The organism is Actinoplanes campanulatus (genome assembly GCF_014647795.1).
GTDB classification, from domain to species: domain Bacteria; phylum Actinomycetota; class Actinomycetes; order Mycobacteriales; family Micromonosporaceae; genus Actinoplanes; species Actinoplanes campanulatus.
The window spans coordinates 57672-173014 of sequence record NZ_BMPW01000019.1 but is presented as its reverse complement, the minus strand read 5'-3'; the positions used below and the strand labels follow the sequence as shown (position 1 = coordinate 173014).

Genomic DNA, 115343 nt, shown 5'->3' with positions numbered 1-115343 from the left:
CCGGCTGATCGCTTTCACGAAGACCGCATCGTCGTTGCCGAACGTCACCACGGCAGCCGGACCGGGGGTCATGCCGCCGTGCACATCGCGGACGGCGACGATCGGGCTGCCGACGCACTCTTCGACCGCTCGGGCCAACCCGGCGGGCACCGTCTCCCACGAGGGGCGGGTCGTGAACACCGCTGTCATCGGCCGGGCTTCCGGTACCAGCCGTGTCCGCCCCGCGCGATCCCACCGTCATGAAGCCGATGCGGCGGCATAACGTCGTCCAGCGGGACGGGATCATCGTGGCCGGGCCGGGCAGGTCCCGCGTTACTGATCATTGGGCCCGGCCCGGGGTCGCTCGCGTGCGGTCGTTCGTCATCGCCGTGTCTCCGGTCTTCGGCTCATCGCGGTCAAGGGCGGTCGCGGTGGTATGACGGTCTGGTCGCGGCAGAACACGATCTGCCTGCTCTTGCCATCCGCTGATCTGCAGTCCCCCGCCGTTACGCCAGACCTCGATGCCGGCGGCGGTGTACGGCACCGTGTTCGATGGCAGCTCGTCGGTGAGCGGCCACCAGCGGATCTCCGCACACTTGTGCGGCTCGCGGTTGACCGGTTCACCGTGGCGGCTCGCATCGAACTCAGCCGCGAAGATCAGCGCGAACCGGCCCTGTCCCTCAGGGTTGCGGTGGTGCACAACGCCGGCGAAGCGGGGTTCGTCACCGGCGAGCCGCACCCCGATCTCCTCGAAGGCCTCCCGCCGGATCCCGTGGAGCGCGTCCTCGCCATGTTCCAGCTTGCCGGACGGGACGTTCCACCAGCCGTCGCGGTATCCGGTGCCCTCCCGGAGCGCCAGCAGAATCCGGTCGCCGTCGGTGAACACCAGGAAGACATCCACCGGATGCTGCGGAGGCAAGCTGGTTAGCTCGGGACGGTGCGGGACAGTCAACGTGTTCTCTCCTTCATCAACAGGGCACCGGCAGGGTGTCGGAGCGGCGCAGGCCCTGCAGTGCGCGGCCCCCGGTGACCTCGGCAGGTACGCGGCGGGCGCCTATCGACGTGTCCGGCAAATCCCGGATCGGCGTATGCGGATGGCCGTGGCGGCAGGGCCGGCGACAGGGGGGCGACGACTCGCTCATGGCGGGCTGCCGGTACGGCGGGTGAGCTGGTCGAGGTAGCGGTCGGCCTGCGCATGGCTGGTCAGGTGCACGACTTGATCGCCCCGGAAGTGCTCGGCGATGCAGGCCCGCACGCGCGGCAGGTGAGTGCGCCGGAACCGGTGGGCCACGTACCAGAGGAAGTCGACGGTGATGCGGTCATGCACGCCGTCGGGGTGCCGTCCGCCCCGGTAGCGCCATCGCCGCCGCAGGATCCCCCACAGGCACACCAGCGGCGGCGGGTCGACGATGATCACCGTGTCGGCCGCTGCCATCCTCACCGGCATCGACAGCAACGAGTTGCCGTCGATGATCCACCGGTCGCGGTCGACGACCTCGCGCTGCCGGGCGGCGTACACCTCTTCGGGGACCACCGCCCAGGTGTCGGTGTAGCGCAGCGCGTCCAGATAGGTCACCGGGATGCCCAGCAACGGGCCGAGCCGGTTGGCCAGGACGGTCTTCCCGGCTCCGCCGTTGCCGACGATGGCGATGCGCTTCACCGGTGCGGTCTCCTTTGTCGGGTGCGGGTGGGCGGCTGGCCGAGCAGCTCGGCACGGTGGGCCAGGATGTACGCGGCGGCACGCCGGTATCCGGCGGGATGGTCCTCGTCGGCGTGCACGGTGTAGGCCGGATCGGCGGCATGGATGCGGTCGTCGAGGTGCGCGGCCATCGCCAGCAGCCGCAGGGCGGCGAAGTCGACGATCTGCTCGGCCCGGACGTCGTGTCCGTAGGCGCCGGTGAGCAGCCGCAGTCGGCCGGCCCGGTCGGGTTCGGTGTCCCAGCCGAACCCGGCCAGATCCTCGGTGGGATGAAACGGCACCAGGTGGTGGGCCAGGTAGGCCAGGTCCCAGACGCGGTTGCTGGGCCCGGCGGTGTCCCAGTCGATGATGCCGGTCACGCGGGTGCCGTCGAGCAGGATGTTCCACGGCGCCAGGTCGCCGTGACCGATGCAGTCGATGACGGCGGGGACTGCGAGTTCCATCCGGTGCCAGCGCTCGGGTTCCGGGGCGACGAACCCCTGGGTGGCGTCGTGCAGATCCCGGACCGCACCGGCGACGGAGATCAGGGTCTCCTCGGAGCGCCACGCGAGGGCCAGCGGCGGGTATCCGCTGTCACCGGGCAGGTAGCCGAGGATTTCGCGGGTGCCGTCGGCAGTCGTCGCGTGCAGCTGCGGCGCCAGCGTGAAGCCCTGCCGCTCGAGATGGGCGAGCAGGGCGTGCACGTTGGCGGCGGCGGGACTGATCGCGCGTTCGATGATGTCGCCGTGCCTTTGCGGCCGTGCGAACCGGCCGTGTTGCATCGGGTCACTCACGGCCGTGCCCCCGTGGCTGACCCTGGCCCGATACCTGCGGCCGGGTCTGGGGTGGTCCAGCTGCGCCAGGGCAGCACGATCATGCTGGCCAGCAGCACACCGGCCAGCCCGAGCAGCGCCGTTCGGGCGCCGACCACTGCGGCGGCCACGCCGGCGGCCGCGATCACGATGGGCTGGGCGACCTTGCTGCTGACCGCCCACGCCGCGGTCACCCGGGCCAGGTAGCCGTCGGCGACCGCCCGCATCCGATAGGTCGAGAACGCCGGGTTGAAGACCCCGGCACACCACAGCAGCAGCGTGTCCGCCGCGATGATCAACACAAGCCCGGCAGTCGTACCCGGCGCGAACGGGATCACGGCCATCCACAGGCAGCGGGCGGCACCGGCGACCAGCAGCGTCGGCATCAACCCGGCCCGGCGGATGATCCGTGGCGCGAGCACCGACCCGAGGATCCCGGCCGCGCACGGCACACCGAGGGCGAGGCCGTACTGCGCCGGGCTGAACCCGAGGTCGCGGAGCATGAGCACGGCGATCAGCGGCGTGGAAGCGACGATACAACCGCCAAAAATGAGGGCATGCCCGGACAATCGGACGAGGACCGGGTGCGCGGCGATGTGCCGCCAGCCCGCGGTCATCTCCGCCAGCGAGTGCCGGCCGTTCGCCGGGGCAGCGGGTGCTGGTTCACGGTGCCGGACCCGTCCCAATGTGACGGCCGACAGCAGGAAGCTGGCCGCGTCGACCAGGAGCGCGGCGAGGGCGCCGAGCCAGGAGACCAGCATGCCGCCGGCCGGCGGGCCGAGGGTGCTGGCCGTCCACATGGTGCTCTCCCACCGCGCGTTGACCAGGACCTGCCGGTCGGCGGGAACCAGCGACTTCAGGTAGGCGGTGCTGGCCGCCGAGGACAGGATCGTGCCGATCGTCTGCGCGGCGGCCACCAGGCACAGCTGGCCGAAGGTCAGCCCGCCGGCCCAGGCGGCGACCGGGACGCTGAGCAGGGTGACACCGCGCAGCAGGTCGGCGCCGATCATGACGGGGCGTTTGCGGTGGAACTCGACCCACGGCCCGAGCGGGACCACGGCGGCGGCGCCGGCGATCCCCGCGACCGCGGCCAGCAGCGAGATCTGCCAGTCCGAGGCTTCCAGCAGCAGGATCGCCACCAGCGGCAGCGCGCCGGTGCCGATGCCGCTGCCGGCCTGCGAGATCGCGTACGCCGCCCATAGCCGCCTTACCTGGCGGCCACTGCCACGCCACGTCGGCACCAGTTCGGCCCCAGCAGGCGGGCGGCGGTCAGCGGTCACCATGCTGATCTCCGCCCGGATGCGGCGCCTCGATCAAACCTAGGGCAACGTGCCGCTGGTAGTGGTCGGTGATCGCCGTGCGCAGGTCGTCGACCACGCCGTAGTGCGCGGCGATCCCCACCGCGGCGCGCAGTACATCCATGACTTCCTTGACCAGGTGCGCCGGATCGAACGGGCCATGCTTGGCAACCTTGATGCCGGTGCCCTCGGCGTGGTTGACCGCCGCGGCGAGCTCACCGGATTCCTCAGCCAGCCGGGTCACCCGTTCGAACGGACCGTTGTGGTCCGGGAACCGGATTTTCAGCGCGTGCACCGTCGCCACGAGCGCGGTGAACGTGTCCGGCACCGGCGCGTCATCGGCGTGCGGCGGGGTCCCAGCTCCAGCGGTCATGAGGTGGTCCCGGGTCCGGTCGGCGGTGTCCCTGCCGTCGTCGTGGCGAGTCCGGACCGGGAGTTCGCGGTTTCCGGTGCGACCGCGGCCTGGTGTTCGGCGATCTCGATCAGCCGGTGCACGGCGGTGACCGCTGCCTCCAGCGACGAGCCCGTCATGGAGTCGACACGGGCCGCGAGCAGGCGCCGTAGCGCGGCGGCATCGCCGGCGTGTGCCGGATCGCGCAGTTGCCGGCGGATCGCGGCTTCCCGCTCGTGATCGCCTCGGGCGAGGTGTTTTGCGGCTAGTTGCACCAGCATCAGAACGGTCTGTGGCTGGTACGGGTCGCTGTCTCGGGTGTCCCCGCTGGGGTACTGGCTGATCAGCGGCAGGAAGCTCAGATCGCTGCGCGGTGGCGGGTCACCGCGCTGGAACAGCAGCCGGGCGGTGGCCGACATCGTGGCCGTCGCCGCCGGCCACAGGTAGAGGTCGGCCAGGACGGGCAACGCCACCAGTTCGACGCACGCCGCCCGGTAGGCGCCGTCGGCCGGGGCGTTCTTCGGCTTGTCGCGGGTGTAGAGCACGCGGCCGGGCAGTCCCAGCCCTGCGATCGGATCCCCGAACACCGAGGGCGGCGCCGATCCGCCGATGGCCAGCACCAGGTCGACATCGCTGAACGCGTCGGCGTCGCCGCGCCCCAGTGAACCTTCGACCCACACCGCTTCCACGAACCGGTGTGCGGAAAAGACTTCGAGTGCCTGATGCAGCCAAGCTGTACGGGCCTGCCTCAGCCGGGCGAGCGCGCCGGCGGCGGGCGTGTTCATGCGGCACCGGCATCAGATGCAACAGCGGACGGTTCGCTCTGGTATCCGGCCGCCTGCAGGGTGAACAGCGATTCGTAGGTGCCTGCGGCTGCCATCAGCTGGCGATGGGTGCCGGCTTCGATGAGCGCTCCGTGCTGGAGAACCAGGATCTGGTCGGCGTGGGTGATGTTGGCGAGCCGGTGGGTGATGAGGATGGTGGTCTTGGTGCCCTGCCGGTCGCGGAGTGCCTGGAACAGGGCGTGTTCGGCGCGGGGGTCGAGCGCTGACGACGGCTCGTCCATGATCAGGACGTCGGCGTCCCGCAGGAATGCTCGGGCGGCAGCCACGCGTTGCCACTGCCCTCCGGACAGGTCAGAGCCGTCCTTGAAGGTCTTGTCCAGCAGGGTGTCGTAGCCGTTCGGCAGTTCCAGGATCATGTCGTGCGCGGCCGCTTTGCGGGCGGCTGCTTCGATCCGGGCCGGTTCCGCGTCGGCGCCGATGTCGCCCATGGCGATGTTCGTCGACGCGCTGAACGGCCAGTGGTGATGATCTTGCATGGCGACCGCGATCCGGCCGCGTAGATCGTCGATGTCGTAGGCGGCGTAGGGGTGGCCGTTCCACAGCAGTGTGCCCGCGGTCGGGGTGCGCAGCCCGGCGATCATCGCCGCGAGGGTGGATTTGCCGGAGCCGTTCTCGCCGACGAGAGCGATCGTCTGGCCCGGCCGGATCGTCACCGTCACCTGGTCGACTGCCGGCCGTTCCCGATCCGGGTACTGCAGGCTCACACTCTGAACGGTCAGCTCGGTCAAGGGCTGCGCCACCCGCCGAGGGCCGGCGGCACTGTCAGCGTCATGAGCCGGGAGATGGTGGGCTGCGGTCGACCGGAATCGCACGTACTCGTTGAAGAACTGGCCGCTGGTGTAGACCCTGTCGACCTGGAAGGTCACGGTGGACAGGGAACTGCGTGCCGCCTGTACCGCGATCACGCACGTGGTCGCGGCGGCCAGCGGGATGTGCCCGTTGAGCAGCAGCACACCGAGCAGTACGTAGACGCCCGTCAAGGCGACGCCGCCGATCGTCGCTCCGATACTCATGGTGGTAGTGACACGCCGGGCCACCCGCAGTTCCTCGGCGACCTGTGCGCCCATCACCTTGTCGTACAGGCCGAGCAGGAACGGCCGCAGGCCGTACGAACGCAGCTCCGCGGCCGAGTCGCGTTCGGCCATCAGCCGCTGCAGCACCCACTGCCGGCGCCGCCGGGTGGAGGAGGCCAGGTAGCTGCCGAACTTGACGTGGCCGGCGCGCAGGGCGGCATACCCGGTGGGGACGGTCGCTACGAGCAGGGCTACCAGCAGCAGCGGGTGGATGGCAACCACGGCGACGACGACTGCCAGCAAGCTGACCAGGCCCGCGAACAGGTTCATCACCGTCTGCACCAGCTCGATCGCGGCTTCCGTGCCACGGGTCGCCCGTTCCATGCCTTCGGCGAACTGGTCGTCGTCGAAGGCCCGCAGCTCGACCGCGGTCGTGTCGGCGAACAGCTCCTTCTCCACGTCGAGCAGCACGCGCGGTGTCAGCCCGTTGAGGGCGTACCCGACGACCATGCCCAGCGCGCCGCGGATCGCGGTGACCACGGCCAGCCATGCCAGCGCCGGCACCGCCGCCCGGACCCGGTCCGGGGTCGGGCCGGCCGCGAACAGCTCGATCAGGATCCGCTGGGTCGCCAGCAGCCCGAAAGCCGCCATCGAGCCGGCACCCACCGTCGCGACAGCTACCAGCAGCGTGCGCAGCCGGTCTGCGCGCCACGCCACCCGCACCGCTTTGCTGATCAGGCCGGGCAGCTCGGCGAAGACACCGAGCACACCGGCATCCGCACGGGCACGCATGCCGGTCTCCCACCAGCTGCGCCGGAACTCCGGAAGGACCGCCTCGGCAGGCTTTCCCCCGCTCTGCGCCGGGATACTCGGATCGGCATTGGGCTTGTCCACAACGGCGCTCACCTGCTCATTTCCTCCTGCCGGGCGGTCCGCATCGTCAGAACTGGGAGGGAGGCGGCATGTTGTGGAGTCACCCCCATATCGGTACTCGCCTCCCGGGGTGGTGGGCTGTCGCGGACACGACGCAGTCCGTCTAACCGGGCAACGCATTCGCACAAATGGTCGAATGGCGCGTGTCGTAGACCGCTCACGTCTACCGGCCTCGCCACTGTGGCGGCTTCAGCGGTCGCCAGTGGCGTCCACGAGGCCATATCGACGTTGATGAGCTTGCGCTTGGCGGGCAGCGATCGACGGGTGCGGGGCGCCGAAGCCGACGGTGCCGGGCAGTGACCCACTCGCGTAGCGGGATCGCGCGCCCGGGTGTCTACGCCAGAACACGTAAGTCGTTGTGCGTGTACGGGCTTGACGGACGCGGTAGGTTCGCCGGGTTCGGTCGTCGCCGGCCAGCGGAGCCTCGAAGTGTGAGGCATGTGCTGCGCCGGCAAACGCATTGAATCCGACTGCCTTGGAGGCGTCTCGTGTCGATCGCTGACTCGGAGATTGCGGAAGCCCTTGCCGCCTATCTCGACCGGTATCCCGAGGAGAAGACACTGCTGGCCGAGCCGGTCGAGCTGCTGGCGCGAGGCAAGGACTTCGCCTCCCGCCGCAATTTCGACATGCACGTGACGGTCGGCGCGCTGCTGACGCGCGGGGAGGAGATCCTGCTCGTCGGGCACCTCGCGTACGGGATTCCGCTGCAACCCGGTGGGCATCTGGAGCCGACCGACACGACGCTGATCGACGCCGCGGTGCGCGAGCTTGTGGAGGAGACCGGCATCGACCCCGACTCGGTCGTCGCGGTATCCCAGGAGCCCGTCTATGTCGAGTTCGGGCGGGTACCTGCTCGACCCCAGAAAGATGAGCCCGAGCACTTCCATCTGGACGTGGGCTATGCCTTCACGACGACAGGCGATGTGGGCAGCCTTCAGGAATCGGAGGTGACGAGTGCGGCGTGGTACCGGCTCGACGAGGCCGAGCGTCTGGTGGGCCCCCGGATCCGCCGCGCGTGCGCGCCCTCCGGCCGGATGGGCTGAGCCGGGCCGGCTCCCGGACTGTGCCGGCCGAAAGAGTCCGGCACAGTGTCGCTGAGCAGGCAGGTCGACTCGCGCGCGGCTCAGCGCACACGCGCTGGCCGCGCCCTCACCTGCGCCCTGTGGGCTCACTCGAATGACGCTTTACGGGTTCGGGTGCGTTTGAGCTCGAAGAATCCGTCGGTCTCCGCGATCAGGGCCAGGCCGTCCCACAGCCGGCCGGCGGACTCCCCTCGCGGTGCCGGGGTGATGACGGGCCCGAACAGAGCCGTGCCCCTGATGCGCAGCACGGGTGTGCCGACGTCGAGCCCGACCTCGTCGAACGCCTCGTGATGCGATCGCTTGATCTGCTGATCGAACTCGGTGCTGGCCGCTGCGGCGGCCAGCGACGCGGAAAGACCGACGTCGGCGAGGGCCTCGGGAAGGACCGCGGGATCGTCGCGGCGTCGTTGGTTGTGCAGCCGCAAACCGATGGCGGTGTACAAGCCACCGAGCACCTGAGGACCGGCGTGCTCGACGGCGGCCGCGCACACCCGCACCGGCCCCCAGGCCCGCTCCATCAGCGCCCGGTAGTCCTCGCTGAGGCCCTTCCCCTCGCGTTGCTCGAGGTTCAGGTAGGCCAGCGACATGATGCGCCAATCCGCGCGTACAGGCCGGACCTGCTCGACCTCCCGCAGCCACCGCGAGGTGATCCAGGCCCAGGGACACAGCGGGTCGAACCAGAACGGGACCTCTTCGCGCTCCAGCGGGGTGTCGGCCGTCACGGTCGCACCGTCCTCTCGGCTCACGGGCTACTCGCCTTCCTGAGGTGCAATCTCGAACAGTTCCTCCTGCACGGGCGCGTTGCCTGGGGCCGCCCGCCCCGCGATCTTCACGAGTCCGGCCAGGCTGTCGACTTCACCGTTGTCGTGCGCCACAGCGATGAGCCGGCGGAACAGTTGCGCGGTGACGGCGACGTCTGCGGGTGCCCGATGCCGGTCTGCCGGCTGGGCGATGCCGAAGTACGCAAGGAGGGTGTCCAGCCGGTAGTTGATCAGCCCGGGAACGCAGCGTTTGGCCAGCGGGATCGTGTCCAGCAGGTCGATACGGGCCAGTGCCGGGCAGTGCTGCCGCTGCTGGTAGATGAGGTTGGCTTCGGTGGCGGCGTGCTGAGCCACCAGCAGATACGACGTGCCGGCCGTGAAGCGGCGGTCCAGCGCACCCAGCGCTTCGGCCGGCGTCGGTGCGGCCTCCAGCTCCGCGGCAGTCAGCCCGGTCTGAGCGGTGAACGCCGGTGTCACCGGGGCGAACGCGGGCGGCCGGATCAGCGAGGTCCCGCGCCCGGTCTCCTGCCATTCACCGTCGTAACGCAGCGCGAGAACGGCGACCTCGACCGGTTGCGCCGGCGACCCGGTGGGTGTCGTGGCCTCGAAGTCGATGACCACGAACGTCGTCTTGCGGAAGGCCTCGTCGTCGGTCAGGCCGCCCATCCGCTCACCGCCGTCCGTCCTGCCTCGACGCTGGTGACGTGGAAGCGAGCGATGCAGGTTCTCTGCGATCGGCGGCTGGTGCCCTTGCTTCTCACCGGCCGATGACCTCGGTGACCGCGCGGGTGGCGTCGTCGAGGCTGGGCGCGTTCCACAGCCGTTCACCTGTCCACGCCTGGCTCAGGGACCGATACAGGTCCGACATCACCGGCAGGAAGGCTGCGGGCAGGGGGGCCGGCTCGGGCCACAAGTTCCGGGGAACGCCCTCGGCGATCAGCCGGCCGGTGGGTACCTCGAGTCCGTTGTTCACGTACCAGTTCCGCAGAACCTGCTTGCCGCAGTGGACGCCGTTGAACAGCAGGCGTGCCTCGTCGGGAGTGCCGGGGCTGTCGGCCAGCACGATGTGCGCGTCGTTCGTCAGAAGAAACTCGGCTTTGCCGTCAGAGAGGGTGAAACCGACCCGTTCGGCGTGCCCGGCCAGCACCTCGTTGGCTTTGACCGCGATGTCGCTCATGACGCGGAGCTGCCCGGCGCTCAGCCCGGCAAGCTGGACGGCTTCGGAACGGCTGACGAACCGGTTGACGGGCTCGAACATGGTGGCGAACTCGATCAGCGGCGGCTGCAACCGTTCGCCGATGTTCGGTAGAGCAGGCAGCCCGACCTCGTCGAGGGTGAGCGTTCCGCTGGCGAGCCGACGATGCACCGAGCTGCCCTGCGGAAGTTCGTTACGGACCAGGACCTGCACGGGGATCAGAGTGTTGCCGGCGAGCCGGCCGGTCCCCGGTTCGGGCAGCCGCTCGGGCAGCCGCGCCAGGTCGAACTCGATCCGGTTCGGGGGAAGAAACCGGCGGAAATGGGTGGGCACACCGGCGGCTTGCAGCATCCGGAAGTTGAAGACGGCCATGCGGCAGGTCGCTTCGCCCTTACCGGATATCGGGTCCGGCATCCGGCCGTAGTGGAAGACGGTGTAGTTGTCGGTGTACTCGAAGATGCCCACGCCGGTTCGGTCCGCCGTCGCGGGTTCGACGATCTTGAGATTCTTGGTGGAATGCAGGACGGGCATAACGCTCCTCGGGTTCGAGGGACTCAGTCGCCGGTGAGGAGACCGTCTTGAGGCCGGCCGCAGTACATGCATGGGGCCTGCGGGCCCCGCCACGGTTCGCTGACACAGGTGAGCTCGACGTCCGTGTTCTGGATCAACGAGCCGATCAGGCGTGTGGCGTCGTGTTCTCCGAGAGTGCGCCGATCCACGACGCGGTAGCGTGCGGGATCGGTGGCTGCTACCTGCTCGAAGAGGGCGCACACAGAGCGCATGAAGGTCGCCTGCTCGTCGGTGAAGACACACCGATCGCGGCGCTGAGCGCGGGTGATCGCCCGGTGGGGGTCGTCGGTGACCAGGATGGTGCGGTCCGGCAGAGGGCGGTAGGACGCCGCCAAGCTCAGCAGCGCGGTCGCCGTCGCGAGGGCGGCGGCCGGGTCGTCGGGGTGCAGCAGGACGGCTTGGCACACCGCGGTGCTGTCGACGCCGCGGCCCTCGAGGACGAGACGGCCGCCGGCGATTTCTGCGATGACGGCGTCGAGATCGCGTCGTTTGATGGCCAGCAGCACCAGTGCCTCGGCCGTGGGTGTCCCACCGCGCAGGAAGGGGTCGCCGGCGCTGGCTTCGCGCAGAGCCCGTAGCAGCGCTGAGCCTAAGTCCGGTGGGGTGTCGGTGCGCGCGGAGAATTCCTCCAGCAGCGACGGCGTGGTGTCCAACAGGGTGATGGCGTGGCGGGTCAGGTAGGTCTTTCCGACTCCGGTGACCCCTTCGACGGAGACCAGCGTGCCGCGGGTGCACCGGGGCAGTTGCGTAACAGCGGTCATGCGGAGGGTCTCCTCATGGCAGGGATGTGCCGTCGCCGTTCCAGGAGGCTGGTCACGGTCTGGTGCACCACACCGACGGTCTCCTGGGGTGACAGGTCGGCGACGTCGAGGACGATGTAGCGCTGGGGGTCGTCGTCGGCCATCACCCGGTACAGCCGGTCGATCTCGGTGATCAGATGGGCATCCTCAGCAGAAAGAGCCCGCTCGATGCGATGGCCGAAGCGCTGGGTACACACCTCCGGGTCACCGGTGAGCAGGAGCGTCTTGTCGGGAAGGCCACACCAGCGCCGTGCATCGGCAAGGATGCGGCGCGCCACGTGCTCCGGCCGGGCCGCCGGGTATACAGAGCACAAGATGGCGGCCTGGTAGACGGCGACGGAGTCCACACCGCGGTCCTCGAGGATCACGTCGACACCCGTCAGGTGCTGCCCCGTCAGGCGCTCGGTCTTGCGTACCTGCAGCGCCAGCAAGGCGAGGGTCTCCACCACCGGGTGACCGGTCCGCAGGAACGGGTCACCCGTGCCGCTCAGCGCGGCGATCACCCTCGACGCCAGCACGTCGTTGACCTGGTCGGTGAGCTCGTCAAGCAGAACCCCGCGGGCGCCGAGCAGAGCCGTTGCCTTCTGGGCGGCGCTCGTCTTCCCCACGCCGTTGATGCCCTCGACGCTCACCCGGAGCGGACCAGCCTGTGCTGAGGTGATCATGCAGGCCCCCTGCAGACGGCGAACAGGTTGATGGCCTCAGCGACGAACCGACTCGGGCAAGCCCGCCGCCGGCCGGCGCCCTCGGCCGCAGCACGGGTGCCGGCGATCCGGCTCACGACGGGTCCGCCACGACGGCGGGAACGTGCGTGGGGACGAGCCGGCCCTGCCGCACGGTGAGCACACGCATGCCGGCCGCGCGGGCGGCGGCGATACCATCGGCCGCATCATCGACGGCGAGACAACGACGTGCGTCGACGGCCAGTACGCCGGCAGCGTGCAGAAACAGTTCGGGTGCCGGCTTGCCGCACGCGACGTTCTCGCGGGTGATCGTGGCCGTGAACAGGTGGCCGAGATTCAGGGCTCGGATACCGCCCTCGACCAGGACCCGGGCCGCTCCGGACGCGACGGCGCAGGGCAAACCCCGGTCGGTGGCCGCATCGAGCAGCTCGATGGTGGCGGCGACGGGCTGGAGCTGGTCGAGGCTGGCCAGCAGCCGTGCCCGGCTGGCCTCGATGATCGTGCTGGTGGGAAGGTCGCCATGAATCGCGGCGACCTCGGTCAGCAGGTCGGCGATCGACAGACCGACGTGCTGCTCGTACCACGGCCGGTCGAGGCTCACGCCGTACGGCAGTAGCGCCGCGGACAGGGCAGCGAAGTTGGCGTCCTGGCTGTCGACGACGGTGCCGTCCCAGTCGACGATCACCGCGGCCGTGCCCTGGAGAAGGTCGTCGGTTGTCAGTCGCGCGGACACCATGCGCGAGCCTCCCTGGTGATGGTGTGGGCGTATCCGGCGATGCGGTGGTCGTCGTCGTGGTCGGTGAGGATCACCGCCAGGGTCCGGTCGATCACCGCGGCGGCGTTGCCGCACGGTGATGCGGCGACCGAAGCAAGTTCAGGGCGCCGGTCCGCCGGCACCAGGCGGAACGTGCCGACGCTGTTGGGCACGCCGAGGCCGGCCAGGTGTCCACAGAACGCGCGGGCCTGCGGCACGCTGACTTCGGCGAGGAAGCTGTAGCCGTTCCACAGATGGCCGGGTGCACTGGCCGGTTGCACGCCCGGGGCGCCGGTCAGCAGGTCGCTAAGCAGCGCTACCTGCTGCTGGCGCCGGCCGAGGAGATCGTCGAACCGGGCCAGGTTGGCGCGGGCGATCAGCGCCAACGGTTCGGCGAGCCGATAGTTGTGCGCGACCCGGGGCCGGTAGCCGGCCGGCGGCGGTGGGAGGCCGTGGGAACGGTAGGAGCGGGCGGCGGCCGCGTACCGATCATGGTCGGTGAGCAGGTAGCCGCCTTCCCCACACCACAGCACCTTGCCGTCCTTCATGCTGAAGCAGCCGATCGTGCCGCCGGTCCCGGCGGGGCGATCACCGGTGTGGCTGCCTTGGGCCTGGCAGGCGTCCTCAACCACGGGCAAACCGTGCTCGTCGGCCCAGCGCCGGAGCCGGGGCAGGTCGCCGGTGCGTCCCCACAGGTGGACGGGAAGCACCGCCTTGACGGCGGGGGTGAGCTTGGCGGTCAGGTCGGTGTAGTCGAAGTCGGTGCCGTCCGGGGTGCAGTCGACGAAGACCGGACTGGCGCCGGCGTGGATGACCGGCGCGACCGACATGATCACGGTCAAGGCCGGTACGAGGACCTCGTCGCCGGGCCCGACGCCCAGGGCCACCAGCGCGGTGTGCAGTGCCGCCGTGCCGGAGGACACCGCGATGGCGTGGCGGACGCCGAACCGGTCGGCGAGTTCGGACTCCAGGGCGCTCACCTGCGCGCCGGCCGCCGGGTCCGGCATCGTGGCCAGCAGGCGTTGCAGGTCCTCGGTGAGTGTCAGGGCGTCGGTCATGACCGGACTCCAGCCGAGGGCAGGAATCGCTGGAAGTCCGTCAGCGGCCACATGTTGACGCAGTCGCGCGAGTACAAGGAGCAGTCGGCACACGCACCCCCGCGCCCGAACAGCGCCTCCGCGGTCGTGCCGCGGATGTTGCGGTGCCGGTCAGGCGGCGTCGCGCGGATCTTGAGGCCGGACGGGCAGTCCCAGACACTGCCGTCGGGCTCGACGAAGAACAGGTCGGTGCCGCCGAAGCAGCCGGCGACCGCGCCGGGAGTCTCCGTGCTGATCGTGTCGAGGAACTGCCGGGGATAGGTCGAGGCGGGCAGCCCGACCGGGACCTGCTCGTAGAGCTCGCCGAGGCGTCGTGCGATGGCGGGGGCGTCCTGGTCGGTCAGTGCGAGTTCGGTGTAAAGCGGGTGGTCCCGCTCCAGTGAGATCGGCTGGGGAACGTAGTAGTCACAGCCGAGCTCGGCCGCGAGGGCTCCGACGGAGAGGATGTCGTCGGTGTTCTGGCGTGTGATCACCGCGTACAGGCCGACGCGAGGGGTGGCAGCGGCGCCGCGAGCGGTCAGCAGCGCCCGAATCCCCGACAGCACGCTGGCGTGGCCGTCGACGCGGTTGCGAGCCGGCCGCCAGGTGTCGTTGTAGCTGGCATCGGTGGAGTCCAGCGACACCGAGACCGCGTCCACTCCCAGAGTCAGGATCCGGTCGACCAGGTGCGGCCGGTTGAGCGGAATGCCGTTGGTGCAGAGCACCACCTCGACGCCGGCGGCCTTGATCGCCGCCACGACGTCCATGATCGGAGGCCAGATCAGCGGCTCGCCGCCGGCGAGGAACACCCGCTCGACACGGGAGCCGGCCAGCGTGTCCACGAACGCGGCGATGTCGGCCAGAGCGAGGTCCGTGCGGGCCAAATGTGACAACACGCCGACCTGGTCCGGGGGTGTCTCACGATGTTCCTCGATAGTGCCGAAGTAGCAATAGCGGCAGCCCAGATTGCACGGGGAGCGCAGCGCCCATAGCAGGGTGACTCCGGTCATGACACTCGGTTCTCCTTCAGGCCGGACGCCGTACAGCGGTACCGGGCCATCGAGGTCGTCGTCGCGCGGATAGTCGACTACCGGCGCCGGGAGCCTGTCGATGCTCGCCGGCGCCGAAGCGGGCCTTATGCCGGTCGTCGGCACACGTACATCACTTCCATCGCCGCGTCCGGGATGGCGGCGGCGGCCACCGTGTCCAGCAGCGCCGGCGACACGGTCTCCCGCAGCCGCTGATACCACTGCCGGGCGCCGTCCCCGAATTTGCCGGCCAGTGCCGCGGCGACCTGGTCCGCGGGCGGCGACAGCTGCCCGACCTTCTCCTCGACCACCAGGCCGCACTCGGCCAGAACGGGCTCCAGCTCGGCGCTGTTCCACTCGTAGACGTGCACCCGGTACTGCAGCGGCCGCGGCGGCAGGCCCGGCGTTTCGGGCGTCGACAGGTACAACACCCCGCCGGGCCGCAGAGCGGCCGCGGCGTGCCGCAGGCTGGCGACGGCCAGCTCACGCGGCAGATGCTCCAGCGCTGAGGTGTAGACGGCGACGTCGAACCCGTCACCGACCGCCTCGGCCGGCCACGGCGCGGCCACGTCACACTCGACCAGCTCGATCGGGAACAGCCGGGCACCGTAGTGATCATCCAGACGGGCGATCCGGTCTCTGGCCTCCGCCAGGTTCGCCGCAGCCACGTCCAGTCCGACGTACTGCTGCAAGCCCGGGGCGTACCGGTACAGCGTCGGCAGCTGCAGCCCTCGCCCGCAGCAGATGTCCACCAGCCTCGCGCCCTGCTCAACGCGTTCGGCGACATACAGCCGTTGAGCGAGATTCATGATCCCGGAGGCCTTGACCTCGCCGGCGGGGATCGCCGTGTAGAGGTCGTCCATCTGGTTCACCGAGTACAGGCCGATCATCGGGGTACCCGGGCGCGTCAGGGTGCGCGCATGCAGGTCGTCGGTTTCCGTGCCGGTGGCGATGGTCATCGGTTCTCCCACGGGAAGATCACCCATCCTTCGACGGTGGCGCCGATGTAGGTCAGCGCGTGTTCGGGGGGTTGCGGACGCCGCCAGTTGGCGGCGTTGACGATGCAGACCGCAGTGCGGACGCGGGTGGCGCCTGCTGTGGCAACCAGCTGCGCGGTGTAGGCCATCGTGTCGCCGGTGCCGGCGATGTCATCGACGATGAGGACGTCCAGGCCGGACAGGTCGCCCAGGCTGGCCACGTTCGACACCTGCGGGGCAGGCGTCTTGGCCGCGTTCATGTCGTCGCTGACGGTGTGGACGACCTCCACGGCACGGACGGTCCGCACCGCCAGAGCATGGGCGAAGACCGTCGCGGGAATCATGCCGCCGCGCAGGATGCCGATCACCACGTCGGGAACACCGTCACTGCGGACGTTCACCGCGGTGTCGTGGATTCTGGCGACGAGTTCCTGCCAGGGCAGCAGGATCGGTGGGCCCTCAGCGGCCACGCTCATCACCCCACAGCAGCACGTGCAGCCGAGGACTGAGGTTCCAGCCGTTGGCCAGCGCCGGCTCGGCAAGGTTGCGCATCCCGGTGAGAACCGCGCTTTCCGTGGTGCCCTCAGGCATGACCCAGATCCGGCCGAGGTCCAGCTCGGCTTGTAGCTCCACCAGCTCCTGGATGTCGGCCGGCCCGGTGATGACGAACTTGAACACGGCTTTGCCGCAGTCACGAAACGCCCGCAGCGCCTTCGGCCGCAGCCGCCGGTGCACCGGCACTCCCGACCCGCTCAGCTTCGGTGACACGTTGAACGTGCCGACGGCAGCGATCAAACGTTCGTCGGGCGCGATGGTGCCGTTGGTTTCCACCTCCACGCGGCGTCCCGCGCCGGCCAGCTGAGCCGCCAAGGCGCCGAGGCGCTGCTGTTGCACCAGCGGCTCTCCCCCGGTGATGACCACCAAGTCGGTGCCCTGGCTGACCACCCAGCTCGCCACCTCAGCGACGGCCATCTCGGTGGCCTGCTCCTCACGGTTGAAGCGATCCCAGTCCCAGGTGTACGGGGTGTCGCACCAGCCGCAGTCGAGATTGCACCCGGACAGCCGCACGAAAAGTGCCCGCTGCCCCGCCGAAGGTCCCTCACCCTGCAGAGTGGGCCCGAACAGCTCGGCGACCCGCAGCGTCGACCTCGAAGTAGGCAGGAGGTCAGTCATGCTGCTCTCTCCGGCCGGAATTCGGCCCACGAGGATGCAGTCTCGCTGACACGGACGACGAACAGGTTGCCGGGAATGGCGGGCTCGAGTTCGGTGATGAACCACTGCGCCAAGACCTCGGCGAGGTTCTCGCTGGTCGGCGCCACCGTCATGACCTCGTTGAGATGGCGGTGATCAAACGCTTCGGCCAGGTGCTCCTTGAACGGCGCCAGGTCACCGAAGTCGGTCACGAAACCCGGCTCGACAAGGTCCTCGGCGACGAGCGTGACCTCGACGGTGTAACTGTGCCCGTGCAGGCGACCGCACTTGTGGCCGTCGGGGAGTCCCGGCAGCTGGTGGCTAGCCTCGAAGGTGAAGCGTTTGCCGATCCTGTGTCCCACGGAGGGCTCCTCGTCCTGAAAGAGGTGATGGGCTACGACGACAGCCGGCGCTGCCATTCCTCTCGGCGGGCCGGGTCGTCAGCCAGAACTCCTCTGTTGGTGGTGGTGTCGGTGACTGCACCGATGGCCCGGGCGCCGCGCAGGCTCATGCACAGGTGCTCGGCGCGAAGGCGGACACCGACCCCCTTCGGGTCTAGCTGTTCCACCAGCCAGTCCGCGATCTGCTGCGTCATGGCTTCCTGGGTCTGCAGCCGTCGGGCGTAGAGCTGAACGACCCACGCCAGCTTCGACAACCCGACGATGCGGTCCTTCGGGGCGTAGGCGATCGTGGCCTCGCCGATGAACGGCAGCACATGGTGTTCGCAGAGGCTGAAGAACGGGATCCGATCCACGACCACGAGCTCGTCGTAGCCGCCCGCGTTATCGAACGTGGTCGGCTCGAACGACGGGGCTCTGAGCATCTCGGTCAGCGCGCGAGCCATCCGGGCGGGAGTGTCTCGACGATGGTCGCTGTCCATGTCCAGGCCGAGAGCGGAGAGCAGTTGAGCCGCAGCGGCCGTCGCGCCCTCCAGATCCACCGGGCGAGAAGCGACGCGGCCGTTGTCCGTAACCGCGGCGAGGGATAGCGCTGGTGACGTCACGGCTGTACGACCTCCTATGGATGGGCGTGCCTGTTACACCCTGACGACGGATCGCTTCTGGCCGCGTCGCGCGCCTTAGCGCACCTACGCCGGCTCTTCGGGCGGCCATCGATCGCCATTGTGTTCCTCCACCATCCGGCAACCGGACGAGGGCGGGAACGCCATCCAAGGGGGAATTTGGTGGGAATCTATGGGGAATCTACGCGGCGAAGTTCATCGTGAACTGCAGAAACACGGCAACGGTCGGACCGCATAGTGATCATGGATATCGATCTGTTCGGCATCCTTCGGCGCTCGGCCGACGGCGGTCTTGACGGCAGTTCGGCGTGTCGACGCAGGGGATTTCGACCGAGCCGGCCGTCACGATTCGGTCAGCTGGCGCAGGTGCTCACCGAAAGAGGTCACGAGGCTGCCCAGAATCGCCTTGCCTTTTTCCGCTGTCCCGGCGGAGGGGCGGCCGATCACACCGCTGCTCGTGTAGGCAGCCATGCCTTCGATCAACAAGTGAGGCCGCGCGTTTGACCGATGATCGGCAGATTCGAAGCCGTCACGCAGGGCTCCGGGCGCGACTGCTTGCAAGATGGACACCTCGAGTTCGCCGGCGTGCATGTCTTCATGGTCGTCCGTCTCGAGTTCGGCATCCTCTCGTGCCTTCCGCCAGTCGTCTCGGCTCGGAAACAGAGTCATGGACTTGGGCGTCACCGCGTTCGCGGACTGGACCACGTTGCTGAGGAAATAGTTGCCACCGTGACCGCTGATGATCGCCAGTTTGCCGATGCCCTGAGCGGTGAGGCTGACCACCACGTCCTCGATGACCGCACTGACGGTGCGGTGGCTCAAGCTGATGGTCCCTGGCCATGCAGCGTGCTCGTGCGAGCACGACATGGTGATGGGCGGTAGCACGAACACGTTGTACACCGCTGCCAGGCCATCGGCTATGGCTGAGGCGACGATCGTGTCGGTGGCAAGGGGAAGATGCCGACCGTGCTGCTCGAAACTGCCGACGGGCAGAAGGGCGATCTCTGGCCGGCGGTCCCGGATGTCCGCCGTGGTGGCAAGGGTGATCAAGTCCATGATTCCGATACTGACAGTTGGGCGGCAACGGCCGCGCTGTGCTGTTGGAGGAACCTGTCGACGAGATCAAGTCCACGATGTGCTCTCAACGTCACCGCGACGGTGAGCAGAGCTTGCGTGACCCGGGCGGAATCCGCCGATCGTGACAGTGCCAGCGCCTTCAACCCTGCCTCAGCGCTCTTCTCGGGATGGCGTGGCGCGTGCGTTTCTGCGAAGTAGGCGTACCAGATCCCGCGGTCAATAGATCCCGCTGGCTGCTCGTCCGCCAGGACATCCGTCAGGAGTGCCGCTGCTTCGTGATGGTTTCCCAGCAGGTAGTGACACCGGGCCCGGATCCCGTCGATGTACCGCGTGTCGCAGTGTCGGGAGATGTGGTCCTCAGGCGAGGTCGAACCGGCTTTCACGTTGTGATGGGCGATCTCCAGGGCCTCCAGACCGGACTCGTTGCCAGCCAGTGCCAGTCCTTCGGCCAACCTCGTCAGGCACAGCGCTTGAGTGCGAGTCGGTAGGGGACCGTATCGCAGCGCTTTGCGAGACAAGGCCACCGCGGAGGTGGGATCGCCGGCGTCGAGCGCTTGCTGGCTCTGCCTCATGAGCACGTACGCCGTCACCACGGCGTCGCCTGCGGCTTCCGCGCGGTGGTGGGCTCGGCGCAGCCAGTCATCGCCGGGAACGCCGTTGTTTGCGCAGATCCAGCTCATGAATTCAGACCATCGGGCATCCGCGACGGCGAGGGGTTCTGCCAACGCGGAATCCTGACGGCGAAGTGCTTCCAGACTCTGCATCTGCTTGGCTGCCAACGGCCGGACCGCGTTCCACCCCAGGTTTTCAGCGATTGACGCGAGGTTGTCCAGCAAGACCAGCCATGGCCCGCTCACAGGCCCGCCAGCAGCGAAGGCTGCAAGCGGATCAGTCCCTTCCGGTACGCCAATTTCATCGAATCGTGCAGCCGAGAGGGAATCTGCCGACCGAGCAAGATGCTCGATGCGCTCCGCGGCAGCCGCCGATCCGGTGAAGGTCGCACGTGAATTGACAAAACCCAGATCCGCGTCGGTTGCAGCGCCGAGAACCTTCTTGAGCGCTGCGCGCCGTTCGGACCCTGGCCAGGTAACCACGCCTCTTTCGATCTTACCGATATCGTTGTCGTTCAAGGAGTGGCGAGGCGTCAGATATTGGTTTGCCGCGTCTGCGACTTCCTGCCGCGTGAGCCGGAGGCGTGCGCGTGCCACGCGGAACCGTTCATTCCGTTGAGGGTCGGTTCGCGCCACGCCGCTCCTTCCCGGTCCGGATGGCGTCGGTCACAGTCCGGAAATGGTCCCAAAGACCACACGAACCGCACAACCCGCTGAGCAAGACGGCCCAAGGCGAAGCACAATACGCCTGCCGTCGCCTCACCGGGTGAGTGAGGCGACGGCAGGGCGATCAGACGACGGTCGGCCGGTCGTTGCGGTCGACCTCCTCAGAGTTCTGCACGAAGGTCTGCTGAGAGACCGGCTCGAGAATCGCGGTCTCATGAAACTGCCGGAGCGTGGTCGATCCACAGCTGATCATCGTCGACCGGATCTTGGCGAGGGTGACCTTCACATTGTCGGCCAGGGCGCCGGCGTAGTTGACGTACCCGTCGACGCCCTCTTCGAAGACCATGTCACCTTGCCCGTACCGGGCAGCGTTGCGCGCGCGGGAACTTCCTTCGCCCCAATACTCCTTGAGGACCTGACCGCCAGTTCCCCGGACCTTCGGCGCTGGGCTCTCGTCGAATCGGGCGAAGTATCGCCCGAGCATCAGGAAGTCCGCTCCGAACGCGAGCGCGATCGCCATGTGGGAGTCGTGGATGATGCCGCCGTCGGAGCACACCGGCACGTACATGCCGGTCTTCTCCGCGTAAGCATCGCGGGCGGGGACGATCTCGGCCAGAGCGGTGGCCTGGCCGCGGCCGATGCCTTTCTGGTCACGGGTGATGCAGATGGATCCGCCGCCGATGCCGACCTTGACGAAGTCGGCGCCGGCCTCGGCGAGGTAGTTGAAGCCGCGGGCGTCGACCACGTTGCCGGCCCCGATCCGGACGCTGTCGCCGTACCGTTCGCGGACGAACTCGACGACGCGGTGCTGCCACACCGAGAAGCCGTCGGAGGAGTCCAGGCAAAGCACATCGGCACCGGCGTCGACCAGCGCCGGGATGCGGTCCTCGTAGTCGCGGGTGTTAATACTGCAACGGCACTCGGCTGGCGGAACGTATCGATGATCGGCTCGTTGCCTGTTGTGTGACGGCGATCGAGGTTGATCAGTGGTCGGGTGAGCTGGACCGGTTGTATGCCCGGTTCTCGGGACGGTTCACCAGGTCAGAGCCGCGGCGGCGGGCTCGGCAGTATCTGTCCGGGCTGGTCGCGGGCCTGGATCGTAAGAACGGCTGGACTCTGGCGGAGCGGGCCGGTGATCTGTCGCCGGACGGGATGCAGCGGTTGTTGCGGTGGGCCGATTGGGACGTCGACGCGGTTCGTGACGAGGTCCGGGACTACGTCGTCGAGCATCTCGGTGACCCGGCAGGTGTGCTGATCATCGATGACACCGGCTTCCTGAAGAAGGGTGTGAAGTCCGCCGGTGTTCAGCGGCAGTACTCCGGCACCGCCGGGCGGATCGAGAACTGCCAGATCGGTGTCTTCCTGGCCTATCGATCTGAGCGGGGGCACGCGCTGATCGACCGGCAGTTGTATCTGCCGGCGGCGTGGACCGGTGATCGGGGCCGGTGCCGGGCTGCGGGGATCGCGGACGAGGTCGGCTTCGCCACGAAGATCGAGATGGCCCGGCAGATGCTCAAAAGAGCGTTCGCGGCCGGGGTGCCGGCCGCGTGGGTGACGATGGACGAGGTCTACGGGCAGGCCAGATCGTTGCGGACCTGGCTGGAGGATCACGACCGGGCTTATGTGGTCGCGACCCGATGCAACGACGAGGTGGCCACCACGAGCAGGGGCCGGGTCCGTGTCGACGAGCTGATCGCCGGCCTACCCGGACGGGCCTGGTCGAGGGTTTCCACGGGCGCTGGTGCTCATGGGCCGCGGGAGTACTGGTGGGCACGGGTGCCGATCGGCGTGTCCTGGCGGCCTGGCCGCGGGCACTGGCTCCTGGCCCGGCGCAGCATCAGTACCGGCGAGCTGGCCTACTACGTCTGCTACGGCCCGCGGAAGACCCGACTGATGGATCTTGCCCGGATCGCCGGGACCCGGTGGGCGATCGAGGAATGCTTCCAGCAGGCCAAAGGCCAGGCCGGTCTCGATGAGTATCAGGTCCGTGACTGGCGGGCCTGGCACGCCCACATCACCTTGTCGATGGCCGCCTACGCCTGGCTCGTCGTCGCCCGAACGTTGACCGCGCAACAGCAAACGACAGTGAAGACGGCATGATGATCGGCTACACGGTACCGGAGATCCGGCGCCTGCTGGCCGCACTACTCGTCCGCCCCCACCAGCCCAAACACATCTGGTGGTGGTCACGGTGGCGACGACGCCGCCAACACCAAGCCCGCCTCAGCCACTACAAACGCCGCGGCTACCCATTCCGATGAAGTGCCGTTGCAGTATTAACGCCGGCGCCGACGCGGAACCGTTTGTCGGCGTCGACCGACTCGTTGCGGAATTGCTCGTGCAGTTCGTAGTCGCGGCGTTGCACCAGGGCCGTCAGCTGACCGGTGGTGTCGAGAATGGGCAGCACATCCTGGCGGGAGTCCCAGAGCAGAGAGTTGGCTTGCTCCAGCGACGTTCCCGCGGGTGCCGTGACCAGATCGGCGACCGGCAGCATCCGCGACTCGACGCTACCGCTGGGCTGGTGCCGGTGAAAGTTGTAGTCGCGGCTGGTCAGAAGGCCGAGGAAACGCCCTGAAGGTGTTCCGTCGTCGGTGACGACGACGACGTCCAGACGGCTTTCCTTCATCAGCAGATCGGCCTCATGCAGCGTGGCCACCGGCTTGATGTTGACGTCGTTGTGCCGAAAGCCAGCCTTGTGCCGCTTGACGGTCGCCACCATCGTGGCCTGGTCGTCGATCGGCTGGTTCTGGTGAAGGAAGGACAGACCGCCGACCTGAGCGAGCGCGATGGCCAGCCGGGGCGAGGACACCGCGCCCATGATCGCGCTGACAATCGGCGTCGCGACGCGGATCGGCGACGGTTGCCCGACCGGATGCCGGACCAGAGGCGCGGACATATCTACCCGTTCGGGTGTGCAGGTTTCGCCGGTGAGATTCGGTAGAAGCAGAAACTCACCGAAGGTGCGGGAGGTGTCGGACAGGATCCGCACTGCTGCACTCCTTGACTGTCGATATGCTGATGTTTGCGCTGGTGAACCTATAAACGGGTGAATCTAGCAGCCATAGCTGATCGGGAAGACTCGCACATATCACCCGGACGGATGGTGGTGTTCGACGGAACACGACCCGCCGCCTGGTAGCCGACAGAGGGTCCTGTCTGGAGGGATCGCTGGTGGCTGATGACACTGGTGTCTGTTGCCAGTCCCACTTGCCGCATCCGCGCTTTCTCCTGATGCACTGGTGTGATCGCCGCTCTGAGAACCTCAGAAGGTCCGATACGAATGGGTGACGTCATTCCGGTATGTGGTGGCTTGCCCTATCATGTCGCCATGCGTGTTCTCGTTGTCGGTTCCGGTGGGCGTGAGCACGCCCTCGCCGCAGCCCTCGCCGCCGACCCGTCGGTCACCGCAGTGGCCGCGGCCCCGGGCAACCCCGGGATGGGCCGACTCGGTGAGCTGTTCACGGTGAGCCCTACCGACGCCGACGCGGTGGCCGACGCAGCGACCGTGTTCCGGGCCGATCTGGTCGTCGTCGGCCCTGAGGCTGCGCTGGTCGCCGGTGTGACTGACGCCGTCCAGGCTGCGGGCATCGCCTGTTTCGGCCCGACGCGCGCCGCCGCAGAGTTGGAAGGCTCCAAGACGTTCTCCAAGGACGTGATGGCGGCCGCCGGTGTCCCCACTGCTCAGTCCCACTCCTGCACTACCCCGGAGCAGGTAGCTGCGGCGCTCGACGAGTTCGGCGCCCCGTACGTGGTGAAGAACGATTCGCTGGCCGCCGGTAAGGGTGTGGTGGTCACCGATGACCGGTCGGTGGCGCTGGAGCACGCCGCCGGCTGTGGCCGGGTGGTCGTCGAGGAGTTCCTCGACGGTCCGGAGATCTCGTTGTTCGTGGTCACCGACGGCACCACTGCGGTCCCTCTGCGGCTCGCGCAGGACTACAAGCGTGTCGGCACCGGCGACACCGGTCCGAACACCGGCGGGATGGGCGCGTACGCACCGATCACCTGGGTCGGCGACGATCTGGTGTCCGACGTTCTGCAGTCCGTCGTGCATCCGGTGCTGAAAGAGATGGCCGGTCGTGGAGCTCCGTTCGCCGGGCTGCTGTACGTCGGGTTGTGCCTGACCAAGCAGGGGCCGCGGGTCATCGAGTTCAACGTCCGGTTCGGCGACCCGGAGGCGCAGGTCCTGCTGCCACTGATGCGGACCAGCCCGGCCGAGCTGTTCTACCGCGCTGCCACCGGCACCCTGGACCAGCTGGAGCCGCTGCGCTGGCACGACCAGGCGGCAGTCACGGTGGTGATCGCGTCGAAGGGCTATCCGGAACAGCCGAGTTCCGGTGACGCCATCACCGGCGCAGAGGGTCCTGGCTACCTGCATGCCGGTACCCGCCTCACCGAGGGCGGGCAGCTGGTAACCACCGGCGGCCGGGCAATCTGCTGTACCGCGCTCGGCGACACCCTTGACGAGGCCCGAGCTGCCGCGTACGAGCTGGCTGGCCGGGTAACCCTCGATGGTGCGGTCATGCGTACGGACATCGGCCTGCCGTCACCGTTGACCGGGCAGCGGTAGCCCGCTGGCCGTCTGGCAGATCACGAGATCGTCGTAGTCGAGCCCGGTGGCGTCGAATGCTGCGGCGATGTCGTGGCCGGGCCCGAGGCCGATGTTGGTGTTGATCTCCAAGGCGGTGACGCCGTCCGGGCCGACGATGAAATCGGTGCGCGACAGCCCGCGGGCGCCGACGGCCCGGTGTACCCGTGCCGCATAGGTGCGGACCTCGGCGTCGACGGACGGTTCTAGCCTGGCCGGAGCCCGTTTCGGGTTTCGCTTCCAGTCGGCGTCCATGACCAGGTCGCCGTCGAGGAGGTATTCCAGTGGGGCGACGGTACGGACCTGCCCGAGCAGGGTTACTGCGCCGACGGTGATGATCCGGCCCCGCCGGTACGGCTCCACCACCAGCTGGCCGCCGCTGTCGTGCACGATGCGGGCGGCGTCCTCGACGGAGCCGGCCCAGTGCAGGCCTTCGCTGGCGTTGCCGTCGTCGGGCTTGACGACGAAAGCGGTGGCACCGGTCCGGGCAGCCAGCTGCGCTACCTGCGCACCGACAGGCACCCCGCCGTCGAGGAGCAGGTAGTCCAGGGTGGGCACCTGCTCGCGCCGCATCAGCTCTTTGATCAGGCTTTTTCGTTGCGACAGGATGTCCACGGACGGCGGGTGGCCGGCCCGGCGGGCGCCGAGCGTGTCCAGGACAGCCGGGACGAGTCCGCTGCGGTTGAGGGGGCCGTGGGTGAACTTGACGACCACCGCCGCGGCGCTGAGCGCCTGGGCCGCGGCCGGGCGGTACAGCTCGTGCACGTCGGCGAACCTGACTTCGTTCACGGTGACATCGCAGCCCGGCAGCGTCTGGGCGAATCCGGCCAGCTCGGCTGCCTCGATCGGTGACGGCTGTTCTCGGGCGAGCAGGCATACCGTGCTGCCGGCCAGCAGTTGCCGGGCGGTGGCGATGGCTTGCGTGGTGATCGGTGCCGGGTCAGATGCTGCGGGCGGGGATGTCACGGGTTACCTCCCTGGCTGGGATGCCGAATGACACAAGCGCGCCGTCGTCGTTGACGCGGGTTGTGACTCGGATGTCTGCGGCCGGGCTCCGCAGCCGTAGTCCGTGCTGCGGTACAGCGGGGCCGGGCCAGGGCGACTGCGGGATCTGGGTGGCGGTGAGGAATGTGGTGGCGGCGGTCAGGGGCAGGCCGGGGTGCCAGCGGCCGAGGTAGACGGTGCGGGCGGCAAGGACGTCCGGGCCGTCGGCGGCGACGACAGCCAGCTTCGGTAGGTCTCCGGCGACGGGCAGCCCGAGGTGCTGCTGCACCTGGGCGATGGCGGCCGCGAACGGGCGCAGCAGCCCCGGGTCGGCGGGCCCGTCGAGGCGTAGCAGCTCACCAGCGGTCAAGCCCGCCTCACCGGCGTCGAGCAGCACGTACGGGTTGTTGACGTGCAAGGCCAGGATGCCGCGGCTGCCTGGTGTAGGCAGCTGTACCGCGGCGGGTTGGACCGGTCGCGCCGGCTGCACCGCGACGTCGACGGTGCGTTCGTCGGCGGGTGTCGCGGCCAGGGTAAGGCCGGTGTCGACGTTTTCCAGCGTCATGGTGGTGCCCGGCCGGGCGACGGCGGGGTAGGCCGAGATCATTGAATTGACGCAGTCGCGGCCGGTTCGCGCGGCTCCGAACATCGATTCGGCGGGTCCGATGATCTGCAGGAACCGGCAGATGAACCGGTCGGCGCCGGTGGGGGCGACGACCAACGCCTTGCTGAACGGGATCTGCTGTCGCAGGCTCGGATACCAGCGGCGCAGCAGCAGTTCGCAGTCTGCTGCCGCTGGTAGGTCGGGGACGGTGAACACGGCGGTGGGGCCGGGAGCTCCGACGGTGGTGTTGACGCTGACGGTCGCGCCGATGGCGCGGCGGGTGCGGTGCGCCGCCGTCACCGTGCGAATCCCAGCTGAGTGAGCGCATGTGTGGTTGCTGCGCCGAAAGCGTGGCACCAGCGCGGATGCACCGTGGGGTGGGAGCCGACGTTCGTCCCGTTCATCTCGATCGGCACGGCCCGTGCGTCGGTGCGGCGGATGACGAAGTCGACGCTGCCGTACGCGAATGGCCCGCGGCCGTCGGGATCTTCGGTGGACTGGCTCGCGGTGGCCCAGATCGCGGTGGCGTGTTCGCACAAGCGGACCAGGTCATCGGGGGTGAGGCCGAGGGCGGTGAGTATCTGCGGGTCGGTTGCCGGGAAGAATCTTGGGCCGGGGATCGCCTCGGTTACCGGGGCAGCGTTGAGGTTCGTCAACGCCGCTGCGGCGGTGACCGACCCGGTGTCGGCGAGGGGCAACTGCGCGCGGCGGACCATGCCGGGTAGGCCGCGAAGTCCGTCGGAGGTCGGGTCGTAACAGACGAAGATCCGCAGGTCGGTGACGCAGCCATTGAGGCGGGCCGCTTCGGTGAACGGGGTGACGATCAGTGGGAACGGGGCGGGGCTGCCGTACTTTCGGGCCAACGCGGCGGAGATCTGCTCGACGACGTGGGCGGCTGCGTAAGGCCCGCCGCGGCGGGTGATGTCGTCCCGGTCGACAAAGGTGACACCGGTCCCTTGCGATGCGCTGAACGGGCGGATGACGGCGGCACGGCTGCCGTCGAGAGTCCGTTCGAGCGCGCCGGTGAGTTCCTCGACCGTTGCCACGACGATGGTGTCGAGGGCGACGATGCCGGGCTGTTGCTGGCAATAGGTGGCGAAGTGGTGGGCTTGCTGGCCTTTGTGGGCGGCGAGAAGGCTCCCGTTGATCAGCTGGGTGTCCAGAGGCCAGCTGGGCTGGTGCGGGTCCAGGTCGAGGATGCCGTGCCGCCACAGGTAGCCGGGGGCGAGTTCACTGATGACGGCGTCGATCTGCCGGCCGCGCATCTGCAGGTGGTTGTCGACGATGCTCAGTTCGTCGGCGGCGTCTTCGAACGGCAGGAACAGCACCACGTCGGTGCCGTCGAGGAGCCGGTCGACGTCGGGGTGGGCGAGGCCGAGCGGGGTCACGACGTGGTAGCCGGGGTTGGCGCGCAGGAAGTGGTCGGCGCAGTTGGCGCGGTCGACGCAGTCGGCGGTGCCGGCCGGATACGGCCACAGGATCGTCGCCGCATGCGCCGAGACGGTGGCCGCCGCGGTGGTGGTGATGGGTGCGAGCGACTGGTCCCAGCATCGCCGGGTCAGGTCGGGGTCCTGCAGTTGTCCGACGAGTTCTTCCGAGGGTGTGGTTCCGGTCGGCTGCGCGGCCCGGAACAGGGTTTCACGCACAGGATCTGCCTTCCTGGGGCCGGGTCACGCGTCGGCGACGCGGATGTCGTGACGGAAGGCGCCGTGCCAGGTGCCGTCCTCGCTGACGAATGCTGGTGTCTTGGAGGCGCCGGACACCTTCCAGGTGGTGCCGAGGCTGGCGACCCCGCCGAGGATCCGCGGGGTCACGCCGGGAGCGCGGAACAGGTGCAGGTAGACGCCGAACTTGGCGTGCAGGTCGAGGGTGGTCAACTCGTCCGGGCGGGACATGACTGTCGCCGGGACCTGCCATCGGTGGCCGAGGTACGGCTGGACGACCCACGGCTCGCCGTGGGCCACGGCCCGGTCGAGGACGGTTTTGAGGGTGGCGGCGGCCTGCTCGGGGCTGCCGTCGAGCCGGAAGACGCCCTGCCCGCCGTGGTTGTGGTACTGGTCGATCGATCCGCATTTGAGCACGATGAGGCCACGGACCGGCTCGGGCAGGTTCACCACGTCGTCCCACGAGTCGGCGTGTGCGGCGGCGTCGCGGTCGTCGTGGCGCAGGAACGGCGCGAGCCGTTTCAGGTCCGGGTGGCCGGGGTTGAGCAGGATGGTGGGGATCAGCGTCCGGCGGATGTCGTCGGAAAAGTAGTGCTCGTAGCCGGGTGTGAACGGCAGGGCCAGCGGCACCTTCTGGTTGAACAGGTAGCTCGGCGGCGTGTCGAGGATGATGGTGCCCGCGGTGGCCGCGTTGACGAGCGCGTCGATGAGGCTGACCGGCATGACCTCGGTGAGCCGGTCCAGGAACAGATGGTTCAGCGGAACGCTTCGGTCGCCGGCGTCGACCAGGATGCGGCCGCCGTCGACGCGGAGGATCTTGGTGATGTCGTCGAAGTCGGACCAGGTGAGGGTGGTGCCGAGGGCGGCGACTTCGGCGTTGAGGAACTGCTCGGCGTCGCCCCAGCCACGCCGGCCGGTGTTGACGCTGCATCCGTCCCCGCTGAACACGCCCGCCCAGCCGGCCACGAGATCGCCGAACGGGCGGTGGCCGTCCTGGAGCGGGAACACGCTGCGGTAGGACCGGTCGATCGCGGCGAGCCATCCTTCGCCCGCGCCTTTCCACTGCACTTCGGTGACGAAGTGGTCGCTGCCGAGGTCGACGCAGTCGAGGCGGGCGATCCGCGGCCGGTCACGGCGGGCCGCGGACTCGCGCTGCAGCCGCCGCATGTCGTCGTCGAGGCCCCACTCCAGGGCACGGACCATGTCGTGGTCGCCGCCGTGGGTGTTCAGCAGGTCCAGGTAGAGGTCGAGCAGGTTCTCGTACCAGCCGTCGACGGCGCGGGCGTCGCCGTACAGCCGGTTACGGGCGGCGGCGGGAATCAGGGTGGAGGTCGGGGACAGCAGTCCGGCGAACGGCACGCCGTCGTAGCGCAGGTGGTTGCGGCCGAACTCGGCGATCAGGTCACGGTTGCGGTCCGGCGGGCGGGCGATGATCTCAACGGCAGTGGATGCGGTCATGGCGGGTCAGCGCGCGTCGCCACCGCACGTCGCGGTGGAGGTGGCGCGCTGGGCCTCCTTCCGTCATGGGTCGGCAGCGGTTTTAGGGGTGGGTGGTGAGGGCCGCGGTCAGTCGGCGCAGCCCGATGGTGAGGTCGTGATCGGGCACGGCCGTGGACACGCGGATGTGGCCGGGCGCGGCGAAGGCGTCGCCGTCAACGACGGCCACACGGTGGTGGTGGCGCAGCCATCCGGCGACGTCGGTGTCGGCGAGCCAGCCGTGCAGATCGGGGAAGAGGAAGAACCCGGCGTCCGGGGTGGGGCAGGTGACGCCGGGAATCTGGTCGAGCTGGGCGGCGGCAGCCCGGGTGCGTGCGGCGAGGTCGGCCAGCGCCTGCTGGCGCGGCCCGGGTGCCTGACGCAGTGCGGCGACGGCGGCCTGCTGAGCGCGGATGCCGACGCCGCCGATCAGGTGCGACGCGGCGGCGGTCAGCGGCTGATGCAGGCCTGCCGTGATAGCCCACCCGATGCGGATGCCAGCGGCGGCGTGGCTCTTGGTGAGCCCGTCGACGATGACGCAGTGCTGCGGCAGCGGGCCGGCGACATCCAGCGGCGACGGGGTCCGGTGGGCGGCGACGCCGCGGTACACCTGATCGAACAGCACGATGATGTCGTGCTGTTGAGCCCAGGCGAGCACGTCGGTGATGGTTGCCGCGTCGACGACCGTGCCGTCCGGGTTGCGCGGGCTGTTGACCACGACGACGGCCGTCGCCGCGGTGCGGGCAGCGTCCAGCGCGTCGACGTGCGGATAAGGGCCATAGCTGACCGGCCGGGCGCCGGCCATCGCGGCCAGGACCGGGTAGCTGCCCCACCGCGGGGTCGGCAGCAGCACCTCGCCGCCGGCTGCTCGTAGCAGGGTGAGCAACACTGCGGCCCGGGCGCCCGGCGTGACCACCACCTGCTCCGCGGTGACCGTGGCCGGTCCCGCCGCAGCGGCGATCAGTTCGCGCAGTTCGCGGCTGCCGGCCGTCGGCGGGTACGGCTGGTCGTCGGGACCGAGCAGCGGGGCGGACACGTCGGGATGCGGGAACGGGATCCGGACATCCCCGCCGGCAAGGTCGATAGTCCCGTCCGGCAGGTGCTGCCGGGCGGTCTGGGACAGCGGCACGCTGGTCATCGCAGCCCCGGCAGGACGCGGCCGACGGTGACGAGCCGGCCGTCGAGGACGTCGCGGGCGATCTGCGCCACCCGGCGACGGCTGCTGAGCTCGGCCTCGGTGGACAGGAACGCCCGGTGGCTGGTGACGAGGACGGCGGGGTGCTCGAGGACCGGTTTCCAGCGAGGATCGGTATGCGGGTTCTCCGGGAAGAACACGTCGAGGGCAGCGCCGCCGATCCGGCCGTCGGCGAGCGCGCCCGCGAGGGCGTCCGGGTCGATCAGGCTGCCGCGTGCGGCGTTGACCAGGTAGGCGCCGGCCCGCATGTGCCGGAACGCGTCGACGTCAAGCATGCCGTCGGTGCTGGGATCGAGGGGGCAGTGCAGGGTCACCAGGTCCGATGCGGCCAGCAGATCGTGCAGCGTCGCGACGGCGCGGGCGCCGTAGCCTGCGGGCAGGTCCGCACCGAGGTTCGGGTCGAAGACCAGCGTCTGGCCGTAGAAGGCGCCGAGGTGACGGGCGACGGCCCGGCCGATCCGGCCGAATCCGACGATGCCGAGGGTGTGCTCGGACAATCGGCGCGGGACACCGCCGGCGTAGATGTCGAAGGTGCCCCCGGTCAGGCCCTGGTGCTGCGGGATCAGGCGCCGTTCCAGAGCCAGGGCGAGCGCGGCGGTGTGCGCGGACACCTCCCCGACGCAGTAGTCCGGAATGTTGTAGGCCGGGATCCGGCGCTCGGCCAGCAGTGCGGGGTTCAGGTTGTCGACCCCGACGCCTTGCCGGATCACCGCCTTCAGACCGGGCCCGGCCGCGTCGAGCAGCTCCCGGGTGACCTGACAGCGGTAGACGACCAGGACCTGGACACCGTCGGCCGCGGCGTGCAGCGCGGAGTCGTCGTGCAGGTAGCGGTTGCCGTCGTGCGGCCCGAATCGCAGGTCGACGCCGGTCAGGATCTGCTGCTCGATGCCGGCCAGTACCGGATCCGGGTGGCCGGCCGCCGTGATCAGCCAGGCTGGATCGGTGTACAGCACCGCAGGTGATGTCATCGGTCGCTCCGTTGAGAGTGGTGCAGGGCTGGTCCGGTCAGCTGAGCCTGGAACCGGGTGGCGATCGCGTCGACGGTGATGCCTTCGGAGGCGCGTGTCCCGCCTGCGGCGCCGCCAGGCACCCCGCGGACGGTGAGCAGGACGGGGCCGGGCGCGGACAGCGCGTGCGTGACCGTGTCGCGCAGACCGTCCTGGTCGCTGGCGGTCAGGGTGGTGCGGTAGCCGCACGCCGCCGCCACGGCGGCGAAGTCGACGGTGGCGGGGACAGGCTGCCCGCCGGTGGATTCGTAGCCGCCGTTGTCGAACACGATGTGCACCAGGTTCGACGGTGCCGCGCCGCCGACGGCGGCGAACGTGCCGAGGTGCATCAGGGCGGCGCCGTCGCCGTCGAGGGCGACGACCCGCTGTGTCGGGTGTCGCAGGGCGACGCCGAGCGCGACGGCGGCCACGTGTCCCATCGAGCCCTGCATGTAGAAGTTGCCGGGCCGGTCGCCGGCTTGAAACAGTGCCCGGGACAGGTATCCGGTGGTGGACAGGACCGGTTCGTCGCTGCGCAGCTGCTCCAGCACGGTGGTGACCAGCGTGGTGCTGGTGATCCCGGGCGGCGGCGCCGTTCCTGGTGCTGGTGCCGCTTCGATGGCGCCTTTGCCGACGAGCAGCACGACCGGGTCGCCCTGCTGTAGGTGTTGTCCGGCGCGGTCGAACACGTCGGTCACCCGCGGACCGCCGGCGGTGAGTTCGGCGAACGGCACGTCGATGGTGCGCAACCAGCTCGGGATGACCTGTCCCATGATCCGGTGCTGGGGTTCCCCGGCCGTCGCCGACGGCCAGCCGCGCATGCTCATGACGATCAGCACCGGGATCCGGTACGGCAGCAGCAGCGACGTCAACGGGTTGATCAGGTTGCCGAACCCGGAGTTCTGGATGAGCACGGCGCTGCCGGTGCCGGCCAGCTGAGCCCCGGCCGCGGCGGCCAGCGCACCGCCTTCGTTCGCGGCGGGAACATAGGTCAGGTCGGGGTGGGTGTCGATGAGCTGCAGCGGTGCGCTGAAGTAGGAGCACGGGACGCCGGACACGAACCGCACACCGATGCCGGCCAGCGCGTCCAGGAACGCCGTGGCGCTGGTCATGGCGCGGTCCGGTAGGCGCCGGGCATGCCTTGCAGGTCGAACACCGCCTGCATCGGCGCGAGCCGCTCCTCCAGGGCGGCGGCGTTCCCGGCCTGGCTCAGCACGCGCAGCATGTCCTGCACGCTGCTGACGGTCGCCCGCAGCCCCTGGTTGGCGTAGATGACGACCCGGTACCCGGCGGCGAGCAGCTCCGCTTCGGTGACCTGCGGGTAGGTCGTCGGAATCGCGATCAGGGGCAAGTCTCGGTCCCACGCGGCGGCGAACTTGAGCACCTGGTCCGGGTGCACGCTCTTGCTGTGCACGAGGATCGCGTCGGCGCCCGCATCGGCGTACTGGTGCGCGCGGTCCAACGCCTCGGCGAGGTCCCGGCCGGCGATGAATGCTTCGGTGCGGGCGATGAGCAGAAACGCCGGATCGGTTTGGGCCTGCTTGCCGGCGCGGATCTTGGCGGCGAACTCCGCAGCGGGCAGCAGATCCTGTCCGCCGTCGGCGAAGCTGTTCAGCTTGGGGAACCGCTTGTCCTCGATGCACATCGCGGCGATCCCGCGGGCCTCGTACCGGGCGACCGCGTAGGCGACGTTGCGGGCGTCCCCGAAGCCGGTGTCGCAGTCGGCGATGACCGGCAGCGGTGACGCCTGGGTCATCGACTCGGCGATGTCGAGGAACTGCGTCATCGTCAGCAGGCTTGCATCCGGCACGCCGTGGCTGGCGGACGCGGCGAGGCTGGACGCCCACATGGTCTCGAACCCGGCGGCGTGGGCGAGTTTGGCGGTCAGCGCGTCGTGCCCGCCGACCGCCCGCACGATCGCCGGCCCTGCCAGCAGCTGCCGCAGCTGGGTGGATCGGTGCGCGAGTCGGTTCACGTCATTTCCCTTCGTTGCTGTACCAGAGCTGCGTGTCGCGGACGTAGCGGTCCTGTCCGCCGCCGGCCATGTGACCGAGCGCGAATCGGACGTCGGCGCGCACGGCGCCGGCGATGCGCAGCACGAGCAGCCGCCCGGCGCCGGTGAACGCGACCGGTACCTGCGGTTTGAGGTAGATCGAGTCGCCGGCGTGCAGTTCGGCCTCGTGCTGCCGGCCGCCGCTGTCCCAGCTCATCCGGGTGCCGTCGGCCTCGAGCACGTACACGTATTGGTGCTGGTACGTGCGCATCCAGGCGGCATCGGTCGGCTGCGGTAGTAGCGGCCGCACGTCGACGGCGGTGGTGTGCGGGTGCAGCGGGTCGCCGGCCAGCTCGGTGATCTCGTACGCAGCCGCGCCGTCGGCGCCGGTGCGCCACCGGCGGGCGTCGGCGGCGAACTGCACGCTGATGCCGTCGGTGGTGGCGCTGGTGACCGGCATCAGGTCGCGCACGTTGACGCGCAGCCCCGCGGCCAGCTGCGCCAGTTCCGTCGGCGGCGCGGACACCTTGCCGGTCAGCAGCGCCTCGACGCGACGCGGATCCAGCCCGGCGCGACCGGCGAGTTCGGCCGGGCTGAGCATCTTCGCGTGCAGGAACGAGGTGAGCAGCTGGGCGAACAGGTGGCCGTCCGGGCGGTAGGCGAGGTCGTGAGCGGCTTGCTCGCCCAGCACGGCCAGTTCGCGTTGCGGGTCGCCGGTCAGGTCACCGCCGTAGGTCAGCGCGAGGATGTAGGCGGGCTCGTCGGGGTCGCGGCTGGTGAACGAGTGCGGCGCGTACGGCAGCCCGAAGACCGAGTCACCGGTGCGCATCGGGATGCACCGGCGGGTGCCGTTCCAGCTGCAGTAGTAGTTGACCGGGCCGACGACGTAGGTGAGCTGGTAGAGCAGGTGGCCGCGGTTCCACTGCACGGCCGGGTTGTCCGGTTCGTTGTCCGCGACGGTGCACAGCATCCGGATCCACTCGGGCCGAAACGAGCCGAGCCGTGACATGACGGTGTCGCGGTACTCGTAGTACGGGCGGCCGGCCCGGTCGAGGATGCGGGAGCTGGCCTCGGACTCGGCCGCACGGAGGATCCGCACGTCTCGGTCGGTGTCGTCCTGCAACGGCAGCAGGTCACGCAGGTTGACTGGCCAGGCCGCGGCCGCGGCCACGAGGATCTGCCAGCTGACCGGCTCGGCGCCGTCGACCAGCCGCGCGAACGTGCCCGTGGGCAGTCCGAGGTCGGTGTCGGCGTACGCGTCAGGGCGTTTCAGGTCGTTCGCCGTCGAGCGCAGCAGCGCTGACAGCCGCGCCTGGACCGCAGGATCCTGCAGTATGTCGGTGTCGGGCATCGACATCACCGCCTTTCGGTGCATGAGGTAATGGGAGGATTCGTCCGCTGGGGTGCTGCCGGTGCCGCGGCGGTCATCGGGTGCCCGGTGTGGGGAAGAAGCCCGGGATGGTGGCGACCGGACTGTGGTCGCGGCACTGCTGGTAGATCCACTGGCCGAGGGCGAGGTCGAGTACCCCCAGGCCGAACGGTGAGTAGACGGCCGGTCGGCCGTCACGGCGCAGCCGTGCCTCGAGCAAGTCGGCGATGGTGCCGCTGACGAAGTCGCGGTTGCCGAGCATCTGCTCGGTCAGGTGCAGCGAGGTCCGTTCCCGGACGGCATGCTCGACGTCGTCGGTGACGTTCTGGCTCACCGCGATGAGGTTCGGGCCGAGGTCACGCAGCGACAGGTGCAACACGACCGGGGAATTGGCCAGCAGAGCCGGGTCGAGCAGGTACGGGGTATTAGCGGTCGTGGCCAGCAGGATCAGGTCGCATTCGTCGAACAGGTCCGCGACGTCCCCGGTGACCCGGACCGCGGCGACGCCGTTGTCCAGCAGGTCGCGTTTGAACGCGCCGGCCCGGTCCCGGGAGACGTCCTTGAGGGTGTACCCCCCGATCTCCCAGCCGAGCTCGCGCAGGAACGCGCAGACGTGCGAGGCGATCAGCCCGGTGCCGACGATGCCCACGCGGGAGGCTTTACGCCGGCCGGCGAAGTGCTCCGCGGCGAGCACCGCGGAGGCGGCCGTCCTGGTCGCCGAGATCACCGACCCCTCCAGGACCGCGAACGGGTATCCGGTGCCGGTGTCGTTGAGCACGAGTACGGCGGAAGCCCGGTCGAGGCCACCGGCGACGTTGTCCGGATAGCTGCCGATCCACTTCATCCCGGCCACCTCGAACTCCCCGCCGAGGTATCCCGGCAGGGCGATGAACCGGTCCGGGCGCGGCGGATCGGGCCGCACGAACGTGCTGTGGGGAAGCACGCTCTCTCCGGCGGCGTGCGCCAGGTACGCACGACGGATCACGTCCAGGCAGTCGGCGCGGTGACCGTCTACCGCGCCGGTGACGGCGCCGGCCGGGATGACGGCGAAAGCCGGTTCAGGATGTCCGGTCATCGTGCTGCTGCGCTCCTCGATGTCGCTGGTGTCTGGCGTGTCAGTTGCTGGCCGCGCGGATCGGTACGCAGGCATCCGCGTCGCTGATCTGGATGCCGAACTCCTCGTGCACCCACCGCGGGTTGTAGATCGTGTCGGTGTAGGCGCTGCCTCGATCCGCGCACAGGAACGCGACGGTGGGAGGAGGCCCGTGGTAGCCGGCGAAGTAGGTGTTGATCGCGGCCAGAACGCTGCCGGTGGACCCGCCGGCGTGCAGCCCACGGCGCAGCAGCTGCCAGCAGGTCCGGACGGTGTCGGCTTCGGCCACGACGACGACCTCGTCGACGATCGCCGCCTTGACCAGGCTGGGCTGGATCAGCGACCCGATACCCGGGATGCGGCGCCGGCCGGCGGGCCCGCCGAAGATGACCGACCCCTCCGCGTCGACGGCGATCACCTTCGCGCCGGGCCGGTGTCGTTTGACCCGCTGGGAGATTCCGGCGAGACAGGCACCGGTGCCGACCCCGACGAACACGTAGTCGACGTCGGGAAGATCCGCGCACAGTTCAGCGCCGGTGAAGGTGAAGTGCCCCCGGGCTGCGGCGGGGTTGGCGTACTGGTTGGGCCAGTAAGCGCCGGGGATCTCGGCACGGATCTGCTGCACTCGGTCGATACGGGCGGGAAGGTTGCCATGCCCGTCACGGACGTCGACCTTCTCCACTCGCTCGCAGCAGGCCCGCAGGATCCGTTCGGTCTGAGCGTTGATGTTCGGGTCGATGACGGGGATGAACGGCGCGCCCAGCAGCCGGCACAGCATGGCCAGGGACACCGCGAAGTTGCCGGACGACGACTCGACCACGGCCGTGCCGCTCGTGACCAGCCCGGCCTCGACCGCTTCGGTCAAGATCGCGTATGCGGAACGGTCCTTGGTGCTGCCGGTGATGTTGCTCGACTCCAGCTTGCAGTAAAGATCAACCTGCGGATGATCGAGCCGGATCAGGGGGGGGTCGGACGTACCGCATCCGTGAGCCTCAGCAGGCGCGTACTGAGCGGGTTGGTCACCACAGCGCACACCGCCTTGTCGTACCGCTGAGTCGAGGGATGCAGACGTGAACATGGGCCATGGGTGATCCTCCGAGAGGGAAGTCGCTGGTGGCTGGCCGCCGGAGACGACCGGATGGGAGCCGGTCGGGTTCACGGCGGCGAGCTCCACGCCGCGGCGCGGCAGAATTTCCAGGACGTGCACTTATTGGTGGATCGTCGATTCGCCGGTACCGACGGCCTTGCGGCATGGCGTTCTCGGGCGCGGTCTATCGGCCGGTGTCGTGTGGTGATTCGGGTCAGGCGTTGGGGAAGACACACTGTCGGACGCCGCCGGTCCGGGCGGCAGCGAACGCCTCGTCCATCTCGGCGAGGGTCCAGCGGCCCACGGCCAGCTCAGCGAACGGATATCGCCGCTGGTGCTCGGCGAGAAAACCAATCGCGGTACGCAGGTCAGCGGGCAGATAGTTGTGTACGCCGGTGATCGTGAGCAAGTTACGTACGATGTGCTCGGGATCGATGGTCACCGTCGGCCCAGGCGACACCGATCCGGCCAAGACCAGAGTCCCCCCGACGGCCAGCGCGCTGACCGCGGCTGCGGCAGCGGCAGCACGGCCGGACACCTCGAATGCCATGTCGATGTCGGCTGCGCAATCGGTCACCTCGACGGCGCCGAACCGCATCAGCTGTCGACCCCGGACCTGGTCGTGGCTGAGGACGATGACGTGCATTCCGCGTTGTGCGAGCACCGCGGTCACCATGATCGCGAGCATCCCGGTACCAGCGACCAGAGCACGGTTTCCCGCACAGATAGGTCCCGCTGCGTTCACCGCCGCCACCGCAGTAGCGGTCGCGCACGCAGCCAGGCTGGCCACCTCGTTCGGAAGGTCGTCGGGTACCGGAACGATCGTCGTGCCAGGCCGCAGCAGGCAGTGGCTGGCCAGCCCTCCGGTCAGCGGCTGCGACTCGTCGAACGGTTCATGCCCGTACTTGTACAGGTCCACGCACTTCTGCGGCATCGTTGCGCATCTCGGACACCTGCCACAGGAGCTGGTGACCGACCACACCACCCGCTGCCCCACAACGACGCGAGCGCCGACGCCAGCAGCGACAACCGTGCCGACCTGTTCGTGGCCGAGCACGCACGGTACGAGGCCAGGCCGCTGTCCAGTCACGGTCTTCACGTCACTACCGCAAATGGTAGCCAGATCAACAGATACGAGCACTTCGCCAGCCCGCACACTGCCGGGCAGCCGGCAGGCACCGATGCTGAACGGTCGCCCCGGCCCGTTCCAACGGCTGTACCTCGCCACGGCGCTCGAAGCCAGCGTGTCGCCCTGGTGCCGGCCCAGGAACGCGGATCCCTGCTCACCTTCGGCGGAGTTCACATGCGGCTCCTCATCCTCGTCGCGGCCGTGAAAGCGATGGTTCTTCCACGCCAGCCTCCGAAAGTGGAGATCCACGAGAACTCGCTTCTCCAACTGCCGGGCGGCTAATCGGTGCGTCTTCAGCTGGACTGCACATGTCACCACTACCGTCCGCGGGGCCCTGGACAGAGAGGCCGGAGCCCGCACGTCCAACGGCTTCTACGTCGGACATCGCCCTTCCACATTCACACTCACCGCTACGTCGCGGAACGCCATTGACGAGGGAATCCGGGGGAATCGAGCGGGAATCGAGGCAGCCACCAGAAAACGCAGATCATCGTGACGAACGCGCAATCCTCAGCGGGGCGGTGATCCCGGGATGACCGGTCCTTGATCGTGGTCGCGACGATCAAGGAGCCAGGTGCGGGAGGCCTTGACTGGACGGGCATTCAATGGGAGGAGGCTGGCCGAGAGTTCCCGTTCAGCGAGCTGACATCAGTGCAGGTAGGCGGCCACCGGGGCCACCTCCGCTGGGTCGCTCGCCGGGTAGCCGGGTCGACACTAGTTCTCATATGGTGAGAGGGGCGCCTACACTCAGCCTTCACGAGACTTCGTCCGGACTCGAGAAGGAGTCATGATCACGTCGCGGCAGCCCCCTAACAAACTCTTCCGCGCGGCACGCCTGCGGCTCAAATCTGCCTTCGGCGACGGTCCACCTTCGCGGGAAGAGTTCGCGGATCGCGTCAACAGCGTGATTGACCCGCGAAGCAAGGAGGGGCCAGTCACCGCGAATGACATCGGGAAGATCGAGCGCGGACTTGTGTCGTACCCGCGTGAGCACCGACGCCGCGCCTACCGCGTTGCATTGGGCGCCAAGACGGATGCCGAAATCGGGCTAGTGAATCGCCGTGACCGGCCCACCGACACCATTCCAGTTAATGGCGGGGATGCGTTCCTGGCGGTATCCGCCGGGCACCTTGACTCATCTTTCCCGAAGGCGGACTCCAAGGAAGTCGAGCTTGGCCCATCTATGTTGCCAGCGGTCGCCTTCCAGGAGCAGAGTCCCGGAGCGCCAGGCTTGACACTAGATGACCTCGATCGCATCGACGCAGTCAATCGTGACGCACGGCGATATCTTGATGAAACGCTCGTTGCCTTTCTAGGCGAAGAGCTCGACCGATGCATAGCCGATGACGGAGCTTCCGGCCCTCGGTATGCCCTGCCGCGCGCCATCGGCGTCCTGTCCATTATTCAGCGGAATATTCACGTCGTGAAGTGGTCCGTGCATCAACCCCTGTTGCAGGTCGGTTCCCGGGCGGCAGAATTCACTGGATGGTTGTACCGCGACGCCGGACACCCGGCAGCCGCGGAATACTGGCGTGATCGCGCTTCAGAATGGGCTATGGCAGCCACCGACTTCGCCATGCCTGGTTATATTCTCATCAAGAAGAGCCAGGCCGCCTGGGATGCCCGGGATGCGCCCCGGATGCTCGGACTTGCTGAAGCCGTTCAGGTCGGCCCGTGGCGCCTGCCCGCACGGATCATGGCCGAGGCCGTCCAACAACAGGCGCGAGGCTTGGCCATGCTTAAGTCGAAACGGCAGCACGTTGACGACACCCTAGAAAAGGCGCGCGCCCTCCTTGCGGAGGTGTCGGTTGACAGCACAACACTCGCAGCTCATTACGACAAGGCGCTATTCGAAGCACAAGTTGCAATCTGCTACGGAGAGTCGGGACGCCCTGAGGAAGCTGCCGGCATTTTTGAAGTAGTTGTCAAGCCCGACGTGTTTTCGGCGAGGGACTACGCCTACTTTTCAACGCTCCGAGCACAGACCCTCGCAGCTGCTTCATTGCCTGACGACGCTGCGTCGGTGGGTGCCTCAATTATTCCTGTCGCATTCACCGCTGGCTCCACCCGCACTGTTCGAGAGCTGTCACGGCTGAGAAACGACTTACACCCGTGGCGGCATCGGCCAGCAGTTGCGTCTTTCATGAGACTAATGCAAACGCTCTAGTCAAGAATCCAGTCGCCGATGTCCTGGATCGCGGTCGCCTGCCACTTCTGCGTCTGGGGGTGCCGATACTGCGGATCGTCGTGTACTGCAATTCCGTGCTGCGCCCCTTCGATCTCAATGAGCCGGCTGACCGCAGAGATCCGCGAGGCGTAGTCGCGTGAACTCTGCACCGGGATGAAGGTGTCCCGGGTGCCGTGAAGTACCAGAGTGGGTGTGGTGATCTTCTCAAACGCATGGTCGGGCCGCAAATAGAAAACCTCGTTGAGCAACGGCCGTCCCAGTTTGAAAGTCGGCGAGTGAGGCAAAAAACCGTTCTCTTCGAGTTCTCGGCCGGCTGACTCACTGATCTGGTCGTCTGACCAGTAAGGCTTGTCATCGATGAAACGCTTCTTGTAGTTGACGAGTGGGTTAATCAACACAAGTTTCGCAAGTTGACGAGCGTAGCGAGCAGCGTAGTAGGCACTAATACCGCCTCCGAAACTAGCACCCAGAAGGCTGACTGAAATGTTTCCCGTCAACTGACGCAGATGGGCGGTCGCGGCGTGGATGTCGTTCAGCACCCCGGACAACGTTAGGTCCTCCTGGCGACCGCTGCTCTCGCCGTGTCCGCGTAGGTCGAACCGCAACGATGCCACCCCACGATCAGCGAGGCCGGCCGCGAGCCGTGTGAAAAAGCCACCTTCTTCGCGTGTCACACCACCACCATGAACGAAAACTACGCTGGTAGCGAAGGCTGCAGCGGGCGACTGGAAGGAGCCCTTCAGAAGTAGCCCATCCCGGCTGCGGAAGCTGGTCAGGGTGGTCCCGTTGGTTGCGTTCTCGTCGCTCATCCCGCAGTCCTCCAGCCACAGTGGGGTGTCGTCGGTAGGGTACCTGCGTCGGACGACGATCGACGGTCCGTCGCCGTTGCTCAAATACGCAGAAGCGGCACGTCGTACAGGTCAGGTTGCTTGCGCCGGCTCATGCGGGGTCCAGCCACCTCAATAATGATCATCTCTGTGAGGAACTGCACTGTTGCTCCGAGCAGGTGACTGGTGTGACCCGTGGCGCTGTGCTCCTTGAGTCCGACTGCTACGTGGATGTGGGGCGCTATCCGGTCCGCGGCTTCGTCCCATGCCAGAGTTCCGCCGCCGACGGCTTCGATGTTGGAGAACTGCACTCTTGACCAGACTGGGGCCAGTGGGTCCTCGAGGCGTTCGCAGGTGCCAACGAGATCAGCGGTGGCGAAGCCGGCGATGAACATGGGGATATAGCCTTGGCGGATGCCGTGTTCGGCGCACACCTCGTTGAGGGCGGTGGAGAAGTCGTCGCCGTGGTCAAAAACCGCGACGATGGTCCGCCCCGGAGTTGCCTCCCAGCTGCGCGTCATTGGTGCTCACCTTTCTGGCCGCTCAACTGTGATGTGCTATCTGTCCACCCTATGACGGTGGAGGCGGTATTTAGCTGGACCAGCAGGCGTGCGTCGTGCGGATCGAGGATGGTATGTGGAATCATGGTCGCGTGAAGGTACTGGAACCCGGCCTGGTGATCTGGGACATCGACGGCACGCTCATTCCGGCAGATCTTCGCTGGCTGCGAAGGGCAATCGCGAGGACCTACGGACTCGGGGAGACAGACGTTACCTTTCCGGAGAAGAAAGTCCACGGGTACACAGACGAGTCTATCGTTATCGACACGGCGATCGCCTCTGGCGTTTCGCCCGTCGATGCCGAGGCTCAGATTGGCCAATTCGCTAGCAACCTTGACGTCGTGATGGACGAAGGGCGTCTAGAGTTGCGGGCTAGTCAGCCCCCCTATCCTGGCGCAATCGCTAGCACTGCCGAACTGCATCAAGCAGGATTCGTGCAAACGGTGCTTACGGGTAACCTTCAGTCGGCCGCCGAGGTTAAGCTCAGCGAAAACGGGCTGGATGCCCACCTGGACCTCCGGATCGGCGGTTACGGGTCGGACAAACGAGATCGATTCCAACTCCCAGACGTGGTGAAGCAACGATTCAGTCGATTCTACAATCATGAGCTAGACCCTCGAAAGACCGTCGTAATTGGCGATGCGCCAAACGACATTGCTTGCGCTCGGCACGCCGGATTCCACGTGATCGCGGTCAGTCATCGCGCAACCCGGGCAGAGTTGGAGCAACATGCGCCAGATGTAATTTTGGATTCCCTAGACCCTTCAAGGGTTATTCCTGCTGTCAAAGAAATCGTTCTTGGTTAGGGATCACCGAATCGCCTAGGCCGTTTTCATGCGGGCATCGAGCTGTCGGATCGAACGTTCGCCGTTCCACGCCTCAAGACGTCGCCGGGCCTGGCGAGCACGGTAAATTCCCCGGAGGTTGCCGACTGCAGCCAACCGGTCATAGGTGGCACCCAGGAGTGAGCAGCACTCCTCAACTTCACCAGTTTCAGCGTATGAGCTAGCAAGGTCGACCTGCGCCGCAAGCATGACGTTTGTTTGCTGCTGATCTTCGGCGAGGTTCTTGACGGCCGGCTCAAGCACCTCTATGGCTTTCTCGGGACTCCTTAAGAGAAGCTGACAGGTGCCCTCGTAGACTCGCACACGATTGATGCCCCAGTCACTATATAGTCCGATACGGTCTTCGGGCATGATCTCTTCGGCTGCCTCGTAAGCACATTCCAAGGCCAAGTTAGCCTCGCGTCGCAGGCCCAGCGCAGCGAAGGTTTGGGCCTGTTCTGCTGCAATCCGAGCGCGAGCTGGCGCTGTTAGCAGGTGAGAAGCTGCGGCTGCCTCATCAAGGAGCCTCAAGCCCACCATGACGTCACCGTTGGCCTCGATCAGAGTCGAAGCATCAGAATGTAGGTTGCTCTCGAATATACGCGCCGTAGCACCAAGGCGCGGATGGTGTAGCTGGTCAGCAAGACGTCTGGCATAGGCGCAATGCGCAAGCGCCATGCTTCTATTGCCCTGAGCGCTCCACAACCGGCTAGCAACCACCGATGCTTCACCAAGCATCGCGCCGATCTCTTTCCGGATAGGCTGCGAGCCCGGATGCCGGAATAGCGTATACAGGCATTCGCGATGCGCCTCAACCAGATTCAGAAGCGCTGCGGGAGCTACATTTTGCCGTTGCTGCGCCAGCATGCTAGTAACTACCGAAAAGCTATTCCATTCGCCGTTGGATGAGTCCAGAGTCTGGAATTGGTCAGCAAGCGAGCCCGGCGGCTCTTCACCCATTCTGGTCCAAAGTCCCGGATCTTCCGCGTCGAACCCAGCGCCGACCGCAAGGGCTGACTCCGCGGATTCTTCCAAGAAGGACGAGCTCACCAGTCGCGGCGCATTGATTTTCGGGCTCGAACGGACTTCCGTCACCGAACCAGTGCCTTCAGCTTGCGGGGCTCGTCGATCGAAGAATCCGAGCTCCGCGTCGATGCGAGCTTGCAGTGTCTGCCGGTATGCGTCGCGTCGTGGTTGGCGAGGCCAGGTGACCTGGCCGCGTTCGATCTTGCCGATGTCGTTGTCCGATACCCGGTAGGCGTCCGGCACGAGCTGGTTGACGGCGTCGGCGAGGGCCTGCCTGCTGCCGAACAACCGTCGGCGCGCATCACGGAACAGTTTATTGGGAGTCGCGTTCTGCGCAGAAATCGCCGCCTCCTAAAGACCGATGTTCGCGAACGGTGCGGCCGAGTGCTGCCCAGTCCTGGCCATCAGCCGTCGTGCCGTGACGGTGGTGTGCTGTTGCCGGGTCATCGCATCATGATGGCTGCCAGCTGCCGCCATTGCGGTAACGGCAGCACGCGTAGGTCCGGGTCGAGGGCGTTGATGCAGACGTGATCCGCGCCGGCCTGGTGGTGCCTGGAAACCCTGATCGGCGCGGCTCGCGAGGCCAGGTGACCTCACCTCGCTTGAGCTTGCCGATGTCGTTTTCAGATACGACGATGGAGGTCGGCACCATGTTGACTGCTTCGGCGAGGACCTGTCTGGTGCCGAACAGCCGGATGCGTGCATCACGGAACCGCTCGTTCGGTACCGCGTCCGACTCGGGCATTGCCGTCTCTTCCTGCGTTGGGTAGGGGCTGCAGCGACCAAGGCATACATATGGTGATGGGCGGCCCGCCGGGTCCGCAATGCATGGGCCGGGGCAGGCCACCCATCGGTGTTGCTGCTCGGGCTGGCGTCAGCGGTCGAAGTCGCCGTCCTTGGCGCCGCCAACCCAGGCATCGAACTCCGCGTCGGTGAAGATGAGCGTCCCGCCTTCCGGACGCTTGGAGTTACGCACCTCGACTCCGCCTCCGGAAAGGTATCGGACCTCAACACAGTTTGCGTCCGGGGCCGAACGGCCGGACTTGAACCACATTCCTGCCGCAGTGTTTTCCATACTCATCTCCTTGTTAAAAGCTCCTGCGCCAGGATGGCGAGAAGGTCGAGAGAATCGGCCGCGCTCAACGCGTCCTCCTGCAATTCCGAACGCAGACAGGCGTAAACCCCTACTTTTGTTTCGTCGGTAAGGATCATGTCGTCGATATTTGTATCGACCGTCACGATCTCAAAATCCTCGGGGTCGGAATAGGTGTAGTACGAGAACGCGCTGCGGGCCTGCAACCGCTCCGCGAGCACGGCATCGAGCGGCAAGACACGCACGGTCACCGCCCGCAGATTCAGCGTCGCATCGATCAGGTGTTCCAACTGACCGTGCATCACCTCCGCGGTGACCGTGCGCCGACGAAGAGCCGTCTCATCGATCACCACCTCGTACGGGGTCGCGGCCGGCCCGGACAGGATGGCCTGGCGTTGCTTACGCGCTTCGAGCGCGCGAGCGGTGGAGAAGCGGCGGCTGCGGGCGGTGCGCGCCGCATCAGCGCGCGCCCGCGCGAAGTCCGGTGTCTGCAAGAGCCCCGGAATGAGAAACGGCTGATACTCGAAGATCGTGCCGGCACCGGCTTCCAGGTCGGCGGTCTGCGCTTGACGCGGACCCATCTCGTCGTCATAGCGCTTCCACCATCCTTGTGCCGCGGCTCTTTCGGCAGCTTGCATGATCTTGGTGTGGCTCGGTGCCGCAACACGGAGGGCATCCAGGATGAGGCGGATGGCCGCAGGATCGACCGGCCGATTAGCGGTCTCGATGTGACTGATCTTCTGCCGCTGTATACCGGTCTCCTGCGACAACCTGTCAGTGGTGTATCCGGCTTGCTTGCGCGCATCGAGGATCGCCGCGGCAAGCCAAAGCCGATTCACATACGGGCTGAAGTTCACAACGCGACCTTCCCTGCTCCGCCGCATTCGATTACGCCGCCGACGAGAAGCGGCAATGTCGGCATCGTAACCCACCCCTGAAACGCCGCCAGACCCTCACGAGCGACGATCAGCGACGTCTCCGCAGCTCACGGCACATAGTTCCCGTGCCGATTCCCTTTTAAATTCCTCTCGATTCCCATGAAACAGGGATTCCTCCCGCCTCGCGCAAGAGCGATTGTGGAGCAACACAGATTGGGCATCTCCTCGAATGGCAGATACCAGTGGTGCAGAGCCTCGCACCGTGCTGCTGGCCAGAGTCGGGAACGATGCGGGACCGCCAGTCACAAGATGATGCGAGGAAACGATCATGGCTGAGATCGCCGCGAGCACCCGTCGCACCGAGCAGTCCAGCACCACGCAAGCTCGGGTCGGTGATGGTCCGCGGCTGCTCGTCGGCATCGCCGTCTACGACGGGGGACTCGGCGCCTATCGGCGCGGCGCCTGGCCGGCGAGCGCTTCCGCGCGTTGTTCCAGCCGAGCAGGCATGCTCGCTCATGCTCCAGGCGCGCGAACGGGAGTTTGCTGATGTGGACAACCCGAGATGCGACCTACTGGGACATCCGGCCCCTGTCGGGTGTGCTTGCGGCCGCGGCGCTGCCCACGATGTTGGGCCGTTGGCTGGAGGTCGAGCCGGTCGCCCGCGGTCGCCACCTGTTCCATCACCATGTGGGCCGGACGGCGGAGGCCATGCAATATGGTGCAGCGCGCATCGTCGAGATCGGCGATCAGATAATCGCTGCGGCGCTGTGGCTGCCCTGTGAGACTCCCAGCTCTGCCCGAGCGGTGAACGCAAGCGGCGGAGGCGCTTTCGCCGCCAAGCTCGGCGAGCTCGATGCCGCATCCGGGCAGGCGCACGAATGCCAGCCACATCTACGGCTGGCCGGGTTGGGAGTTCTGCCGCGTTGGCAGCGGCACGGTATCGCGAGCGCGCTGCTCACCGAACATCTCGAGGGTTTTACAGCGCGGCCGCGCTGTTTGCTCGCGGCTGATGATGCTGTCACGGCCGTGGCCGTACGGTGCGGATATCGTCCGTACGGCGATCCGGCCCCTCTCGGTCGTGGATCGGCAACCGTCCAGCCGATGCTCCGTACAGCCGACTCCAGTGCCGTGCGTGTTCCCGTGAATGCCTTCGCCGGGCAGGGCCCTGTCGGTTGCGCTGGTCGTGACACCGCTGGCGCCGTCAGTACGGCCTGTAAGCCGGTGCGGAGGGCACTGTGAACGCGGCAGCGCCACTGCCGGGCCGTGCCACCCGCATCGATCGCCGGCGGGCGCCAGCAGTATCCAGCCAGCGTTCCCGGAGCGGACCTATCGGCGAGACGGTGCTGGTATGAACCTCGATCACGGGTCCGGAACCTCGACGGCGGATCGCCATCCGCCGACCTTCAAGAGCGACGCGCCGCACTCCGCCCGGATCTACGACTACTGGCTGGGCGGCAAGGACAACTTCGCCGTCGACCGAGAAGTCGGCGAGGCGATGATCGCGGCGATTCCCGGCATGCGTTACATGGCCGGCGAGAACCGCAAGTTCGTCCACCGGGTAGTGCGTCACCTTGCGGGTGCGGGCGTTCGGCAGTTCCTGGACATCGGTACCGGCATTCCGACGGAGCCGAACCTGCATCAGGTCGCGCAACAGGTCAACCCGCAGACCCGCGTCGTGTACGTCGACAACGACCCGCTCGTGCTCGTGCACGCTCGTGCTCTGATGCTCAGCACCGACCAAGGGCGCTGCGAATACCTTGCCGCTGACCTGCGCGAATCGCAGTCGATTCTGGACAGCCCGGTGGTCAAGGACACCCTCGATCTGACCGAGCCGATCGGGTTGACCCTGATCGCAGTGCTGATGCTGCTCGCTGATACCGAGGATCCCTGGGCTCGGGTCGCCGAGCTACGTGACGCGGCTCCCTCGGGTAGCTTCCTGGCGATCACCCACCCGACCGCGGATTTCAACGCGGCCGAAGTTGACGCTGCGGTTGCGGCGGCCACCGGTGCCGGGATGACGTTGGTCGTCCGCAACCGGCAGGAGGTGGCCCGGTTCTTCGGTGATTGGGAACTCGTGGAGCCGGGGTTGGTGCCCGTGTCGGCGTGGCAGCCCGATGGCCCTGTCGATGAGCCGCAAGCCGCGTACTACTGGGCCGGCCTGGCCCGCAAGCCATGACACCTACCGCGAAGCGGCCTTCGGGCGGCGAGCAAGGAGAAGGAGGAGGCGATGAGCGAGCTGCCGGCCGGCACACCGGCCAGCACGACAGGCGAGCGCCGGCACTACCCGCCGGGCGTGGTGTTCCACGCGCCACACTGCCTCGAGGGAGGTAACCGCCCAGCAATCCCGATCGACGGGGCATTCACGAGCTTCCCCACACATGAGCTGCACTTCTGCTTCGGCGGGATGGTACCCGAGGGATTGCTGGACGTCCTCGGGATCGCAGAGATCATGCCGTACATCGTGGTCGAGCCCATCGCCTTCGGGGACCACCTGTACCGGCCGTCGACCGTGAAACCAGCCGACTGTCTGGACTACCTGTGTGCTGTCTGCCGGGGAACTCACGGCGACGAAGTGGAAACACTGCTTCACGCGCTGGCGACGCCCTCACCAGGCCGATAGCAGCGCAGCCGCAGACGACAAGCCGATGCTCGGCGTCAACCCAGTTACCAGTCTGGACACGAGATCCGGTCTCTGTGCCGCCCGCGGAAGGTACGTTGCCCCACCGCAATCATCGGGCTAAGCAACCACGACTCACAGCCATTCCGAGTCGGCGAGCAGCTGACAGCGCCGCCACAAGACCTTGTTCATCGCATGCCTGCGCGACGGAGCGATTCAGCCCACCACGCTGGTGGGAGACGAGGAAACACCATGCCGACCCAGACCGCCGTCACTTACCCCGCCCAGGCACGCCCGGATGCCGCGGGTACGGGGAAGGTCAAAGCCAAGCCGAATCAAAAGCTGGTGGGGCGGCTGCTGCGCATGGCCTCCGCGACCGAATCACTTCCCGACGGCCGGCCCGCGCGCATCCAGCGGCCGGAAGTCGTCGCCGCCGTCAACAAGATCATGACCGGGCTGTTCCCAGGCGTGGACCTCGCGGTGGTCAACGGCGGTTTCCTCGACGAACGCGAGCTCGGCCGATACGAACGCGGCGAGGTCTTCTGGCCGTCGAAGTACCGACGTGCCGCCTTCCGCGCGTTCTTCAACGTCGCGTCCGACGCCGACCTCGGCTTCTACCGTGCACGGGTGTTGGAACCGGTGCTCAACGACGAGGCACAACCCGACCGCGGGACTCCAAGCGAGCAGGCCGACGCTCGATCATCCCCCGGCCGTCGGCAGGACGCACTGCTCAGCGGTGAACCCGGTCACCGCCAGTACCGTGACACCGGCGATGCCGACACCGCCCAGCTACGGCGTATCCCGGCGGCGCGGACCGGTTCAGCAACGACCGCAGGGACCGATACCAGTACGGTGCCCGAGGACAGGGATGGCGGGCAGTCACCACTACGGCCGTGGAAGCCGAGCGGGCTGGACGTGAGCAGGCCGCATTCTGCCCGCCGATACGACTACTGGCTCGGTGGCAAGGACAACTTCTCCGCCGATCGCGAATCCGGTGACGCGTTCGCGCAGCAGTTCCCCTGGGTGAGGACAGCGGCGCTGGCGAACCGCGCCTTCCTGAGCCGGGCGGTCCGCGCGGTCGCTCAGGCCGGTGTGCGCCAGTTCCTGGACATCGGAACCGGCTTGCCGGCTCCCGGCAACACCCACGAGATCGCGCAGCGGATCACGCCGAACGCCCGGGTGCTCTACGTCGACAACGACCCGGTCGTCGGAACGCACTCCCGAGCCTTGACCGTCGGAAGCCGGGCCGGGCGCACCGCCTACCTCGAGGCGGACCTGCGTCGTCCCGAACAGATTCTGCAACACCCGGACTTCGAGGCCATCCTCAACCCACGCGAACCGCTGGGCATCGTGCTGGCAGCGGTGCTGCACTACGTTCCCGAACTGGCCGAGGCACAGCGGGCGGTCCGTGCCCTTGTGGACGCGGCTGCCCCGGGCAGCTTCCTGATCATCTCGCATGGCACACACGACTTCCTGTCCCCCGAAGAAGCCGCCGTCTACGAGAGGATGTACGCCTCAGGCGACATCGACATACGTACCCGCACGAGAGAGCAGATCGCGTCCCTCGGCGCCGGACTGCACATCCTGGAGCCGGGGCTCGTCGCCGTCAGCGACTGGCGCCCAGTCGACGAGCCGGCCAAGCGGCCTTCGGCTCGGCACGTAGGCCTCTACGGCATGGTGGGGCACCTCCGGCCACGGCCAGCTCCGTAGCGACGTGTACCCGGTCCGGCACAGCGATAATGATGCGCCTCCCTCCTCGGCGCCCTGATAGACGCACCTCAAGCGCATCTTCCAGGCGCGGATAGTCCTCGCGCAAATGAGGAGTCCTTCGGGTTTCTTACATTCTGGGCTTGGGGTTAATCATCTGCATGCCGCCACTTCGTCGCGATTTACCTATGGCCGCCAGCGCCAGTAGCAAGCCTGAGACCGCCGGGCCTCCACCCGGCGGTCATTTTTGGACGAGCGCGCGAGTGGAGAGAGCGAGGTGAGGCTCCACGAGTGAGACGCCCGTGCCCAGCGGAGCCGCAACCGAGGCGGGTTTCGGCTTCGTTAAATAGCTGCTCAAGGCAGTATGGATGTTGATCTGGCATCGTGGATGCACCTCGTTCTGGTATTTCCTATAGTCGATGCGACTGTGATCCTTAAATGCGCTTGGAAGAATTCAGCGCGATTATGTTCAGCGCCGCTGACGACTCCGAGTGAGAGAGCGACCCTCACTCCTTGAACCCGACGAACTTCATCGGTCCACGGACGCTGACGTAAGGGCAACCCCGAAGCGCACATTGTCCGACCGGCACCGTCCTATTGAAAGGACACTCGTGTTTCCCTTCCGCGGTGAAGCGCTCTTCCAGCGCCGTACCGTCGTATGCCGCGGAGGCATGGGGAGCAGAAGATCCTGGTTGACGACGTATACCCCGGTCAGACGTCGCCGACCTCCCTGTGCTGACAGCGCGGCCCGCACTCGCCCATACCCGTATGGGCGGGAGGTCGGGCCCGTCGCTGCGCTCACGGCACACGGTGCGCCACTGCAACATCGGCCCTCGGGCCTGTTCATGCCCCGGCTCCTTCGTGGAGCTGGCCAAGAGGTGCGGGCACGCCGATTCACTGGTGCCGCGGTTGGCGGCGTGCCCGCCCACCTCTGCCACACCGTCCCAACGTGACGAGCTCGGGCCGTCACCGAGGCGAGGCGTGAGCCCGCTAACTGCCATTTCTGCATTCGTGGGGAGAGATTCATCATGTCGTCAGTGGAGCCCCAACGGCTCACCGACTGTCTGTGGCTCGCGGCGCACGACAGCCTCGACGGCAAACCACGCATCGGAGAGTGGTCACTCGGGGTCGGCCTCGCCACCGGCATGCTCGGCGAACTGATCCACAACAACTGCCTGGAGGTCCGTGAAGGCGAAATCTTCCGCGCCGACGGCAGCAATTGCGACGACCCGGCGCTGCGGCCCCTGCTGGACAAGATGGCGGCTGAAGAAGCCAGCTGGCCACCCACCACCGCTTCGGCGACACCACGGCCTCGCGCACCGGTCGACCCACATGCCGGCTGGGAACCGCCATACCCACCGCATCATGGCGCGGACTGGCCGACTCAAGCATTCGACACCCGAGCCTGGCCGACACAGCCAGCCGCCACCTCGCCATGGCCACCCACCCCCGGCAGTAGGTACCAGAACGCCGCGCCGCCCGAGCACACCCGGCACCGCAAACGGGGTCACGACCTACGCAAGTGGATGTCGTACCTGGCCTACGATCGGCGCGCTGAGACCCTCGTTGTCGACAGGCTGACCCGCACCGGCTTGGCGCAACGGCAGGAACGCCGCCGCTGGGTAGGCGGGTCAACCGTGCGCTACGTACCCCGAGACTCCGTCGTCGCGGGAACGCCGGCAAGCCGCGTCCGTATTGCCGTGCAGAGTGGTCGCGGTCTCAGCCGCATGCAACTGCTGCTCGCCGGCTTGTTCCTGGCCACCGGACTGCACCACCACGCACTGGAGACGCTCTCCCCGCTCGAACGGTCCCAACTCGCCGACGAGCTGAAAACCGGCCTCGACGACATGTCCCGGGAACTGCTTCGTACCGCAGACGCCGCGATCGGGGAGGCCGCCATGCGTTGACCCGGCTCGCTACCCGCGACATGCCCCTCTGTTCACCCCCTTTTTCACAGGAGGACTTTCCGGTGCGTGCACCGTCACCTTCCGCCGTCCGGGAAGCGAGCGTGGAGAACGCGCTCGCCGCCAACCGGCTCGGCCCCTTCGCGATCGGCTCCGCTATCGCCTCCAGCGTGGCGCCGCTAACCGTCGTCACCCTGGTCGTGCCCCTCGCCGTGGCCGCGACCGGCCTGATCGCCTTCCCCGTCGCGATCCTCATGGTCGCCGCCATCCTGATGATCTACGCCGTCGGCTATCTCGCCATGGCCCGCCACATCCCCAACGCCGGCGCCTTCTACGCCTACGTCGCCCAAGGCCTCGGCCGTCCCGCCGGCGTCGGCACCTCCTGGTTCGCCCTGGCCACCTACAACAGCTTCCAACTCTGCTGCTACGGAGCGTTCAGCGCCGCCATCGGCGCCCCACTGCTGTCGGACTGGCTCGGCTTCAACGTGCCCTGGCTCATCCCGGCCCTGCTCGCCTGGCTCCTCGTGGCGGTCCTGGGTGCCAACGAAGTCAAAGTGTCCGGCGTCGTGCTGGTGCTCCTGGTCGTCGCCGAGACGATCCTGGTCGCGCTCTACAGCCTCGCCATCATGCTCAGCAGCGGCTTCTCCTTCAACGGCGCCGCGATGTCGGTCGGTGCCCTGACCGGCCCGAACCTCGCCGCCTTGGCCGCGACGGTCGGTGTGCTCGCCGTTCAGGGCACCACCTCGTTCGCCGGCATCGAGCAGTCCGTGGTCTACATCGAAGAAAGCAAGAACCCCAAGCGCACCATCCCGGTCGCCACCTACGTCACCATCGCCACGATCGCCGCGGTCTACTGGCTCAGTTCGTGGGTGCAGATCTCCGCCGGTGGACCGCAGATCCTCGAACGCGCGGCCACCGAAGCCGACAACCTGTTCTTCAACCAGGCCGCCGCCGTCCTCGGCGCCTGGTCGATCACCCTCGGCAAGATCCTGCTCGGCACCGGCACCCTCGCCGCGGCGATCGCGTTCCACCAGGCCATCGCCCGCTACGTCTTCGCTCTCGGCCGCGAAGGCGTCCTCCCACGGGTATTCGGCCGCACCACCATCAAGGGCGCCCCGCGCAACGCTTCGATGGCTCAATCAGCGCTCGCGTTGATCGTGCTCATCGCCTACGCGATCGCCGGCTGGGATCCCCTCGTCCAGCTCTTCTACTGGGGCTCCACCAGCGGGGGCGTCGGCGTACTGCTGCTCTACACCCTGACCAGCATCTCCGTCGTCGCGTTCTTCGCCAAAAATGCCCGCGGCGAGAACCTGTGGCAGCGGCTGGTCGCGCCACTGATCGCCACCGTCGTGCTGCTGGTCGTGGCCTGGCTCGCGCTCGACAACCTGCCCGGCCTGTTCGGCGTCGACCCCGGCAGCGGCCCGGCCCTCGTGGTCCCGGTCACTTTGCTGCTGGTCTTCGTCGGCGGCACCGTCTGGGGACTCGTGCTCAAGGGCACCAACCCGCGCGTCTACGAGGGCATCGGCCGCGGCACCCGCAGCGCCACCGCCAGCGCGTCCGGCTTGTCCACCATCCTCTGACCGAAAGGCACCGATCATGAGCGCACTGCGTATCGCCGGCCTCGCGGATGTCGACACCGTCGCCGACATTGTCGCGGCCTCCTTCCAGCACATGCCCGTCATCCGCTACCTCGTCCCCGACGACCAGCGGCGCCTGCCGGTCTCCCGAGCCTGGTACCGGCTCTACATCGAGCACGCCATCCGTGGCGCCGGGCAGGTCGTCATGACCGACGACGCCACCGCGGCCGCCGTCTGGTTCGACCGCACCGGTGAGGTGACCGAGCCCGAGGACTACGCCAAGCATCTGGCCGACCTGGCCGGTGACGACCTGCCCCGCTTCGAGCACCTCGACCATCAGATGGACGCCCACCACCCCCGCGACCCGCACTTCCACCTGCTGTTCCTCGCCGTGCTCCCGGACCGGTGGGGCCAGGGCCTGGGCAGCGCCCTGATGAACCACACCCACACCCAGCTCGACGCGGACGGCATCGCCGCCTATCTCGAGGCCACGAGCCCGGACAACCAGCGGCTCTACCACCGCCACGGCTACACCGACATGACCCCGCCGACCATCGCCGTCGACGGCGACACGCTCCTCTACCGCATGTGGCGGCCGGTCACCAACGGCTGACACACCACCCCCGGCCCGGCCTGACGGGTACGCCGTCAGGCCGGCTGTCCGGACCCCTGCTTTCGAGACCACCTCGCCGGAGCTTCGCTGCCGAACAAGGACAGGCCAGTAACCGCCACGCCCCTCGCCGCACCACCCAGTACCACTCCCATCGCGCCGGCAGTACCGCACACCACCGCGGTGGACGAGCTGCGTCACCTGATCCGCGCCGATCCGCGCGGCGCCGTGCTCACGCTTCAGCACGGTTCGGATCTGGACCCGGCCGTGACACTGATCCTGCTGGCCGAGGCTTACCAGCGGCTCGGCGAGCACCGGGAAGCTCTCACCGTCGCGGAGCAGGCCGTCGCTGCCGTTTCCCGTGCCGACATCCACCGGCTTGTGGCCGCCCGCGCAGTCCTGGCCGGCATCGCCTGCCGGATCGGCGGCCGAGCGGCGGTCACCCCGTGCGATGACTACGCGTTGCTCGCCGCCCGGCACGGTGAACCCGCCCGGGTGCTGCTTGCCGGCGCCGTCTACGCCGTCGCCACGTACAACGGCTCCGATGGCGCGCAAGGACGCCTAGGCCTGTACCGGCTCCACCAGCTCGCCCAGCACCGCGACCACTGCCGGCATCCTGTCCCCGCGACGATCCTGACCGCCTACACCGCGATGAACTACATCTGCCGCCACCGGCGCCACCCCGACAAAATCCCGACCCCAGAGGCCGTCCTGCCGGGCGGGCTGCTCGACACCGACCTCACTCGCGTGACACCTGCCGCGCTGGCCCTGCTGGTCCGTGGCACGGCCGTCACCCACCGATGCTCCACCCGGCGGCGGCGATGAAACCACCCACTCGCCGGCTCGGCCAGCGCCGCACCGCCATCGTCACACTTGCCGCGGTGCTGCTGGCGGTCACCGCCTGCGCTCCAGCGGAAGAGCCCGCCGTCCCCGTCGGATGGCAAGGGCCCTGTCCGAGCGCCGCGGCATCATCGAGCACCGCACCGCCGGCTGACCGGCTGAGCACGACCGGCCGGCTCCTCGGCCTGGCCGACACGATCACCGCCCTGCCCGCCGACGCGAAAGACGCCGCCGTCAACAGCTACTCGGTGGCGCGGACCCAGCTGTGGAGCGTCGTGGACGGCATGGTCACGCCCATCGAGATCACCCTGTGGCGGGACGCCGACGGCGGCGGCCGCGTCGACGAACGCGCTCTGCCCGCACGCCCCGACCCCTCCCGGCTGCCGGACACGGCCGAGCTGCTGCGTCTCGCGACCGCACCAGTCACGACCACGACGTATCCGGGAGCCGACGGACCACGCATCGGCGGCGCCGTCACCGAACCGGTGCCCAGCGACGCGCAGACACTCGCCGACGCCCTCTACGCCGGCGCACACCTGCGCTGCCAACCCACCTGGCTGCTGAGCGCCTTCGTCCGGCTCTACCGAAGCCACTACCTCAACCGGGCGGCCCGAGCCGGGGCGCTGCGCATGCTCGCCACCATCCCCGGCCTGGCCTACGACGGCATCGCCCGTGACGTGATCGGCCGCACCGGCTGGACCTTCGTCGTCGCCGGCTACCACCGCGAGACGATCCTGCTCGACCCCGACATCGGCACACTGCTGGCCTCCAGCGTCACGTCGATCGACGACACCCCACAACTGCTCGCTTACCAGCTCTTTCTCGCCACCGACCGCACCAGTACACCCGGCCAGCCGCCAGGCCAGTAACGACCAGCCCGCGCCGATGCCTCCACCCCGAGGAACGTCCGGCGCGCACCAACGACCGCCAAGCGGGACCCTATTCCGCCCACCGTCCCGGCATTGCGCGGTCACGGCAGCCGACCCGACGTGCTGCCAGGGCGGTGCGCTCGAACCCTTGCCCCCAAGGCGAGAGCGCACCGCCCACCCCCGCCAACAACAACTCAACCCGTCTTGGGAGCAGCCCGCTCGCCCCAACCACGCCAACACCGGGAGCCCACGATGTCCGAGCCCGCCCGTCTGCCCACCACCGAGACACAGCGCCCCGGTAAACCCCGCCGCGTCTCCACCCCGGTCACCGGCCAAGCCCGCGACGCCCTGCGCCGGCAAGCCGCACAGCTCTACCACCCAGCACCAGGCGCCGGGCGCCGCCTGTCGATCCGTGCCATCGCCGCACAGCTCGACCGCTCGTACGGCTTCGTCTGGAACCTGCTCAAGGAAGCCGGCGTGACACGACGTCCCGCCAACGGCCGCACCGCCCGACTCACCGGCCCTCACCCGTGAACCTCGGGTCACCTCACCCGGCAACCTCAGCTGACAGCAGCCGACACCCCACCCACCGTCCCCTGCCCCGCTCAACCAGTCACCGGCCCGCGGCCATCAAGGCCCCGCCGAGAAAGGACCGTTGTGGCACCGAAGCGCCGATCATCGCTCCCACCTCATGCCGAACCCGTCACCGACGGCCCTGCGCCAGCCAGCGCCGCACCCACCGACGGCGAGCTCGGTGACCTGTCCGAGGCCGTCATGACCGCGCTGCTGCAGAGCACCACCGGCCGTCCTGCCGACGCTGCCACCACACTCCACCCGTACGTCACCACCATCGACTTGGCGCAGATTCTCGCCGAGCCCAACCTGATCGACGCCTGCACGCTGTACGCCACGCTCACCACCGGCACCGAACAGATGCGAGCGGCGCACCACGCCTACCACGCCAGCCATGTCCTCTACCCGTGCGGACACCCCCGCCGGCTCGCCGCGGCCGACGCCTACGGCGCCACGCTGCACCAGCATGGCCTGCTCACCGAGGCGATCGACGTGCGCCGGCGCGTGCTCGCCGGTTACCGCATCCACCAGCCGCAACGCGCGCTGACCGCCGCCATCGACCTCGCCGCCAGCCTCCACACCGCCGGCCGATGCACGGACGCCCTGAACACCCTCGCTGGCGCCTGGCATACCTGGCACCATCACCCGCAGCCCGATACCAGCACCGGCACGGCCGTCCTGGCCGCATTCATGCGGGCGCTGCGCGCCTGCCGCCAAGACCTGCACCTGCTCGCCCTACTGGCCCAGGCCCGCGATACCCCGGCCTGGGACGACCTCGTCACCTCGCACACCGCGCAGAACGCCGCGGCCGACACCGCCTACATCGACGCCCATCGCACCACGGTCTGCACCCACACACCCCAAACCCTGACGGCCGCCTCACCCGAAAGCCTCCCGGGCCAAGCCTTACCTATCCCGGCCCGGCTCCCACCCCGATCACCCGCCCAAACCCCGCCCCGCGCACCCGCCACCAACGGCCACGACGCTCCGCGCCGCCATCCGCTGACCGGCTACCGCGTCGGTGACATCGCCGGTGCGATCAGCCGGATGCTCACCGCACCCGAGGCCGTGTTCCTGCTCACCTCCGACCGAACGCCGCAGCCCGACGACGGCGCGGCCCGGCAGCGGCTCACCGACACGATCGCCGCGTACCTGGCCCACCGACGCGCCCGCCGAGCCGCACTGCGCACCGCCGCGATTCTGCTACTTGTGATCGCCGTTGCCGTTCTCGTCCACCTCGTCGCCTGACGCTCCAATCCGTCACCACCCGTCCCGCGACAACGTCCCCTCACGGTTCAGGAGGAACCCGATGGGTTCACGACAGCGCACCAACACCCACGCCGAGACCAGCCGTACGCGGCGGCGCAACATGTCCAAGCAGCAGCAGGCAGACGCCGGCACCGCCATGGCCAAGCGGTACCGCGACGACGACAAGCCGTCCATCAGGCAGATCGCCGGCGAGTTCGGAGTCTCGTACGGCACTGCCTACCGACTGATGGGAGCCGCCGGCGTCGAATTCCGTTCCCACGGCGGTGTCCGGCAGCGCCGGCCCCGAACTAGCGGGGCCACTGCGAAAGCATCACCCGATCGCGGTACGAGTCAGGCGGGAAGCCGAGCATGACTGGTCGCCGTCCCGGCAGTGTCGGGTACCACCGGGTCGTGGCGGGCAGCCGTACCGCAGGCCATCGGCATGCCTCCCAACCGCATGATCCCGTCCTCTTCACGGCTCCGGACCACCGCAGGAAAGGCATCCGGCGAGGGCGCGGTGGTAAACCGTGGCGAGCCGGGATCGCGGTGACCGGCCGGTGCCCCCGTCGCGGGATGCCCACGGTCCGCGAGGCCATAGCCGACATCCCCGTCAACCGGCCGCGCCACTTCGGCCACGCCGAACCGCGGAGCCTGCCGTGAGTAGATCCTGGGGGCCGCTGGCTGCGCTGCTGGTCTCCCGGGCGGGAGCGTTGACCGGACACCGACTGCTGTTGCTCGCCGTGCCGTGGCTGGTCATAACCACCGGCACCCTGACCGAAGCCGGCACGGTAGCGCTGTGCCACACCCTGCCATACGTGATCATGCAGGGGCTGTCCGGACCGCTGCTCGACCGCAGCCCACCAGCCCGGGTCGCCGCTGGCGGCGACCTGATCGGCGCGGCCGCAGTCGCGACGCTCGCCGCCGCCGGGACACCGCCACTGTGGCTGTTGATGACCGCGATGGCGGTCATCGGCGCCGCGGACGGCCCAGCCGCTGCTGCCAAGAACGTGCTGCTGCCCGATGTCACCGTCGCCGCCTGTCAGCCGCCCGACCGTGGGCAGGCCCTCGCCGTCGTCGCTGAACGTGCCGCCAGCACCCTCGGCCCCGCCATGGCCGGCCTGCTGATCAGCCTCTACGGCACCTCCCGCACCCTGTGGCTGGCCAGCCTGCTGTTTAGCGTCACCTCCGCGCTCACCTGGCGCATCCGACTCGCCGAACGCCGGGCCGTCGCCAGCGAACCGGACTCCTACCTGCAGCAACTATGGGCAGGCGTCCGCGTGGTGTTCCGCGATCGGCCACTGCGCGCCATCACCATCATGTATATCGTCACCAACTGCCTCGATAGTGGCCTGATCGTCATTCTCATCCCCCTATGGGCGCGAGAAAACGGACACGGTGCCACGTTCGCGGGTCTCATGCTGAGTGCTGCCGGTGGCGCGGCAGTCTGCTCCGCCATCGCTGCCGCTTGGCTTGGCGCCCGGCTGCCCCGCCAAACCGCCTACCTGGTCGGTGTAATCATCAGCGGTCCGACCCGCATCATCGTGCTCGCCCTGGACTGCCCGCCCACCGTCATCATCGTGGTCTACGCGATAGCCGGCGTGGGCAGCGGCATCTTCAACCCCGCCCTGAGAGCCACCATCGCGGAGGTCGCCCCGGCTGAACTGCGCGGGCGAGTGTTCGCGCTCGTCGACGCGCTTAGCTGGATTGGCCTGCCTATCGCCGGCCTCTTCGCCACCACCGCGGTCAGCGCCGTCGAGCTGACCGGCACGTTGTGGGCGTTCGGCATCGCCTACCTGCTCGCCGTGCTGTACCCGGTCCGGCGCATCACCCGGCACCCCGCCCTATCGGTGGTCGCCGCGATCCCCGCACCACGCCGCCACCGCGAACCCGGAACCACCAGCCGCGACATCACACCGCAATGGAGCACCTGACATGCCCCCACCGGGCCGCCGCTCTCCACCGTCCACACGTCGCAGGGGCCGCCGCCAACGCACCGATCACCGGTCGACGCGGCAAACCACACTCCTCTCCCGAGGCCAACATCCTGCTTCGCGAAAAGCGATCCGACCCAGCACTGAGACGACCTGCACGCCGGCAAGTTCCCAGCCGGTCCCTTCCGACATCCGACCGGTCCCTTCCGACATCCGACGCCGGCCGACGCTGCGCCTGTCTGTGCTCTGACTAGGCGAACAGCGTCTCGACAGCTACCAGTAGCCCCGCTGCACTCCCACGAACAGTAAGGCGACTCCGTCGATGAAACGTCGCACTGCCGCCGTCGCCGCACTCATCGTCGCGGTATCGATCGCCTCCGCCGTGTATGCGGTGTGGCCCACACGCCAGCCTGCACCGCCGCCGACCTCGCAGCTGGACAGCACCGGACAAGGCACCTTTCACCGCAAGGACGGTGTCCCTCTGCTGACCGTCATTAACGCACCAGCCACCCCGGCAAGCCCTGACTGTCCGGCCCACACCTTGTGCCTGTACGCCGGCCCCGACTTCGGCTATCCCCGGGTCACCACCACTGCATGCGGACACATCGATCTTCGCTGGATCGGATGGGCGCGCCGCCCGCGATCCATCCACAATAACTTGCCGGCTGGCGGCCACCCGAACGAGACCGTCGGCTTTTTCCGCTCCGACGCCGACACCGACCCACCCAGCGAGGCAACCGAACACCTGCTCCTCACGCTCACCGCGAGCACCCGCACAGCAGACAACGTGCCGCCCGACATCGACTGGCTGTATCACCGCTGCTGAACCCCAGCTGCGTCCCCAGCCGCCCCCGCCTCAGACTCGCCACCAGCCGATCGAACATCATGACCACTACCGACACGAGCACAAAGGCGCCGTCTGCTCGGGACGCAGGAATCGGCATGGTGACAGCTGCCGCCGTCGGCCTGCTCATCGTCGTTCTACCGCACCAGCAGCCTGCCGACGCCGCCACGCCCGCCCCGCTGCCGATCACCGACCTCGCGCGTACGGCCCTGGCCGACACCACGGAGGGAGCCAGGACTGTCGATCACCTCGTCACCGAACGCTGGGACCTGCACGCAGCAGTCGCTGGCGGGGACGTCACCTCGGTCATGTTCCCGTCCCGGCGAGAGCTGTGGCGCGCGAGCGACGGCCGGGCCCGCACCATCGACCTCTCGCTGAGTCCTGACGCCTCCGCCGCCGACATCCACACCTTCGTCGACCCCGACGCCTCAACCGGCAACCCTGTCTTCAACGACTCCGCATCGGGACCCTTCGCGGTGGCGTTCGCTGATCGGCCCCCGACCGACCCTGCCGAGCTCGCCGGCTGGCTGGCCCGCACGTCCACCCGCGACGACGCGGTCATCGTCGGCGTCACCGGCCTTCTGCTGGAGAGGGCCCTGACCAGCCGCGAACGCGCCGCTGTCCTGACCGTCCTCGACGGCCACACCACCCTGACCTATGGCGGCACCGGCCGGTTCCGGGCCTCCGAACAGATCTCCACCGGCGGCACGCCCGCCATCAAGCTCACCTATCCGGGCGTGGTCGGCTACCGCACCTACCGGCAGGCCGACACCGTCGCAGCCATCCCATGACCGACACCGCAGAGCCGGCAGCAATGCAACCAGCGCTCAGCCCTGCGCCGCGCCCCGCTGTCCGGTCCCGAGACATCCAGGAATCGACCGATGACTGAAGCCCCATCGCCCGAGCCCCACACCGACTCCGACGACCCGTGCCACGACACAGCACCTCGACGCCGGCCGAGTTCGGCCGAGCCCCGCTGGATCCCAAGGGGCACGGAGATTGTCGACGCAGTACCAGCGCGGATCTACAACTATGCGGTGGGCGGCATGCACTGCTTCAAGACCGACAGGGCCCTGTGGGACCGCATCACAACCCTCTACCCGTCGGCCAGAGTTGCGGCCCGCGCCAACCGTGAATTCCTCGAGCGCGTCACCGAATGGCTCAGCGCGTGCGGTATCCGCCAGTTCCTGGATATCGGGGCGGGAATCCCTGAAGGCGGCGCCACCCACGAAACCGTCCGTGATCTCGACCCGGACGCTCGCGTGGTCTACGTCGATCTCGACCCCATCGCGGTCGAACAGGCCAGGGATCTGCTGCGCGAAGACCAGAAGGCGCACGCTGTGCGCGGTGATCTGCTCGACCCGCAGCACATCGTCTACCACGACGCCGTCATGAGTTTCCTCGATTTCGGCGAGCCGGTCGCCGTGATCCTTGGAACCGTCCTACAGTTCATCACGGACGATGCGGACGCCGCGCGCAGTATCAGCAGTCTCGTCGAGGCGCTGGCGCCGGGCAGTCTGCTGGTCATTACCCACGCAATGCTCGACGCCAATCCTGACCAGCAGCGCCGGCAGCAAGACGCTTACCAGTTGTTCGGGCAACACACCCCGACGCCAGCAGTGCTGCGCACCCCTGACCAACTCGGCGCCCTCATCGACCCCCGGTGCACCCTCCTGCCGCCCGGCATCGTTACTGCTGACCAGTGGCAGGCTGAACCCGCCGGCTGTGACCACCTGCGATGGCTCGATGGTCAGGATCCGCCCGGTGTGCTCGTTGCCGTTGCCCGCCTGCGATCAGCACGGGATCCGGCGGGCGACCACACGGCTGCCGCATCACCTATCGGATCCGCGCCGGCCGTCGCTGAGGCAGGCTCGCTCGCGTCCGGGACGGCGCAGGATGGGTGAATCTGTGTCCTGGTGCGGATGTCGGCACCGATATCTGCGACTTCCGTGTGATTGGCGCACTGACACGCAAACTCTGACCACGCCAGCTCGAGCGGGCGCTCACGAGGCCAGAAGGTGAGGCGCAGGTTTGCCGATCTTCGACACGAACATCCGGCGGGCAGCAGCGAAGCCTGATCGGTCGTCGAAAAGGTCGAAACTCATTTCCGCGAGTTCCCGTGCCTCGAAGACGCCGAGGGGTGGTGACGCGGCAAGTCGGCGCTGCTTAGCCTCAGCCCTAGCGCGGACCAGGGCCGGATCTGCTTCCTCCGCCGCCAGAGTGGCCAGCCATTCGAGGAAGGTGCCGGAGTGTCGGGGCCCGACCTCGTCAACGAGTCCGATCCGTGACGCGTGATCGGCACTGATCGGGAGCTTGTCGGACAACAGGCGTCGCGCCTGATCAGCGCCGACTCGGGCCGGCAGAGTGTAGGTGTGCAGTTCGGACCCGAAAAGGCCGATGTCGTAGTAGGGGTTCAAGACGATGCCGTCGCGGGCGGCCACCACGTCGGCGCCGAGCCCGAGCATGGCTCCGCCCGCCCCGGCGGAACCGTTGTACGCGGCGACCACCGTCTGCCTGGTACAGGTGATGATCTCTTTGCAGACCTCGTTGATGGCCCGGATGTTCGCCCAGCCCTCGGCGGCCGGGTCCGAGGCGTGTTCGATCATGTTGAGGTGGATGCCGGTGCTGAAGGCCTCGGTGCCGCTGCACAGCACCACGACCCGGGTGTCCTGCTCCACGGCGTGCCGCAGCCCGGACAGCAGGCGGCGGCAGTGCCCGGCGGCCATGGCCCCGTTGTAGAAGTCGAAGTGCAGCCAGCCCACCGCTCCGTCACGCCGGTATCGGATCTGCCCGTACCCGGAGACCGTGTCCGGGGCACGGCCTGACTTCGCGGACGCGTGTGCCACCCCGTGCACGAGCGAGCCGAGCACTGTCACGGCGGGCAGCTTGATGCCGGGCCGTCCGTCGGCGGTGACCGGCCGCAGGTGTCCCAGCCACACGCTGCCGTCACCGGCAGCAATCAGCACTGCGCCTTCGCGGCGCAGCAGTACCTCGCCGGGCCGGCCCTTGCGGACGGGGCCGCGATGAGCGTCGTAGGCGTACACCGGCAGGCCAGCGATCTCGGTCAGCACCCCGGGCACCCCGTCAGCGGCCCGGACACGACGCAGAATCTGCTCGACCGGGCCCGCCCAGTCGATGGACCGGTCGGCCTGCCGCATCGCCGGCCGCAGTCGGGCGCCGGGAACCTCGACCGGAAGTTTCTCCGCGGGCGTCGCGACGAACATCGGATCGCTCGCCTTCTCGACGACCTCGAGAGCGCACTCCAGGGCGGCATCCGCGACCAGCCCCGCGTACAGCGCTGACTTACGCGTCGCGGTCGCCGGCATGGCGAACGTGCGTGTCGCCCAGACCGGACCGGCGTCCATCTCTTCGACCGCTTGCAGGGCGGTCACACCCCAGCGAGCCATCCCGTCGCTGATCGCCCAGTCCAGAGACGACGGGCCCCGGTCACCGACCGGGCCAGGGTGAAGGATCACGGTCGGCCAGCGCTGCCAGACTTCGGCCGGCACCCTCTTGGTCAGGTAGGGGCACAGGATCAGGTCTGGTCGTGCCGCGGTGACACCGGTGATGATGTCCGGGCCGTCGCCGGCTAGTTGCACACCGACGTCGTGCCCGAGGTCACGCAGCGCGAGCCAGACGCGCTGGCTGAGGCCGTTGAAAGCGCTGACAAGCAGCAGGATGCGCACGATTCCTCCGTGCAGTCTCAGACAGATCAATGGAGCAGACTTGGCGTCGTTTCTTCGTGCACCCGGCGCGTCGAACCCCGTCGGCGCTGCAGATCGGGCGGACTACGAAATGGAGCGTGGGGCCAGAACTGACCGGGGTGCGGTTCCTCCGCGCCCTCGTGCTCCCGGCCGACACGTTCACCCGTGCCGGCCGGGAGCACAGCGGCTCAGCTGCTGATGTAGATGCTGTCGCGCCAGCACGCGTCAGTCAGCTTGGCCTTGTACGTGCCGTAGAGGCCGCCGACCTTCCGGCTGTCGGTGCCCGTGCCAGAGGCGATCGTCACGCCGGTGCCGGTATCCCAGACCTTCCACGGGCTGCCCTTACAGGCCGAAGTGGAGATAGAGATCTCGTGCTTGCTGTTGGCCGAGATCGTGCCGGTCGTGCACGTGCGATACCACGGCTTGTACCAGTACGGGGCGGTGCATGATGTGCCGGCCGCGAAGGCCGGGGAGGCGCCTCCGCCGACGAGCGCCGTGGCCGCCACTGCGGAAGCGGCCATCACCATCAGACTCTTCTTCAGAACATTCAACGTCCGCTCCATTTTCGCGATGACGGCATTGCGTCAAACCGATGGGTCGTCGAACGGCCGGCTTTCCGACTGACGTATCGCAACAACGAACAGCCAATTCCCCTCACTGACGCTCGCGGCTGTTCTCTATTGCTCGCAGCTCCCTAAGCTGCGGTAGGGCAGTGCCGACATTTTCTTCCTGCGCGGCGAGTGGTCTCGTGCGCGGAGGAATCCGCTCGATGATTCGATGCTGCCGAATTCGTGAATGGCGGGATAGTTGTCTGCGGTTGTCCCCGGTGGTCCCCGGTTGACTCTGGTTGTCCCCGCAGGTTCCGTCATACGGGGAGCTCGTAATACCGTCTGTCAGCGTTTGATCAGCAACGGTAGGTGCCATGAGCCCGGTCGAGCAGGAATCCCTGCCGTGTTCACTGGGTGGCTGCGGCGATCTCGCCGCCATGTGATGACTACCAGCGCGCTAGTGACCGCCGGCCACCGAACTGTTGACCGCAGCCGGCGGTCGTTGGCGCTATCTGCGTCCAGCCGGCGGGCAGCGTCAGGCTGTCTCGCCGGCGCAACGCTCGCGGCCCGCGAGGTATGCAGCCCTCGAGTGAATCGTCCTCTCGGCGCTGGCCAGAGTCTGCTGGGGCCTAGCGGGCGGATCAAGGCTTGAGATCAGGCGCAATACTTCAGTTTGGGCAGGTCGCCCTGGCCTTTGATCTTCAGGCCGATGCCGTACCGGTTGGCGTAGGTGTAGAGCTGCGCACAGGCCTTCTCGTTCGGTGCATAGAAGATCCGCGAGTTGTAGGCCCCGGCCTTGAAGTAGCGCAGCCCGCGCACCTTCATGTTGTACTTGTGCCGGCTGTCGATGCCGGTTCCCCATGGATTGTTCTTGTAGTAGATCTGCCAGGACTTGTAGTTCGACTCGTTGGAGACGAATCCGAGGTTGCGGGTGAAGTGCATGCGCACCCACTGGTAGCCGGCGCACGCACCGCTCCGGCTCGCCCGCCACTCCACCCAGCCGTAGTCGGCGCCGTTCTCGGCCACGAGGCGGGCGGTCTTGCCGATTCGGTAGTTGGACTTGCAACCGGAGACCTGGCTCATCCACTTGCCGTGATGCTTCGACACGCTCGCCGACGCGGGGCTCGTCGCGACCAGAACGCCGATGCCCACAGCGACTGCGGTGATGACCGCCATCAGAATCGTCCTGCGTGATCGGTGTACCGCAACATTTGGTATTCGGGACATGGGATGCCTCCACGGGCTCGGCGAAGTGATGAGACAGGGCACGTCACGGCCTTTCACGTGCTTCACGAGTGGCGTTACCGGATACTGCTCGGTCGATTTCGGTAGTCGAATAGACGCGGAGCTTCGCGTCACGAGCACCGCCAGCAATCGCTTTCGAAACCGTTCAGGGTGCCCCCGATTCGAGACTGCCGGAACATCGGCAGCGCGAATAGTTGTCCGCGGTTGACTCCGGTTGTCCGGCATGTGCGCTGCAGCTGGGAAAGAAAGCGCAGCGGTTTCGGGCGCCGACGCGAAGACAACCTCGTCACGCCGTCACGGATGTCAGCCTGGTCTCGGTTCCGCCGACCAGGTGGGCTTGTCTCTCCCGTGATGGACAGCGCCGAGCGGGGCCGAGGAGCCCGGTGGGGTGACGGTGCTGGCCGGGCACGTTGGCTCGGCCCGGCGCCGTCCGCAAGGCGTTCCCGAGAACATCTTGGCCTTCGGCCAGAGATCTTCTCGTTCTCGCCTTGCCGGCCGCCCTGCCGGGCCGGCCACGGGCACCGGGGCCAGCACGCGCTCGCCCGCCGGTCGTCTCGGACCCGGATCGGGCGGGTGCGTCCCGTCAGCCACCGCCGCGGTGGTGGCTTCTGTGTTCGTGGAGGACGTGCCTCATGGCTCAGACGACTCTGACCGTCGCACCGAACCGTCACATCCGACTGCCCCGTCTGATGGAGATCTTGAACGACCAGAACACCCGGGCGATCGACGTAATCGCCGGCGCCGGCTCCCTGCGCTGCCAGGACGGCATGCTGCTGCTCGACGGCACGGAGCCGGATCTCAGCGACGACGGCGTCACGCTGACGACGGGCGCTTACACCCTCAGCGACATCGCGCTCGGCGGCGTCAGCGAGAAGCTCAACATCCCCCTGCCGTACCTGCGGCGGATGGCTGAGGAGAACGTGCCGGCGCTCGACTACAACATCAACACCTGGATGGAGCGCGACCACCGGCGTTTCCTCGTGCGCTGTCTACGGCACACGGCCGGCGGCAGTGACGGCGGTATCGCGCGAGCGTTCCTCTCCGACCAGTTCCTGCGGCTGGACAACCTCGACGTGCTACTTGCCGTCCTGGACGGCATCCGCGACACCGGCGTCTCCGTCACTGTGGATTCCTGCGACCTCACTGACCGGCGAATGTATGTCCGGTTCATCTCACCCGAGATCGAGGTCTTGGCGCCGGAGCTGCTGCGCAACTATCGCTCGCCGTTCGACGGCCGCCGTGGCAGTGACCTGCCGGTCATCAACGGCGGTTTCATCCTCACTAACTCCGAGACCGGCTTCGGCAAGTACAGCCTCGCCCCGTTCATCCGGGTCCAGGTCTGTATGAACGGGCAGACCATCGACAAGGCCCTGCTCAGCCGCACCCACAAGGGTGCCAAGATCACCGACGATGACGGGATCATCGACCCGTCTCCGCAGACGCTGCGCAAGTTCCTCGAACTGATCACCGAGCAGACCAAGGACGCCGTCCGCGCGTACCTGGACGTCGACTTCGTCACCCGGGCGGTCCGCGACCTCGAGGCCGCCGCCGGGATCGTGGTCGCCCGGCCGGACGAGACGATCAAAATCGTGGGCAAGGAGCTCAAGTACACCGAAGACCAGCAGAAGGAGATCCTGGCGCACTTCATCACCGGCGCCGACCTGAGCGCCGGCGGAATCATGCAGGCGGTCACGTCCTTCGGGCGCAGCGTCGCTGACGCCGACGTCGCCTACCGGATGGAGACCACCGCCACCCAGGCGCTGCACCTGGCGGCCAAGGCCGCGGCGACCTGACCAGGCCGCTCACCGCGGCCGGCATCTCCGGCCGGCCCTCGCTCTGCCCGCTTCCAGGATCCCGCAGCCGGTACGGCTGCGGGATCCAGGTCGTTGCTGTGGAGGACACCTGTGATGCATTGCCTTTCCGTGGCGCTGCCGTGGATCGCCGCCCTGCTGGTCGGCGCCGCCGTCGGCCGGGTCACCGCGACACCGCTGATCCGACGACTGCGTGCGACCGTCGACAGGCTGAACCAGCTCGTCCTGCACGATTCGCTGTCCGGTCTGCTGAACCGTTCCGGTCTCAAGGACGCCTACCTCCGGTCGGCCGGACACGACCGGCACCTGATCCTCGTTGACCTCGACGCTTTCAAGCGGGCCAACGACCAACACGGCCATCCCGTGGGTGATCAGGTCCTGTCCGCGGTTGGTCGCCGTCTGGCCGAACTGGCAGCGACGCACGGCGGCTGGGCCGGCCGGCTCGGCGGCGACGAATTCGCTGTCATCCTTCCCACCGTCACCGGCGCGACCGCCACCACGGTCGCCGTCGCGGCGACCGCTGCGGTGGCGATCACTGATCTGCCAACCGGGCCGCTGAAAGTGTCCGGCAGCGCCGGTCTGGCATTCGCGCCGGCCGGCTACCCGTGGACGCGCGCTCTGACCAACGCCGACATCGCTCTCTACCACGGCAAACACGCCGGGACCCCGATCACCTACGAGCCGGGGATGACCTACCCGCGCACGCCGAGCACCCGACGTCGAGCCCGCGACGACGCCCACCAGTAGCAGCCGGCACAGGCCCGCACACCCCGTGGACACCCATGCGACCCGGTGCGCCTCTTCGGAGAGGCGCACCGCCCTTGGGCTGCTCACACGGCCCACCGGCAAAGCGTCAACTCCCTAAACCCTGCTCACTTTTCCGGGAGGCTCACATGACTCATCACGGCAATGCGGCGACGCAATGTGGCCAGTCCGTCGACGAGGCGGACCGGCTCGCCCGGATCGCTCTCACCTGGCTCGCAGAACCCGGCAACCGCACCATCTGGTCCCTGGTCCAGCAGGTCGGCGCCCCCGCAGCCCTGGACCAGCTCCTCGCCGGCGACATCGACGACACCAGCCTCCGCACCACCATCGCAGCCCGGACCCGCGCCGGCGACGCCCGGCGGATCGCCGAGATCGCGGTGCGCCGCGCGGACCGCTCCGCAATTCGCCTCATCACCCCTTCCGACAGCGAATGGCCCGCAGGGATCGACGATCTAGCGACCCTGGAGGTGACTACACCCGGCCGCATCAATTACGACACGCGGCCGCCGCTGTGCCTGTGGGCGCGGGGCGACCGGCCACTGAAACCGGCCCTCACCAACGCCGTGGCCATCGTTGGCGCCCGGGCCGCGACCAGCTACGGCGTCCACCTCAGCACGCAACTCGCCTCGGGCCTCGCCGAACGCGGCTGGACGGTGACATCAGGAGGCGCGTACGGGGCCGACACTGCGGCACACCGCGGCGCCTTGGCAACCGCTGCAGGCATCACCGTCGCGGTGCTGGCCTGCGGACTGGACCGGCCCTACCCTGCCGGCAACGCCGCACTGTTCGACCTCATCGCCGACCGCGGTCTGCTGGTCAGTGAATGGCTGCCCGGCGCCGAGCCCCTGCGCCACCGTTTCCTCATCAGGAACCGGCTTGTCGCCGCTCTGACGGCCGGCACCGTAATGGTGGAGTCGGCGCTGCGCAGCGGCGCCAGCCACATGCTGGGTCGTGCCCTCGCGTTGAAGCGGCCGGCGATGGTCGTTCCCGGCCCGGTCACCTCTGCGTTATCCGCCGGATGTCACGACATGCTGCGCCGCAACCCGGCCGCACGGCTGGTCACCTCCGTCGCCGACGTTCTCGAGGAGCTCGGCCAGTCGACCAGCTGATCTTCCTGCGAATCGCTGGCCCCGTCGTCGCCGCCGGCGGACGGTTCGCTGCGGACGGCACCCACGCAGCTGAGCCTGCCCGCGGCGGCATTCGCTGACAAACGGTCCGGTCAGAGGGTGGGTGGCGGTCCCCGTGTCTTGCCCCGGCCGTGGCTGGCAGACGTCGTGTCCGGCCGGTGGCCGGTGGCCGTCACTGCCCTTCAGCGCTTGTACCGGCCCCGTCCCGGACCGGCAAGGGCACGGCGCCCCATGGGCGGCCACCCGGCGCCGTCGCTGCCCGGGTGTGGCCGTTGCTGAGGGGTGGCCGCCGGGGCTTGGCCCTGGCCTGTCCTGGGCCGTCAGGGCCGGTCCGCGCCCGGGGTCAGTGCGGCCCCCGCGCCCGTCCCGGACCGGTGTGCCGCGATCGGCGGCCTCTCCCGATCGCGGCACACCCTGGGAGGCGTTCACCGCGGGGGTCGCAGCCCGCTGCGATGCCAGGAGTGATCACAACATGCTCGAATCAGCGCCGTCTGTCGTGCGTGGCCCGGCCGAACTGCTCGCCGCGATCCCGTACGTGGTGGGCTACCACCCCGACCAGTGCGTGGTCGTCGTTTTCATCACCGCGGACGGAAGGCTCAAGTGCGGCCTGGCCGTCGGCCGCCAGGCGCCGGTGTCGTTCATCGTCGACAAGAGCATCGCCGGCGCCGCCGCCGCGGACGCGGCCATGGCGTTTGTCATCGGCTACGGACCACTGTCAGACCGGGAGTGGCTCACCGACATCGCGGACAGCTTGCATGCGGCGGTGCCCGTGCAGACCTGCCTGCTGGTGCACGAAGGCCGCTACTACTGCCTGAACCGTGGTTGCCCGTGCACTCCCGAGCAGGGCGCTGAGCTTGATCCCGGCAGCAGTGTCATCGCCGCGGAGATGACACTGCGCGGCCGGGTGGCGCTGCCGTCACGGCGCGACCTGGACGATCTCGTCGCCGCCGATGCCGAGGCGCAGACACGCACTGCCGCGGCGCTCGGCGGGCTGTCGCGACCGATGCCGGATCCGGTGGACGTCGTGCATTCCAGCATGGCGATCGCCGAAGCCGGCGACCGGCTTACCGATGAACAGGTCGCGCACCTGGCGGTGGCGCTGCGCGGCGCCGACGGTCGCACGGCGGCCTGGCTGGCGACCACGGATCAGCAGTGGCAGCACGACCTGTGGCTTGATCTGATCCGCCGGGTGCCTGACGAGTACCTGGTCACACCGGCGAATCTGCTCGCCTGGGCCAGCTGGCGGCGTGGTGAGTCGGCGCTGGCGTGGACGGCGCTGGTCAAGGCCGCCACGGCGGCGCCGGACAACACCCTGTCGCGTCTGATCGCCACCGTGCTGACCACGCCGATCGATCCGCAGAAGCTGCCCTGGCCGCTGCCGGAGGGCTTCAACCCCGAGCACCTTCTCGGCTAGCGGCACGACCAGGTCGGTGTCCCGGGCCTGCGGGGCACCGACCTCTCCGCGAACCGGTCCAGCCGGCCGGGTGGCCGCCGCTTCAGATTCAGCTGCGGTCCTGACCGAGCGGATGCCGCCGGCGCAGCAGACGACGTGCGGCGCGGCATCGCAGCCGTACGGCCGCCGCGTTCGCTGTCTCTCCCTCATCTCACCTCACCAAGGAGTTCCACCGTGGACAACTCCACGGTCGCCGCCGTGCGCACCGACCTCTCTACCGACATCAGCGCCACCGAGCCGGCGGCCACGACCACACTGACCTACCCGATCTCGCCCGACTACGTGAAGACGTGGACGTCCGTTCGGGCGCTGAGCGAGCTGATCGCCAACGCCCTGGACGAAGACCCGGACGCTCGGGTCGCCTGGTCCGACGGAGTCCTGACCATCGCCGACGACGGCCCCGGCATCCCGGAGGAAGGCCTGGTGCTCGGCCATTCGACGAAGACGGCCGGACAGATCGGCCAGTTCGGTGAGGGTAAGAAGCTCGCCGCGCTGGTGCTGGCCCGCAGCCCTGAGATCGGGCAGGTGCGCTGCGAGACGGTCGGGTACGGCTTCACGCCCAGCGTGCAGCGACAGCGGCTGCTCGGTGGCCTGGTCCCGTCACTATCGGGGCAAGGCGCGGAGCTGCTGGTCTACCACCTGTACCGCACCGGCCGGGTCAAAGGCACTGTTTTCACCGTCGAATGCTCGCGGGAACTCGCCGAGCAAGCTCGAAGCCGGTTCCGGGCCCTGACCGAACCCGGCTACCGGCCGCCGTCCGTTCCGGGGCAGTGCGTGCTCGACGGTGAGCCGGGACGTATCTGGATCGGTGGGGTCCTCGTCAATGTTCAACCGGATCTGCTGTGCTCCTATGACCTGCCGCTGGACGCCAAAGGCATGCAAAACCGCGACCGGACCGTCGTCGACGCTGTCGCCCTGCGCACCGCCGTCCGCGGAATGCTCGCCACCAGCCAGGACGAGCAGATCATCGGCCGTTTCGCGCAGCACGTGCTGGCCGGCGGAAAGCTGGCAGAGCCGGAGCAGTTCTTCAGCGACGTTCACCAGCCCTACCCGCGGGCCGCGTGGCGCCGGTGGGCCCGGACCCATCTGCCCGAGCACACGTACTACACCACCACCGGCAACGAGCAGGCAGCGCTGAGCCTGATCGACAACGGCTACACCGAACTCACCGCAGCTGGGCTGCCCAGCTATCTGCAACGGTCCCTGATGGATCTGCTCGGCGTCGAGGTCGCCAAGACCCAGCAAACCCGCCACTACGAACGCGCCCGCAACAAGACCACGTGGGTGCCCGATCGGGAACTCACCGCCGCCGAACGCGCCACCTTGACCGCAGGCCGTGACCTCGTGCGCCGGGCCATCGGGCCGTTCGCGCTGGACCGGGTCCGTGTCTACTCGGCCAGCGAGCAGTCACCCTGCGCTGACGGCTTCTACACCCCGAGCACCGGCGACACGGCCATCCACCGTGATGTCCTCGCCGACCGGCATCTCACCCTGCTGGTCCTGATCCACGAGGCTGCCCACCGCGTCGCCCATCGGGGCGGCGGGCGCTGGCTGCCCACTGCGGACTACCAGGACCGTACCCGTGGCTTCGAGTATCGGCTCAGCGACTTCGCCGCGGTGCTGCTCGGCTACCTCGCCGACAGCACACCCCTTCCCGGCGCTGTCGACGAACCGGCACGCACCGGCCGGCAGCCGCGCCTGGCGCCGGCCGATGATCCCGCGGTGCCCGCGGTGCGCCGCGAGCTGGCGCACCTGCTAGCCGAACGGCTACCCGGCGCTCTCGTCGACGGTAGCTTCCGCGACGCCAAGGACCTGGTCGCCTCCACCGGAGTCCACCCGGACTACTGGCGCACCCTCACCCAGCCGAAAGTCGCCGGACACCGCCAGCAGCGCGGCGGCCGAGCCTGGGACTACGACAAGAACGCGCTGCTCGCCACCGCGGCCGGGCTGCACCCGCCGGTCGTCTGGCTCGGCTACCACCTGTGCGAAGGACCCCTGCACGGCCGCCCTCGCGCCAAGTGGAGACAGCCCGGACGCTGGGCGAAGAAGATGCGAGACGCCATCGAGCGGGCCTGTATCGACCTGGAGAAGCTCGGTGAACCCTACGCGCGGCACATTCCGGCCCTGCGCGCTCTGGCCGAAGGCGGGACCCCGGCGGGCATGCACGACGACAGTTGGCATGCCCCCGCCCGGTCCCTGATCGCAGCGGAACGTCGCCGGCTCGGTCTCCACAGCCCTCAGCCTCCCGGCGCCGACGGCTGACCTCGGGCCGCACACATAGGCCGTCGCCGGGCATGGCGCTCATGGAGATGCCCGGCGACGGCTGTCCCCGAATTCCCCTTTACACCACAACGGAGAACACCATCATGTCGATCAGGTTGGAACGCGTCGAAGCAGCTCATGACGTCCGCGTCCTGGACAGTGCTGAGACGTTCGAGATGTCCAAGGACGGTGACGAGCCTGAGCCCGAGGGCACGTTGTCGATCATCACCCTCAACGGTGAAGACGGCATCCAGATCGCCGGCACCGCGACCGCACTTCACCGCTGGCTCCACCGCGCCCAGGCCCACCTGACCGCCAAGACCGGCGGCCCGCGCATCCTGTGTGTACTCGACCTTTCCACCAACCACCTGCCCCGCAACGTCTGCGACGCTCTCGACTCCTACTACGGTGTCACCGCCCATGACACCGAGTACGGCTGGTTCCTGCACGTCCCGAGCATGCTGTCCGAGCACCGCGATCACCACGCGGACACCGTGCCTGACGCGGTATGGCGGCTGTGGGAGTACGCGAACGACTTCGGGGCCCTCTACATTCGGCTCGACCGCGACGCGGACCGCGTCGACGCGTTGCCGTCGTGGGACTGGTGACCCCCGGTGCTGACCGAAGCCCGGCTCCGCTGAGACTCCCGGTTCGACGACGCTGTCCTTGGCACTCCACCGGACGCTGATGCCTCGCGTCGGTGATGTGGCTGACCGCCGGAGCTTGAATCGACTATCCACAAGGGGGCCATACCGAACGCTACGATGATCGCCGATGTCGTCGAGCGATTTCCTACGGGGAGGAATGATGCGCGCAGGACGTTGGATGATCGCGGCCGCGGTGATAGCAACCGTTGTTGCCGGATGCAGCGACGCCGGTGACGAGCGTGCCCGCACCGTCGATGACACTGCCCCCGTCGCACCCGGCGGCCAGGTGCCACTGCGAACGCTGACCGCTGAGCAGGCAAAAGGTGCACTGCTGGCCGCGAGCGATCTGCCGACTGGCTGGGTAGCCGAGCCCGACACCGGCGCGGTCAAGAAGGACTCGTCCGGCGACTACGACGAGTGCCCTGCATACGGCACCGCCATGCAGAAGGTGAGCCGCGCCGACGACATCGCTGCCGACTTCACCGCCCCCGACGGATCCGATTTCAGCGAGGCGCTGCTCCCGCTTGCCGAGGACGACGCCAAAGACCTGTTCGCCGAGTTCTCCGCCGCCGTGACGGCATGTAAGAAGCTCACCACCAAGACAGACGACGGCGTCGCCTTCGACATGCATTTCGTGGCGCTGTCGTTTCCCCAGCTCGCCGACGAGACGTTCGCGTTCCGCACGACCGCCACCGTTCTCGGCCGGACCATGAATCTCGACATGGCGATGGCGCGGCGCGGTGGCGTACTGGCCTTCATCGTGCAGCAGGCCAGTGAGACGATCGATACCGACCTGACCGAAGAGGTGGCCCGCCGGGCGGTCACCAAGGTCGACGCCGCGTTGTCCTGACCGGCCAGCGCTCAATGCCGACACCTCACCGTTCGACGAACAGACCCGAACGGTCACCGTGCTGAGCACGAGCCGGTGAGCTTCGCCTAATAGAAACCGGCCCAGAGGAACTGCTCTTCTTCGCCGGCTCCGGCGCGATTCCCAAGGCTGCCGGTCCTCCCGGTGGTGGAGCAGGCCAAGCCTCGGTGCGGCCTGACGTCCTCGGGGCAATGTCGCGGTGTCCTCGGGTCAGACGCCGAGGGCAGGCCAGCGAGTCGCCGCTGATCGCGGCACTCCTCACCCTCGGCCAGGTCCACCGGGACAAGCAGGTGTCGCGCCCGCCGGATGGGACGGGGCACGGTCCCACCCGGGCCCTCCGTCGTCCAGCCACCGGCCACACAACCCGTCCGCGCCTCGTCGTGCGGTGTCGATACGGATCAGAGTGAACGGATGCCGGGGCTGGACACCGGCTGCGCACCGGGCGGGCCGATCTCGTGCCGTCCCTCCCGGCGGCGCCCGCATAACCGGTCCCGCCGGGCCCACCGCCAATGGTGACGCGGAGGCCGCATGAGCACCGAAGATGATCGCACGATCCGAGCGGGTTTGTCCTACTACACCGGACGTGCCCTGCCGGACCACCTGATCGACGCCGTGCAAACCCTGGTTTTGCAGCCCGGTTCCTGGGTGTTCCCGAAGCCGGCTGCGGGGCTTCCCGTCAGCCAGCAGCAGGCACTGGACAAACTCCAGGCGTTGGGTCGCTCGCTGCGCGAGCGCGCCACAGCGGCAGCTGCCACCTTGGTCGTCCCGGACGATCCGGGCTGGCCTACCGGCACCGGCTGCGACGACCTGCCCTGCCTGTGGATCAAAGGCGACCGGGACTTCGCTGCCCGTCTCGATCAATCAGTGGCACTCACCGGATCACACTCCGGCAGCGAGTACGGCCTGCGGGTAGCCGAAGAGTTCACGGCAGGCCTCATCGACGCACGGCAGACGATCGTCACGAGCACTGCACCCAGGGCTGACCGGCGCGTGCTGTCCACGGCGCTGTCGATGCCGGGCGGCAGGACGGTCGTGGTCAGTGACCGGGGAATCGACCAGCCTTTCAGGCCCCCGGCCGCCGAGGTGGTAGCACGGGCCCTGGCCCGCGGGCATGTGATCAGCCCGTTCCCGCCCGGCTCGCCCCCCACGCCGTCCCGCAGAATCTTCACCGACCAGCTGCTGTTCCGGATCGCCGCAGGCACCGTCGTGGTGGAAGCGGCGCTGGGCAGTCAGATCATGCTGGCCGCCCGGCACGCGGCCCGCGCCGGCTTTCACGTCTTCGCGGTGCCGGGACCGGTCACCTCGGCCCTGTCGGCCGGCTGTCACCAGCTCATCGGCGAAGGCTGCGCGCAGATGGTCACCGCCGCCGATGAGGTGATCAACGCCGCCGGCTACGACCGGCCCTCCTTCATCAAGCCGTTCACCGTCACCGCCGAGGTGCACCGCGGTGGGACCGCTTTCGGCCGCCAACGGGTCGGGCCGTTCCCGGTGTGGGCAGCGTCGGTCGCGCACGCCGCGAACACGGCGTTCGACATCGTGGTCGGCGCGGACGACCCCGTCGACCTCACCGTCTGGGTGCACAGCGCCGACGGCGGCCGCGAGGCCATCACGATCAGCCGCGCAAGCTGACCACACGCCCCCGCCGCTCGCACTTTCCCTCACTGGTTCAGGGCGCTCACCTGCGGGTGGGCGCCCTTTCGCTGTTTCTGGAGACGTTGATGCCTTTCTCCCTGTGCAGGTTCTTCTCCTCGCGACGCGACCGCCGCCGACAGACCTGGTCATTCGTGCACGCTGACGACACCAAGCTCCCCGCACACCGGCAGGCTGATGCGGCGCCGGAGGTCGACGACGTGCTTGGGGCGGCCGTTGACGCGCTCGAGCCCGTGACGCGCAGTTTCGGCGGTGATGTGGCTGACTTCATCGACGCCTGCATCAGTGCGCAGGCCCTCACCTTCGACGCCCCGATCACCGGGATCCGCATCGAGCCGACCGTGCTCGGCGAAAGCCGTGACGGCGGTTTCCTCGTCCTGGTCACCGTCGGCCATGTCACCACCGTGGCCTCCGGCCGGCTCGGCGCCGACCTGTTCCGCGACGCCGACGACATCGCCGCGCACGTGCTGGGTGCCGTCATGTCCACCGCGAGCAGCATCTACCACTCCCTGCTGTCGACCGCCGACGAGTTGACGCGGAGCCGGTCGTGACTGCGGCGAGCACACCGCCGTCTGCCGGTTGCCCGGCCACGTGGACGCAGACACACGCGGTCGAGATCGTCACCGATGTGCTGCTGCCGGATCGTCGTGCGCTGATCGTCGTCGACGGTGACCCTGCTACGCCCTGGGGTGACGCGTTCGCTCCCGCCTTGCTGATCGATCTCAGCGGGCGGGCTCGACTGGCCGCCGACGTGTTTCAGCCAGCGGGCGGCGCCCGGGTGGCGACAGCCTACGAACAGCTCGCCGATCCGGGCCGGTTCGAACGCTATCTGCGGCAGTGGCACGGCACCACCAGCGTGGCGTGGCTGCGTGAGGGGCAGAGCACCGTCGCCCTGTTCGACACCCGCGAGTACCGTGCCCGGTCCGGTGCGCCGCACCTGGCCGACGACGTACGGCAGTGGCGGTGCTGGCTCACCGGCGAGGTCTACGGAGTCATTCTTCAGCAACGCATGGATCTGCCGACGTGTCCGTACTGCGGCTCTGACCAGCACGGCCTGTGGGTCAAGGCGGACTCCTGGTGGGACGTCTACGGGCTCGGCGAGGCCCGGCTACTGGCGGCCTATCTGCTCGGCGAGTCAGCCTCCGATGGCACGGATCCAGCCGAGGAGGACGACGGCTGATGGATCCAAGATTCGCAGAACGGTGATACGCCACGACGGCCCGGCCGCATAACCCCCACCACCTCACGAAGCCGCCAGCACACCGGCACCTCACCGCCGACAACATCTCTGACCGGCTGCCGTGACCAGCACGATTCCGGCGTCCCGCTGCCGGCGCACACCAACTTTCACCGTCGTCTTCAGAACTGCTGCATCGGCTGCGACCGGCGCTCTGGCCTATTCGACGGCACCTTCTTGATCGCTTCCCCTCACTGCGGTCCCGCCGGCCGCTGAGTTGCCCCGGCGGCGTCCTCCCCTGCCCGAAGGAACCCACCATCATGTTGGAATCCGCTTCCCCTCGACGACAAGGCGGCTCTGATCAGCTGCTCGGGATGGTGCCGTATCTGCTCGGCTACCACCCCACCGAAGCACTCGTCGCCATCATCAAGAAGCCCGATCGGCCCCTGCCACGCGTCGTCAGCCTGCCGCTGAGCGAGCCCACCACGATGCTGCTGAACCACCTGACGTTGCAGATACCCGAGAAGGCGTCCGGCATCGTGCTGATCGGCTACGGACCCGCCACCCACCAGACCAAGATCGCCGCCGTCAGCGAAGTCCTCCAGCTCCTGGCGCCCGTCGTCGGCCGATTCCTCTACACCGACGGCATCCTGACCTGCCTGACCCCGGCGTGCACCTGCTCGGCCGCCGAAGGTGTGCCTGTCGACCCGCGCAGCACCCGCCTGTCGACCCGCGCAGCACCCGCCTGGCTGCCGAGCTGGCCATCACCGGCCGCGTGGCCCTGCCCTCGCGGCAGGACCTCCACACACTCATCGCCGCCGACCCCACTGCCCAGGCCGCAACCGAGGCCGCACTCGACGGCCTCGACGCGACCGGCACGCCTGGCCCGGCGGACCTGATGTCGCTGATCACACCCGCCCCCGCCGGCGAACGGCTCACCGCCGACCAGGTCGCCCGGTTGTGCCTGGCACTGCACGACCAGGACAACCTGGTCACCGCATGGCACCATACCCGCGGCCGCCGCCAGCACCACGAGTTGTGGCTCGACGTCACCCGCCGCGCCCCCGAGCAGCACGCTGGTGCGCCGGCTGCGCTGGCCGCCTGGTCGGCCTGGTGCCGTGGCCAGGACGCACTGGCCCAGGCCGCCCTCGACCGGGCCCGCGCGGTCACCCCCGACGACGGATTCACCCGCATCGTCGGGCATCTCGTCGACGCGCACCTGCCGCCACACCGGCTGCGCTGGCCCCTCACCCCGCATCTGGACGCACCGTCATCGGGGAGCCACTCGTGAACGGCGCCGTACTGACTACTACCGACCCCGACATCACCACGGCTGTCCGTGAGCTGGCGATCCGCGCAGGCCTTCCCCTGAGCGTGCACCAGCCGCACGAACCTACAGCGGCGCGGCGGAAAACGGCGACGCTGATCATCGTCGGCGCCGACCAGATCACCGCTCTCGGCGAGCAGACGGCATCCCCGGACCGGACGATCATCGTGGCGGCCGGAACATCGCCGGTCACCGCGAGCCAGGCGGCAGCCGGACAGCCCGTGCTCCGGTTGCCGCAGGACGAGCAGCAGATTGTTCGCCTGTTCGAGGACACCGCGGCGCCCGTTCTCGACCGGCTACGTGCCACGGGCTGTCGCATCGGGTTCACCGACCCCCGCCATCGCAGGTCCGGATATGTGCCGCCGTTGGCGGTCACCGACTGGCGTCGCCATCCCGGGCAGGCCGTCTACGTCAACTGCGGCCAGCTCGCCTGCGGTGATGCGGACATCGGACTGGCTCATACGGTCCGGCGCAGCAACTTCCGCAGCCTTCACCGCCGGTTCCCGGCCGCGTGGACCGACACCGTCGCCGACGACCTGACCGAGCTCGGCGCATTCGTCGCCGACCTGCCCGCTGCTGCCATCGACGCCCTGTGCTCACTGGCCGACCGGGAAACGATCCTCGACACCGACGATCACCGGGCAGTCCACGAGGACGACATCGTCGAGTCCTGGGCCCTGGAAGCCGCCTTCGACGTGTACTCACGGCTACCGCCCGCCTGCCGGAAGGTGTGGGACCGCACCTGTCCGTATCGGGTCACCGAACTACTGCACCAGGTCGTCGATGACACCGGTGTCGGGCCGGTTCATGACGGCTGGCAGGTGCGATGGCTGATCACCGAACTGGCTCCGCTGCTCGCCGCCCGGCTGATGGCCGAACACCGGCACACACCGCCCGGCACACCATCGGCGATCACCGCGCTGCAAGACCACGCAGCGAGACACCGATACCGCCGTGCCAGTCGGCCCAGCCACTGACGATCAACCAACGGTATTTCCCAATCAACGTCTCAGCGCCGAACACGTCATTCAGCTGCCAGTCGATTACGCAACCTGGCGCCGAACAGCGGCATGACGCAGCTTTCAAGCGCCCTGCATTCGCGTTTGCCGATAAAGCAATTCTTCGGCGCGAGCGTCTTTCAACATCTTTCGCCGGCCTTTCAGGTTCGCCGCCGTGGGCGGCGGCCCCAGGCTAGCGCTGGCCCTTGATCCTGGCCGACCGCGTCTGGCCCCGCAAGACCCACCGATCACCGCACCCACCTGGCTGCGCTGTTGCTGCCCGGTGGGTCTTGCAGGTCTGCGCCGATCGGCCGGCCCGAACGGATCGTGCCAGCACCGCTCAGGGCCACCCAGCCCTCGGCGGACGCATCTGGCCCTTTTCTTTCTCTCCATGGGAGGACGGATCCATCGTGACTACTGTCGCTATCAGCACGGAGAACTCCGGCGAGGTCGCTGAGCGACCTGACACCGGCGTCCACGAGGTATCGGTAGAGACCGGCCTCGAACCGGCGTCGCCCGTTGTCGTCGGGGAGATCGTCGTCGACCCGATCCAGCTCAACACCGGTGAGGACATCCCGGTGCCGCCGTTTCGGGCCGGCTATCTGAACCCGCGGCACCTGCGTGACAGCCCGCTGCACCCCCGCCAGGAACTCGGTGACCTCACCGAACTGGTCGCATCGATCAGCATGTTCGGTGTTCGTGATCCGCTGGTGGTCGTCGGCCGGCCGGCACCGGTCAACGAGCTGTCCGCCGAGCCGACAGCCGCTGCCGACGGTGACGAGGGCGACGAGCCGGTCACGGAGGTCTTCGAGGTTCTCGGCGGCAAGCGCCGCCACTACGCGGCCATCGAAGCCGAGCAGCCTCTGGTGCCCGCCATCATCGTCGAGGACGCCGGCGCCGCGTTCGAGATCCTGGCCATCCTGGAAGCCAACGCCCACCGTAAGGACCTCGAAGCCATCGAGGAGGCCGGCGCCTACCAGATGCTGCTGGAACTCAACTGGGACGTCGACGCCATCGCCCAGGCCCGCAACATCACAGTGGAGAAGGTCCAGACGGCGGTCAAAGCCCTGTCGCTGCCGGCCCGTGCGCAGCGTGCCCTCAATTCGGGCGCGCTGACGCTCGACATGGCGCAGGCACTGGAGGAGTTCGCGGACTCCCCGGAGGACCAGCAGCGACTGCTCGACAAGATCGGCAAGGGCGAGTACGAGTTCAAGCACACCCTCAGCGCGCTGCGTGACAAGCGCACGTACCGCCGCAACCGGGACCTGGCGAAAGCTCAGCTTCTCCTCGACAGCGTCGACGTCACGCCCAAGCCGCGCGGGTTCGGCTACGACAGCCCGGCGGTGCCCGCCGACCAGCTTGCCGACACCGACGGCCAGCCCCTGGACATCGAGAAGGTCAAGACCCAGCCCGGTTTCCACGCGTTCGTCGAGAAGAACGGCGGTCAGGCCAGCACCGTCATCTACTGCGAAGACCCGGCCAAGTTCGGCTACCAGCGCCTGAAAACCGACGAGAACGAGGGCATGAGCCCGGAGGAGATCGCCGAGCAGCAGGAAAGAGACCGCCGCCGCGAGGAAATGCTCGACGGGCTCCGCGCGGCCGTCACGGTGCGCCACGAGTTCGTACAGCGCACTTACGGCACCGCCAAGAACTGCCGCAAGCTGGCCACCGCGGCGCTTCGCGCGGCCAACAACGGCCAATCCATGTACCGCGGCGGCGGTCTCGAGGACCTGTACCGGGCCCTCGGTGGTCTCACCAGCGCCGAGATCGCCACGGCGGGCGAGGACCGGCTGCGCCGCAGCCTGATCGCGAAATACGCGTGCGCTCAGGAGAACAACCTCGAGGACGCGCTGCGGCGCAACCTGAGCTGGATCAGCAAGGAACCGGCGGTCGCCTGGTTCGACCGGCTCACCGCAGACGGCTACCCCATGTCCGAGGCGGAGAAGGAGCTCTACCAGGCGCTGCTGCCGGCCACCGCAGCCGATGAGGACGACGAGGACGACGACGAGAACGACGCGGACGTCACCACCGCGGACGAACCGGACGCCGACGCCGACGCCGACGACATCGGCGGCGCCGGGGAGATCGAGGGTGAGGCGTCGTCGGCTGTCTCCGACGACGGCCTCGACGGTGTACAGGCACCCGATCCTGTCGCTGCGCGGTTCACGGTGCTCGACACGGAGCAGGACGACGACGCGGAGTACGCGACTGCTGCGTGACCGCTGTCGCTGACCCACGGTGGGGGCACTGTGTTGTCCGGGCAGAGCCCCCACCGTGTCGTCGCTTCAAGGCGCGTCGGCGGCGGCCCACCGCCATGATCGCCGTCTCGGTGAGAGCGGCGCATCGACCAGTTCAGCACCGTCGTCAGCGCGCAGGTTCCCTCGTCAGCGGATCGACCGGGCCGGCGGTCGAATCCGCACTTTCCCATCCCTGCATCAACGAATGCGAGCACTCCATGCTTCAGCTTCTCCGGCGGCATACCACCGCCTCCCCTAGCAACGACGTCGCACGGCTGCGTGCGCGGCTGGCAGCGGTCAGCGCAGAGTCCGAGCAGCACCGGCGGCTGGCCGACGAGCGTCTGCGGCTGCACGAGGCGGACATCGCACGCATCGGCGACCGGCTACGCGCCGAAGCCGACAGCCGCCGCTGGTGCCACGAATTCGAGGAGGTGATCGACGCCCTCAACGAGCAGCTGACCGTCGAACTCACCCATCGTGGCTGGCCGTTCCTCGTCGATACCACCCTCACCGTCAATCTTGAGGTCGCCGCCCGCGGTGACCTTGCCGCACGTGAGGCAGCGCTCGTCATCCTCCGGCAGGCCGAGGATCAGCTTCGCCAGCTCAAGGGCGTCCACGTCTACCACACCCATCCAGAAGACCTCACCGTCACCGCCAGGCGACGGTCGGCCTCGGTCACGGCAGACGTGCAGCTGAGGATCGACCTTTACGCCACCAACGAGCGGCACGCTCGCACCGCAGCCGTGCCGCTGCTCGCCGAGACCGCGACCGTGCTCGGCCGGTTCCCGGGAGTCACCACCAGCGTCCCGGACGCCGGCACGTTCGACATCTCACCCCGCTGAACGCGGCGAAGGGTGCGCACCCGACAACGGCCTTCACGTGGTCACGGTGCGCGCCTCACCGCGGCGTACACCGTCGGGTCCCCCTCAACAATTGGACTCGGATCTGCTGGAGGAATCTTGTGCGCGGGCTGAACACCGCCACCGTCATCGACCTTCTCACCGGTCTGCGGGCCGACCGCAACCCTGAACTGACCGCCACCGCGGCCGGGCGCAGCACAGGAATCGCCGCGGCAGCAGCCGCCACGGCATCGCTCGCGTCGGCGATCGCCGACGTCGCCGAGACCATCTGCCCGCTGAAGGCCGACCTTGGCCAGCGCCGAACCGGCGAGCACTGGCGCGACGTCCGTCACGCGTGCGACCTGGCCGCCGAACGTACCTCCGGGCTCACCGACCAACTCTCGGCGCTGGCAGACGAGGCGCGGCTTCTGGTCACCGACATGGAACCCGTGCACTACCACGGCAGCATCCCCTCACGGCACGGACCCCACGTCCTCGCCGGCCCCTGCGGCTGCCGCCGCCACCAGCATCGCGGCGACCGCCTGCGCCTGTCGCTGCTACTGGAAGATTTCGACGATCTGCTCTGCGTGCGTCCCCGCAGCATCACCGCGGCCCCCGATGAGCCGCACGACCTGCCGCTGACGGCGTTCGATACCGCCCTGCGTGAGGCGATCGCCGCCGTGGCGCCGGCCCCGGCCGCCCGCCACGCGATCTGCCTCGTCCAGAACCTCTCCCTGTTCACCGGCCGCACCCGGACCGTCGTCACCTCGTGGGTTGCGACGATCGATCAGCGCTTGCACGGCCGGTTCGTCACCAGCCTCGACGGCACGAGCCCGGCCGACCGTCACAACGGCCTGACCAGCCGTCTCGTGCAGACCGGCTACGCCCTCGGCCGGGTGCAGACCGACCTGCACAGCGCGGTGAATGCTCTGCGCGCCATCGACGCCGAACCCCCGCGCCCGACCGCGCCGCACTGACTTTGCTCCCGCCTGCCCGGTCCTTCTTTCCCCAGGGGCCGGGCCACCAGGGGCGTGATCGCCCGTTCCTCCCTGCCACGGGCGATCACGCCCCGCCCCCGCCCTGATCGCACTCTTCCTGGAGTTGATTCACCGTGGGCCACACCCACCACTGGCGCTACCAGCCGAACAATCCCGCCTGGGCCGCGGTCTGGCCGTCCCTGATCCACGACACGACCCGGATCGTGCAGGAGGTGTCGCGCACCGTCGCGCTGGCCGGCCCCGGCCGCGACGGCCCGCCGGTGATCGATGCGATGTCCGGCATCGCGTTCAACGGCGTCGACGACGCCGGCTGCGACAGTTTCCTGCTCCCGGCGCCGGGCCCCCAGCGACGGCACTGGTTCTACTGCAACACCCACCGGCTGCCGTACGACCTGGCCGTCACCGCGACGCTGCTGCGCTGCCATCTGCTGGCACCTGACACGTTCGTCATCGGCGGAGACGGCTCCTGGCATCGCGACTGGCGGCCGGCCCGTGATCTCGTTCGACGCCTCTTCGGCCACGACACCGACCGGGTGCCGCTGACCGACACCACAGCTGGGCTCACCGTCGAGCAACTTCTCGGCCTGTGACAACACCTCATCAGCCAACGCCACGGCAGCCCTCGAACCTCCACCGCTGCACCGCGGCAACCCCACGGACCGGGCGACCCACACGCCGCAGTCGAGATCCGGCGCCCGTCGTACTCACCATGGCGATCCGCTCCCGCCCGGGTGCGAATCCCTTTCCGCACAAGGACCACGATCATGCTCGTCTTCTGGCCACCCCCAAACTCTGCTGCCACCACGGCCATCTCGCGGCAGCCCGCGCGCCCGAACAGCCACCGGCCACGCCCGGATGCCTGCTGCACTGCCGGTGTCTCGTCACATCGCCGGCGCCGGTGACCGCCGATGGCTACCACGACCAACTCCCGCCCCCATTCCAAGCGCACAGCCCGACCAGCCGATCCGAACCTGCGTAAAGCAGCTCTGTGGTACGCCCGCGCAGGCATCCCGGTGCTGCCCCTGCACACCCCGACAGCCGACGGCACCTGCACCTGCCGCAACGCCGACAGCTGCGAGTCCGCGGGCAAGCATCCACGACTACGGCACGGCCTACACGACGCCTCCCGAGATCCAGGCCTGATCGGCTCTTGGTGGCACCAATGGCCCGACGCCAACGTCGGCCTCGCCACTGGAACCGCCCTCGACGTCTGCGACATGGACACCGGCGCCGGACTCGCCGCCGTCCTCGACACCCTCGACGTGGTCAAACCGGCCGCACCGATGGTCCGCACCGGCAACGGCTGGCACCTGTGGTACGCCTCCACCGGCCTGCCGAACCGGGTTGGCCTGCTACCCGGCGTCGACTGGCGCGGCGCCGGCGGCCTGGTCGTCGCCCCACCATCAGTGCACGTCAGCGGCGCCACCTACCGGTTCCAGCAAACCTGGAACGGACACGCCCTCCCCGACTGCCCGCCACCTCTGCGTGCCCTCGTCGCCGCGCCAGCCGCCCCCGTCACGCCCACCGCCGAGACGATCACGCAGTTCGGGCGGTACGCGCGAGCAGCGCTCGACGGTGAACTACAGCGCATCCGCCAGGCACCGGCACCGGTGTACTCCGGCGGCACCCGCATCACCGGCGGAGAACGCAACAACACCCTGCACCTGGCCGCGTTCCGCTTGGGACAACTGTCGGCCCGCGGCCACGTCGACGAAGCCTCCGTGCACCGCGAACTCACCGCGGCGGCCGTGCAGACCGGCCTGAGCCTCGCCGAAGCACAGCGCACCATCGACTCCGGCTGGCGAGCCGGGCGCGATCGCCCACGCCGATGACAACCGGCAGCCTCACGGTGCCAGCAGGCACGCTGACCAGCCGCAGACACGACAGCGCGCTAAGCACACCACCGCGTAACCGCTGCCGTTCGGGCCCGCGTCCTTGGCGCCGCCGAACTTGAGGGCGACGCCGATGACGGGCCCGCCACCACCGGGATCACGGCACCCGCAGCACAGGCCAGAACGGTCACAGCGCCAGCCGCCACCGCTGACATGTCACGCCCGCAAGGGCTTCACCATCACCAGTCCGCAATGGATGGAAGACGACTCGTATGACTGTCATCGACACTTCCCGTCACCCAGCCTCCGGGGTCGACCCGGCCACTCTGGTAACCACACTTCAGGCTGAGGTCGCCTCGCTACTGACTCCCGTCGACTGGGCCGAAGACGAAATCGCCGCGGCGAGCCGCCGCCACCCCGACCAGGCCGACCTGCTGTTCCACACATTCGGCCTCCTGAGGCGCCGCGATCTCGGATCAGGCATGGGCACCGAATTCGTCTACCGTGGTCATGCCCGCGAGCTCCTGGAACGCGTCGCCGCCGAAGAAGATCTACGCCCGGCGACCGCTGCCGAGATCTGCCTGCTGCTGTCGAAGGTCAGCCTGCAGACCCCGATACACGGCCCAGGTGCGGGCCTGTACTTCCGGATGTGGCAGGCCGCTTTCGGCGACCATCCGCTCACCGCGGAGATCATCGGCGACCAGAGCGCCTACCAGCAGCTGCACGGCACCCGGATCGACGAGTTGGAGGCCATGCTGCGACGCAAAGCCGCCGACCCCGCCCGGCAACTCGGCGGCATCCGGTGCCGAGGACTGCATCACGGCGGACCTGTCACCTGCCGCTTCAGCAACAACTGACCGCCAACCCGCTCGCACGGCTCCAGCTCCATGGCCCCCAAGATCGTTCCTGGTGAGCTCTGGGTAGGCATGCACGTGTGGCCCACGGCGCGCACCCTCCTGGCCCCACCGATCTGCTACCAGCAGCCGCGATGCGCCATCGTCGCCCTGCACTGGCCGTACGTTGAGGTGCGGCGCATCTCGCGCCGACCCGGCACCAACGGCATCCGCTACCTGCAGATGGGCCCCGGCCACCGCATTCACGTCGACAACCTGCTGCGCCGCGATCCGCACCTGCGGCGCGCGGCATCAAGCAGGCGAGCCCGACCGACGCCGTCTGGCGAGCATGAGCAGCTGACGCTGTTCTGAATTGCCTGCCAGCCAGTCTCGCGAGCCCTGAGAAGACTGCTCTTGCAGGCCGGTCGGGCCCGGCCCGACGTCATTGGCCCTACGGCGGTCGCGCATCCGATCGCTTGTCGGGCTCGGTCATCCTCACCGCCACGCTCCGCTGCTCCGCGCGTGCTTGCGAACTCGGCGACCCGGTCGGTGACGTTCGATCCGGCGCACACGGACTCAGGTCTACCCCGATGGCACGCGCATCGCCGGCAGCGAGCACAACGCCACCCTGCGTTGGCGGGCCCGAAATCCACGACTCCTCGAGGAAGTCCCGACATGGACAACGTAGTAACCGTCAGTGGCCCTTTCCCCGCCTCACCTACCGTGCGCCATTGCGATGTCGGCCGGCACCGCTTGAGCCCGCACGAGCAATGGTGGCTGATCACCGACGCCGACCGCGGCTGGGCCAACGGCCAGGGCGCCGCGTGCGCGACGCATCGTCGCGACGTGGAGGCCACCTTCACCGACGGCCACGCCTACCGTGTCGGCGGCCCGTTCGATCCCGACCGGTCCGTCTGGCCGCAGGGACCGCATCTGTGGATGGACGCCGACCACATCCGCCTGGCGATCTTCCTGACCGCCCCGACCCGGCGGGAGATCGCCGCCGTGCACACCGGCAAGGCCCAGTTCGGGTGGACCGAACAGGGCATCAACGGATTCCTGCTGTTCCAGTACGGCGACTCGCCATGGAACGACGCCCCGTTCAATCCGCAGCGGCTCACCACACCGTTCCCCCTGCAGCCGGCACCCCGCGGCACACACACCCGCGTGTCGACCTTCCTGGTCCACGCCGACACCGGCCGAATCGCCGCGATGCGCATGTTCACCTGGCCGGCCTACTTCCTCAACCACGTCGTCACCTCGGTACACCGGCTCGCCGCCCAGCCGTACAGCGAAGCGGCGGCCCGCTCAGCGCATCAGGATTTCTACGACCGCTACCCCGACGGCCCGTCGCTGTACCGGCTCGCGTGCTCCCTGCCGCCGGAAGCGCTCTGCCTGGGCGGACAACGCGACGACCGGCCGCTGGCCGTCACAGGTCCGCGGCCGGAACCAGCCTGATCCCGCCAGGCAAACGCCGTGACCGGCCGCCGGTCACTGCGGCCTTCGCCCCATCCCGGCCGGCGTGCCGGGCCCGCACTCGACCTGCAGGAGCAGTCCCTTCTCATGACAGAGACCTTCGCCGACTACCTCGACCGGATCGGCCACCACCCCAGCATCGACCTCGACACCGCTGATCAGCAGCGCCACATCGTGATCGTCTCCTTCGCCAGTGGCGCGAAGAAGGCAATCGTGGAGTTCGTGGGCGTGGCCGCCGGCGACCGCAACGAGTATCTGAGCGCGAACATCTACGCATTCGTCGACGGCCAGGTGGCGCGCTCCAGCGTGATGGGCCTGGAAGACGGCAGCGTCTACCCAGCGTTCCGGCAGAACGCACCGGGCCGCTCCCACGGGCGACCCGCGGTACGCGCCATCACCGTCTTCATCGGCGCGCAGCAGAATACCGACCCGCTGACCCGATCTGTGGGCGCTATCCCGAACAGCCCACGGTCGGCGGGGTCACGAAATTCCTCCGCTCAGGTCGGCGGCCACCTATCGTCTCCAGGCGCCACGAGGGATCACATGACCGACAGCAGCAGCCATCCCGACTTCCGCCAGCTGGCGCAGCAGTACGCCCACCGCTACGCCCAACTCATCGTCGACGCCCTCGGCGGCCATGTCGGCGCGGACGCCGCCGCGGTCCTGCACCGGGTGGGGTTTGAGCTCGGCCACGACGCGTGCCAGGTCATCGCACACGAAATCCGGGAACGCACGACCGTACGCACCGACGCCGACCCGGCCCTACTGCTCGGCCTCGTCGGGCCGGCCGCAGCCGGGCCACGAACGGCAACATCGGCGGTGGCCGACCAGCGACCACCGCGAGGCGAGATCTTAGACGCGCGGATCGCTGAACAGCCTTCGTTGCACGAGCTACTCGATCGAGCGCGCCAGGCGATGCGCGCCGAAATTGACGCCGACAGCCCTACCGGCCGCGCTTTCGCCGCACTCACGGCCGGACTGCACCGCGAAGGGCTGACCGGACGATGACGACCACCGCCTCCGCTGGCAGCGACGACGAACCGGTCGATTGGAGCCGCTTCGACAGCTACGCCCACCGCGCAGCGCAGAACTCCTGCCGACACTTCATCCGCTGCGCCGTCGACGGCGCCACCCGACGGGCGGTCTCGCAGATGCTCGGCTACGCCCGCACCGTCAGCGACGGTAACGCCATCGCGGTGACGCTCGCCCAGCTCACCGGGCCGTGCAGTCTCGCTCCAGCACCGCCCGATGCCGAAGGGTCTCCTCGGCCGGCCGGCGCGAAGGGCCAGACACCGCTGTAACCGGCGGCCGTGCCCCCTCGTCCGACAAAGCAGCGGCCAGAGAGCCGCGCTGCTTTGTGCCCTCCGCGGTCGCTGCAACGCCCGGGTAGTCCTCTCCCGGATCGATGTCAGGATCGGGGCCGCCTGTACGGCGCGACGCGAGCACCAACGTCACACCAGCTCCCATCACAACCGCGGCGTTGACCGAGCCGCGGTCTCCTCGCACGTGGCCAGATGTTCGCTGATGCCGGCCATCTGCGACGCGCGCCGCAGCCCGGCGGAGGCAGAGCAGTCACCCCTGCTGACGACGATCATCGCCGTCCAGGTCGCCTTGCCCGCAGGCAGGCGGAACCGTGCGTGCCCGCGGGAACTGGGCGCTATCCGGTCGCACCTCGGAACCGCTTGGCAACGGCCAAGAGCCGCAGCCGCCGTCAAGCCGGCGATTGCCTGGTCGTCGATCCGCCAGCCCCGGACGGCCACGCTGTCGTCCGGGGTGGTGTCCGCCGGTGTGCGCACACCGGCTTGCTGACGGGTTCGGCGTGAGATCCGGCGGCGGCCGGAGGTGTCCGCCGCTGAGATGGCCCGTAGGTCAGCCCACCCGCGCCGAGGGCGCTAAGCCCCCAGCAGAACATCTTGGCAACCAGGTCAGCGCTGCGCTCGACCGCCAAGATCTTCCGCTGACCGGTGGCTTGCACCCCCAGGCACATGGGCGGGCTCTGACCGGCCCCGTCAGCGCGGCACCCCAGCGCCGGGATCACCCGATCCGAGAACCGGGGCAACCGCACCAGCACCACACGACGGGAGTCACCCCCCATGTTGTTCACCTTCATGATCGAGGGCAACCTCGGCGAGAACCCCGAGCTGCGCGTCACCCGCGACGGTAAGAAGGTCGCTCAGCTGCGTGTCGGCCGCACCAGCCGCCGCGTCAAGGACGGCGAGTGGGTGGACGCACACACCACCTGGGTCACCGTCACCGCCTGGGAGGACCTGGCGGAGCGCTGCATGTCGCTGAAGAAGGGCGACACCATCGTCGTCACCGGTCGCGACGACCTGCGGCCCTGGGCCTACACCCGCCGCGCCGACGGCGAGGCCGCCGCCGAGCTTCAGGTTACCGCCAGCAACATCGCCTTGAGCATGCGGTTCAAGAGCGCCGAGTCGCTCCAGCCGGAGAACGACCCGTGGTCTGTCGAAGACGCCACCGCCCCGGAGCCCGAGTACGCCTGACCGTTTCTCCGGGGCCGGCACGGCCGGCCCCGGCCCGGTCACTCGCACATTCCTCGTCGTGGCAGGAGCCGCCCATGTTCGCGCAGTTCATCGTCGAAGGCATCATCACCCGCCGCCCCGAAACCGGTGTCACCCGTGACGGACGCGAGTACACCCAGTTCGAGATCACCCACTACCGCACGTGGATGGACGGCAACACGACCCGCAAGTCCCCTCCGCAGGTGATCGACATTCTCTGCTGGGGCCGGCTGGCGCAGCAGGCCCGCAAGTTGAGTCTGCGGACCACCGTCACTGTGCACGGCAACGCCCCGCAGCCGTTCGACAACAACGGTGTCCTCGGGCTGAAGATGTTCGCCCGCGGGCTGAGTGTCGACATCGGCGACCTCGGTAACCGCTCCACCACCGGTGAGCGCAGCGGTCACCTCGTCACCAGCCCCGAAGGCGAGCAGATCTCCGCCGACGCGTGGCCCGACGTCGTCGGCAACCTCGAAACCGCCCACCACTCCCGCTGACACGGGCCGTGCATGGCCCGGCCCCGGGCACACCCCGGGGCCGGGCGGCCTTCCCTGCATGCGAAGGAGCACCGTTGCGCGGCACATCAAAGCCAACACATGTCCGCATACCACCGAGCTGCTGCACCGGCTGGTACTTCGAGCACACCACCGAATGCCCCAGCCCCAGGGCCGCCCGGCCGTGCAGTGACTGCGGCGCCGATCCCAGCAGCGGCCACAACCCGCACACCTGCTCCTGGTACTGGAGCGACGACGACACCAGCGCCTTCATCGGGATGCGCCCCGACGCGGCCCGGTGGCCGGGCCGCGCAGGCGACAACCAGTCCGAGGACTACTGACCCCACCACTCATTGCATTTCAACGATCGAAAGGTGACGTCCATGTCCGAGAACGACGGCAACGAGCCCAAGAGCGTTCTGCGTAAGGTCCGCGAGCACCTGACCCACGACATCGCCCACGTCTCCGGTCTCATCGGTCTGCACGTCGTCGCCCTCGCCATCCTCGAGCACTCCCCGGCGCTGACGATCATCGGCCTGCACTGAGCCCTTCGCTGGTGGGACACCCCGATCGGGGTGTCCCACCAGCGTCTCGCCTCAGCACACCCCCGCTTCGCAGCAAGGACAACTAGACATGAGTGCCTGGATCGTCGACCGCGATCACCTCGACCTTCTCCTCACCGCCGCCGTGCAATGGGATCTCATCACCGCCGACCAGGCCGACGACACCGGCCGGATGTTGTGGAAGGAAAACCTCACCAGCGTCGCCTACCGCTACCCACGCGACCGTGACGGCGGTAGTAGGCCAGGCCCGCACGGCTTCCGCGACCGCGACGTCGACACCTACCGGTATCGGCCCTACCCCGGCCGCATCGACCCCGAAGTCATTGAGGCCGCCGCCGCCTCACTGCGGCACCAGTCGTGCGAGCATCCCGACTGGCAGCACAGCGCCGCCGCACGCTGGGTGAACCGGCTTCACCGGCTCGCCACCGAGAGCATCCCCGCCTTCCTCGCCGAATATGGCCCCGTCGACCCACGACGACAAGGTCCCGGAGAAGACGGCTGGTACACGCTCACCGACCTCACCGGGCAACAGCAGGTCCGATCCGCCGACGGCTGGAACGTCCCCGACCGCGACGTTCTGCGACGCGCCGCCGCACTGCGTGCCGGGGCTACGCCATGACCGTCAGCACCGGCGCGGTGCCCACGTCCGTTGCAACGCATCAGCCCCGCGACCACGACAAGGCGCGCGGCCCGGGATTCGCGCAACCGAACGCCGCGGCGATGAAGCATGTCGTGCAGTTCTCCGGCGGCATCGGCAGCTGGGCCGCCGCGATGCGCGTCGCCGCCGAACACGGCACGGACAACCTCATCCTCCTGGCCGCCGACACGAAGGCTGAAGATCCTGACCTGTGGAGATTTGTTGCCGACGCCGGTTCGCTGCTCGGCGTCGAGCCGATCGTGGTGGCCGACGGCCGCACCCCGTGGCAGGTCTTCGCCGACCAACGATTTGTGGGAAATTCTCGCATTGCCCCGTGCTCAGTCCACCTGAAGCAACGGCCCTGCCGGTCGTGGCTCACCGCGAACGCCGACCCGGCGACCACAATGCTCTACGTCGGCATCGACTGGAGCGAGCAGCGGCGGGTGCCGGCCATCGAGAAGGGGTGGGCGCCGTGGCCGGCGCGTTTCCCGATGTGCGAACCGCCGTACTTGAGTAAGCAGGACATGCTCGACTGGGCCCGCAGCGAAGGACTACGGCCGCCCCGCCTTTATGAGCAGGGTTTCGCCCACAACAATTGCTTCGGTGTGTGTGTCCGCGCCGGCCAGCGCCAGTGGCGGCACCTGCTCACGGTAGCGCCCGAACGATTCGCGGCCGCCGAGGCCGAGGAGGAAAAGCTGCGCGCCCAACTCGGCGACGTCGCGATCCTCAAAGAGCAGCGTCAGGGCGTGAGCTATCCGCTACCGCTCAGCGAGCTGCGTCGCAGAGCCGCTCTGCCGCAAGCCCCTGCCTGACGCGGTTCACACACGGTGTCTCCCGACAACCCGCATCCCTGACGGCAACGTGGATGGCGACCGAGCGCGTCGAGCGGCGACGCCGTCGAGCCGGTCTGCGCGCCGTTCGGATCCGGCGCCCATGCTCTGCCGTGGCCGGAAGGGAACAGGGCCAAGGCTCGGCCAGGTCACCTTGTGGTGCAACTGTCACAGCCGGTTACGCCGGGTTAGTCCTTGACCGTGGTCGTCGGCGTGGACAGGTAACCCGGGCGTGACGCCGCAATGCCGTGTGCTTTCGCGTGCGTTGCCGATGCCCGTGGCGCGCGGTTGGCCACGGCGGTGACTGTTGTATGCGTCGCGGGCGTGATGCTTGTTCGCCTTGCGCCCGCCGCCGTCTCGCGTACTCCTTCACGGCGCCGCTCGTGCTCCGGCGATCGATCACTACGGCGTCTGGAGCCGCTCGCTGAGGGACCCGAGGTCAGCCCACCCGCGCCGAGGGCGCTAAGCCCCCAGCAGAACATCTTGGCAACCAGGTCAGCGCTGCGCTCGACCGCCAAGATCTTCCGCTGACCGGTGGCTTGCACCCCCAGGCACATGGGCGGGCTCTGACCGGCCCCGTCAGCGCGGCACCCCAGCGCCGGGATCACCCGATCCCGGCGCGGGGCTGCCGCATCAGCAACAGCCTGATGGAGGCACGCACCATGACGGACAACGTCACCGCCCAGATCACCAGCGCCACTGCGGACAACCAGAACTCCGCCGGCGCCGAACGGCCGGCCGCTCCGGAGGGCTCGGTCTACCTCTCCGACGTCCTCGCCCGCATCCGCCAGCACGCCGCCGACAACAACTGGTGCAGTACCGCCGAGTCCATCACCGTGCAGGCGCTCAACGACGGGCTGTCCTTCAAGCCGCTGCGCCGGGTCAACCAGGGATGCAGCGACCCGTACTGCCAGACCTGCGACGCTGTCGCTGACCTGGCCGACGAGCGGTTCACCCCAGCCGACTCCACCGATCCGTTCATCACCAAAGCCCGCCTGAAGACGGCCATCCGCAAGGCCATCAACCTCGGCTACGACTACGACGAATACTGCGCCCTGTACCGCGAGTTCGTCGAGGCCTATGACTTGGACGCGATCCCGCTTCCGGTGCTCACGTACTCGGTCACCTTCACCGTCACGGAGGAGCAGCTGCGCGGGCGAGCGGCTGACGAGGCGGGCATGGCGTACGTCCTGCGCAACGCGCGCGTGGCGGACTTCGCGGTCTCGGCCGAGTCCACCGAAGAGGCCACCGCCACCCTGATGCGGTAGTTATGCCACGCTGCCCGGCCGATGTACATCGGCCGGGCAGCGTTTGCGCCTGAACGACCCCCGCAAACCCACCCCCGGCCTCACCGCTTCGGGACGGCGATCAGTACCAAGCACGTAGCGGCTCAACATCGGTCACCCGAACCGGAGCATCCCGGATTCACCCGGGTGACCTTCGCCGCTCAATGGCCGGCCCGCCCGCGGTGGTGCCTCGTCTTTGACGGCACCAGGCCCGGCCTGCTGCACAACCTCAACGGCTCCGACCTGACGCCCTAACACGGTCTCCCAAGCCATCGGCCCTCTCGCCAATCCTGGCATGAGCGCCGCTCATCCCTTGCCGAAGGGCAACCCGCGTGACGCTGCACTACATCGCGATCTACCACAACACCGACACCCAGTTTCGCCCCTACCAGCCTCACCACGCGCTGATCAAGGTCATCAGCCACCGCCGCCACCTGCCCGCCGCAACCACGCCGGAGCAGATCGGCAGCTGGGCGTTCCACGTCTTCAACGCCGACCTCGACGATCTCCAAGCCGGCCGAGGCAAGACCGAAGCCGGCGAATTGAACTTCCTGCTCGCCTGTACCTACCGGTTGCTTCGTCATCGTTCGCTGTCCGTCGGTGACGTCATCGCCATCACCACCGCCGAGGCCACCACCTGGCTGGCCTGCGACCCCATCGGGTGGCGACGCATCGCCATACCGCAACATCGCACCGGCACAGCGCTGAGCGCCGCCACCGTCTACGACCACCTGCGGCACGTCGACGATGAGTGACCATCCCTGCCGCCAGCACCCGCCCGGTCGCCACACCGATACCTGCCTGACTGGCGACTGTGGCTTCTGCGGCATCCCACTCGACAGCGTCGCTTCCGGCGAATGCCGGAACTGCTTGCGCATCGTGTGCGAAGCCTGCGACACCGGCTATCGGGTCGATCTCGGCCCGATCTGCCCGCCGTGCCACACCACCAGCCACTCACCAGCACCACTCGATCACCCACTGAACCAGTAAGGACATGACCGCCATGTCGGACGACTCCGTGAACTGGAATCGCATCGCCGAACGACTCCAAGCCGAGATGGCGCACCTCATCCACCACGAGCAGGAGCAGCGGTACGGCAACGACTTCTACGCCGAAGCACTGCGCCGAGCGCTGGGGTTCCGGCCGGCCGAGGGGAACTTCCGGGAGCGCCTGGATCGCGGCGAAGGACTGACCACCGACAGCTACGCCCGGCACCTCTACGACACCAGCGCTCTGGACCGCATGCAGCGCGAGTCCGCCGAACAGCAGGTCAAGGATGCGCGAGCCGAGACTCGGCGCGTCTATCGGGAAGCCGGCAAGGATTTCGCGGATCTCCTGCGAGCCCGCTGCAACGAGGTGTCCATGCCGTCGAGGTATCGGCGCGAAGGCGTGGCGTGGGCCGCCGCCCTCATCGACCCGACCGTGCCGAAAGACCAGTACGGCAAGGTCATACAACAGGCCGATGCGGATGAGAAGCGGTAACGCCGTGCAGACCGTACGAGATCGAGCTGGCCGCAACAGCCGCGCCGATAACTCGCAGCCGTCATCAGCCTGCACCAACGGCTCACCACCAGGTGCCTACCGGCCGGGACAGGACGACGGACCGGCCGTTCTGCACCTGACTCCACCTATTTACCGCCAGCCCGCGAGCTCCTACACGAACTGACCCCGCACCAGAAAGCCGCCATCTGCCATGTCCGACAGCATCGCCGTACACCTCCACATCGACAGACCCGAGACGCTGCCCGAGGGCTACGCCGACGCCATCAGCGCCATCTTCGACGAGTACACGACCGACATCACCGCCGATCCCTCGTTGGACGACATCAGCGGTGTCGCCTTCGTCGGTACCCGCAACGACATCGCCAACGCCCTGTGCCTGCTGATGAAGGGCGGCACCCTGCCGGCGCACCAGTTCAGCTTCACCGTCTACGAAGAGCCGCACCACGAGGAGCTCGGCACCCTGCTGCGCTACACCCCCGGTGTCGGTGACTTCGAGGCTGCCTGCACCAACACCGGCGAGGTCCTGCGCACGTTTGCCGACATCGGCGAGGCCATCGCGTCGACAACCGACCGCACATCCCTCGTCGCCGCGCTCGAGGCCATGTACGGCGAAACAGAGGGCCATCGTCGGAGCACGGCCGGCGAGTAGCGCTGCGGATCCATCAGCATCGCGCTGTTGCACTCACCGCAGCCCGCAGTCTCCTTCCGCCGCCCAGCAAGCAAGGTCGTGCCACGCGCCGGGCCGTTCCCGGCAGCGATCACATGCACCCATGTTGGTCAGCCGATGATGCGCATTACTAGCCCCTTCGAGATGCATAGCCGGACGGCGAACGCGGCGGTCGTCACTGCGGGCCGCCGCGTTCGCCGGTCCTCAGTGATGACCGACCCGGCCGCAGCCGGCAAACCCGGCAAAACATCTTGGAAGCGCAGCACCCATGGTCAACGAGCGGCAGCAGCGCTGCGCTTCCAAGATCTTTTGACCGTCAGGGTCAGGCTTGCCCGCCACCATCCGGGCCGATCCCCCCGTGGCCTCGTCAACGCGGCAGCGCCGGTGCAACCGGCGCGAGTCGCCCCGGGCTCGCACCACGGAGGCCACGCCTATGAACACGCCCACCCCCAACCGTCTCAACCCCAAGCTGCGGATCGCCGTCGTCGGCGGATCGCTGACCGGCCCCACCACCGCACTGCTGCTGTTGCACGCCGGCTTCGACAACGTCGCCCTCTACGAAGCCGTGCCCGCCAGCGCCCCGCTCGGCGGCGGGCTGATCGGCCTGGAGCACTCGGCGCTCGACGTCCTCGACCAGCTCGGCGTGCCGCAGGACGAGTTCGTCCGCTACAACTCCGAGGCCGTGGTGGAGTTCGCCGTCCACGAGCGCCGGCCCGGTGCCGAGCACCGCCACCTCTACGCCGGCCGTAACACCACCTGGTCGCTGCTGCACCCGGCGCTGACCCGCCGCCTGCCCGCCGAGGTGCTGCACACCGGCAAACGCGTCACCGGCCTGGACACTGACCACGGCCGGCCGCTGCTGCACTTCGCCGACGGCGACACCGCCACTGCCGACCTGGTGGTCTTCGCCGACGGCCGCGCCTCCACCGGGCGGCGACTGCTCGACCCTCACCGGCAGTTGCACTACGCCGGCTACGTCGCCCATCGCGGCCAGACCGACACCATCCTGCCGGGCCTGGCCGACTTCCTGCGCTTCGAACCCGACCGCAGCGGGATGCAGTTCAACGTGGCGCCGGTCCCCGGTGGCACCGACTGGACCTTCTACCTCGGTGCCACCGCCGCCCAGTACACCGACTTCTTCGGCGCCGCACCGACCCGGCGGGTCTTCGCCCTGCCGCAGCACGTCACCGGCACGGCCCGCGCCGCCGTCGACGACAGCGCCCAGCGCTATCTGCCCGACGAGCAGGCCGCCCTCGTCCACACCACCGGCACCCGGATGGCTGCCGCGGTCATGGACATCGACCCGCCGACCCGCATGGCCTGGCCCGTCGGCGACGGGCACGCTGTGCTCATCGGCGACGCGCTCGCCCCGGTGCGTCCGCACACCGCCCGCGGCGCCAACAACGGCATCGAGCAGGCCGCCGGTCTGGCCGCCGCACTCACCCAGCACCGTAAGTACGGTGCCGACCTGGCGACCGCCCTGCACGGATGGCAGCATCGCCACCTTCCCGCTGCTGTTGCCGCAGTGGAACTCGGTCCGGCCCTCGCCCGTCGGCACGGTCTCGGCGCCTAACCGGGATGTGACCCCGGTCCAGGTGCAACCCGACCTGGACCGGTGCCACCCGTGTCCGCCACATCAAGACCGCTGAGCCCGGCAACCGCCCGATGCGCTGGAGTCGACTGGCTGCCGCACGACGGACCAGCCCACGATCTCCTCAAGCTCGGCAGCGCTGCCGTCCGGCCTGAGTTACCCCGGGGAGAGGTTGGCGGCACGGTGGCGGTTGACCCGGCCGGTGCCGCAACGCGTAACCGCGGCGGTCGTACGTCGAGGGCCGAACATGGCGCCCCTGGCGGTGACGGATACGGGCTCGCCGCCGATGCCAGGCAGACGCACATGCCAGTCCTCATGGATGGCCGACCCGTCCGGCGGCGGTCAAACCGGCAAAACATCTTGGCCGGATTGCTGCGCTGCACCGGCCAAAGATCTTTTGACCTCAAGTGCTGGCTTGCCCACCGGCAGGCCGCGCCGGCCCCACCTGGGCCCGTCAGCGCGGCTGCCCGGCAAACACCGGCGGCAGCCGCACCGGTTCACCGCAGGGAGGCAGCGCCATGTTCCAGCACCTCGACTTCACCGACCGCCGCACGCGCCGCGACACCGGCCTCAACCGCCCCCGCGCCGCCCGCAAGTTCGTCCTGGTCGGGGAGAAGGAGTTCTACGACACCGCCAGCCCCGCCGACTACCGGGAGTTCCAGATCGTCCAGAGCTACAACCAGCGGTAGAAGCTCGGGGTACGGAGGACCTGCGGGTCCTCCGTACCCGTCTGCCGCAGGACTGACGGGCCGGCGTGAGCTCAACCCGGCCGGCCGTGGCCGGCCGGTAGAAAGGAGCGGCCTACGGCCGCGCTGTCAAAGCCCCTTTTCCGGCCGTCGGCTGGCGCTACGAGTGTAGGTCGCTCGCGTCCTCCACCAAATCCACTGCGGGCTCATAAAACATCATGCACAACCCGCATGATCTTTTAATCGAAACCCCCGCACTGCATTTGGCTCCAGCCGCTCCCGACCTGGCGAGCAAGCTCGCCCCCACGGCCAAAAAAGCGGCCAGCCGCCGTGCGCGCCCGCGACCTGCGGGAACGCTCACGCTGTGCGTCACAGCGGGCGCGCGAAACCCTAAAATCATTCATTCTTAAATGCACAACACATTGAGATCAGTCGTTTAGTGTTATACCATTAATGCAGTCAGGGAGACCAAGCCCCGACTAATACCAATCATCACAACTCAACAGAGAGGCTTCGTCGTGAGCCGTTACGAACTCAAGCCCGTGGACCCGAGCGTGTCCTGTGCCGTCGCCGGATGGGAACGCACGTTCGGCACCTTCTTCGCTCAGGTCTGGCTCACCACCAACGACAACGAGGACGACGCCCCCGACCACGACCTCGGATGCGACTTCCGGGAGATCACCGAGGCGAAAGTAATCATCGACATGCTCAGCGAGTACGCCGAGATTCCCGATGGCCTCGTCGACACCCTGAACGCCGACGCCGCCCGTGAAGGCATGTGCGAGGTACCCGCCGCTGTCCAGATCATGAGCGGCTACGCTCCCGCCCCGATTGACTGGGACAACTTCGAGCCGCCGTTCTAACCACCACGATCCCGGGGCGCGCACTCAGCGCGCCCCGGGCACCCGCGACTACCGGCCGCGCCCAGCAGGGGCCGCGTCGGCGCGCATCGAGCACGCCGACCCGGGCTGCCGCACCCGTCACTCACGGCCCTACGCCACGGCCACGCAACCCAGCGCGCATAAAGATGGGCCGACGGCCCCACAAGGGGGAACATTCCCCCGGAAGGGAATGCACGACCAAGTCCGTCGGCCCAATACCAACCATCACATCGGCGCGAACGCCGAGAGAGGCAGAACTCAACGGTAGCGCGCCCATCGGCCGCGATCAACGCCCTACCCGCAAGATGACACCCCCAGCCGAGCACCCCGGAGGCCCGCCCACCATGCCGCTCATCAACAACGACCGCCTAGGCCGCTCCGTCGTCGGATGCGGCGGGATGCTCGCGATCATCGGCGTCACCCTGGCCGCCGTCGCCGCGCTCCTGCTGATCGTGATGCTCATCGTCAGTCGTTGAACCTGCCTCTACGCGGACCACCCCCCGCCGCCCTTGACGAGGCGTACCCGTTCCGGGTGGACGGCCCCGCCGCCGCACCGCCGCAGTCTCACCCGTCAGCGCCTCCAGCCTTCCAGTTACGGTGTCCGCCGCAGCGCGGCGCAACGCCTGCTGCATCCGGGTCGGAGTAACCCCCGCGAGTCGGCCCGCACGATCGGCAGGCATCAGCGTGCCCAGCACGGCCAGCGCCGCATCCTCACCCGCTTCAGCCTCACTCACCGCAGCGTCGAGCGCCGCGAGCTCCGCTGCCCGGCGCTGGCGCGCTTGCTCCACCGTGCCGACCGCGCCGAGAACGGCCAGCAGCGCGGTTTCTTCCGCCTTCTGCTGCTGCCGCAGCGCCTGCACTGCCTCATTGCTTGTCTTACTAGCCATGCCGTTCAAAGTACCTTCACGTTCAACCTTCCCGCCATTCTCTGGAATGGTTTAAGCATCGTCCTAAATAGTTTCTCTCTCGTTTAACGATCGTCGCACCATGTGCTTCCTGCACAAACAAGAGCTCACCCCTCCACTACTTCCCAGCTTTAGCACACCCCCTGGCATTCAAATGTCGAAAAGGGCCGACCAGCGCCCTACTCTTGGCGGCATGCTCACGGTCACCCGCATCGCACCCGGGGCCGGGATCACCTATCTGACCCGGCAGGTAACCACCGGCCGGCACGACTTCCGCCCAGCTCAACCCCACTCCGCCGTCGCCTACCACGCCGACCCGACCGCCCACGGTGAAGCACCCGGCTGGTGGGCGGGGCAGAGCAACGCATTGTTCGGCGTCCACGGCGACGTCACCGAACAACAACTACAACGACTACTCGCCGAGGGAAAGAACCCCGTCACCGGCGAACAACTCGGCAGGCTGTGGCGGCAATACCAGCCGATGGACGACACCGCCCGCCAAGCCGCCGTCGAAAAAGCGTGGGCCAAACTCCCAGCGGACGCCACCTATGAACAGATCGCCCGCGTATGGCTCAACATTTGGACCGCCCCCGAACGGCGACCCGTCGCCGGTTTCGACGTCACCGTTTCCCCGGTGAAAAGCGTCAGCCTGCTGTGGGCGTTCGGCGACGACACCGTCAAGCAGCAGGTGATGGCCGCCCACCACGAAGGGATCCGCGCCACCCTGGAACACCTGCGTGCCCACGGTGCGTTCACCCGGCTCGGCACCAACGGCCTGGTGCAGGTCGACACCGACGGCCTCGCCGCCAGCGTCTGGGACCACCGCATGTCCCGGGAGAAAGACCCGCAACTGCACTCCCACATCATCGTCAGCTCGAAAGTCCGCGTCACCCGCAACGGCCGCCAAGACTGGCTGTCACTCGACAGCCGCGCCTTCTACCAGGCCAGCATCGCCGCCCGCATCGCCTACGAACGCGCCGTCGAAACCGAACTCGGCCGCCGGCTCGGCGTGCGATTCGCCGCCCGCGAAGGATCCCCGATCCGCGAGATCATCGGGTTCACCCCACGCATGCTGGCGCACTACTCCAAGCGCCGCACCGCCATCGAAACCGAGATGGACGAACGGCTCAGCGACCCGGCAGCAGGCCGGGAACGGTTGCGGGCGGGCCGGTGGCGGCGCCGCGCCCAGGACGCCACCCTGCGCACCCGCCAGCTCAAGGACGGCCCCGAGTCCACCCGTGACGCCGTGTCTCGCTGGCATCGCGAGGACCGAGCCGCCGGTCTGCACACCGTCACCGCGGTCCGGCAGATCGTGGCCGGTACGGTCCGAGACCACATCGACCAGGTTGCGATCCAGGTCTTGCGCCAGGCCGAACGCACCCTGGCCGGACGCCGCCTGGACCTCGACACCCTGCACCAGGCCGCTGCTCGACTTGGGATCCACGACGACACTCAGCGCCAGCTCGTTATCGATGCCGCGGCCCGGCGGGTTCCGTACCTGGCGGTCGAGAGGGCGATCCATGAGCTCAGCGCCGAGCGGGCGGTGTTCACCCTCGACCATCTCGAGCTGGCCATCGGCCGGGTCCTGCACGTGCCTGCCGGCACCGCACGCACCGCGGACTGGCAGCACGTCCAGCGCCTCGCCGCCCAGGCCGTGCGCACCCACGCCGCCGGACTACGCGTGTTGACGCCGCCCGCGCTGATGCAGTGGGGCGACACGCTCGTACGCGGCAGCGACCGGCAGAGCATCTACACCCGGCATCGCGACCTGCAACTGTCCACCCAACCGGTCCTAGCCGCAGAAAAGGAACTCATCGCCTACGCCACCCGCCGCGGCGCCACGCCGGCCGCTCGCGCGCTGCTCGACAGCGTCGCCGGTGAACTCGACCTGAGCCCGGAGAAGCGAGAAGCACTGCTGTTCGCCGTCGGCGACGACCGGCGCATCACCGGCATCGTCGGGCCAGCCGGTACCGGAAAGACCTACCTGCAGCGGGCCGTCGGCATCGCAGCCCATCGAGCGAACATCCCGGTGCTCGGCCTGACCGTGTCGCAGAACGCCGCCTATGTGCTTGCCGAAGCCACCCGCGAAGGCGGATCGCCGGGCATCCGGACCGAGAACATCGCCATGTGGCTGCACGCCCAGCACACCCCACCCGAAGGCACCAGCCCGGCGGACTGGACATTCCAGCCTGGCCAGTGGGTCATCGTCGACGAGGCGTCCCAGGCCTCCACCCTCGACCTCGTACGCCTCACCCAGCTGCTCGACGCCGTCGGCGGGAAACTGATCCTGGTCGGCGACCCCGAACAGATCTCCGCCATCGGTCCGGGCGGCATGTTCCGCTACCTCGCCTCCCTCGGCAACACCACCACCCTGACCGAGGTTCGCCGCTTCGCCGAAGCATGGGAAGGCCCGGCGTCGCTGCGGCTACGCGACGCGGACACCACCGTGCTCGCCGAATACGACCGGCGCGGCCGGATCCTCGGCGGCGACCGCCAGCACCTCGCCCGGCAAGTCCTCGACGGCTGGGCCGCCGACATCATCCAAGGCCGCTCCAGCCTCATCATGGTCGAAACCGAAGCCGAAGCCGCCGACCTCGCCGCACAGGCACGGCGCATCCTCATCAGCGCCGGCATCGTCCAAGACGGCCAGGCGGTCACCCTCGCCAACGGCACCCACGCCAGTACCGGCGATCTAATCGTCACCCGGCGCAACAACCGTGACCTCATCGCCGACGACCGGTTCGTCGCCAACCGCGACCAATGGCAGATCCTCACCGTCCGCGAGGACGGCGCCCTCCAGGTCCGGCACACCACCACCCAGGCCACCCTGATGCTGCCCGCCGCCTACGTCGCCGAACACGTCCAGCTCGCCTACGCCGCCACCGTCGACTCCGCCCAAGGCCGTACCGTTGACGTCGGCCGCGCCCTGGTCGACTCCGCCACCAACCGGGCCCGCCTCTACGTCATGGCCACCCGCGGCCGGCTGCTCAACCAGATCGCCGTCATCACCAGCGAAGAACCACCCGAGAGCCATCCGCCGCAGCCGCCCACCGCCGGGATCACGGTGCTCGCCGACATCCTGCGCACCGACACCACGGACCGATCCGCTACTGAGGTCGAGCAGACCTTGTGGGCCGACGTCGACGCCCTGAGTCGCTGGGCTGCGATCTACGACGACCTCACCGCACGCGCCGCCACACCCCGCTACACCGCCGTCATCCGCCGCGTGGCCGGCGACACCGTCGCCGCGAACCTGGCCGCCGACCCCGCCATGCCCGCCCTCGCCGCCCGGCTCCAAGGGCTCGCCGCCGCCGGATACGACCCCGAACAGGTCCTCGCCGCGGTCGCCTCCGAACGGGAACTGCACAGCGCCCGCGACACCGCCGCCGTGCTCGCCTGGCGCATCGACAACGCCTACCGCGACATCCGCCCCGACCCCACCGTAGCCATCAGCGGCCCCCAGACCGGCACCTACACCGACCGGCTACCCGACATCGGCGGCGACCTCGGCGCTGCCCTCACCGACGTCGCGGCCATCTGCGACCGCCGTATCGAAGCCCTCGCCGAGAATGCCGCAGCTCACCAGCCTGCCTGGAGCGGCGCTCTCGGCCCCCTGCCAGAAGACGAAGCCGGACGCCGACACTGGCTCTCCGGTGCCGCCGTCGTCGCCGGCTACCGCGACCGCTACGCCATCACCGGCGACGACCCCATCGGCCCAGAACCTTCCGACCGCGACCCCGCCCGGTGGGGAGCCTGGCACCGCGCCCAACTCGTCCTCGGCAGCGCCACCCTCAGCGGCAAGCTCACCGCCGCCTCCGACAGCCAGCTGCGCACTCTCATGGAAGCGCAACGCGCCGCCGACCGCGCCGCCCCGTCCTACGTCAGCGGCGAACTGCGCAACGCCCACACCCGCCTCGTCGCCGCCGAACAGCACCTGCGCGACAGCCGCATCGCCCTCGCCGCCGCCCAACACCACGCCACCACCCTCACCACCCCGCCACCGGCCACCCCGGCACCGGCCTGGTGGCGACCCACGGCAGCCCGAACCCGCACCGCCACCGAACAGCACGCCGCAGCAGTCGACTCACTGCGCGCCCAGATCCTCGTCGACGAACTCAGCGCACGCCTCGACCACGCCCGCGCCCGCGTCACCGCGGCCGCCGACGACGTCGCCGTCCTCGAGGAACGCCACCGCGACTGGAACACCTGGTACCAGCAGGCCCTACCGATCCGCTACGCCGGCCTGGCAGCAGCCGCCGAATCCGCGCGCCGCGCCCACAACCTGGCCGCTAACACCCGGCAACTCGCCGATGCTGCACGGCAAACTGCTGACCGCGTCCACGCCGTCGACGCCACCCTCCCCAACCAGCACACCACTCCCGTCCGCCCACAGCTCGCCGACCAGGCCGTCGCCAGCCAACACCGCGTCGCCGACACCACTGACCCGGATCTGCCACACACCGAGACACCAGACCTGGACCTCGGCCGTGACTGATCAGCGCACGGTGAGCGAGTCGCACCCCAGCAGGCCGTCACCCGGCGGGCGTGCCGATGGCTGACTACCGTCTCGCTTTCGTCGACGAAACCGTCATCGAACGCCGCAACCGCACCGGCGTCTACCTGTTCGCCGGTGTCGTCATCGACGGCGCCGACCTACCCGACACCATCACCGCCGTACGACAAGCCACCGGCAACAACAGCTTCCACGCCACCGACCTGTACCGGCGCGGCTTCCACTCCCGGATCACCTCGCTACTCGACACCATCACCGAACACGCCGGCTGGACCTTCTACGTCGCCCAACCGATCGGCCCCCGCGAGCGCGAGCAGTCTCGGCAGCAGGCGCTCGGGCGACTACTGCACCAACTCGACGAACAGAAAGTCCACGACGTCATCGCCGACACCCGCGCCGGCCCCGAGGAGCAAGCCCAGACCCAACGGGAAGGACGCAAAGTCACCGTCGCCGACGCTCCCGACATCGACACGTACAAACGGCTGGTTCGCAGCCGCCAAATCAATGCCCGGATGCGGATGCTGCACCGTGATGACCGGCAGCATCCCGGCCTATGGATGGCCGACGCTGCGGCGTGGGCCTTGCAACGCGCTGTCGCCCACGACGACCCGCAATGGTGGTCCCGGATCACCGACACCGCCACCATCATCGACGCACACACCGGCCGAGAACTGACCGTGGAAAGCAACAGGGCCGCTCCACCACAACCTGCAAGTGGCGAGCGCGGCCCCGAACGCCTGAGCCAGAGTGCTCAAGCATCCTTGTTGTCAACACCACCCTACCCGCAACCTCAACGGCCAGCGAACCATCAGACCGCGCCCATCCACCCCCTCGCCAACCTCCTCCGCCAGATCGAAGCAGCCGCCACCCACCACACCCAACAACAGATGCTGCGAAGCATCCGCGGCCTCAACCGCGTCATCACCGCCGTAGCCGACGCCGTCGACGCCTCAACGCAGTCAATGCCACCGACGCCAGCCCCTGCACCGCGCACGCCCGACGCCGGACCGGAGCCCTCGGCCGCAGCAGTCGACACCGAACTGACCATCGAATAGACGACCTGAGGCAACGACGGTCAAGAGGGTCCATGCAGCGTCACCACGCCGAGGAAGCAACCGGAAAGTGGCGCGGTCCGACCCGTGATCGGTGTTACCAGCTCTTCGGTTAGGTGGTCTCGGCAGCCGGCCAGTGGCCTCCGGAGGGAATGGCGAACGCGTTCGGTACGGGCTACCAGCGCATCGTCTATCGGATGCAGCCGGAAAACCCGTCTCCGATACCACCGTCATCCGTTGCCAGGGAGGTATGCACGTGGCATCTGAGCAGGCGCCACGGCCGCAGTCCTTACCATCGAAGTCAGTCCGCCGCGAGGCACGGCGTTCCGCCACGTCACTCGCAATGCTTGCTTACCGGGCAATCTGACGCTGTCGTGTGCTGGCTGTCGGCGGTGGCGATGGCAGTCTCGTCCGGGTGGACTCCAAATCAGTTGGCCAGCAAGCCGTTCACATCAGCGGAGAGGAAGCCCCAGCCGAGGGCGAGATCGCTGAGACTGTCAGCTACCAGCCGCTGACGAGCTGCGCGTTCCGGCTCGAAGGGACCGACGATGCGTAGCCCCGTCTGCGTTCGGGAGACATCGTGCGGGCCGTCGCCGAGCGGGGCGAGATCGAGGACATCCGGGAGATTCAGCTGGCGGGCGACGCCCTCGTTCCCGGCATCGGGCGCCGCCGTGCCGGCGTGAATGTAGAAGACGACGAATGGGGGCGCCGCGTACGGCAACCTCGCGAAGTTGGGCTCCAGCGCCTCGGGCAGCGAGACTACGGCATCCCACATCATGACTAGAGCGTCAACGAGATCGACAATCGACAGGCGAGAGCGCATCGTCTGCGTGCTCTCCGGCTTCAGCATATGTCGAAGATTGATGCCCAGGTCAATGGTGGCCAGCACGGACGACGGGGAACGCCAATTGCCGGTCTGCAGCACCGAGTCCACGGTCACCTCCAGCGGGCCGTCCGGCGCGGTGATCTGCGCGCGGACGTGGGAGCTGATGGCCGAGTGATTGCTGTTGGAACCGCTGACCAGGTTCCACACCGGCGCAACGACGTCCCTCCCCTGGCCCTGCGAAAGCCTGGACACGTGCCCGGCCAAGCCGGACTCAGTGAGCAGGTCGCGATGCCTTTGCCGGACCGCTACCGGTAGCGACTGCGGCCCGTACTTCCAGCTTTGCCAGGCCACGTCGAGGAGCACACGCAGGTGCAGCTCGGGGAGCTCCCCGATCGCAAAGTTGTTGTGGTGCGTCTCGAAGTCACGGCTGGTGTGCGGCCGCCATAGCAGCCGCCCGCCCGGCGACACCTGGACCAGCCGGCCTTGCCCCCAACGGCCGCCCTCCAGCTCGACGGTTTGCGCGTCGGAGCAGATCAGCAGCGGAGAGGTATCTGGGGCTAAGGGCAGCCCGACGTTGTTGATGCTCATCTCCAGGTCGGCCGCATTACCCGCATCGCACAGGTCGTCCCAGATGTCACCCGCAACGACGGCGCCGCTCCGGTTCGGCACTACGGTCAGGACTGAGCCGGGAGCACCGTCGCGGCCGGCGAGCGGTTGGATCAGGCCGGGGCCGACCGCGGCGACCGGCTGCGTCGCATGCCCGAGGGCAGTCTGTCCGCCCCCGGCGGCGTAGGCGGTGGTGAAATTCCGGCGCTGCCGCCCAGCACCTTCGCCCACCTCGGGGTGGTTCGGTCTCGGGGGCGCGGGAACTGCGGCAGCGACGGCCTCGTGCAGCGCGTCAATTATGTCCGCTCGTGGGCTGTCAGCGGCATTCCAGCCGGTCGAGAGCAGCCGCTGGAGGTCGTCATGAGACAGCCAATGCGTCGCGTCGGCATCCCGGATCGGGACGCCGACCGCCGTAGGCGCCCTCCTGCCGTCAGGGCCCGGGACAACAAACGGCTTGGCCGTTTCGGGTTGCACAGGAATGTCGATGACCAGCACACCGCGCTCGTCATCGACGGGGTAGAAGACGACGCTGAGATTACGTACGAGAGGTCGGACGCGGTCCCGGACGAGTTTGCGATACCGGTCGACATCGACCAGGCCCGCCGGGACGGGCTTCAGCTCGTCGATGATCTCGCGACCGTTCTCGACCCGCGTGCCGAAGCCGACAAGGAGCAGGCCGCCTCGGCTGTTCGCAAAAGCGGCCACGTCCTTGATCAGCTCGCCGGCACTGGCGGGATCGTCGAGCCGGTAGACGCCGGACTTCACGTCCAGGACCGCGGACTCCGGGGTTCCGACAAACCGGTCCCAGCTACGGGCCGACACCCATTCTCGCGCGGTCGTCGCTGGGCTGCTGCTCATGTGACCAGTGTGATCGCGTCGCGTGATCCGTGACGTCCCGGGGTCGGTGCCAGAGCGGGGCTCGTCCCTCGCGTCTGACCCGAAGCGCGGGTCGTCCTAGCTGGCGTTTGGTTCGGTAGGTGTGAAGTCGTAGGTAGCCCAATCTGCGATCGGAACGTATCCGATGCGTCGGTAGAGGGCATTGCTGGTGGGGTTGGCGGCGTTCGTGAAGAGGACAACGTCCGTCGCGCCAGCGGCGAGGGCGGCTCTGCTCACCTCGACCGTCACGGCGGCCGCGTAGCCGTGGCCTCGCAGATCTGCCGGGGTGTAGACGGGATCCACTCGAACCTGGCCAGCGACCATCGGGGTTACGCCCGCCATGGAGACGGGAGTGCCATCCGGAGCTAACCAGAAGGTATAGCGCTTCTCAGCGAAGCGGCTACCGGACCAGGAATCGGCGTTGATGGTGACGGCTTCCCCGACGTCTGCGGCGAACTCTCGGCACCAGCCCAGGATGTGCTCGTGGTCCCGTTCACCGGCGAGTCGGCCGCGGCCGACTGGGGCGGGTTCTGGCGGCGCCAGTACCCCGAGACGGTGCAGGCGGAGCTGGGCACGCAGGGTCAATTTGACGCCTGTCTGCCGTCGCCAGGCCTCGGCAAAGGCAGCGGCGGTGTGGTGCTCAGCGCTCACGGAAGGAAGCGAGTGTCCGAAGGAGGTCAACCGGGCGACGAGGATCTCGGCTTGTTCAGGCGTGAGGATGGTGACGCTGAGGCCGCGAGGCGGGAGGCGGTAGAACGTGGCCTGGACCTCGCCGCACTGCTCCAGATAGCCGAAGACGGGGGCCGGAGTTCCGGCTCGTGCTGGCCCGAGCCTGCGCAGATTTTCCGTCACCGTGAGTGCCATGGTGTGCAGGGCCGGTCGAGAGCGTAGGAAGTCGCCGGCGTGAGCGAGGAAATCGCCGATGTCTTCGGTGAGGTGCCAGCCATCTGGGTGCATACCTGATGATGCCCGGCGCGCTCGCCGAGTCAACGGTGTCGGGGTCCCCGTTGCGGTGCAAAGACAAGTACGGCTGATCGGGCCCCGGAGCACCTTCTGTGAAGGATTTCGACGGGTCTACTGGTGTGCAGACATGTCGCGAAGCGCGCGAGTGGGCCGCTGGCCGCGAAGAGAAGGCATAGCCGTTTATCCGCTGGCGGTGGATGTTCGGACGGCGGGGTCGTCAGTAAGTTCAGATGCGAACGCTCGACGGCGGGAGGCGCTGGTGACCCCAAACGATGACGTTGACGACGGTACGACCCGGCTGTGGCTGTGGGCCTCTCTTGCACCCCAAGCCCGACGGCGATTCATAGCCATCGGCCCTTACCCATCGTGGGCGGATGCGGAGGACGCCGCGGATCGCGCTCCGAATGTCCTCGACTTCGATGGGAAGATCCATTCCGCATGGCGGGTCGACGAGACCGAGCCGACAGAAGAATGCGAGGTCCATCGCGTTGACGAAGGGCAAGACACTGACGACTGGTTCGCCTGAGCGGTCCGGTCAGCGTCATCACACACTTCGCGCCAGAACACGTTCAGCTGTACGCGACTTCGCGCATCAGGCCTTACGCCGACAGGCGATCAAGATCCGCGGCCTTGGTCGCCACTATGTTGACTCGCACTGCTACGCGGCGGATTCCTGCATTCGGGTGATGTGCAGGATCAAGGCGACCGCATCGTGGCTGACCCCATCGGGCGGATTTCGGAGGAGTCTCTGCGCCTCGGTGATGAGCCGGGGCCGGACATCGGTGATGAGGCGCAGCCCTTCAGCGGTCGGGTGCAGCAGGATCCGCCGTTGGTCTTCCGCGTGGCGTCCGCGTCGGATCAAGCCGCGATTCTCGAGGCCGTTGGCGCAGATCGAGACGGCGCCCTTGGTCAGGCAGGAGATCTCGGCGACCGTGCGGGTGTCGATGGGACGACGGCTGATCGCGAGTTGCAGGACGTCGTAGCTGCTCCAGGTCAGCTCGGCATCGCTGAGGACGACCCGTTCCAGCTCCCGGCGGATCAGGTTGCTGGCCCGGCACAGCGCTGTAATCCCGCGCAATGTGGCCGGCGCGTCTGCGGCTTCTGGGATCTGGTCCGTGTGGTGGCCGGTCGTCACGTCGAGCTCCGTCCTGGTTGAAAGGTAGGTAGCGGTGAAGGCGAAACCGGTGTGCCGAAGTAGGTGCCCGGTTGGCTGTGTCGGCGGTGCGTGCTTTGGGTTGTCCTCCAATGCGGTGCTCGCCGGAGGGCAGTCTTATCGGCGCGTGCGCCGGCTTCGGCGATATCGATGGGCTACGGGTAAGCGCTGTGCGGTGTTGCGCTGCGGCGTGTTGGCAGGGTTACCGGCGAGGATGCGGCTGTAGCGTGCCGGCCGGTCGGTCATCGCGACGCTCAATCGCATCGCGAACTCTTCTTTCGGGCGGGTCGTCTCTGGCGAGGTCTCGTTGACCCTTGTGAGCGACGCTTCTGGATAACGGGCGTCAAGAGGAGCAGGATTGGCGGCAAGGGCGTTGTTTCGTGGGGATCGGTCACTCGGATTTACCTAGCGGGGCGCCTGCGTTCTTCATGAATTCGACGGGGTCTGTTGCGTTGTACGAGCGCAGCTGGCAGCGTGTTTCCCCGCAGCTGACATTGAGGTGCACCTCGAAGTGCAAATGGGGCCCGGAGGAGTGGCCGCTGCTGCCGGTCAGGCCGAGCGTGTCTCCGGCCTGGACCTGCTGGCCGTATTTGACCGACGGTCGTCTGACCATGTGGCAATAGCGGGTAGCAACTTTGTTGGCGTGCAGGATTTCTACGAACCAGCCGCAGCCTTTGGTGGTGTCGGGATTGCCGTCGATGTTGCAGTTTCCGGTGGAGCCGTCGCAGTCGGCGTACACGACTTTGCCGGCGGCGGCGGCGCGGATGACGTCGTTGCGGTCGGAGCCGAGGTCGACGCCTTGGTGCGTGGGTCGTTGTGAGGTGCGGAAGCCGGAGACGATGCCGTCGGGTACCGGCTGGGTCCAGCCGCCGGAGGAAACCGCTGCGGGTGGGCCGCAGTCGGCGAGGCTGGCGCCGGGAAGGTCGGTGATGGACGCGGCGCCGGTCACCGCTGCGACGACGTCTTCGGCGTCGTTCTCGAAGTTCGCGTATCTGTCGGGGAAGGCGCTGCGCTGCACTTTCTGGGCGGCGACCGTCAGGGGCAGCGTCTCCCAGTCCTTGACCTTGACCAGGGCGTTGTAGAACTTGGTGGAGGTGTAGACGGGGTCGATGAGCTGCTGTGGTGTTCCCCAGCCTTGGCTGGGCCGCTGCTGGAAAAGCCCGACCGAGTCGTGGTCGGTGACCTTGCTGGTGTTGATCAGCCGTGATTCGGTCATGGCGGTGGCGACGGCGATCACCCAGCCGCGGGCTGGGATCTGCTTCTGCTGGCCGACGGCGACGATGATCGCGGCGTTGTCGACGGCGGCCGAGTTCCAGGTGCCGACGGCGCCGACATGGTCGCGGATGTTCGCCTGACCGGACGTGGTGACCGTGGCGCAGCTGGCTTCGGCTGGTTCGTCGCTGGTGGCGACCAAGACGCCTCCCACGCACAGCAGCAGCGGAAGAGTCGCGAGCACCGCGATCCACTTGAGCGTTTTCATGACGGCTCCGGGGCGGGGGCTGCGGTCGCGACGAGCCATCGGCCTTCGGCGGCGACCACGGTGACTCGGATCGGGCCGACGTCGGTGGGCACGTCCACGACCACGGTGTCGGTGGTCGAGGACACGGCGCGGGGTGCGCCGTTCAGCGTGGTGGCCGCGACGTTGGCCGGGTCGGTGTCGGCGAGCAGCGGGGCGTAGGCCGGCAGGACCAGCGGCTGCAATCCGGCCAGCCAGGTCGACTGGTCGAGGGTGGGCCGTGCCCACGCCTGTACGTAGCCGGATGCGGCGTCGATCGCGGCCGGTGCTGGTGGGGCGCTGGGCGCGGCGCCGGGACCGTCGTCATGGTCGTGGTCGCCTTCGTCGACCGACTGTGCGGCGCTGCTGGCCGCGGTTCCGGCCGGTGCGGGGTCCGGCGCGTCGGCGCTGCTGCAGCCGGCGACAGCCAGACAGATCAGGAGCAGCCCGGCCAGTGGTGACAGTGCGGTCCTCATCGCGGTTCCTGCCGCTCGTTGATGGTGCCGAGGGCGTCGTTGACGATGCCGGCCATGCCGCGCAGCAGGTAGTGCAGGTCGACGAAGGCTGCCGTTCGTTCCTGGTGGTTGGTGGCCAGGTGCGCCTTCAGCATGGCGGCCTTGGCGGTCACCGCTCGGGCGCTGAGCGTCCGCAGCGCAGCGAAGTACCGGGCGTCGCCGTCGGCCGGCAGTTGGCTGCTGTGCTCGCCGGTCGTGTTATCACCGTGCGGTCGGTCGATGCCTGGGGTTGCCGGCGTGGCCGCCGTGGTGTGGGTGATCGTCATCAGGCGTCCATCTCCGGATCGTGAGGATCGGCCGGGTCGCGGTCGTAGTCGCCGTCGGCCTCGCCGTCGATTTCGTATTCCAGGCGCTGCTGGCGTTCGTCGTCGTCCAGGTGCTGGGTGTCGGGGTCGTCGGCGGGGTCGAGTTCGTACTCGGGTTCGGGCACGATTTCCTCCGTCGTTTCGGGGTCGGGGTCGGGTTCCTCGTCGGCGGTGATGCGCTGGTAGAGGTTGTTGATGTCCCTGCCGATCAGCCGCAGGGTGCCGTTGAGGCGGTCCCAGTCGAGTTCGGTGGTGACCGGCGCCGGCGCGGTGCTCATGGCGCCTCCTCACGCGTTTGCCCGGCAGCGGTGGGTTGCGGCCGGCCGGCCAGATCGGCGTTGGCGGCCGTCGTGGCGGTGTCGGTCCAGTCGTCGGGCCAGCGCAGATCGAGGGTGTGATCGGTGTGTTCGCCGTTGCGGCAGCGCGTGAAGTCGTCCCAGTCACGTAGCCGGGCCCGGCTGCGGGCGAGGCGTTCGTGCCAGATCAGCGGTTCGTCGCCGCGGGCGTTGTCGTCGTAGGCGGTGTGCCAGCCGGCCGCGAGCGCGGTCAGTTCCTCGATGAGCGGGCCGTGCCGGTACCAGCAGGCGGGGATCTCTTCGGCGATCTCGTAGCGGTCGACGAGCCAGCCGACCCAGTCGATCAGCCACGCCCACGCTTGGGCGGCGGCGTCGCGGTCCAGGTCGTCCCAGCGCAGCGGCCACGGCATCCCGGCGGGGACCTTGCGCTGTCCGCCGCCGGCCGCGCCAGGGCGGGCGGTGACAGCGTCGCGTAGTTCCAGGTGCTGCCGGTGCAGCGTGTCGACGGCGGCGGTGAGCCGGTTGAGGCCTGCGCCGAGCTCGGCGATGGCGACCATGTCCGGCGGGGCGTCCGGCGGCAGGTCGAAGTCGTAGCCGCTCATCGGCTGCCGCCTTCGGCCAGCATCCGGCGAAACGCCGCGCGTCCTTCTTTGAGTTCGCCGGCGTCGGGGCGTTCGTACCAGGCGGGAATCGTTAGCTCGATTGGCGGCAGGTTGCCGATCAGCGCGATCGCCCGACCTTCATCGAGGGTGCGCAGGTCCGCCAGGTCGAACAGGTTCTCCCGGCGTGCGGATTCGTTGACGCTGGCCCGGCCGCTGCCCCAGGAGGCGCCGGAGGTGATGTCGGTGATCTGCCCGGCGACCGCCTGGGCGTCGCGCAGCGCGGCGGCGTCGGTGGAGGCACCCATCAGCAGCCAGGCGTTGGCGGAGTCGGCGATGGCCTGGCCGCCTTTGTCGCCCCACCGCTGGCGCAGTTGGTGCCGGTTCTGCGCGAACACGTCGACGGAGATTCCGGAGCCGCCGCCTTCGCTCATCAGCGACGGTAGTGACGGGATCGGGGCGATGTTGGCGATCTCGTCGCCGACGAAATATAGCGCCGGTTCGATGCGGTCGCCGTCGCTGCGCAGGGCGAGCCGGCGGGCCTGGTAGAGGATGTCTTCGCTGACCGCGGCCATCAGCGGTGCGATCAGGGCTTGCGCGTCACGGGTGCCGACCAGGTAGAGGGTGCCGGATTCGCGCAGCCATTCGACCGGTTTGAACTCGGTGCCGCGTGGCGGTGAGCAGGCCAGCAGCACGCGTGGGTCGTTGAAGGCGTCCAGTGCTCCGGACACCACTGATTGGATGGTGTCGCGGGCGCGGCCGGTGGTTTCGCGGTGCCGGGTGAGCCGGTCGGCCCAGTTGTGTACGCCGTGGTGGCGCAGGATCCGCTCCGGGCGGGCGTTGTTGGGGTTCTGCGACCACGCGAGAACGTCGATCATGGTGGCGTTCTCGTCGAGCGCCGCGGCGTGCAGCAGGCCACGCAGGATCGTGGCGGCCTGGTCACGGAACCAGCGGCCGTTTTCCACGCTCTCGTCACCGATGCCGGACCCGTCAGCGAAGCCCTGAGCACGCAGCATCGCCACGATCTGGTCCTGGGCACCCTCGATCGGTGACCACCGCAGC

At 68.3% G+C, this 115343-nt stretch carries 114 protein-coding genes and 1 pseudogene (2 of these 115 cut by a window edge); 59 read left to right on the top strand and 56 right to left on the bottom strand.

Annotated elements, in window-relative coordinates:
• The 8 genes from IEZ13_RS32305 to IEZ13_RS32270 all read right to left on the bottom strand — a co-directional run.
• Window positions 1-189: the 5' end (the start) of a phosphotransferase gene (locus tag IEZ13_RS32305; protein ID WP_183223260.1), read on the bottom strand. Its footprint begins 750 nt before the window's first position; only the first 189 of its 939 coding nucleotides appear in the window; it begins with the start codon at window positions 187-189; its stop codon lies beyond the left edge, outside the window.
• A 130-nt stretch (window positions 190-319) separates the two neighbouring features.
• Complete coding sequence (locus tag IEZ13_RS32300) at window positions 320-880, bottom strand: NUDIX hydrolase (protein ID WP_203833972.1); 561 nt, start codon at window positions 878-880, stop codon at window positions 320-322.
• 237 nt (window positions 881-1117) lie between these two features.
• Window positions 1118-1639, bottom strand: a complete 522-nt coding sequence (locus IEZ13_RS32295) for a P-loop NTPase family protein (protein WP_183223258.1) — start codon at window positions 1637-1639, stop codon at window positions 1118-1120.
• The gene (locus tag IEZ13_RS32290; RefSeq protein ID WP_183223256.1) at window positions 1636-2451 is read right to left on the bottom strand and encodes an aminoglycoside phosphotransferase family protein; all 816 of its coding nucleotides are present in this window, start codon (window positions 2449-2451) and stop codon (window positions 1636-1638) included. Before IEZ13_RS32290 ends, IEZ13_RS32295 begins: the two co-directional genes overlap by 4 nt.
• Window positions 2448-3752, bottom strand: a complete 1305-nt coding sequence (locus IEZ13_RS32285; RefSeq protein ID WP_183223254.1) for an MFS transporter — start codon at window positions 3750-3752, stop codon at window positions 2448-2450. The genes IEZ13_RS32290 and IEZ13_RS32285 overlap by 4 nt, the downstream gene beginning before the upstream one ends.
• Window positions 3739-4095, bottom strand: coding sequence for a MazG-like family protein (locus tag IEZ13_RS32280; RefSeq protein WP_183223252.1), 357 nt, complete (start codon window positions 4093-4095; stop codon window positions 3739-3741). The genes IEZ13_RS32285 and IEZ13_RS32280 overlap by 14 nt, the downstream gene beginning before the upstream one ends.
• Window positions 4096-4136: 41 nt before the next feature.
• Entirely contained in the window at window positions 4137-4943 is an 807-nt protein-coding gene (locus IEZ13_RS32275) for a nucleotidyltransferase domain-containing protein (RefSeq protein WP_183223250.1), read from the bottom strand.
• Window positions 4940-6808 carry an ABC transporter ATP-binding protein gene (locus IEZ13_RS32270; protein WP_229795354.1) on the bottom strand — a complete coding sequence of 623 codons (1869 nt, stop codon included), beginning with the start codon at window positions 6806-6808 and terminating at the stop codon, window positions 4940-4942. The genes IEZ13_RS32275 and IEZ13_RS32270 overlap by 4 nt, the downstream gene beginning before the upstream one ends.
• Before the next feature lie 629 nt (window positions 6809-7437).
• Here IEZ13_RS32270 and IEZ13_RS32265 point away from each other — a divergent pair.
• Entirely contained in the window at window positions 7438-7992 is a 555-nt protein-coding gene (locus tag IEZ13_RS32265) for an NUDIX hydrolase (protein ID WP_183223246.1), read from the top strand.
• Window positions 7993-8117: 125 nt separating this feature from the next.
• On the opposite strand, the gene IEZ13_RS32260 is transcribed toward IEZ13_RS32265, so the two are convergent.
• The 16 genes from IEZ13_RS32260 to IEZ13_RS32185 form a co-directional block, all read right to left on the bottom strand.
• Complete coding sequence (locus IEZ13_RS32260) at window positions 8118-8753, bottom strand: mycothiol-dependent nitroreductase Rv2466c family protein (protein WP_229795328.1); 636 nt, start codon at window positions 8751-8753, stop codon at window positions 8118-8120.
• Window positions 8754-8780: 27 nt separating this feature from the next.
• Window positions 8781-9458: a 3'-5' exonuclease gene (locus IEZ13_RS32255; RefSeq protein ID WP_183223244.1), complete on the bottom strand. Its 678-nt coding sequence runs from the start codon at window positions 9456-9458 to the stop codon at window positions 8781-8783.
• Between the two features lie 91 nt (window positions 9459-9549).
• Complete coding sequence (locus IEZ13_RS32250; RefSeq protein WP_183223242.1) at window positions 9550-10518, bottom strand: phosphoribosylaminoimidazolesuccinocarboxamide synthase; 969 nt, start codon at window positions 10516-10518, stop codon at window positions 9550-9552.
• Between the two features lie 23 nt (window positions 10519-10541).
• The gene (locus IEZ13_RS32245) at window positions 10542-11318 is read right to left on the bottom strand and encodes a thymidylate kinase (RefSeq protein ID WP_183223240.1); all 777 of its coding nucleotides are present in this window, start codon (window positions 11316-11318) and stop codon (window positions 10542-10544) included.
• Complete coding sequence (locus tag IEZ13_RS32240; RefSeq protein WP_183223237.1) at window positions 11315-12022, bottom strand: dTMP kinase; 708 nt, start codon at window positions 12020-12022, stop codon at window positions 11315-11317. The genes IEZ13_RS32245 and IEZ13_RS32240 overlap by 4 nt, the downstream gene beginning before the upstream one ends.
• 112 nt (window positions 12023-12134) lie before the next feature.
• The gene (locus tag IEZ13_RS32235) at window positions 12135-12776 is read right to left on the bottom strand and encodes an HAD family hydrolase (RefSeq protein ID WP_183223235.1); all 642 of its coding nucleotides are present in this window, start codon (window positions 12774-12776) and stop codon (window positions 12135-12137) included.
• Window positions 12758-13852 carry a DegT/DnrJ/EryC1/StrS family aminotransferase gene (locus IEZ13_RS32230; RefSeq protein WP_183223233.1) on the bottom strand — a complete coding sequence of 365 codons (1095 nt, stop codon included), beginning with the start codon at window positions 13850-13852 and terminating at the stop codon, window positions 12758-12760. The genes IEZ13_RS32235 and IEZ13_RS32230 overlap by 19 nt, the downstream gene beginning before the upstream one ends.
• Window positions 13849-14880, bottom strand: coding sequence for a radical SAM protein (locus tag IEZ13_RS32225; RefSeq protein ID WP_183223231.1), 1032 nt, complete (start codon window positions 14878-14880; stop codon window positions 13849-13851). The genes IEZ13_RS32230 and IEZ13_RS32225 overlap by 4 nt, the downstream gene beginning before the upstream one ends.
• 125 nt (window positions 14881-15005) lie before the next feature.
• The gene (locus IEZ13_RS32220) at window positions 15006-15857 is read right to left on the bottom strand and encodes a class I SAM-dependent methyltransferase (protein ID WP_183223229.1); all 852 of its coding nucleotides are present in this window, start codon (window positions 15855-15857) and stop codon (window positions 15006-15008) included.
• Window positions 15854-16351, bottom strand: a complete 498-nt coding sequence (locus IEZ13_RS32215; protein WP_183223227.1) for a phosphoribosyltransferase — start codon at window positions 16349-16351, stop codon at window positions 15854-15856. The genes IEZ13_RS32220 and IEZ13_RS32215 overlap by 4 nt, the downstream gene beginning before the upstream one ends.
• Window positions 16335-17048, bottom strand: a complete 714-nt coding sequence (locus IEZ13_RS32210; protein WP_183223225.1) for a 7-carboxy-7-deazaguanine synthase QueE — start codon at window positions 17046-17048, stop codon at window positions 16335-16337. Before IEZ13_RS32210 ends, IEZ13_RS32215 begins: the two co-directional genes overlap by 17 nt.
• On the bottom strand, window positions 17045-17428 hold the full coding sequence (locus tag IEZ13_RS32205) for a 6-pyruvoyl trahydropterin synthase family protein (protein WP_229795323.1): 384 nt from the start codon (window positions 17426-17428) through the stop codon (window positions 17045-17047). The genes IEZ13_RS32210 and IEZ13_RS32205 overlap by 4 nt, the downstream gene beginning before the upstream one ends.
• Window positions 17429-17460: 32 nt before the next feature.
• Window positions 17461-18006, bottom strand: a complete 546-nt coding sequence (gene folE, locus IEZ13_RS32200; protein WP_229795322.1) for a GTP cyclohydrolase I — start codon at window positions 18004-18006, stop codon at window positions 17461-17463.
• Window positions 18007-18429: 423 nt separating this feature from the next.
• Window positions 18430-19143 (bottom strand): creatininase family protein, encoded by a 714-nt coding sequence (locus IEZ13_RS32195; protein WP_183223220.1) that lies wholly within the window; start codon window positions 19141-19143, stop codon window positions 18430-18432.
• Complete coding sequence (locus IEZ13_RS32190) at window positions 19134-20411, bottom strand: NsdA family TPR-like regulatory protein (RefSeq protein ID WP_183223218.1); 1278 nt, start codon at window positions 20409-20411, stop codon at window positions 19134-19136. The genes IEZ13_RS32195 and IEZ13_RS32190 overlap by 10 nt, the downstream gene beginning before the upstream one ends.
• A gap of 154 nt (window positions 20412-20565) precedes the next feature.
• Window positions 20566-21348 (bottom strand): IMP dehydrogenase, encoded by a 783-nt coding sequence (locus IEZ13_RS32185; RefSeq protein ID WP_268240171.1) that lies wholly within the window; start codon window positions 21346-21348, stop codon window positions 20566-20568.
• Between the two features lie 65 nt (window positions 21349-21413).
• Here IEZ13_RS32185 and IEZ13_RS32180 point away from each other — a divergent pair, with 65 nt between their 5' ends.
• Window positions 21414-22541: an IS701 family transposase gene (locus IEZ13_RS32180; RefSeq protein ID WP_183223491.1), complete on the top strand. Its 1128-nt coding sequence runs from the start codon at window positions 21414-21416 to the stop codon at window positions 22539-22541.
• 145 nt (window positions 22542-22686) lie between these two features.
• Here the strand turns inward: IEZ13_RS32180 and IEZ13_RS32175 are convergent, their stop codons facing one another.
• Window positions 22687-23430 (bottom strand): IMP dehydrogenase, encoded by a 744-nt coding sequence (locus IEZ13_RS32175; protein ID WP_183223216.1) that lies wholly within the window; start codon window positions 23428-23430, stop codon window positions 22687-22689.
• A 339-nt stretch (window positions 23431-23769) separates the two neighbouring features.
• Between IEZ13_RS32175 and purD the strand changes: the two genes are divergently transcribed.
• Entirely contained in the window at window positions 23770-25008 is a 1239-nt protein-coding gene (gene purD / locus IEZ13_RS32170; RefSeq protein WP_183223214.1) for a phosphoribosylamine--glycine ligase, read from the top strand.
• On the opposite strand, the gene IEZ13_RS32165 is transcribed toward purD, so the two are convergent.
• The 12 genes from IEZ13_RS32165 to IEZ13_RS32110 all read right to left on the bottom strand — a co-directional run bounded on the left by IEZ13_RS32165 (window position 24985) and on the right by IEZ13_RS32110 (window position 38855).
• Complete coding sequence (locus tag IEZ13_RS32165) at window positions 24985-25992, bottom strand: D-alanine--D-alanine ligase family protein (RefSeq protein WP_183223212.1); 1008 nt, start codon at window positions 25990-25992, stop codon at window positions 24985-24987. The genes purD and IEZ13_RS32165 overlap by 24 nt on opposite strands.
• Complete coding sequence (locus IEZ13_RS32160) at window positions 25967-26914, bottom strand: hypothetical protein (protein WP_183223211.1); 948 nt, start codon at window positions 26912-26914, stop codon at window positions 25967-25969. The genes IEZ13_RS32165 and IEZ13_RS32160 overlap by 26 nt, the downstream gene beginning before the upstream one ends.
• Complete coding sequence (locus tag IEZ13_RS32155; protein ID WP_183223210.1) at window positions 26911-28260, bottom strand: hypothetical protein; 1350 nt, start codon at window positions 28258-28260, stop codon at window positions 26911-26913. The genes IEZ13_RS32160 and IEZ13_RS32155 overlap by 4 nt, the downstream gene beginning before the upstream one ends.
• Window positions 28261-28284: 24 nt before the next feature.
• The gene (locus IEZ13_RS32150; protein WP_183223209.1) at window positions 28285-29736 is read right to left on the bottom strand and encodes a hypothetical protein; all 1452 of its coding nucleotides are present in this window, start codon (window positions 29734-29736) and stop codon (window positions 28285-28287) included.
• A gap of 82 nt (window positions 29737-29818) precedes the next feature.
• Window positions 29819-30892: a pyridoxal phosphate-dependent aminotransferase gene (locus IEZ13_RS32145; protein ID WP_183223208.1), complete on the bottom strand. Its 1074-nt coding sequence runs from the start codon at window positions 30890-30892 to the stop codon at window positions 29819-29821.
• The gene (locus tag IEZ13_RS32140; protein WP_221245837.1) at window positions 30889-31917 is read right to left on the bottom strand and encodes an NAD(P)-dependent oxidoreductase; all 1029 of its coding nucleotides are present in this window, start codon (window positions 31915-31917) and stop codon (window positions 30889-30891) included. The genes IEZ13_RS32145 and IEZ13_RS32140 overlap by 4 nt, the downstream gene beginning before the upstream one ends.
• Window positions 31914-33047 (bottom strand): phosphonopyruvate decarboxylase, encoded by a 1134-nt coding sequence (aepY, locus tag IEZ13_RS32135; RefSeq protein WP_183223207.1) that lies wholly within the window; start codon window positions 33045-33047, stop codon window positions 31914-31916. The genes IEZ13_RS32140 and aepY overlap by 4 nt, the downstream gene beginning before the upstream one ends.
• Complete coding sequence (locus tag IEZ13_RS32130) at window positions 33044-33910, bottom strand: isocitrate lyase/phosphoenolpyruvate mutase family protein (protein ID WP_183223206.1); 867 nt, start codon at window positions 33908-33910, stop codon at window positions 33044-33046. Before IEZ13_RS32130 ends, aepY begins: the two co-directional genes overlap by 4 nt.
• A 1-nt stretch (window position 33911) precedes the next feature.
• Entirely contained in the window at window positions 33912-35279 is a 1368-nt protein-coding gene (locus IEZ13_RS32125) for an XRE family transcriptional regulator (RefSeq protein WP_229795320.1), read from the bottom strand.
• A gap of 73 nt (window positions 35280-35352) precedes the next feature.
• Window positions 35353-36372: a 2,3-diaminopropionate biosynthesis protein SbnB gene (gene sbnB, locus IEZ13_RS32120; protein ID WP_183223203.1), complete on the bottom strand. Its 1020-nt coding sequence runs from the start codon at window positions 36370-36372 to the stop codon at window positions 35353-35355.
• A 40-nt stretch (window positions 36373-36412) separates the two neighbouring features.
• Entirely contained in the window at window positions 36413-37348 is a 936-nt protein-coding gene (gene sbnA, locus IEZ13_RS32115; protein ID WP_229795351.1) for a 2,3-diaminopropionate biosynthesis protein SbnA, read from the bottom strand.
• Window positions 37349-37691: 343 nt separating this feature from the next.
• A complete protein-coding gene (locus IEZ13_RS32110) occupies window positions 37692-38855 on the bottom strand; it encodes an alcohol dehydrogenase catalytic domain-containing protein (protein WP_203833974.1) in 1164 nt (387 codons plus the stop codon).
• Between the two features lie 538 nt (window positions 38856-39393).
• Here IEZ13_RS32110 and IEZ13_RS32105 point away from each other — a divergent pair.
• Complete coding sequence (locus IEZ13_RS32105; RefSeq protein ID WP_183223199.1) at window positions 39394-40773, top strand: NsdA family TPR-like regulatory protein; 1380 nt, start codon at window positions 39394-39396, stop codon at window positions 40771-40773.
• Here the strand turns inward: IEZ13_RS32105 and IEZ13_RS32100 are convergent.
• Window positions 40770-41603, bottom strand: a complete 834-nt coding sequence (locus tag IEZ13_RS32100) for an alpha/beta hydrolase (RefSeq protein ID WP_183223197.1) — start codon at window positions 41601-41603, stop codon at window positions 40770-40772. The genes IEZ13_RS32105 and IEZ13_RS32100 overlap by 4 nt on opposite strands.
• Before the next feature lie 80 nt (window positions 41604-41683).
• Window positions 41684-42142 carry a PPC domain-containing DNA-binding protein gene (locus tag IEZ13_RS32095; RefSeq protein WP_183223195.1) on the bottom strand — a complete coding sequence of 153 codons (459 nt, stop codon included), beginning with the start codon at window positions 42140-42142 and terminating at the stop codon, window positions 41684-41686.
• A 131-nt stretch (window positions 42143-42273) separates the two neighbouring features.
• Between IEZ13_RS32095 and IEZ13_RS32090 the strand changes: the two genes are divergently transcribed.
• The gene (locus tag IEZ13_RS32090; protein WP_229795318.1) at window positions 42274-42987 is read left to right on the top strand and encodes an HAD family hydrolase; all 714 of its coding nucleotides are present in this window, start codon (window positions 42274-42276) and stop codon (window positions 42985-42987) included.
• A gap of 15 nt (window positions 42988-43002) precedes the next feature.
• Here IEZ13_RS32090 and IEZ13_RS32085 read toward each other — a convergent pair whose 3' ends face one another.
• The 4 genes from IEZ13_RS32085 to IEZ13_RS32070 form a co-directional block, all read right to left on the bottom strand.
• A complete protein-coding gene (locus IEZ13_RS32085; protein ID WP_479722581.1) occupies window positions 43003-44343 on the bottom strand; it encodes an NsdA family TPR-like regulatory protein in 1341 nt (446 codons plus the stop codon).
• Window positions 44344-44482: 139 nt separating this feature from the next.
• Window positions 44483-44776, bottom strand: coding sequence for a hypothetical protein (locus IEZ13_RS32080; RefSeq protein ID WP_183223191.1), 294 nt, complete (start codon window positions 44774-44776; stop codon window positions 44483-44485).
• A 129-nt stretch (window positions 44777-44905) separates the two neighbouring features.
• Complete coding sequence (locus tag IEZ13_RS32075) at window positions 44906-45106, bottom strand: DUF397 domain-containing protein (protein ID WP_229795316.1); 201 nt, start codon at window positions 45104-45106, stop codon at window positions 44906-44908.
• Window positions 45107-45108: 2 nt separating this feature from the next.
• Entirely contained in the window at window positions 45109-45981 is an 873-nt protein-coding gene (locus tag IEZ13_RS32070; RefSeq protein ID WP_183223187.1) for a helix-turn-helix domain-containing protein, read from the bottom strand.
• 567 nt (window positions 45982-46548) lie between these two features.
• Here IEZ13_RS32070 and IEZ13_RS32065 point away from each other — a divergent pair.
• The 16 genes from IEZ13_RS32065 (at window position 46549) to IEZ13_RS31995 (ending at window position 62626) form a co-directional block, all read left to right on the top strand.
• Entirely contained in the window at window positions 46549-47241 is a 693-nt protein-coding gene (locus tag IEZ13_RS32065) for an N-acetyltransferase (RefSeq protein ID WP_183223185.1), read from the top strand.
• A gap of 109 nt (window positions 47242-47350) precedes the next feature.
• Window positions 47351-48178 (top strand): SAM-dependent methyltransferase, encoded by an 828-nt coding sequence (locus IEZ13_RS32060; protein WP_183223183.1) that lies wholly within the window; start codon window positions 47351-47353, stop codon window positions 48176-48178.
• Between the two features lie 51 nt (window positions 48179-48229).
• Window positions 48230-48622 carry a hypothetical protein gene (locus IEZ13_RS32055; protein ID WP_183223181.1) on the top strand — a complete coding sequence of 131 codons (393 nt, stop codon included), beginning with the start codon at window positions 48230-48232 and terminating at the stop codon, window positions 48620-48622.
• A 249-nt stretch (window positions 48623-48871) separates the two neighbouring features.
• Window positions 48872-50329 carry an SAM-dependent methyltransferase gene (locus tag IEZ13_RS32050; protein WP_229795314.1) on the top strand — a complete coding sequence of 486 codons (1458 nt, stop codon included), beginning with the start codon at window positions 48872-48874 and terminating at the stop codon, window positions 50327-50329.
• A gap of 1025 nt (window positions 50330-51354) precedes the next feature.
• Entirely contained in the window at window positions 51355-52233 is an 879-nt protein-coding gene (locus IEZ13_RS32045; protein ID WP_183223179.1) for a GPP34 family phosphoprotein, read from the top strand.
• Window positions 52234-52295: 62 nt separating this feature from the next.
• On the top strand, window positions 52296-53810 hold the full coding sequence (locus tag IEZ13_RS32040) for an APC family permease (RefSeq protein ID WP_229795312.1): 1515 nt from the start codon (window positions 52296-52298) through the stop codon (window positions 53808-53810).
• 16 nt (window positions 53811-53826) lie between these two features.
• Window positions 53827-54420, top strand: a complete 594-nt coding sequence (locus IEZ13_RS32035; protein WP_183223175.1) for a GNAT family N-acetyltransferase — start codon at window positions 53827-53829, stop codon at window positions 54418-54420.
• A gap of 180 nt (window positions 54421-54600) precedes the next feature.
• On the top strand, window positions 54601-55242 hold the full coding sequence (locus IEZ13_RS32030; protein WP_183223173.1) for a hypothetical protein: 642 nt from the start codon (window positions 54601-54603) through the stop codon (window positions 55240-55242).
• Complete coding sequence (locus IEZ13_RS32025) at window positions 55239-56126, top strand: hypothetical protein (protein ID WP_183223171.1); 888 nt, start codon at window positions 55239-55241, stop codon at window positions 56124-56126. The genes IEZ13_RS32030 and IEZ13_RS32025 overlap by 4 nt, the downstream gene beginning before the upstream one ends.
• Before the next feature lie 252 nt (window positions 56127-56378).
• On the top strand, window positions 56379-56660 hold the full coding sequence (locus tag IEZ13_RS32020; RefSeq protein WP_183223169.1) for a helix-turn-helix domain-containing protein: 282 nt from the start codon (window positions 56379-56381) through the stop codon (window positions 56658-56660).
• Window positions 56661-56900: 240 nt separating this feature from the next.
• On the top strand, window positions 56901-57947 hold the full coding sequence (locus tag IEZ13_RS32015) for a hypothetical protein (protein ID WP_183223167.1): 1047 nt from the start codon (window positions 56901-56903) through the stop codon (window positions 57945-57947).
• Between the two features lie 61 nt (window positions 57948-58008).
• On the top strand, window positions 58009-58320 hold the full coding sequence (locus IEZ13_RS48005; protein WP_373293056.1) for a helix-turn-helix domain-containing protein: 312 nt from the start codon (window positions 58009-58011) through the stop codon (window positions 58318-58320).
• A 283-nt stretch (window positions 58321-58603) separates the two neighbouring features.
• On the top strand, window positions 58604-59878 hold the full coding sequence (locus IEZ13_RS32010) for an MFS transporter (RefSeq protein ID WP_183223165.1): 1275 nt from the start codon (window positions 58604-58606) through the stop codon (window positions 59876-59878).
• A gap of 322 nt (window positions 59879-60200) precedes the next feature.
• On the top strand, window positions 60201-60704 hold the full coding sequence (locus tag IEZ13_RS32005; protein ID WP_183223163.1) for a peptidase inhibitor family I36 protein: 504 nt from the start codon (window positions 60201-60203) through the stop codon (window positions 60702-60704).
• A gap of 116 nt (window positions 60705-60820) precedes the next feature.
• Complete coding sequence (locus IEZ13_RS32000) at window positions 60821-61513, top strand: hypothetical protein (RefSeq protein WP_183223161.1); 693 nt, start codon at window positions 60821-60823, stop codon at window positions 61511-61513.
• Between the two features lie 90 nt (window positions 61514-61603).
• Window positions 61604-62626: an SAM-dependent methyltransferase gene (locus tag IEZ13_RS31995; protein ID WP_260179359.1), complete on the top strand. Its 1023-nt coding sequence runs from the start codon at window positions 61604-61606 to the stop codon at window positions 62624-62626.
• A gap of 99 nt (window positions 62627-62725) precedes the next feature.
• On the opposite strand, the gene IEZ13_RS31990 is transcribed toward IEZ13_RS31995, so the two are convergent.
• The 3 genes from IEZ13_RS31990 to IEZ13_RS31980 all read right to left on the bottom strand — a co-directional run bounded on the left by IEZ13_RS31990 (window position 62726) and on the right by IEZ13_RS31980 (window position 66150).
• Window positions 62726-64408, bottom strand: a complete 1683-nt coding sequence (locus IEZ13_RS31990) for a hydrogenase maturation protein (protein ID WP_183223157.1) — start codon at window positions 64406-64408, stop codon at window positions 62726-62728.
• Between the two features lie 206 nt (window positions 64409-64614).
• Window positions 64615-64977: a hypothetical protein gene (locus IEZ13_RS31985; RefSeq protein WP_183223155.1), complete on the bottom strand. Its 363-nt coding sequence runs from the start codon at window positions 64975-64977 to the stop codon at window positions 64615-64617.
• A gap of 651 nt (window positions 64978-65628) precedes the next feature.
• Window positions 65629-66150, bottom strand: coding sequence for a hypothetical protein (locus tag IEZ13_RS31980; RefSeq protein WP_183223153.1), 522 nt, complete (start codon window positions 66148-66150; stop codon window positions 65629-65631).
• Window positions 66151-66851: 701 nt separating this feature from the next.
• Here IEZ13_RS31980 and IEZ13_RS31975 point away from each other — a divergent pair.
• The 36 genes and pseudogenes from IEZ13_RS31975 to IEZ13_RS31800 all read left to right on the top strand — a co-directional run bounded on the left by IEZ13_RS31975 (window position 66852) and on the right by IEZ13_RS31800 (window position 100159).
• A complete protein-coding gene (locus IEZ13_RS31975; RefSeq protein WP_183223151.1) occupies window positions 66852-68012 on the top strand; it encodes a DUF932 domain-containing protein in 1161 nt (386 codons plus the stop codon).
• A 114-nt stretch (window positions 68013-68126) separates the two neighbouring features.
• Entirely contained in the window at window positions 68127-68777 is a 651-nt protein-coding gene (locus IEZ13_RS31970; protein WP_183223149.1) for a GGDEF domain-containing protein, read from the top strand.
• A 146-nt stretch (window positions 68778-68923) separates the two neighbouring features.
• Window positions 68924-69892, top strand: a pseudogene (locus tag IEZ13_RS31965) (DNA-processing protein DprA); the annotation flags it as partial.
• A 502-nt stretch (window positions 69893-70394) separates the two neighbouring features.
• A complete protein-coding gene (locus IEZ13_RS31960; RefSeq protein ID WP_183223145.1) occupies window positions 70395-71336 on the top strand; it encodes a DUF4192 domain-containing protein in 942 nt (313 codons plus the stop codon).
• A gap of 213 nt (window positions 71337-71549) precedes the next feature.
• The gene (locus IEZ13_RS31955; RefSeq protein ID WP_183223143.1) at window positions 71550-73637 is read left to right on the top strand and encodes an ATP-binding protein; all 2088 of its coding nucleotides are present in this window, start codon (window positions 71550-71552) and stop codon (window positions 73635-73637) included.
• A 104-nt stretch (window positions 73638-73741) separates the two neighbouring features.
• Window positions 73742-74245 (top strand): DUF5983 family protein, encoded by a 504-nt coding sequence (locus IEZ13_RS31950; RefSeq protein ID WP_183223141.1) that lies wholly within the window; start codon window positions 73742-73744, stop codon window positions 74243-74245.
• 217 nt (window positions 74246-74462) lie between these two features.
• Entirely contained in the window at window positions 74463-75134 is a 672-nt protein-coding gene (locus IEZ13_RS31945; RefSeq protein WP_183223139.1) for a hypothetical protein, read from the top strand.
• Between the two features lie 546 nt (window positions 75135-75680).
• Window positions 75681-76781 (top strand): DNA-processing protein DprA, encoded by a 1101-nt coding sequence (locus IEZ13_RS31940; protein ID WP_183223137.1) that lies wholly within the window; start codon window positions 75681-75683, stop codon window positions 76779-76781.
• A 56-nt stretch (window positions 76782-76837) separates the two neighbouring features.
• Window positions 76838-77353 (top strand): hypothetical protein, encoded by a 516-nt coding sequence (locus IEZ13_RS31935; protein ID WP_183223135.1) that lies wholly within the window; start codon window positions 76838-76840, stop codon window positions 77351-77353.
• Window positions 77350-77982, top strand: coding sequence for a hypothetical protein (locus IEZ13_RS31930; RefSeq protein ID WP_183223133.1), 633 nt, complete (start codon window positions 77350-77352; stop codon window positions 77980-77982). The genes IEZ13_RS31935 and IEZ13_RS31930 overlap by 4 nt, the downstream gene beginning before the upstream one ends.
• A gap of 317 nt (window positions 77983-78299) precedes the next feature.
• Window positions 78300-78878, top strand: coding sequence for a DUF4192 family protein (locus IEZ13_RS47015; protein ID WP_183223131.1), 579 nt, complete (start codon window positions 78300-78302; stop codon window positions 78876-78878).
• Window positions 78761-79270, top strand: a complete 510-nt coding sequence (locus IEZ13_RS47010) for a DUF4192 family protein (RefSeq protein ID WP_373293057.1) — start codon at window positions 78761-78763, stop codon at window positions 79268-79270. Before IEZ13_RS47015 ends, IEZ13_RS47010 begins: the two co-directional genes overlap by 118 nt.
• On the top strand, window positions 79267-80283 hold the full coding sequence (locus IEZ13_RS31915; protein WP_183223129.1) for a hypothetical protein: 1017 nt from the start codon (window positions 79267-79269) through the stop codon (window positions 80281-80283). The genes IEZ13_RS47010 and IEZ13_RS31915 overlap by 4 nt, the downstream gene beginning before the upstream one ends.
• Window positions 80284-80714: 431 nt before the next feature.
• Complete coding sequence (locus IEZ13_RS31910; protein WP_183223127.1) at window positions 80715-82523, top strand: ParB/RepB/Spo0J family partition protein; 1809 nt, start codon at window positions 80715-80717, stop codon at window positions 82521-82523.
• A gap of 236 nt (window positions 82524-82759) precedes the next feature.
• Complete coding sequence (locus tag IEZ13_RS31905) at window positions 82760-83383, top strand: hypothetical protein (RefSeq protein WP_183223126.1); 624 nt, start codon at window positions 82760-82762, stop codon at window positions 83381-83383.
• Between the two features lie 119 nt (window positions 83384-83502).
• On the top strand, window positions 83503-84357 hold the full coding sequence (locus IEZ13_RS31900) for a hypothetical protein (RefSeq protein ID WP_183223124.1): 855 nt from the start codon (window positions 83503-83505) through the stop codon (window positions 84355-84357).
• A gap of 134 nt (window positions 84358-84491) precedes the next feature.
• Entirely contained in the window at window positions 84492-84968 is a 477-nt protein-coding gene (locus IEZ13_RS31895; protein ID WP_183223122.1) for a hypothetical protein, read from the top strand.
• Between the two features lie 318 nt (window positions 84969-85286).
• Entirely contained in the window at window positions 85287-86210 is a 924-nt protein-coding gene (locus tag IEZ13_RS31890; RefSeq protein ID WP_183223120.1) for a bifunctional DNA primase/polymerase, read from the top strand.
• A 272-nt stretch (window positions 86211-86482) separates the two neighbouring features.
• Window positions 86483-87067 (top strand): hypothetical protein, encoded by a 585-nt coding sequence (locus IEZ13_RS31885; protein ID WP_183223118.1) that lies wholly within the window; start codon window positions 86483-86485, stop codon window positions 87065-87067.
• Window positions 87068-87097: 30 nt separating this feature from the next.
• A complete protein-coding gene (locus IEZ13_RS31880) occupies window positions 87098-87415 on the top strand; it encodes a hypothetical protein (RefSeq protein ID WP_183223116.1) in 318 nt (105 codons plus the stop codon).
• A 303-nt stretch (window positions 87416-87718) separates the two neighbouring features.
• Window positions 87719-88501, top strand: coding sequence for a hypothetical protein (locus IEZ13_RS31875; RefSeq protein ID WP_229795310.1), 783 nt, complete (start codon window positions 87719-87721; stop codon window positions 88499-88501).
• Window positions 88502-88606: 105 nt separating this feature from the next.
• Window positions 88607-89527 (top strand): hypothetical protein, encoded by a 921-nt coding sequence (locus IEZ13_RS31870; RefSeq protein ID WP_183223113.1) that lies wholly within the window; start codon window positions 88607-88609, stop codon window positions 89525-89527.
• The gene (locus IEZ13_RS31865) at window positions 89524-89820 is read left to right on the top strand and encodes a hypothetical protein (protein WP_183223111.1); all 297 of its coding nucleotides are present in this window, start codon (window positions 89524-89526) and stop codon (window positions 89818-89820) included. Before IEZ13_RS31870 ends, IEZ13_RS31865 begins: the two co-directional genes overlap by 4 nt.
• 792 nt (window positions 89821-90612) lie before the next feature.
• Window positions 90613-91023, top strand: a complete 411-nt coding sequence (locus IEZ13_RS31860) for a single-stranded DNA-binding protein (RefSeq protein ID WP_183223109.1) — start codon at window positions 90613-90615, stop codon at window positions 91021-91023.
• Window positions 91024-91097: 74 nt separating this feature from the next.
• On the top strand, window positions 91098-91535 hold the full coding sequence (locus IEZ13_RS31855; protein WP_183223107.1) for a single-stranded DNA-binding protein: 438 nt from the start codon (window positions 91098-91100) through the stop codon (window positions 91533-91535).
• 74 nt (window positions 91536-91609) lie between these two features.
• On the top strand, window positions 91610-91873 hold the full coding sequence (locus tag IEZ13_RS31850) for a hypothetical protein (RefSeq protein WP_183223106.1): 264 nt from the start codon (window positions 91610-91612) through the stop codon (window positions 91871-91873).
• Between the two features lie 42 nt (window positions 91874-91915).
• Window positions 91916-92077: a hypothetical protein gene (locus IEZ13_RS31845; protein ID WP_183223104.1), complete on the top strand. Its 162-nt coding sequence runs from the start codon at window positions 91916-91918 to the stop codon at window positions 92075-92077.
• A gap of 88 nt (window positions 92078-92165) precedes the next feature.
• Window positions 92166-92714: a hypothetical protein gene (locus tag IEZ13_RS31840; protein WP_183223103.1), complete on the top strand. Its 549-nt coding sequence runs from the start codon at window positions 92166-92168 to the stop codon at window positions 92712-92714.
• Window positions 92711-93544: a hypothetical protein gene (locus tag IEZ13_RS31835; RefSeq protein WP_203833977.1), complete on the top strand. Its 834-nt coding sequence runs from the start codon at window positions 92711-92713 to the stop codon at window positions 93542-93544. Before IEZ13_RS31840 ends, IEZ13_RS31835 begins: the two co-directional genes overlap by 4 nt.
• 680 nt (window positions 93545-94224) lie before the next feature.
• Window positions 94225-94830, top strand: coding sequence for a hypothetical protein (locus IEZ13_RS31830; protein WP_183223102.1), 606 nt, complete (start codon window positions 94225-94227; stop codon window positions 94828-94830).
• A 350-nt stretch (window positions 94831-95180) separates the two neighbouring features.
• Window positions 95181-95603 (top strand): hypothetical protein, encoded by a 423-nt coding sequence (locus IEZ13_RS31825; RefSeq protein WP_183223101.1) that lies wholly within the window; start codon window positions 95181-95183, stop codon window positions 95601-95603.
• Window positions 95604-95851: 248 nt separating this feature from the next.
• Window positions 95852-96331: a hypothetical protein gene (locus IEZ13_RS31820; RefSeq protein ID WP_183223100.1), complete on the top strand. Its 480-nt coding sequence runs from the start codon at window positions 95852-95854 to the stop codon at window positions 96329-96331.
• A gap of 211 nt (window positions 96332-96542) precedes the next feature.
• Window positions 96543-97001: a hypothetical protein gene (locus IEZ13_RS31815; protein ID WP_183223099.1), complete on the top strand. Its 459-nt coding sequence runs from the start codon at window positions 96543-96545 to the stop codon at window positions 96999-97001.
• A gap of 451 nt (window positions 97002-97452) precedes the next feature.
• Complete coding sequence (locus tag IEZ13_RS31810; RefSeq protein ID WP_183223098.1) at window positions 97453-98592, top strand: FAD-dependent monooxygenase; 1140 nt, start codon at window positions 97453-97455, stop codon at window positions 98590-98592.
• A gap of 536 nt (window positions 98593-99128) precedes the next feature.
• On the top strand, window positions 99129-99299 hold the full coding sequence (locus tag IEZ13_RS31805) for a hypothetical protein (RefSeq protein WP_183223097.1): 171 nt from the start codon (window positions 99129-99131) through the stop codon (window positions 99297-99299).
• Window positions 99300-99814: 515 nt separating this feature from the next.
• Window positions 99815-100159, top strand: coding sequence for a hypothetical protein (locus IEZ13_RS31800; protein ID WP_183223096.1), 345 nt, complete (start codon window positions 99815-99817; stop codon window positions 100157-100159).
• Between the two features lie 386 nt (window positions 100160-100545).
• Here the strand turns inward: IEZ13_RS31800 and IEZ13_RS31795 are convergent, their stop codons facing one another.
• Window positions 100546-101064, bottom strand: coding sequence for a hypothetical protein (locus IEZ13_RS31795; RefSeq protein WP_183223095.1), 519 nt, complete (start codon window positions 101062-101064; stop codon window positions 100546-100548).
• A gap of 211 nt (window positions 101065-101275) precedes the next feature.
• Between IEZ13_RS31795 and mobF the strand changes: the two genes are divergently transcribed.
• Both mobF and IEZ13_RS31785 read left to right on the top strand, forming a co-directional pair.
• Complete coding sequence (gene mobF, locus IEZ13_RS31790; protein WP_183223094.1) at window positions 101276-105577, top strand: MobF family relaxase; 4302 nt, start codon at window positions 101276-101278, stop codon at window positions 105575-105577.
• Window positions 105578-105633: 56 nt separating this feature from the next.
• The gene (locus IEZ13_RS31785) at window positions 105634-106650 is read left to right on the top strand and encodes a hypothetical protein (RefSeq protein WP_183223093.1); all 1017 of its coding nucleotides are present in this window, start codon (window positions 105634-105636) and stop codon (window positions 106648-106650) included.
• Between the two features lie 424 nt (window positions 106651-107074).
• On the opposite strand, the gene IEZ13_RS31780 is transcribed toward IEZ13_RS31785, so the two are convergent.
• The 9 genes from IEZ13_RS31780 to IEZ13_RS31740 all read right to left on the bottom strand — a co-directional run.
• Window positions 107075-108937 carry an AlbA family DNA-binding domain-containing protein gene (locus IEZ13_RS31780; protein WP_183223092.1) on the bottom strand — a complete coding sequence of 621 codons (1863 nt, stop codon included), beginning with the start codon at window positions 108935-108937 and terminating at the stop codon, window positions 107075-107077.
• Window positions 108938-109033: 96 nt separating this feature from the next.
• Complete coding sequence (locus tag IEZ13_RS31775; RefSeq protein ID WP_183223091.1) at window positions 109034-109912, bottom strand: GNAT family N-acetyltransferase; 879 nt, start codon at window positions 109910-109912, stop codon at window positions 109034-109036.
• A 664-nt stretch (window positions 109913-110576) separates the two neighbouring features.
• On the bottom strand, window positions 110577-111053 hold the full coding sequence (locus tag IEZ13_RS31770) for a MarR family winged helix-turn-helix transcriptional regulator (RefSeq protein WP_183223090.1): 477 nt from the start codon (window positions 111051-111053) through the stop codon (window positions 110577-110579).
• A 409-nt stretch (window positions 111054-111462) separates the two neighbouring features.
• Window positions 111463-112551, bottom strand: coding sequence for a M23 family metallopeptidase (locus tag IEZ13_RS31765; RefSeq protein WP_183223089.1), 1089 nt, complete (start codon window positions 112549-112551; stop codon window positions 111463-111465).
• A complete protein-coding gene (locus IEZ13_RS31760; RefSeq protein WP_183223088.1) occupies window positions 112548-113042 on the bottom strand; it encodes a hypothetical protein in 495 nt (164 codons plus the stop codon). Before IEZ13_RS31760 ends, IEZ13_RS31765 begins: the two co-directional genes overlap by 4 nt.
• The gene (locus IEZ13_RS31755) at window positions 113039-113347 is read right to left on the bottom strand and encodes a hypothetical protein (protein WP_183223087.1); all 309 of its coding nucleotides are present in this window, start codon (window positions 113345-113347) and stop codon (window positions 113039-113041) included. The genes IEZ13_RS31760 and IEZ13_RS31755 overlap by 4 nt, the downstream gene beginning before the upstream one ends.
• Window positions 113347-113664 carry a hypothetical protein gene (locus tag IEZ13_RS31750; protein ID WP_183223086.1) on the bottom strand — a complete coding sequence of 106 codons (318 nt, stop codon included), beginning with the start codon at window positions 113662-113664 and terminating at the stop codon, window positions 113347-113349. The genes IEZ13_RS31755 and IEZ13_RS31750 overlap by 1 nt, the downstream gene beginning before the upstream one ends.
• A complete protein-coding gene (locus IEZ13_RS31745; RefSeq protein WP_183223085.1) occupies window positions 113661-114284 on the bottom strand; it encodes a hypothetical protein in 624 nt (207 codons plus the stop codon). The genes IEZ13_RS31750 and IEZ13_RS31745 overlap by 4 nt, the downstream gene beginning before the upstream one ends.
• Window positions 114281-115343 carry the 3' portion of a type IV secretory system conjugative DNA transfer family protein gene (locus IEZ13_RS31740; protein WP_229795309.1) on the bottom strand. Its footprint extends 800 nt past the window's final position, so 1063 of the gene's 1863 nt are visible here — the last part of the coding sequence; its start codon lies beyond the right edge, outside the window; it ends in the stop codon at window positions 114281-114283. Before IEZ13_RS31740 ends, IEZ13_RS31745 begins: the two co-directional genes overlap by 4 nt.

Coding starts and splice junctions, on each gene's coding strand:
- IEZ13_RS32285 (WP_183223254.1), bottom strand. CDS start 3,752: ATGGTGACCGCTGACCGCCGCCCGCCTGCTGGGGCCGAACTGGTGCCG.
- IEZ13_RS32275 (WP_183223250.1), bottom strand. CDS start 4,943: ATGAACACGCCCGCCGCCGGCGCGCTCGCCCGGCTGAGGCAGGCCCGT.
- IEZ13_RS32270 (WP_229795354.1), bottom strand. CDS start 6,808: ATGCGTGCCCGTGCGGATGCCGGTGTGCTCGGTGTCTTCGCCGAGCTG.
- IEZ13_RS32255 (WP_183223244.1), bottom strand. CDS start 9,458: ATGGGCGGCCTGACCGACGACGAGGCCTTCCGCAAGACGACGTTCGTG.
- IEZ13_RS32250 (WP_183223242.1), bottom strand. CDS start 10,518: ATGCCCGTCCTGCATTCCACCAAGAATCTCAAGATCGTCGAACCCGCG.
- IEZ13_RS32245 (WP_183223240.1), bottom strand. CDS start 11,318: ATGACCGCTGTTACGCAACTGCCCCGGTGCACCCGCGGCACGCTGGTC.
- IEZ13_RS32240 (WP_183223237.1), bottom strand. CDS start 12,022: ATGATCACCTCAGCACAGGCTGGTCCGCTCCGGGTGAGCGTCGAGGGC.
- IEZ13_RS32235 (WP_183223235.1), bottom strand. CDS start 12,776: ATGGTGTCCGCGCGACTGACAACCGACGACCTTCTCCAGGGCACGGCC.
- IEZ13_RS32230 (WP_183223233.1), bottom strand. CDS start 13,852: ATGACCGACGCCCTGACACTCACCGAGGACCTGCAACGCCTGCTGGCC.
- IEZ13_RS32225 (WP_183223231.1), bottom strand. CDS start 14,880: ATGACCGGAGTCACCCTGCTATGGGCGCTGCGCTCCCCGTGCAATCTG.
- IEZ13_RS32220 (WP_183223229.1), bottom strand. CDS start 15,857: ATGACCATCGCCACCGGCACGGAAACCGACGACCTGCATGCGCGCACC.
- IEZ13_RS32215 (WP_183223227.1), bottom strand. CDS start 16,351: ATGAGCGTGGCCGCTGAGGGCCCACCGATCCTGCTGCCCTGGCAGGAA.
- IEZ13_RS32210 (WP_183223225.1), bottom strand. CDS start 17,048: ATGACTGACCTCCTGCCTACTTCGAGGTCGACGCTGCGGGTCGCCGAG.
- IEZ13_RS32195 (WP_183223220.1), bottom strand. CDS start 19,143: ATGGACTTGATCACCCTTGCCACCACGGCGGACATCCGGGACCGCCGG.
- purD (WP_183223214.1), top strand. CDS start 23,770: ATGCGTGTTCTCGTTGTCGGTTCCGGTGGGCGTGAGCACGCCCTCGCC.
- IEZ13_RS32150 (WP_183223209.1), bottom strand. CDS start 29,736: ATGACCGCATCCACTGCCGTTGAGATCATCGCCCGCCCGCCGGACCGC.
- IEZ13_RS32145 (WP_183223208.1), bottom strand. CDS start 30,892: ATGACCAGCGTGCCGCTGTCCCAGACCGCCCGGCAGCACCTGCCGGAC.
- IEZ13_RS32140 (WP_221245837.1), bottom strand. CDS start 31,917: ATGACATCACCTGCGGTGCTGTACACCGATCCAGCCTGGCTGATCACG.
- aepY (WP_183223207.1), bottom strand. CDS start 33,047: ATGACCAGCGCCACGGCGTTCCTGGACGCGCTGGCCGGCATCGGTGTG.
- IEZ13_RS32125 (WP_229795320.1), bottom strand. CDS start 35,279: ATGCCCGACACCGACATACTGCAGGATCCTGCGGTCCAGGCGCGGCTG.
- sbnB (WP_183223203.1), bottom strand. CDS start 36,372: ATGACCGGACATCCTGAACCGGCTTTCGCCGTCATCCCGGCCGGCGCC.
- IEZ13_RS32105 (WP_183223199.1), top strand. CDS start 39,394: ATGATCACGTCGCGGCAGCCCCCTAACAAACTCTTCCGCGCGGCACGC.
- IEZ13_RS32100 (WP_183223197.1), bottom strand. CDS start 41,603: ATGAGCGACGAGAACGCAACCAACGGGACCACCCTGACCAGCTTCCGC.
- IEZ13_RS32095 (WP_183223195.1), bottom strand. CDS start 42,142: ATGACGCGCAGCTGGGAGGCAACTCCGGGGCGGACCATCGTCGCGGTT.
- IEZ13_RS32080 (WP_183223191.1), bottom strand. CDS start 44,776: ATGCCCGAGTCGGACGCGGTACCGAACGAGCGGTTCCGTGATGCACGC.
- IEZ13_RS32075 (WP_229795316.1), bottom strand. CDS start 45,106: ATGGAAAACACTGCGGCAGGAATGTGGTTCAAGTCCGGCCGTTCGGCC.
- IEZ13_RS32065 (WP_183223185.1), top strand. CDS start 46,549: ATGTGGACAACCCGAGATGCGACCTACTGGGACATCCGGCCCCTGTCG.
- IEZ13_RS32060 (WP_183223183.1), top strand. CDS start 47,351: ATGAACCTCGATCACGGGTCCGGAACCTCGACGGCGGATCGCCATCCG.
- IEZ13_RS32055 (WP_183223181.1), top strand. CDS start 48,230: ATGAGCGAGCTGCCGGCCGGCACACCGGCCAGCACGACAGGCGAGCGC.
- IEZ13_RS32050 (WP_229795314.1), top strand. CDS start 48,872: ATGCCGACCCAGACCGCCGTCACTTACCCCGCCCAGGCACGCCCGGAT.
- IEZ13_RS32045 (WP_183223179.1), top strand. CDS start 51,355: ATGTCGTCAGTGGAGCCCCAACGGCTCACCGACTGTCTGTGGCTCGCG.
- IEZ13_RS32035 (WP_183223175.1), top strand. CDS start 53,827: ATGAGCGCACTGCGTATCGCCGGCCTCGCGGATGTCGACACCGTCGCC.
- IEZ13_RS32025 (WP_183223171.1), top strand. CDS start 55,239: ATGAAACCACCCACTCGCCGGCTCGGCCAGCGCCGCACCGCCATCGTC.
- IEZ13_RS32020 (WP_183223169.1), top strand. CDS start 56,379: ATGTCCGAGCCCGCCCGTCTGCCCACCACCGAGACACAGCGCCCCGGT.
- IEZ13_RS32015 (WP_183223167.1), top strand. CDS start 56,901: ATGACCGCGCTGCTGCAGAGCACCACCGGCCGTCCTGCCGACGCTGCC.
- IEZ13_RS48005 (WP_373293056.1), top strand. CDS start 58,009: ATGGGTTCACGACAGCGCACCAACACCCACGCCGAGACCAGCCGTACG.
- IEZ13_RS32005 (WP_183223163.1), top strand. CDS start 60,201: ATGAAACGTCGCACTGCCGCCGTCGCCGCACTCATCGTCGCGGTATCG.
- IEZ13_RS32000 (WP_183223161.1), top strand. CDS start 60,821: ATGGTGACAGCTGCCGCCGTCGGCCTGCTCATCGTCGTTCTACCGCAC.
- IEZ13_RS31995 (WP_260179359.1), top strand. CDS start 61,604: ATGACTGAAGCCCCATCGCCCGAGCCCCACACCGACTCCGACGACCCG.
- IEZ13_RS31980 (WP_183223153.1), bottom strand. CDS start 66,150: ATGGCGGTCATCACCGCAGTCGCTGTGGGCATCGGCGTTCTGGTCGCG.
- IEZ13_RS31975 (WP_183223151.1), top strand. CDS start 66,852: ATGGCTCAGACGACTCTGACCGTCGCACCGAACCGTCACATCCGACTG.
- IEZ13_RS31970 (WP_183223149.1), top strand. CDS start 68,127: ATGCATTGCCTTTCCGTGGCGCTGCCGTGGATCGCCGCCCTGCTGGTC.
- IEZ13_RS31960 (WP_183223145.1), top strand. CDS start 70,395: ATGCTCGAATCAGCGCCGTCTGTCGTGCGTGGCCCGGCCGAACTGCTC.
- IEZ13_RS31950 (WP_183223141.1), top strand. CDS start 73,742: ATGTCGATCAGGTTGGAACGCGTCGAAGCAGCTCATGACGTCCGCGTC.
- IEZ13_RS31945 (WP_183223139.1), top strand. CDS start 74,463: ATGATCGCGGCCGCGGTGATAGCAACCGTTGTTGCCGGATGCAGCGAC.
- IEZ13_RS31940 (WP_183223137.1), top strand. CDS start 75,681: ATGAGCACCGAAGATGATCGCACGATCCGAGCGGGTTTGTCCTACTAC.
- IEZ13_RS47015 (WP_183223131.1), top strand. CDS start 78,300: ATGTTGGAATCCGCTTCCCCTCGACGACAAGGCGGCTCTGATCAGCTG.
- IEZ13_RS31905 (WP_183223126.1), top strand. CDS start 82,760: ATGCTTCAGCTTCTCCGGCGGCATACCACCGCCTCCCCTAGCAACGAC.
- IEZ13_RS31890 (WP_183223120.1), top strand. CDS start 85,287: ATGGCTACCACGACCAACTCCCGCCCCCATTCCAAGCGCACAGCCCGA.
- IEZ13_RS31885 (WP_183223118.1), top strand. CDS start 86,483: ATGACTGTCATCGACACTTCCCGTCACCCAGCCTCCGGGGTCGACCCG.
- IEZ13_RS31880 (WP_183223116.1), top strand. CDS start 87,098: ATGGCCCCCAAGATCGTTCCTGGTGAGCTCTGGGTAGGCATGCACGTG.
- IEZ13_RS31875 (WP_229795310.1), top strand. CDS start 87,719: ATGGACAACGTAGTAACCGTCAGTGGCCCTTTCCCCGCCTCACCTACC.
- IEZ13_RS31870 (WP_183223113.1), top strand. CDS start 88,607: ATGACAGAGACCTTCGCCGACTACCTCGACCGGATCGGCCACCACCCC.
- IEZ13_RS31865 (WP_183223111.1), top strand. CDS start 89,524: ATGACGACCACCGCCTCCGCTGGCAGCGACGACGAACCGGTCGATTGG.
- IEZ13_RS31860 (WP_183223109.1), top strand. CDS start 90,613: ATGTTGTTCACCTTCATGATCGAGGGCAACCTCGGCGAGAACCCCGAG.
- IEZ13_RS31855 (WP_183223107.1), top strand. CDS start 91,098: ATGTTCGCGCAGTTCATCGTCGAAGGCATCATCACCCGCCGCCCCGAA.
- IEZ13_RS31845 (WP_183223104.1), top strand. CDS start 91,916: ATGTCCGAGAACGACGGCAACGAGCCCAAGAGCGTTCTGCGTAAGGTC.
- IEZ13_RS31840 (WP_183223103.1), top strand. CDS start 92,166: ATGAGTGCCTGGATCGTCGACCGCGATCACCTCGACCTTCTCCTCACC.
- IEZ13_RS31835 (WP_203833977.1), top strand. CDS start 92,711: ATGACCGTCAGCACCGGCGCGGTGCCCACGTCCGTTGCAACGCATCAG.
- IEZ13_RS31830 (WP_183223102.1), top strand. CDS start 94,225: ATGACGGACAACGTCACCGCCCAGATCACCAGCGCCACTGCGGACAAC.
- IEZ13_RS31820 (WP_183223100.1), top strand. CDS start 95,852: ATGTCGGACGACTCCGTGAACTGGAATCGCATCGCCGAACGACTCCAA.
- IEZ13_RS31815 (WP_183223099.1), top strand. CDS start 96,543: ATGTCCGACAGCATCGCCGTACACCTCCACATCGACAGACCCGAGACG.
- IEZ13_RS31810 (WP_183223098.1), top strand. CDS start 97,453: ATGAACACGCCCACCCCCAACCGTCTCAACCCCAAGCTGCGGATCGCC.
- IEZ13_RS31805 (WP_183223097.1), top strand. CDS start 99,129: ATGTTCCAGCACCTCGACTTCACCGACCGCCGCACGCGCCGCGACACC.
- IEZ13_RS31795 (WP_183223095.1), bottom strand. CDS start 101,064: ATGGCTAGTAAGACAAGCAATGAGGCAGTGCAGGCGCTGCGGCAGCAG.
- mobF (WP_183223094.1), top strand. CDS start 101,276: ATGCTCACGGTCACCCGCATCGCACCCGGGGCCGGGATCACCTATCTG.
- IEZ13_RS31785 (WP_183223093.1), top strand. CDS start 105,634: ATGGCTGACTACCGTCTCGCTTTCGTCGACGAAACCGTCATCGAACGC.
- IEZ13_RS31780 (WP_183223092.1), bottom strand. CDS start 108,937: ATGAGCAGCAGCCCAGCGACGACCGCGCGAGAATGGGTGTCGGCCCGT.
- IEZ13_RS31775 (WP_183223091.1), bottom strand. CDS start 109,912: ATGCACCCAGATGGCTGGCACCTCACCGAAGACATCGGCGATTTCCTC.
- IEZ13_RS31765 (WP_183223089.1), bottom strand. CDS start 112,551: ATGAAAACGCTCAAGTGGATCGCGGTGCTCGCGACTCTTCCGCTGCTG.
- IEZ13_RS31760 (WP_183223088.1), bottom strand. CDS start 113,042: ATGAGGACCGCACTGTCACCACTGGCCGGGCTGCTCCTGATCTGTCTG.
- IEZ13_RS31755 (WP_183223087.1), bottom strand. CDS start 113,347: ATGACGATCACCCACACCACGGCGGCCACGCCGGCAACCCCAGGCATC.
- IEZ13_RS31750 (WP_183223086.1), bottom strand. CDS start 113,664: ATGAGCACCGCGCCGGCGCCGGTCACCACCGAACTCGACTGGGACCGC.
- IEZ13_RS31745 (WP_183223085.1), bottom strand. CDS start 114,284: ATGAGCGGCTACGACTTCGACCTGCCGCCGGACGCCCCGCCGGACATG.